The sequence below is a fragment of the Desulfosalsimonas propionicica genome (genome assembly GCF_013761005.1).
Taxonomy (GTDB): Bacteria; Desulfobacterota; Desulfobacteria; order Desulfobacterales; family Desulfosalsimonadaceae; genus Desulfosalsimonas; species Desulfosalsimonas propionicica.
Map to the genome: position 1 here is coordinate 57672 of NZ_JACDUS010000008.1, position 86833 is coordinate 144504.

An 86833-nucleotide genomic window follows, 5' to 3' on the forward strand; every position below is an offset into this window, starting at 1 on the left:
ATAGAATTTCAGGCGGCGGCCATGGTGCATGGAAGGCTCGGTGCGGGTGGTGGCCGCCTCGATGATCCGGTTTAACGGGCCGGTGCCGATTCGGTGAGTGTATTGCGCGTATACGGCATCGGCGAATTCAAAAACCTTGGGCACCCGCCGGCCGGTTAAGGCGGATATGGTTAGAATCGGGGCAAAGCTCAAATACTTGGCCTGATAGCGGATATCTTCCTTGATCTGTTTGAAAACCCGGTCGGATTTTTCCACCAGGTCCCACTTGTTGAGCAGAAAAATGCAGGCCTTTCCCTTTTCAAAGGCGTATCCGGCAATGCGCACATCCTGTTCGGTGATCCCGGCGGCCGCATCGAGCATGATCAGGGCGATGTCGCAGCGGTCCAGGCTTTCCATGGCCTTGATGATGGCATATTTTTCAATTTTTTGTTTGACCCTGGATTTTCTGCGGACCCCGGCGGTGTCAATGAGCAGGTAGGGCCGGTCGTTGACCCGGCACAGGGTATCAATGGAATCCCGGGTGGTGCCGGCCTGCTCGCTGACAATGACCCGGTCTTCTCCCATGATCCGGTTGATCAGCGATGATTTCCCCACGTTTGGCCGCCCGACAACCGCCATGCGGACCGGATCGCTTTCCGTTTCTGTTTTGGTTTCCGGCAGTGCGGCCGCCACGTCGTCGAGCAGGCCGGCAATCCCGTGGCCGTGGGCAGAGGAGAGGGCATACAGGGGTTCTGCGCCCAGTGCATAAAATTCGTAGAGATGCTCTTCCCGGCCGGGATGATCGATTTTGTTGACCGCGAAAAATACAGGCATCGAAAATCCGCGCACCAGGTCCACCAGGTCCCGGTCAAAGGCGGAAATGCCGCTTGCGCCGTCAAACAGGAGGATTACAGCGTCGGCGTCTGCGATGGCCTGGCGGATCTGGTCATGGGTTTTTTGGGCAAAAGCGTCCTTGTCCAGGGCAAAAAAGCCCCCGGTATCCACAATGTCAAAATCCACATCGTTCCAGGATGCAGCAGCATAGTGACGATCCCGGGTCACGCCGGGAAAATCGTCCACAAGCGCGCTGCGTGTTTTGGTCAGCCGGTTGAACAGCGTGGATTTGCCCGCGTTGGGAGGGCCTACAATGGCGACAACAGGTTTCATGAAAGTCTATATTTTATAGATGATACGATTTTCAGTAATGATAATATCAACAGCTTTGTCATGGGATTCCATGGGCAGCACTCCATAGACCTGGTTTTCAAGGGCAAGTCCGACTTTTCGGGCGGTGTTGGGCAAAAGGGGCATCAGCCGGTCGTACCGTCCTGAGCCGTCACCCAGGCGCCCGCCTTTTTCATCAAAGGCAACGCCCGGAATCAGGGCAATATCAATATTGTCAAAGGAAACCGGCTTACACTGGTCAGGATCAGGTTCAAAGTCATGTCCGGATGCGGCTTTGATCTCTGTTTCCATTCCGGTGATCTTCAACAGCCGGCAGCCGGTCTGTTTTTTCTGGTCAAACAGCGGCAGCACCACTTCCTTGCCAAGCCGGGGGCATGCCTCAATGATGCGCGACAGGTCAATCTCCACGCCCCGGCTCAGATAAAACAGCACTATTTCAGATTCCTGGAAATTGGCAAACTCCAGCAGTTGCTCTTCGATCCGGGCCTGTTTTTGCGCCAGTTCCCGGCTGTTTAACGAAGTGATTCGCTCCCGGGTTTCTCTGCGAAGGGCCAGTTTTTTGTCTTTGACATCTTCCATAACCATTCTCCAAGTCTGGTAAGCGCTGAAACACCATAGCGTAAAAACGTGCAATTTGCAATAATCATTGACGAATTGGCAGGGGCATGGTACTTAATTAAAGTTTGCCATCATTAGAAATCTCCAAGAATTATTTAAAATATTTAATATAGGGATCTTATGCTGGAAATCAAGTATGTGCGGCAAAATTTGGAGGATGTCCGCAATGCCCTTTCCAAAAGGGGTGATACTGCAGATCTGGAAACTTTTGCCGGCGCTGATGAAAAACGCCGCCGGATCCTGGCTGAACTCGAGGAACTGCGCCATCGCAGAAATGTGGTTTCCGATGAGATCGCGGCCATGAAAAAGCAGGGGCAAAGCGCAGATGAGCAGATTGCGCAGATGAAAGAGGTCAGCACGCGGGTCAAGACCCTGGAGCAGTCCCTGGGCGAATACGAATCCCGGATCAACGAGATTATGATCCGGATTCCCAACATGCCCCATGAAAGTGTTCCCGAAGGCCGGGATGAAGATGACAACGCCGTGGTCCGGCACGTGGGCCGCCCCCCGGAGTTTGATTTCGAACCTTTGCCCCACTGGACCGTGGGTGAAAACCTGGGCATCCTGGATTTTGAACGGGCCGCCAAGATTGCCGGAGCCCGGTTTCCGCTCTACATGGGTGATGCGGCCTTGCTGGAGCGGGCCCTGATATCATTTATGCTTAGCCTGCACACCCTGGAGCACGGCTACAAAGAGGTGTTGCCGCCGTTTATTGTCAACCGCCATTCCATGACCTGCACCGGTCAGCTGCCCAAGTTTGAAGAGGATTTGTTTAAGCTCGAGGGCCGGGATTATTTTCTGATCCCCACAGCCGAGGTGCCTGTCACCAATATCCATCAGGACGAAATCCTTGACGAAACCCATCTGCCCGTTTATTACACAGCCTTTACCCCGTGTTTCCGGGCCGAGGCCGGTTCTTACGGAAAAGACACCCGGGGCTTGATCCGGCAGCATCAATTTAATAAAGTGGAGCTGGTCAAATTCGCTGCCCCGGAAAATTCCTATGATGAGCTGGAAAAGCTGCTTTCAGACGCTGAATCCGTTTTAAAGGCCCTGGAGCTAGCCTACCGGGTGGTGCTGCTGTGCACCGGGGACATGGGATTTGCATCCGCCAAAACCTATGATATTGAGGTGTGGATGCCGGCCCAGCAGAAATACAGGGAAATTTCCTCCTGCAGCAACTTTGAATCGTTTCAGGCCCGCCGGGCGGGTATCCGGTTTAAGCGCAAGGGGCGCAAGGGCACGGAGCTGGTGCACACCCTAAACGGTTCCGGACTGGCGGTGGGCCGCACACTGGCTGCATTGCTGGAAAATTATCAACAGGCCGATGGCAGCGTGGTGATCCCCGAGGCCCTGCGGCCGTATATGGGCGGCAAGGAAAAAATTACCCTGTGAGAGTCGATCAGTTTCCCAAAGACATTCAGCCGTACCTGATTCCCGGGCCAGGCGGCGATTTGATATATCGATGTCTGAACTGCCAAAAGGAGTTCGGCATCCGGCATCTGCTGTATACCTGCCCGGCGTGCGGGCATGTGCTTTTGCTCTATGATACCGATTTTGAGCGGTTAAAAAAGATTTCCGGGCCCATGTGGCGGCGGATTTTTGATTACCGCAGGATGCTCAATATCCCCGCCTTAAACGGTATTTACCGGTATCATGAGTTAATCGGCCCGGTTCTGCCCCTGGATGCCGCAGTCTTCCTCGGCGAAGGCCATACCCCGGTTGTCGAAGCAAACGCCCGGCTCCAGAAAAAAGCCGGAATCCGGTTTTATTTTAAAAACGACGGCCAGAACCCGAGTGCTTCTTTCAAGGACCGGGGGATGGCCAGTGCCCTTAGCTATATCCGCTATCTGCTCCAGCAGGGATATGTTTCTGACGTGCTGGCGGTGTGCGCCTCAACGGGAGACACGTCTGCGGCCGCAGCGCTTTATGCCTCGTTTCTGCATCCGGATGTCAAGTCCGCGGTTTTGCTGCCCCACAAGCGCGTCACCCCCCAGCAGCTTTCCCAGCCCCTGGGAAGCGGGGCAATGGTCTTTGAAGTGCCCGGGGTCTTTGATGACTGCATGAAAATCGTGGAGCACTTGTCAGAGCATTACAACGTGGCCCTGCTCAACTCCAAAAATGCCTGGCGTATCCTGGGCCAGGAATCCTATTCTTACGAGATCGCCCAGGGATTTGAATATGACATGGCCGGCAAGGCCGTTGTGGCGCCGGTGGGCAATGCCGGTAACATTACGGCCATCATGAGCGGCTTTCTCAAGTTCCATGATCTGGGCATCATAGAGGATCTGCCGCGGATTGTGGGGGTGCAGTCCGAGCATGCCAACCCGGTTTACAAGTATTATCTGGAGCCGGATCCGGAAAAGCGCTGTTTTGAACCCGTGCAGGTCAAGCCGAGTGTGGCCCAGGCCGCCATGATCGGAAACCCCGTGTCCATGCCCCGGGTCATCCGGCTGGTGGCCGAATACAACAGGCGGGCCGGACAGCAGAAGGTTTTTGTGGAGGAGGTAACCGAACAGCAGATCATGGATTGGCAGCTGCGGGCCAACCGGAACGGCCACGTGGTCTGCACCCACGGTGGGGAATGTCTGGCGGGTCTGGTGGCGGCCAAAAAGAGCGGCAAAATTGCCGCGGACGAGACCGCAATACTGGATTCAACCGCACACGCACTGAAATTTGCCGATTTCCAGCAGATGTATTTTGACAACAACTTTCCCCCGGAATACGGGATTATCCCCAGGGACGAACTGGTCAATGCCCCGGAGTTGGTCTGCCCTGAAGATCTGGACAAAGTTCCCCGGCCCGGCCGCCCCTTGTCCGGAGACGATTTGGCCCATTTTGTTCAAAGAACTGCTGAAGATATTGCCATGCGCCTTGATTTGAAAAAGGTGTGATCCGGATGAAACCGCATCGTTTGTTTGCCTTGTGCATACTGCCGGTACTCCTCTGCGGGGTGATTTTGTTTTTCGCCCCTGGCAGGAGCCTTGCGGTGTTTTACCAGAAGCATTACATGGTGGAACGGGACAGGGACAAGGATATCCTGTGTGATCCGTACGTGGTGCAGAAAGATGATTTTGTCATCCGGCTTCTGGAGCAGCGGGGGGATATTGCGCACAAGGATTTTCCGAAATTTCTGGATATTTTCAAGCGGATCAATCCCCGGGTCCGGGATATGGACCTGATATACCCGGATCAGCAGATTCTGATTCCGCTGCGCATCCTTGAGCCCGGGACCCTGACAGGCCAGGAAACCGGTCAGGTGACCATCCCGGTCATTCCTATCACTGGCCTGTCTGAAAATCTCAAACAATTTGCCGATCCCTATACCGTTCAATACGGAGACTGGATTTCCCGGCTCATATCCGAGCGGTTCGGTCGGTATGGCTCAGACGGTTACAATCGGGGCATGCGCCTGTTTAAGATGATGAATCCCGAAATCAGGGATCCGGACAACGTGCGGGCCGGTGCCCGGATTCGCCTTCCGGATCCGGAAATCAAAGAAAAGCCGTGGTATTCCGATGTGATGGATCAGGCCCGGCCTTCGGCTGCACCGGCGCCTTCTGACAAAGACAATGCCGTCGTGCCCGGGCGGGCCGCCAATATCCCTGCCGATATCATTGAAGAAAGCCAAAACAATGCCAAAACAGGCAGGCCTTCGGTTTCTGTTCAGTGGTTTGCGGACTTGTCCGTACTGGCCAAGGCGGCGGAAATTTTAGATGCCCGCATTTTTAACAAGGGACGGTATTTTTTTCCCAGATCCGGGGAAAGGGACTTGTCCCTGGATCTTTCGAAAACACCGGTGCTTGAACTCTCCGACGGCAGAAAGTTTCTGCTGACCCGGCGCCAGTGGATCAGCCCCGGTGATCAGGCCGTGCTCCAGGTCTACTGGCGGAACCTGGAGGTATTGTTTGTCCCCAGGCAGCCGGCGTTGACCTGGCTGTTGGAAAAGCTCATCCCAAAGCTGGACCCGGATGGTTATCAACACCGGATGGAAATTGAAGACAAAGGCCTGAGCACGGTATTGCGGGGCCAGTTCATTTACCAGCCGTCGAAAGGCCAGGACACGATTTATTTAAATATTTTTTCTGATCCGGAGATGAAAACCCCTGAGCCTGTATGCGCCTATCTGGAATCCCGGGCTGTCACGGTGCGGGATTGGGTGGAAACCCCGGAAAAGTCCGGCTGGATTCTCCATGATACTGAGCCGTCCAATGCCCGCCGTCCGGAATCACCGGCCGTGCAGACCCGGCGTCCGGACCGGCTGGTGCGCCTTTTGGTGGAAAAGCTCGGCTACACTTATCATGAAAACGTTGAGGTCTGTTTTCCCTATGCCGGCTTTCAGGTCCGGGCTGCGGCCAACCTGCTGTCACTTGGGCAAAATGCAGAAATGCTGATTGATTACGGAGATCTGCAGGGAGATGCCGTTGACGCCATTGAGAAAACCGGTTTTCAGGTACTGCAGATACAGCCGGGCAATGAACCGGATGCGATTCTGGAGCAGCTCGGGGATGTATTGAATCTGGAAATCATGGATGATCCCATTTTCTGGATGGCCAATCGTCCCCGTATTCACAATATTTCCCTGCAGGTGCCCGGGTTTTTGGTAAGCAGCCGGGAGAAGGGCGGGGAAAAACAGGTACTGCTCTCACATGTCCCGGTTGCCCGGGAGTTTCTTACATATTTTGATCAGCAAAATATTTCCGTTATCCGGATACGCTGACCACGCACCACTGCCAAGACAAGAGCAAAGGAAAGACGGGCTATGGAAAGAAAAAAAATGGCGTTTGTGAAGGTGTTCGGGATCGTTTGTATCAGTATCATGCTTTGCGCCTGTGCCCATACCGGAGCTTCCACGGCCAAGAAGCAGCAGGCGGATGCAGCCCGTAACCTTGGGGAGGCCTATATGGCAGACGGCAATTATACCCGGGCATTGCGGGAGCTGTTGAAAGCCGAACACCTAAACCCAAATGATCCGTATGTTCACAATGCATTGGGACTGACCTATCTGGCAAAAGAGAATCCGGAAAAGGCTGTCTCGCATCTGGAGCGGGCCCTGGAACTGCGGCCCGAATATTCTCCGGCCCGCAATAATCTCGGTGCTGCCTACATCGCCCTTGAGCAGTGGGACAAGGCTGCCGAATGCTTCGAGCAGGTGGCAGATGATTTGCTGTATACCACCCCTTTTTACCCCTTGACCAATCTTGGCTACATTTATTACCAGACCGGTGAATACGAAAAGGCCGAAAAATATTACAATGAAGCCCTGGAGCTGGAGTATGACTTTCCCAAGGCGTTACACGGCCTGGGGCAGGTGTATATGGCCACCGGTGATATAAACAAGGCTGTGCGGTATCTGGAGCGGGCAAAAGAAAACGCGCCAAAGTCGGCTATGATCTGCATGGATCTGGGCAGGGCCTATACCCGGCAGCATGAATACCACAAGGCCATAGACGCCTACAAGAAAGCCGCAGCCATAGCCGATGGCTCCGCTCTGGCCGACCAGGCGCGGCAGAAGGCGGAAGATGTCAGAAACATGTGGTAAAAAGGGGCATGGCAGTGGTTAAAAGTTCAGAATAAGCGGCGGGCCTGGAAATTCATCAAATTCGGTTTGGCCGAATACATAAATGGCTGTTTCATCAATGAGTGCCATCCGGGTGCGGGCTTCGTGCTCGCCTATGGTGGCAATGTTTGTGCCCCGCATGATCAAAGCCTCCACTGGAACCTGTTTTAATTGTTCAGATGCGTTTTCCGCCCTTCTGATCATTTCCGCATAATGCCGCTTCTGATCCATGAGCCGGGTATAAATATCCGTGTCAGGTGCTGCTGATTCGAGCAGGGGGATGACCAATTCCAGGGATGCCTTCCAGTCCTGCGCCTTTTCGGGCATGATGCTGAAAAAATGGCACAAAAATGATACCACCGGCGGTAAAAATGCGATCCGGCTGTTTCTCAGCATCACACGGGCCAGCAGGACATCACGGCGGTGGGCAATATGCTGGTCCATGGCAGAGACTACCTGGTCGTCCATGTGCCGGTTCAGCTTCAGGCGCCGGATGTAGGAGATCAGGCTGTCCCGGGGCACGGGCATGGCTTTTGTCATGGTGTTGTCCGGAAATATCAGGCGGGTGTGGATGTTGTTTTCACAAAGGATCTGCTGCAGCCTGCTTATATCATCTTCTGTCGGTTCCATCTTCTCAAGCAAAGGCTCTATGGCGCACTGACCTTCCTGGTCCGGGTAAAAAATCAGCTCCAGCAGGCTGCACACCTCAGCGTCATCCCCATATTCAAGTTTCGGTTCCAGATCCCGGGCGGAGGATACCCCGGTCATGGACTCCAGGTAATGCACCACCTGCCGGCTTAAAACAATTTCGGCTTCCAGTTGCTGTAAAACCGCTTGGGCCAGTTTTTCGGTAATGTCCTGCATATAAGCCCCGTTTTGCGCAAATAGGCGATGTAAGGGAAACAAAAAAAGGGGTGCTGATAACAGCACCCCTTGATCTGGTTTGTGGCGGGAGCGACGAGACTCGAACTCGCGACCTCCGGCGTGACAGGCCGGCGCTCTAACCAAACTGAGCTACGCCCCCGAATAACAGCAATTCATTCTTTTTCCAGGAAATGGTAGGCGGAACAGGGCTCGAACCTGTGACCTACGGCTTGTAAGGCCGTCGCTCTCCCAACTGAGCTACCCGCCCCCCTTGTCCAGTTCCTGTCGGGGCTCCGGTTCGGAGATCCCCTGTCTGCGGCCGGTCATCAAAAAAGATTACCGTCAAACAGAATCTGCTTTCTACCAACTATCAAAGAGGCTGTCAAGCCAAAAAGCAATCATGTTTTGCGTTTTTAAATATCGGCAATGGCCGGTCTGTCATTGTCGGAAGATTTTCCGGGATCCCGGGGCGGAAAGTCGGGAATTTCCGCCTCGCCGTCATCCCGGCGGTACAGATAGCTGCCTTCTTCCACCACAATGGCCCGGCCAATGACCTCGTCCATGTGCTGCACCGGTACGATTTGGATCTGGCGCATAATGGTGGCCGGAATTTCTTTTAAATCCTTTTCATTGTCTGCGGGAATGATCACGTTGTGGATTCCCGCCCGGTGGGCTGCAAGGATTTTTTCCTTCAGGCCGCCCACCGGCAGCACCCGGCCCCGCAGGGTGATCTCGCCGGTCATGGCCAGATCCCGGCGCACGGGCAGACGGGTGAGAGTGGAAATAATGGATGTGCACATGGCAATTCCCGCCGACGGTCCGTCTTTTGGCGTGGCGCCTTCGGGCACATGGATGTGAATATCAAATTTTTCATAGAATTTCGGGTCAATGTTGAACTGGCCGGAGCGGGACCGCACGTAACTGATGGCCGCCCGGGCCGATTCCTTCATCACATCCCCGAGTTTGCCGGTGACATTGAAATCGCCCTTGCCAGGCATAATGGCGCTTTCCACGTAAAGCAGTTCCCCGCCGAACTGGGTCCAGGCAAGACCGGTGACAATGCCCACCAGGTCTTTTTCTTCTAACTGACCGCGCCGGTACTGGACCGGGCCCAGGTATTTTTCCACAGACCTGGAATTGACATGGATGACCTTATCCGCTCCGGTTTTGGCTACCTTGCGGGCGATTTTCCTGCAGATAGAGGCGATTTCGCGTTCCAGATTGCGCACCCCGGCCTCCCGGGTATAATTGCGGATAATGGTGTAAACGGCATTTTTGGAAAATTTGACTTTCTCCACGTCCAAGCCGTTTAGACGGATCTGCTTGGGCACCAGAAACAATTCAGTGATATTGTACTTTTCATACTCAGTGTAGCCCGGCAGGCGGATGATTTCCATACGGTCCTGCAGAGGCACCGGAATATCGGGCAGGGTGTTGGCCGTTGTAATAAACAGAATATCAGACAGGTCATAGTCCATATCCAGGTAATGATCGTTGAATCCGTAATTCTGCTCCGGATCCAGCACCTCGAGCAGGGCCGCGGAAGGATCTCCCCGGAAATCCATGCTCATTTTGTCCACTTCATCCAGGCAGAACACCGGATTGTTGGCACCGGCCTTGCGCAAGCTCTGGATGATCTTTCCGGGCATGGCGCCGATATAGGTGCGCCTGTGGCCCCGGATTTCCGCCTCGTCGCGTACGCCGCCAAGGGAAAGACGGACAAATTCCCGGCCTGTGGCCCGGGAGACCGATTTGGCCAGGGAGGTCTTGCCCACCCCGGGCGGGCCCACCAGACAGAGGATCGGGCCCCGGATTTTTTTCACCAGGGCCTGGACCGCAAGGTATTCCAGGATCCGTTCCTTGGGCCGTTCCAGCCCGTAATGGTCCTCGTCGAGAATTTTTTCGGCTTCGTCGATGTCTTCTGAAATTTCGCTTTTTTCAAACCACGGCAGGCTCAAAATCCAGTCGATGTAATTGCGTGTGACCGTTGCCTCGGCCGACATGGGCGTCATGCGCTTGAGTTTGTTAAACTCGTGGCGGACTTTTTCCTCTGCTTCTTCAGGCAGCTCTTTGTTTTCAATCCGCTCTTCGAGTTCCTTTAACTCGTTGTCTTCGGATTCGTCTTCGCCCATCTCCTTTTTAATGGCCCGGATCTGTTCATTGAGATAGTAGTTTTTCTGGCTCTGCTCCATCTGCTTTTTGATCCGGTTCTTGATCCGCTGATCGGTCTGGAGGATTACGGTCTCCTGATTGATCAGCTCGATGAGATAGGTGAGCCGTTCGGTCAGCGACTGGGTTTCAAGCAGTTGCTGGTTGTCCCGGGCCTTGAAGGAAAACTGGGCCGCCGCAGTGTAGAGCAGCTCCACCGGATCGGTGAGATTGGAGATGGTCTCAACGGTTTCCTTGGATATGTTTTTGTTTTGCTGGGTGTATGCCTTGAAGGCATCCACCACGTTGCGCAGGTATGCCTCTCTTTCGCCTTCCTCAAGGTCGGGCTCTTCGAGAAGCTCCAGGTGGACTTTAAAGAAACTCTCGCTGGCCTCAAAATCAGTGATTCTCGCCCGATGCTTGCCCTCCACCACGGTTTTGACCGTTCCGTCGGGCAGGCGCAGCATCTGAAGCACCTTGGCCACGGTCCCGATCCGGTTGATGTCTTTTTGCTTGGGGTGATCCTCTCCCGGATTGGTCTGGGTGGCCAGGAAAATGTATTTTTCCTCGTCGTTCATGGCTTCAGACAACGCATTAATGGATTTTGTCCGGCCCACAAACAACGGTGAGACCATATGGGGAAACACCACAATATCGCGAAGGGGCAGAAGCGGCAGTACCGCCCGGCCTTCCTGGTGATCGCTGGTTTTGAATATCTTGGGTATATTGATCATAAGTTTATCTGATGACACTTTCATGGGTTTGGTGCAAAACCGCCGGTTGTCGGCGGTTTTGCACATTGGGATCGAAAACGCGAAGAAAGGAGAAAAGAAGATGTGTTCAGGCAGGGACGTTTATGCCTGTTTCTTGGATTCCTGCTCATAGAGCAGTATCGGCTCCTCCCTGTTGAGCACAACTTCTTCGCCCACCACACATTCTTTTACACCGGGAATTGAGGGCAGCTTGTACATAATATCAAGCATTGTGGACTCGATAATGGCCCGCAACCCCCGTGCCCCGGAATTTCGCTTCATGCTTTGATTGGCAATGGCGCCAAGGGCGCTGTCAGTAAAGCGCAAATTGACGCCCTCGATTTCAAACAGCTTCTGGAACTGTTTTATAAGCGCATTTTTGGGTTCCGTCAAAATCTTGATCAGGGCCTGCTCGTCGAGATCCTGCAAGGTCGCCACAATGGGCAGCCGGCCCATGAATTCCGGGATCAGGCCGAACTTGATCAGGTCCTCGGTTTCCACCATCTGCAGCAGGTCACTGGTGGAACGGTCCTGCTGGCTGACAATATTGGCGCCAAAGCCCATCATGTGAGAGCCCGTGCGGCGCTCGATGATCTTGTCCAGGCCCGTGAATGTGCCGCCGCAAATAAACAGAATGTTGCTGGTATCCACCTTGACAAAATCCTGCTGGGGATGCTTGCGCCCCCCTTTTGGCGGAACACTTGCCTGGGTGCCTTCGATGATTTTCAGCAAAGCCTGCTGCACGCCCTCGCCGGACACGTCCCGGGTAATCGAGGGGTTGTCGGACATCATGGCGATTTTGTCAATTTCATCGATGTAGACAATACCGCGCTGGGCTTTTTCCACGTCGTAGTCGGCATTCTGCAACAGCGCCAGGATGATGTTTTCCACATCCTCGCCCACATAGCCCGCCTCTGTGAGGCTGGTGGCATCAGCAATGGTAAACGGCACATTCAAAAACCGCGCCAGTGTCTGGGCCAGAAGCGTTTTGCCGCAGCCGGTTGGCCCGATGAGCATGATGTTGCTTTTGTGCAGTTCCACCTCATCGGTGGCCAGTTTCGAGTCCAGCCGCTTGTAGTGGTTGTGGACCGCAACAGACAGCACCTTTTTGGCATGATCCTGCTGGATCACGTATTCATCGAGCTGGTTTTTAATGTCAGCGGGCGTGAGTATTCTGTCGGAAATATCAATGTCCTTGATGTTTTCCTCTTCAATAATCTCGCTGCACAGCTGGATGCACTCATCGCAGATATAGACCGCAGGTCCGGCAATCAGTTTTTTGACCTCCTGCTGGTTTTTACCGCAAAATGAGCAGAAGAGGTTGTCGTTTCCTTCTCCGCCCTTATATGATGACATGTAATGCCTCCTTAATCACTGATTTTATCGAGATCGTCACGGTTGTTGATCACGTGGTCCACGATCCCGTATTCGGACGCTTCCAGACCGCTCATGAAAAAATCCCGGTCCGTGTCTTTTTCAATCTTTGAAAAATCCTGCTTTGTATGAAATGAAATGATTTCATTGAGTCTTTGTTTAAGACGCAGTATTTCCTCTGCCTGGATCTTGATATCCGCGGCCTGCCCCTGAACACCGCCAAGGGGCTGGTGGATCAGGATGCGCGAGTTGGGCAGGGAATATCTTTTACCAGCAGCACCGGCCGCCAGCAGTACCGCGCCCATAGAAGAGGCCTGCCCGATGCAGACTGTTGCAATATCAGGCTTGATATACTGCATGGTGTCATACACCGCCAGACCGGAGGTCACGGATCCACCCGGGGAATTGATATAGAAATTGATATCCTTGTCCGGATCTTCGGATTCGAGAAAAAGCAGCTGGGCAATGAGCAGATTGGCGATTTCATCGTTGATCTGGGTGCCCAGAAACACGATCCGGTCTTTTAGCAGCCGGGAATATATGTCATAGGCCCGTTCGCCCTTGCTGGTTTGTTCGACGACCATGGGGATTAACGCCAAGGTAATGCCTCCTTGTTAACAGGTTAAGATTTGATGGCGCCGTAAAGTCCAATATCTGCGTTACGCGCAATTTCTCAGAATTTCACGTACGGCTAAGTACGCTGCATTCTACGGAATTGCGCAAGCCCTGATCTTAAACTGTTTACGGCACCATCTGAAATCAGACTTTTTACGGTGCCATCAAGATTTCATCTTGCAATCCCATTTCAGGGCTGCATGTGATGATAAACCCATGCAGCCTGCGGGCACAGGGATTTTTCACCTCCCTGTCTTACTTGCTTTCATCCGCGGTTTCGGCTTCCGCTTCCACTTCTTCGATGTTTGCATGATTAATAATAAGATCGATGACCTGTTTTTCAAGTAATGCATGCTTAAAACCGTCAAGGCGCTCGGGATGCTGCTTGTAATAGGACTTGATCATGTCTGCGGGCTGTCCGGTGGACTCGGCGATTTTTTCATATTCCGGCTCCAGTTGGTCATCGGTGACCTCCAGATTTTCCTGCTCTATGATTTTGTTAAGCAGAAGATGCCGCCGTACCTGCTGTTCAGCCACTCCCCGGTACTGGGCTTCCATGTGCTCACGGGTCAGGCCAAGCTGCTCCATGGAAAGCCCGTTCTGGGAAAATTTCATTTCTGCATCCCGGATGATTTCATCCATTTCAGAGCGCACCAGAACTTCGGGAATTTCAAATTCTTCGGTGAGCAGTTGATTGAACATCTGTTCCTGCAGTTCCTGGTCTGTCCGCTTCTGGTAGCCCTGTTCCAAATGGCTTCGGATTTCGGCGCGGAGATCGGCAAGAGTTTCATATTCGCCAAAGTTTTTGGCCAATTCGTCGTCCACGGGCGGCAGGATTTCCTGGCGCAATTCCTTTAAAGTCACATGGTATGTGATTTCCTGCCCGGCCAGCTCGGGTTTTTGGTAATCTTCGGGAAATTGTACCGTAATTTCCTTTTCCTCGCCGGGCTGCATGCCCTCGATGGCCTTGTCGAAATCTTCGGGAAAACCCGATGCGCCCAGCTTGATGGTGTCATCGGTTGTCAGGGGAGCGTCGTCTGCGGGCTGGCCGTCTTTGAATCCCTGGTGATCAATGACAACATAATCATCCCTGACCACAGGGCGCTTTTCCTCCACGGGTTCATACCTGGCCAGATGCTGGCGAAGACGCTCGATCTGGGAATCGATTTCGGATTCATCCACCCGGTAAACCGTTTTTTTCAGGTTCAGGCCCTTGTATTCCACCTCTGGCAGTTCGGGCTTGAGCTCCACTGTGGCCGCATATTTGTAGTCGCTTTCCGGGTCAAGATCCGGAGCATCCACATCCGAGGTTTCCAGCACCGTCAGGTCGGTCTCTTTTATGGCCTCGGGAAATGATTCCTGGACCAGTGAAGAGGCCACGTCTGCATGCACATCTTTTTTAAAGTGCCGCTCCAGCACGGAACGCGGGGCTTTGCCGGGACGATAGCCTTTGAGCTTTGCGGTTTTCTTGAGCTGCTTATAGGCTTCATCGAGTTTGTTGGTGACCTGCTGCCGGGGCAGCTCCACGTGGATTTTCTTTTTGACACTGCTTACGTCTTCTACTTTTACCTGCATGATGGTCCTTTCCAGCCATATTGGGTCTGAGATTCTGTTCCCGCTTTTCCTGCGGGAAGAAAGTTATCGGATTGGTGCGAGAGGGGAGACTCGAACTCCCACTCTTTTTCAAGAGCTGGATCCTAAGTCCAGTGCGTCTACCAGTTCCGCCACTCTCGCAAACATTTTTTCTTTATTTTCAGCGTTGGTTTCGGTAAACAGAATTGGCGGTCTGTCATTGACATCCATAGCATGCCGGAAGCGGGCATAAATATCCCGACATCGGAGCCGAGGAAAGCCGCACAGGGTCCGGGCAAGTACCAACTATCCGAAATTATAGCATAATTAAAATGTGTATCATGTTAAAATAATATTAATTGCCCATAGTGTCAAGGAAAATTAAGGTGCAGAAAGATTCAAAAATCAATAAATCTTGCTGTTTTCAGCGCCACGGCTTTCTGACCGGCATGGTTTTTCTGCTGGTTATCGCGCTGCTTGTCTGCGGAAACTTCCGGGCCTCACCGGTTTGGTCCGCGGATATGCCGGTGGTGATCGTGGATCCCGGCCATGGGGGCAACGATAAAGGAGGGCAGGGCCCGGGTGGCCAACTGGAAAAGCGGGTGTGCCTGGCGCTGGCCAAAAAGCTTGAAGCGGCCCTGGATGGCAGGGGGGCGCAGGTGATTATGACCCGAACAGATGATTACGGGATTTCTGTTGATCAGCGGGCCTCTCTGGCCAACAGGCATCAGGGGGATGCGCTCATCAGCCTGCACACCGGGGCAAGCCGAAACTCAGCGGCCAACAAACACTGCATTTATTACGATCTGCCGCCCGGGGGGGATCAGGGGCCGGCAGCCGCGGATCATGACAGCACGATTGCCCGTAAATGGGACAGAATTCAGCGCAGGCATGTCCGGGCATCTGCTTTGCTGGCCGAAAGCCTGCGGGCGCAGGTCGATCAACTTGAAATGCCCGATGGTGCTGATGTGATGCAGGCTCCCATGGCCCTTCTCCACGGCCTGGACATGCCGGCGGTGATCTATGAAACCGGGTATATAACGCATCCGACAATGGCCGAAAAACTGGAAAACCAAGCCTATCTGGAGTCCCTGGCCCGGGCGCTGGCTGAGGGAACAATGAAATTTTTACGGGACAGTTCCTGAAAACCACACCATGTTGTTTTCTTTGCCTTGCATGCCGGGCAAAAGGGTGGTAAAACGGCGCCAATAATTTTTCGGGGCGTAGCGCAGCCTGGCAGCGCGCCTGCTTTGGGAGCAGGAAGTCGCAGGTTCAAATCCTGCCGCCCCGACCAATCAATCCTGTTATTCCTGCCCTGCCAGTTCGGAGAAGTATTGAATAGTGCGCGAAAGCCCGGTGTCCAAATCTGTTGCGGCCTGCCAGTTTAAAAGCTGCCGGGCTTTTGTGGTGTCGGGCCGGCGGCGGGCAGGATCGTTTTCCGGCAGGGGCGCAAACACAATGCCGGCCTTTGTTTTGGTCATTTCCACAATTTTTTCTGCCAGGGCAAGGATCGGGGTTTCCTGAGGGTTGCCCAGGTTCACCGGTCCGGTGGTTCCGGCCGGGGTGTCCATCATGGCCATGAGCCCTTCGACCATGTCATCCACATAGCAGAAAGACCGGGTCTGGCTGCCGTCGCCGTAGATGGTGATGTCTTTTCCAAAAAGGGCCTGGAGCACAAAATTGCTCACCACCCGGCCGTCGTCCGGGTGCATCCGCGGACCATAAGTGTTAAAGATCCGCACCACCTTGATATCCACCTGATGCTGGCGGAAATAATCGAAAAACAGAGTTTCCGCGCATCGTTTGCCTTCATCGTAACAGGATCTCGGTCCGATGGGGTTGGTGTTGCCCCAGTAGTCCTCTGTTTGGGGATGCACATGGGGATCGCCGTAAACCTCGCTGGTGGATGCCTGCAGGATTCTGGCCTTCAGGCGCTTGGCCAGGCCCAGTACGTTAATGGCGCCGTGCACAATGGTTTTCACCGTCTGTACCGGGTCCAGCTGATAGTGGATCGGAGAGGCGGGTGCAGCCAGGTTGTAGATTTCATCGACTTCCACGTAAAGCGGGAAGGTGATGTCATGGCGCATCAGTTCAAAATAGGGGTTGTGGATCAGATGGGCGATGTTGGCCTTTCGGCTGGTGTAGAAATTGTCCGCGCAGATGACCTCATGGCCCTTGTCCAGGAGACGTTCGCACAGATGAGACCCGATAAAACCGGCACCGCCGGTCACCAGGATCCGCTTTTTGCTGAATCGGGTAATGGACATGAAAAAAATTCCGGTGCGGAGTGAATACCACAGGGCCGGTGTTTACCGGCCGTCCATGCGCTGTTTTCGTGTGCTAAAATGCCCTGAGGGCATTGTCTTTTCCTTTAACAAATCCCTAAGAGAATTTCAAACAAAATTGCCGCGCTTATCAATGGCTTCGGCCAGTGGCTTTTTTCCGCCCGGGCCCCTGCGCCTTGCTGCTTCGCCCTTGTTGTGCTATGACGGCAGACAAACAATTTGCCGAAAATTTTGTAAGCGCCATTCATTATTTTAAACAAAACCCGGTTGGAAAGTGAAATTTGGATCAGCGCCTGTCATGAAACTGAGCCCGGAAAAAAGCGTTTCCCTGTTTTTCTGCATTGCCGCAGGTGTGGTGCTGGCCTGCGCATTTGACAAAACCGGTGCCGGCTTTGCCGCCTGGTTTGCCCCGGGACTTTTGCTGGTCGGCATTTGCCGGGTCAGCGGGCGCACGGCTTTTCTTTTTGGATTGCTTGCCGGATTTGTGCATTATCTGCTGCTTTTGTACTGGCTGGTGCCCACCATGCATCGCTACGGACCCATGTCCGTCTGGCTGAGCTTTTTTGCCCTTCTGTTACTGGCGTTTTACCTGGCCCTGTACACGGGGGTGTTTGCCTGGGCTGTTACGCTTGTGCCTGTGCGGCCGGTTTTTCTGGTGGTCTGGGTCCCGGTGTGCTGGGTGGCTCTGGAATATGCCAAAACCTTTTTGTTTACCGGTTTTCCATGGGGGCTTGCGGGCTACAGCCAGTATCGGTATCCGGTTCTGATCCAGTCCGCGGATTTGTTTGGTGTCTACGGCGTGTCTTTTTTTGTCTGCGCGGTGAGCGCGGGGCTTTTTCTTTTTTTCATGCATTTATTCCATGGCCGCTGGCAAAATCGCCTGGTTGGCCAGGGTGCAGCTGTTGCCGGTCTGCTCATTACAGCAGGCCTTTTTTTTGCCAATGGCGGATACGGGATGTTTCGGCTCTCAGAACAGGATGCAGCAGGCAAGCCTTCCAGTCAGCTGCGCGTATCCGTGATCCAGGCAAACATCGAGCAGTCTCTGAAATGGGATGACGCCTATGTGGAGGCGATTTTAGACAAATATATCCGGCTTTCGCTCAGCGCTGCCGAAAAACAGCCTGATCTGGTTGTCTGGCCTGAAACCGCGGTGCCGTTTTACTTTTTCAATGATGCCAAGCGCACCCGGCGGGTTCTGGACATGGCAGAGCGGATGAAAAAGCCTTTGCTGGCCGGCGCGCCCGCCTATGAGCGCCGGGAGGACAGCGGCGGGCTGGATTTGTTTAACAGCGCCTATCTCATTGATCACCGGGGACGGGTGAAGGGCCGGTATGACAAGGTTCACCTGGTGCCGTTTGGCGAATATGTGCCCCTGAAAAAATGGCTGCCGTTTGTGGGCAAAATCGTGCCCGAAACCGGCGATTTTTCTTCAGGCCGGCCCGGGCGGCTGCTTTCGGCCGGAAATGCGGATATGGGCGTGCAGATCTGCTATGAAATCATCTTTCCCCATCTTTCGGCGGCCATGGTCCGTGCCGGGGCCGATATTTTGGTCAATATCACCAATGATGCCTGGTTCGGCAACACTTCCGCGCCGTTTCAACATTTTTCCATGGCCGTGTTCCGGGCCGTGGAAAACCGCAGGCCGGTGGTGCGGGCGGCCAACACCGGCATCAGCGGCTTTATTGATCCGGCCGGCCGTATCCGGGCGTCTTCTGCGGTTTTTCAAACCACGAGTCTGACCCGGGACGTGGCGCCGGCCGAAGGCAAAGTGGGATTTTATACCCGCTACCCCCATTTGCTGCCGGGCTTTTGTTCGGCCGCAGCCCTGGTTTTCCTCCTGGCCGGCCTGAGAAAAGGCTTGAGAACCCGCCGGGCTTCCTGATAAAGTCTATAAATCGATTTTTTACGAGCGCGTCAACCATGAGGGATGAAAAATCGCCCCGCAGCGGGGTTTTGTATCTTTTGCCGCAAAATCAAGGAGGAAACAGCCATGTCTGAGGAGCTTAAATCCACGGTAAATGAATTGTATGAAAAAATCGATCAGTTAAAGGGGTATCTTTGACATACCGGAAACGCAGCGGCGCCTGGCGGAAATCGAAAGCCTTCTGGCCGCCGAGGACTTCTGGAATGATCCGGACAATGCCAGAAAGATCCTTCAGGAGCGTTCCCGTTTAAGCCAGCGCATGGAAAGATGGCAAAACCTGTACAAGGAGATCGAAGACTGCGGCGTGCTTCTGGAACTGGCCGAAGAAGAAGAGGACCCATCATCTCTGGCAGAGGTGCGCCGTCAGGCTGAGAAACTGGAACAACAGATTCGCCGGTTTTCCGTGGACATGATGCTAAGCGGCACAGATGACAGCCGCAATGCCATCGTATCCATTAATGCCGGCGCCGGCGGCACCGAGGCCCAGGACTGGGCCGAGATGCTGTTTCGCATGTACACCCGGTGGTGCGAGGAAAAGGGCTATGCCATTGATATCATGGATTTGCAGCCCGGAGACGAAGCCGGCATCAAGAGCGTGACCTTTACCGCCAAAGGGGAAAACGCCTTTGGCTATCTCAAGGTGGAAACCGGCGTGCACCGGCTGGTGCGGATATCGCCTTTTAACGCCAGCGGCAAGCGGCACACCTCCTTTGCATCGGTGTTTGTCTACCCGGAAATCGATGACGAGATCGTGGTGGATATTGATGAAAACGATCTTCGGGTGGATACGTTCCGGGCCAGCGGCGCAGGCGGCCAGCACGTAAACAAGACCAGCAGCGCCGTGCGCATCACCCATCAGCCAACAGGCATTGTGGTGCAGTGCCAGCAGGAAAAATCCCAGCTTCGAAACCGGGAACTGGCCATGCGGGTGCTGCGGGCCAGACTTTACCAACTGGAGCAGGAAAAGCAGGAGCGCAAGATGCAGGCCATCCATGAGGGCAAGGGAGAGATCGCCTGGGGCAATCAGATCCGCTCCTATGTGCTCCATCCTTATCAGATGGTCAAGGATCACAGGATCAACATGGATGTGGGCAATGTCAACGCGGTGCTAGACGGCTGGATTGACCCGTTTATCGAGGCCGTGCTTTTGTCCGGCGTGCAGCAAAACGCCTCTGCGGTCAATGAACCCGCTTGATCTCATCGGCGTCTATTACCGGCCCGGGACCCTGGCTTACCGGGTGCTGACCGCCCACAGTACGGCCGTGGCCAAAGCCGCCCTGACCGTGGCCCAACGGGTGGCGCACCTGGCACCGGATACAGGGTTTATCCAAGAGGCGGCCATGCTGCACGATATCGGCATCTGCCGGGTCAATGCCCCGGAAATCGGATGTTTCGGTGCATATTCCTATGTCTGCCACGGGTGGCTGGGCGCGCAGATACTGGAAAGCCACGGTCTGCCGGCCCATGCCCGGGTATGTGAACGCCACGTGGGCGTGGGGCTTTCCGCAGAAGATATTGCCCGACAGCAGCTTGCCCTGCCGGTGCGCGACATGCTGCCTGAAACCCTGGAAGAGCAGATCATCTGTTTTGCGGATCTGTTTTTCTCCAAGATGCCCCCGCCTGACGGTACCCGAAAGGACCCGGCTGCAGTGGCCGCCTCCCTGGAGCCCTGGGGGCCTGAGAAAACCGGGCGTTTTAAGCACTGGCAGCAAATTTTCGGCGCCCGCGTGTAGAAGCGGCAGCCGTGTTTTGTCAAATTCGTGGGAGTGCTTTGAAAAATACGAGAATCGATCTGCGGTTTTACTTTATTACCGATGACGGCACCTCAGGATCCGGGCCCCTGGAGCAGGCGAAAATTGCCATAGCAGCCGGGGCCACGGTTGTCCAGTACCGCAACAAGGCTTTTTCCGACCCGGATTTCAATGAAGCCCAAGCCATTGCCCAAATGTGTGCCATCCATGGGGTGAGATTTATCGTTAATGACGACATGATCCTGGCCCGGGCCCTGGGTGCTGACGGGGTGCATCTGGGCCAGCAGGACGCCGATCCGGCCCTTGCCCGGCAGATTCTGGGCCCTGGAGCCGTTGTGGGCGTTTCTGCTGCCAACCTTGAAGAGCTTGCGCGGACCGATACAGCCCCGTGCGATTATCTGGGAACCGGGCCGGTATTTGCCACGGGGACCAAGGCGGATGCCGGAGAGGCCATCGGTTTACACGGCCTTTCCGAAGTGGTCCGCCGGTCCGGTCTTCCTGTTGTGGCCATTGGCGGCATTTTTCCGGAATCTGTGGAAGCGTGCATGGAAAGCGGGGCAGACGGGGTGGCGGTGATCAGCGCCATAACCCGGGCAGATGATCCCGCAGCTGCAGCTGCCCGCTTTGCCGCAGCCTGCGGCACCCGGCCCCGGGTTTTGCAGACGCCCTGGCAGGACGAGTTTTTACTGATCGACCAGATTCTGGGACAGCCGGGCGATGGCCGAGACCCGCAAGGGCTGCTTCAGGTGGGCGCAGGTGATGACGCGGCTCTGCTTGCCGATATCGCCAGACCCGTGATCACCACCGATACCCAGCACGAAAACATTCATTTCCGCCGGTTTTGGCAGAGCTTCTTTGAGATCGGATACAAGGCCGCAGAAACCGCCTTCAGCGATCTGGCCGCCTGCTACGCCCGGCCCCTGGCGCTATTTGTCAACCTGTCACTGCCGGCTACGGTTTCCCGGGAAAATGTCACGGAAATTTATCAGGGCATCCGTAAATCCCTTGCCGCCTGTGGCGCGGTGCTTGGCGGCGGCAACGTGTCTTCCGGGCAAGATCTGGCCATTGACATGTTTGCTGTGGGATCCGGCCACGGCCGTATTTTTCCCGTACGCTCGGCTGCCCGGCCCGGCTTTGGGCTTTATGTCACCGGCCCCCTGGGCCGGGCCAGAGCCGGGCTGGAGTGCCTGATGCAGGGCGATTTTGCTTTTCCCGGCCTGGTTGAGGCGTTCAAATACCCCATGGCCCGGTTTGATGCAGCCGCGGTGCTGGCAGACCACCGGGTGGCCTGTGTCATGGATATCAGCGACGGACTGGCCGGAGATGTGGGCCATCTGGCCCAAGCCTCGGGGATCACCGCGGTCCTGGACCTTTGCCGGGCGCCGGCAGACCCGGAGTTTGCTTCTTTTTGCGAAAAATACCAAAAGCCGCCCGCAGATGTCATGGCCGAGGGCGGAGAGGATTATGAGCTGTTGTTTGCCTGCCCGCCGGAAGTGTTTGCCGCCATTGGCCGAAAGCTTCCCGGCGCCTTTTGCGTGGGCACCTGCCGGGCTTATAATGGCGAATCGGTCAGGGGGCTGCCCGAGGCAATTGAGAGCTTCGGCCATACAGCTTAAAAAACCGCCATGGAGATCAATTCATGAAATATTCAGAGGCATCACTTGGCCGGGTGTTTGTGATTCGGCTCGAAGACGGCGATATTGTCCATGAGGCCATTGAAGCCTTTGCTTCGGAAAACGGGATCACAGCCGCAGCCATCATCATCCTGGGCGGGGCGGACAAGGACAGCCGTCTGGTGGTGGGGCCTGAAAACGGCCGGACCGCGCAGATCACCCCCATGACCCATCTGCTTGAAGCGGTGCACGAGGCTGCTGGCACGGGTACGATTTTTCCCGATCAAGCGGGCAAACCCGTGGTGCATTTGCACATGGCCTGCGGCCGGGGGCAAAGCTGCGTGACCGGGTGCGTGCGCACAGGGGTGAAGGTCTGGCAGGTTATGGAAGCCGTGGTCATCGAGATTGCCGGCACAGATGCCCGGCGTTTGCCGGATGCTGCAACAGGTTTTGAATTGCTTTGTCCGTGATCAAAATGATCACAAAGCAAAGAAATCAACCTTATTTGCGAAACCATCCTGAAAAAGGAGGCCTGCGTTTATGATTCCCGTGATCCTGGCAGGCGGGTCCGGCACACGGTTGTGGCCCATGTCCCGGGAGCTTTACCCAAAACAGCTTCTTGCGATGACAGGCGCCTGTACCATGCTCCAGCAAACCCTGATGCGCCTTGACGGGATTGCGGACCTGGAGCCGCCGGTGGTGCTTTGCAATGAGACCTATAGATACGGCATTGCCCGCCAGCTTCGGCAAATCGGGGTCCACGGCTTTGAGCTCATCCTGGAGCCAGTCGGGAGAAACACAGCACCGGCGATTGCAGTGGCGGCGTTAAAAGCCATGTCCCGGTCCGAAGATGAGCAGATCCTGGTGCTGCCCGCAGACCACCTGATCCGGGATGCTGTCGCTTTCCATAAGGCAGTGGGCACAGCCGCCGCCTTTGCCCGGCAGGGGTATCTGACCACCTTTGGCGTGGTCCCCCAAAGCCCTGAGACCGGCTATGGCTATATCCGCAAAGGGCCGGCCGTGGATACCGGGGGCGCGGGTGCCGGAAAACCGGAAGCCTTTGCCATTTCCCGGTTTGTGGAAAAGCCGGATCTGGAAACCGCGCAGCAGTATCTGGATTCGGGGCAGTACTGCTGGAATTCAGGGATGTTTCTGTTTCAGGCCGCTGATATCTGGGAAGAAGTCAAACATTTTGCCCCGGACATGGCTGATGCCTGCAGCCTTGCCATAAAACACGGTCGGGTCGAGAATGATGCCCTTTTTCTGGACCCGGGCGCCTTTGGCCGGTGCCGGTCGGATTCCATTGATTATTCGGTCATGGAAAAAACCGCAAAAGGTGTGATGGTCCCGTTGGATGCCGGGTGGAGCGATCTTGGCTCCTGGGCGGCCATGTGGGAGTGCGGCACCCGGGATGAAAATGGAAACGTCTGCACAGGCGATGTTTGGGTCGAGAAAACAAAAAACAGCCTTGTATTTTCCCAATCTCGGCTGGTGGCCGCAGCCGGGATCCGGGATTTGGTGATTGTGGAAACTGCAGATGCCGTGCTGGTGGCCGACCGCACCCGGAGCCAGGAGGTCAAGTCGGTTGTGTCCGGTCTCAAGGCGCGCAACCGCAGGCAAGCCTTTTTGCATCCCACCCGGTTTTTGTCCTGGGGCGTTGTGATTGAAATCCACACTGACGCGCAATGCGCGGTCCGGCGCATTGAAATCGACCCTGAAAAAAGTTTTGAGATCATATCACCTGCAGATGCCGCGTGTTGCTGGAGCGTGATTTCGGGAAGCGGCTGGATGATCCGGGACCAGGGCCGGGAGAAAATGGATCAAGGCTTTTGCGGACATATCGGCCCGAAACAGCGACTGGGTGTGGAGGCCTGCGGCCAGGCGCCCCTGGTAATCCTGGAAACTTCCGTCCCGGCTGCGGGACCGGATCATCTGCTGGGATGATATGTGGAAAAATTCTTTGGAGGATAATGAGATATGGGCAACAGTGAAATCAAAGACGCGCTTTTTGACAAGGCCGACTTTATCGACCGGGTGGAAGGCGACATGGAACTGGCCGCAGAGATCGCAGAGATGTTTCTGGAGGATGCGGCCGAAAACATGGACAAGATCCGGCAGGCTGCCTTGGGAAAGGATTTCGGGGCATTGGGGCAGGCCTCGCATTCCCTGAAAGGGGCTTCTGCCAATTTGTCCGGCATGCGGGTGCGGCGGGCGGCCGCGGATCTGGAACGGGCCGCAAAGGAAAACAAACCACAAAGCGTTGAGCACTGTCTGGCTCTGCTTGAGGACGAACTGGCTGCTTTCCGGAGCGCATTGCAGGATCAGATTCTGCTTGTCCGGGGGGGATAGAGCGTCATGCAGGGGCCTTTCCGGCCGGAAGGGTCAGCAGACCAGTCGGGCGGATGCATGGTGTAAAACACCCGTTCGAGCATGAAGGACAGGATAAAGCAGGCCTCTGCCGACGAGGAAATGCGCTGGATGGAGTCCTGCAGGTGCGCTATCCGGTATTTGGCATGCGCAATGGCATAAAGGGCCTGCAGGGCGTCCGCGGTTTGCGAATCCGGCCTGCGGCCCAGCAGGATCTTTTCACGAATGCTTTTCTGCAGGTTCCGGGGCGAGGCTTTTAATATTTCGTCACGGCGCCGGTCCAGAAATGAATGGCGGTTGATCCGGGATGTGATGTCTGCTTCAAGCTGATGCTTTTCTTCGTATGCAGACCTGGCGAGAAAGGTTTTCAGGTGATGGGGGAATGAGATTTCAACAGATTCGGTTCGGTTTTGGTACCGCTTGATTTTTTCAATGAATTCGGCAATTGCGGTTTTCCAGAATTTGCCGGAAACGTTGGTATACATCCGGAGCAGTCGGTCCGGGTTTTTCCCGGCATTTCTCCGGGCCCTGATGATTTCGGGCATCAGCCGGCCGGTTTTGGCAAAAAGAACCCGGCCGTTGATGATTTGAAAGATAATGGCCACGGCTGCATACCAATCCTGGAGATAAAAGATGCGCTCAAGGGATTCGGGATAAAGTCGCTGGAGAATCGGGTTGGGAAACACGTGCGACGGGGTGGCAAAAGGCGGTGTCCCCGCCAGCAGGGGCTGGGGCGGTTTTTCCGCCTTGTTGAAACACATGGCGGTTTCCAGATCAATCAAGCCCAGCCCGTATGTGGAGGGATCTGCCAGGATGTGTTCAGCCGCGTCCAATTGGCGGTCGATAAACATGTTGTCCGGCTTCAGATCCCGGATGGCCACCCGTTGGTGATTTAAGCGATAGAGCAGTTCCAGTACACTGACTGTCAGACCCTTTATGCGAAGCCGGTTGGTTTGAAAGTTTTTGCGCTGGACGCGTGTGTGCACGGTTTTGTAAAGATTGTCCAGGCTCTGCCGGTTTTCCGCAATGAGTGCATCGGTTAGTTCGTGGAGCTTTTCGGGCAGGCCCTCGGGCAGATCGTCGGCCTCGATCTCCGGACGAAATCCTGCGATCCTGGAAAAAAACCACTGCCGGCGCTGGTAAGGCGCCACGCCCGTGTTTCCGTGTTTTCCGCTCAGGCGGTCCACCCGGTCTTCGAAGTCTGCGTAAAGGCGGCAAAGATCCAGGTAAACCGGTGCGCTGTGCTTTCCGTAAAGGGATTCGAACGTGGGCAGATCCGTAAACGCCTCAGGCATGCGCTGGAGGATATCGCTGCGCATCCGTTCCTTGACCACGTGCATGGATTCGATCACCTGATTGAAAAATCCGTGCCTGGAAAGCTCCATGAAATAAACAAAACTGTTGTTGATCTTCAGATACTGCTGCACCCCGGGTTTTGCCCGGAGTTCGGCAATACAGGCATTTTCGGTTTCTTCCGGGGTAACGCTTCCGGGCAGCGTGACAAAGGGCAGTTTTTTCAAGATGGTCTGCATACGGGGAAAGATACAGGAAATAGCCGGGGACAGGCGCCTTGCAATCCGGTGCTCCAGCTTGATGTGCGTCAGGTAGGTTTTCAGCTCCGTGATGGGATGGGGCGGAATTTTGATGACCAGCGGCTCGTCGTAGATCACGCTGAAGCACATGCTTTTGCTCTCCACCCGCTCACCAATGGGCAGTATGCTCATGCGCCGGTATTTATCAGTTTTCCCGATCCGGAGCTTTAATTCATAGACGGTACTGGCCGTTGAATTGTCGGATATGCGGACGGCTTCTGCGGCATCCGGTTTCTTGGCCGGTCCCAGTACCTGGATTGTAAACAGGTGCAGGAAATAATCGATTATGGACTGAATGTCTGCTGTTGCCTTGTGCATGGAAAAAACCTGGTTTGTCCTTTCAGCAGTAGGGTGGCCGGGCAGATCAATGGATGATGAAATGACTTCAGCCAAAACTGAGCGATTTTCAGGTTAGCTTGTCTTCAAGCCGGCCGTCAATGAGATTTTTTCCGCGGGAGTGGCGGGATTTACCGCAATTTTGCGGTTGACCTTTGTTTTTAAAAAGCCTATATTAATCAAAATTGATGAATTCCAAATAAAATCAAGAGGATTTGTTAAAATTGGTCCGTGTTTCCGAAAGCCGTCATGGAAGGTGTCTATGCCGTATGTGGTGCTGAAATCCGGTGAGCAAAAACTCAAGACCTATCGCCTTGATCCGTCCCGTAAAATTCGTATCGGCAGGGCCCAAAACAATGATATTCACGTGGAGGACTCGGCTGTCTCCAGCACGCACGCGGAACTGGAACCCGAAGGACGGCATTTTTACCTCACGGATTTCAACAGCCGAAACGGCACTTTTGTCAACAAGGAACTAGTGATTTCCCGCCGCCTGTCCCACGGGGACGTGATTTCACTGGGTAACCACACCATCGTTTTCGCATACGGCAATGATGAGCAAAGGCCGCCGGATTTTCAGGAAAATGCCCATCAGGCCACTTTGCAGATCGACACAGCAGATCACCGGGCCAGGCTGGCCAGGGGGGTTGCTGAAATGGCCGAGCCCGAGGAGAAGGAAACCGCTGTACAGCCGGTGATCAGTTTTTTGTCTGAAACCCGCCCCCCCATGCCTGTTGAAAAAAACCGGATAACCCTGGGAAAGGACGCGGGCTGCGATATCCGGGCCCGTGGCTGGCGTGTGCGCAAGGCCGAGGCATTTATTGAAAAGTTCGATGACAGCTATTATCTGGTTCCGGAGCACCCCAAAAGCCGTGTGAAGCTAAATTATCAGCCTGTCAAAACCCGCACTCAGCTTGCGGAATTCGATGTTATTGAACTGGGCGCCACTATGGTGCAGTTTCACTTTTGACGGAAGAATCCATGACTGCCCCAAGCCATCCGCCCGAGGATTCGCACCATCAGGCTGCCGCGACGGCATCCGGATTTGCCAGACGCCAGGAACTGGCGTTTTGGGCACAGCTGTTTTTAATTGCCGCGGTCCTGGCCGTACTCACCGCTGCGGCCCTGGGAAATGGTGCCGGAACATGGGTTTTTGGCGTCTCGGGCGGGGCAATGGCACTGCTGGCGGCATTGGCATGGAGGGTTTATGCCCGCTGGATCCGCCCGGCAAGGCACCTGATCGGCCAAATGATGATCGCAAAGCAGGCAGACCCGGGTTATAACCCGGACACCTCGGTGGTCCGCGATGTCCCCCGGGACTGGCGGCCCTGGTTTAATCTGGTGTCGCGCATCGGTCTGCGCCTGGCCGAACTGGAGCAGCGGGTTTCTGAGGCCGGGTTGGACCAGAAGCTTGAAAAAAATCTGCTGCGCCGCTTTTCCTGGGTGTTTGAGCGAAATGAAATTCTCACCCAGCAGCTAAAGGGAAAAAACGAGGCCCTGCTCCAGGAGATTGAAAAGCACAAGCAGACCACCCGGGAACTGGAGCGGCACCGGGATCATCTCGACGAAATGGTGCGGGAACGGGCTGCGGATCTGATGCGCACCAATGAACAGCTCCAGGCCACTATTGAAGAAGCCCGGGTACTGGCAAAAAATGCCGAGGAAGCCAACCGGGCCAAAAGCCAGTTTCTGGCCAATGTCAGCCACGAGATCCGTACTCCTTTAAACGCGGTCATCGGGTTTACCGACATGCTCATTGACACGGCCCTTGATGATACCCAGCTTGATTTTGCCCGCACCATCCGAAACAGCAGCGAAGCCCTGCTGACCCTGATCAATGACATCCTGGATTTTTCCAAAATTGAATCCGGGGAGCTGGAGCTGGAGAATATCGATTTTTCACCCGAGCTGCTGGCATATGACGTCTGTGAGCTGATCCGGCCACAGCTGGGCGAAAAACCCATAGAGCTGGTCTGCCGAATTGATCCGCGTCTGCCTTCTTATCTCAGGGGCGATCCCATCCGATTTCAGCAGGTGCTGCTCAACCTCATGGGCAACGCACCCAAGTTCACCGACTCCGGGGAGATCGTTCTGGGTCTTCACGCGGCCGAGCAGAGCCAAGACCAGCTCCAGGTGCATGCCACGGTCCGGGATTCGGGCATCGGCATTTCAGAGGAAAAACAGCAAAGGATTTTTGAACCATTTCACCAGGCAGACGGGTCCACCACCCGCAAATACGGCGGAACCGGGCTGGGGTTGTCCATTTCCAGGCAACTGGCCCAGCTCATGGGCGGCGATATTTACGTGGACAGCGAACCGGATGTGGGCAGCACATTCCATTTCACGGCTTGGCTTGAACGCTCTGAAAAAAAGGTGTCGTGGCAGGAATTGACCGCCGGCATTTCCGGTCGGCAGATTCTGATTGTGGATGACAACCAGGCCAACCTGGATATGCTGAAAAATGCCCTGCAAGCTGCGAAAATCCGGGTTTCCGACCTGCGCAACGGCATGGAGGTGGTGCCCACCCTGGACAGGGCCATAGTGGCGGGAAACCCCTTTGACGCCTGTATCATTGATATTCACATGCCGGGCATGAGCGGATACGAGGTGGCCCGACAGATCCGGCTTTCGGAAAAATCCGCCATTTCGCAGCTGCCACTGATCGCAGCCTCCTACCTGGTGGAGCGGGATCCGGAGCTGTTTGCCAGGGCCGGTTTCAGCCAGTCTCTGATTAAGCCTATCCGGCGCGAGAAAATGTTTCAGGTGCTTGATGAGTTGTTTAGCGGCAAAACAGGCAGTGCCGGCAAGGCCCGGCGCCTGCAGGGCGATGATTTGTCCGAAGCGGCGGAGTTTTTTCAGGGATTCGGGATTCTGGTGGCTGAAGACAATGCGGTGAATCAGAAGCTGATTCAGGTGCTGCTGCGCAAACTCGGCTGCCGGGTGGCCATTGCGGAAAACGGCCGGGAAGCGGTGGATGTTTTTACCCGGGAACCCGAAGACTGGGACCTGATTTTCATGGATATCCAGATGCCTGAGATGGACGGGTTTGAGGCCTTGAAATCAATCCGGGAACAGGGCTTTTCCCGGGTACCCGTGGTGGCCATGACCGCCCATGCAATGCAGGAACACAAGGAGGAGTGCCTGGCCGCGGGCATGAATGATTACATCTCCAAGCCCATCCGCAGGCCCGAGTTGCTCCGGGTGCTGCGGGAGTTTTGTCCGTAAGCCGTCCGTGTCCAATGCTTCCAGCCGGGCGCGTTTTTTTTACCGGGTTTATTTCAGCCTTTTTTCAACAGGCAGGACCACGGCCTCCAAATGCCGGTGGGCTTGTTTTTGGTCCTTAAACGTCTTGAAATCCCCAAGCAGATCGTTGAGTTTTTCATCCGGCACCTGCGCCTGCACCACCGTGGAACTGCCCGGATAGACCTGGGTGCCGTAGTGCTTGCCGTCGCAGTCCTTTCCCTCGCACATGTAATGGCGTACGTAATTTTCGATTTCATGACGATCCAGGATCTGCTCGATAACATCGCCGTATTCAAAATGAAAGGTGATATGCACGAATTTCATAAAGTCCTGCCTTTGGCCGGCTGCCGGGGCCAGTTCGCACCGGCCGCCCTTGAGTTTGATTTTATCGAAAAACCAGGTACATGATCACCAGTGCCGCTGCAATCCCTGCGGCTGCCAGGCTAATGACCCTGTGACGCAGGATCCGGGTCTGCAGGGAGTCAAACAGGGTATAGGCCACCGGGATGACCAGCAGGGTCAGGGCGGTGGCGGCAAACATGCCCATGGAAATGGCCACGCCCATGGGTGCCCGGGCTTCGCCGCCTGCGCCGAAGCCCAGGGCAATGGGGGCCATGCCGAGAATCGTTGAAATGGCGGTCATCAAAACCGGCCGGAACCGTACCCGGGCGGCCTGCCGGGTAGCTTCCATGACGGGCTGCCCCCGTGCCACCAAAACGTTGGTGTAGTCCACCAGGAGAATGGCGTTTTTGGTCACCAGCCCCAGCAGCATGATAATGCCGATAAAGGAAAATATGTTGATGGTCATGTTCAGGGCCCATAACGCCCCGAACGCACCCACCCCGGCAAGGGGCAGTGCCATCAGGATGGTCAGGGGGTGGAGAAACGACTCAAATTGGCCGGACATGACCAGAAAGATAAAGACAATGGCGAAGACCAGGGCCATGGTCAGATAGAAAAACGATTCCCGGAAGTCCCGGGACTGGCCGGTGATGGCGCTGTCAAATTCTGCCGGCACCTCGGTGTCAATATAGCCTTCCACCTTGGAAAGCGCGCGGCCCAGAGGCACGCCTGGGGGCAGATCCGAGCTGATGGTGGTGGCCCGGGCCCGGTTGAAGTGATGGATTTCGCTGGGGCCGGAACCTTCTTCCAGTTCCACCAGGTGGGCCATGTTGACCATTTGTCCGTCCTGGTTTCGCAGATAAATGCGATTGATTGCATCCGGGATGTTTTCCCTTTCTACGATTTCCGTAATCACGTCATAGCGTTCGCCCTGCCGTTCGATTTCCGTGATATCCGGCTCTCCAAAAACAAATCGCAGGGTGTTGGCGATCTCCGCCACTGTAATGCCCATTTCTTCGGCCTGCTTCCGGTTGACCCAGGCCTGCACTTCAGGCTTGTTGAGTTTCATGTCCGCGCGAACACCCGTAAAATCGGGCTGAGAGCGCATCCAGTTCATTACCTGTTCCTGGGCACCGGCCAGCTGTTCAATATCCTGATGGGTGAGCACCACCTGCAAAGGGGCTTCGGCACCCACAGGGCCGCCGCCTTCAATTGCATAGCCGCGAACGCCGGTGAGACGGTCCATTTTTTCGCGCACTTCGGCCATGATGGCCTGCTGGTTGCGGTCTCTTTCGGAATAGTGGGTCAGGCGCACAAACACCATGCCCTCGTTTACCTTGCCCGGCCCGGTTCTGGCCATGCCGATGGCCATGAAAAAGGAGCGGATTTCGTCAACTCCCGAGAGGATCTCCTCGATTTGTTTTCCATAGCGGTCCGTGTTGGTCAGGGTGGCGCCTTCCACGGTTTCATAGGCGATCATGAACTGGCCTTCGTCTGAGCTGGGTACAAATTCAGATTCCAGGCGGGTGAGAAAGAAAAGACCCGCCCCCAGGGCCAGCACTGCAATGCCAACGGTCACAGCCCGCTGTCTGAGGGCGGCATTTAAAATGGGATTGTAGATTTTTTCCAGGGTTTTGAAAAATACTTCAGTAAAGCGAAACACCACGGGCCGCCTGGCATAGGCTGCCGGCGCCCGGAGATACCGGGAACAGAGCATGGGTGTCAGTGTCAGGGCAGTAAACGTAGAGGCCAGAACGGTTACCGCAACCGTGAGGCCGAATTCGAAAAAAAACCGGCCGATCATCCCGGGCATAAAGGCCACTGGAATAAAAACAGACAGCAGGGCCAGGGTATTGGCGATTGCGGCAAAGGCGATTTCGGTTGTTCCCGTTCGGGCGGCGGGTTTGGCATCCGCGCCATGCTCCATATGCCGGTAGCAGCTTTCCAGCACCACAATGGCGTCATCAACCACCAGTCCCACCACCAGGATCAGGCCCAGAAGTGAGAGCACGTTTAATGAAAATCCCAGGTAGAAAATGACTGCCATGCCGGCCAGAAGGGAGGTGGGGATGGTGATGGCGGCAATTACGGTCCCGCGGATGGTTCCGAGAAAAAACAGAATCACCACGGCCACCAGGGCTGTGGCAATAAAAATGGTGGTGATCAGGTCGTTGATGTTCTCACTGATAAACTCGGAGTCATCAGATGCCACCTGATACCGCAGTCCCGGCAGGAAGTCTTTTTCAACAGACTTCATTTCCCGCCTGACCCGCTCCACTACGTCCACCAGGTTGGCATCGGATTGCTTGACCACGCCCAGGCCCACGGAGGGTTCGGTGTTGTAGCGGGCCACGTTGCGGTCATTTTCCACCCCGTCCACTGCTTCGCCCACGTCTGCCAGGCGCACGGGAGAGCCGTTTCGATGGGTGATGATAATGTCGTTGAATGGCGCAGCATCAGCAAACCTTCCCTCGGTCTTGATCAGAAATTCGCGCTCCCGGCTTTCAATCCGTCCGGACGGGATATCGATATTCTGGGCCTGGATTTTTTCCACCACTTCCCGGGCGGTGAGGTTGTGGCCGGCCAGCTTGTCGGGATCCAGGCGGATGCGCACGGCGTACTTGCGCTCTCCCCCGATAAAGATCTGGCCCACCCCGGGAAGCCGCTCCAGGCGGTTTTTGATTACCGTGTCAGCATATTCGGTCATGCTCACAGGGTCCCAGCGCTTATCTCCCCGCAGGGAAATCCACATCACCGCCTGGGCATCCGGGTCAACCTTGCGGATCACCGGCTCCTCGATGTCATCGGCCATGTCCGGCCGGGCACGGGTAACCCGGTCGCGCACGTCCTGGGCCGCCAGATCAATGTCGCGGTAGAGCTCAAACTCCACTGTGACCACACCAACCTGCTCCCGGCTGGTGGATTTGATCTCCTTGACGCCTTCAATGGTGTTTAGCTGCTCTTCCAGGGGTTCGACCACTTCGGTTTCAATCACCTCGGGGTCGGCTCCGGGCAATACGGCGCTGACATTGACAATGGGAAACTCCACGTCCGGATATTCCCGCACCGGCATCTGGTTGTAGCCAAACAACCCGAAAATGAAAATCACCAAAAACAGCACCGTGGTCAATACAGGTCTGCGGATGCATAGATTCCAGATCATAATCGGTCAAATACCTTATATTCGTGTCCGGTGAAATCCGGACAAAATTGAATCATAACATTCCGGGTTTATTCCGAACAGACTTCAGCGCCTTCGTATAGGGAAATATGGCCGGCCCGGACAATGGTTTCACCTTCTTCCAGCCCGCTTGTGATTTCAACGGTTCCGGGCCTGCGAAGGCCGATTTTCACTTCCCGGCCTTTGGCGCGGCCGTTTGCAATGACAAAGACCATATAGCCGGATCGCGTGGGGATCAAGGCTTCTTCCGGGATGGTGAGCACCCCTTCCCGGGTCCCGGAGATGAGTTCCACGGACGCAAATCCCCCCGGTCGAAGCTGGTTTTCCGGGTTGCCGGCTTGCGCCTGGATTCTTAAGCTCCGGGTGCCGGGGTCGATCTGCGGGTCGATGAAGTAAATGGTGCCGGCAAATTTTTCTTCCGGATAAGCCGGTGCGCTGATACGGATTTGCTGACCGACGCGGACCTGTCCCATATGGCGTTCCGGCACGGTGAAGCGGATTTTTAAACGGTCCACCTGGACAACACCGGTCAGTTGGGTCTCGGTGTCCACGAGTTGTCCGGCATCCACGTGATGAGCGCCTGCAAACCCGTCAAACGGCGCCCGGATTTTGGTGTCTTTTAGTGTTTCCCGGATGTTTTCGATTTCCGCCTGAATGCGTTTGACCTGGGCGCTCAGGGCCTGATACCGGGTGCGCGCTTCATCACGGGCTTCCTCGGTGCCCAGTTTTTGCTCATAGAGCCGCTGGCGGCGCTTAAACACCAGGCGGGCGTTTTCCAGGTTGGCCCGGGTCTCTTCCAGGGCGGCCTGCCGGGCATCGAGCTCAGCGCGGATCTTGGCGTCATCAATGGTAAAAAGCAGTTGTCCCTTTTTCACCCGCGCGCCTTCTTCAAACTCCACGGTTTCGATGATACCGCTGACTTCCGGGTATACCTTCACGCTCTGAAAGGCCTCGATGCTGCCGATGCCGTTGATGATTTCCTCAAGATCGGCTGTTTCCACTTTGGTCCGGTCCACGCTGACGCATGATTCAGACTCCTTGTCCTGCTGCCCGTCCTTTTGGCTGTTATCGGCGCCGCAGCCCCAGACCAGCAGCAGTGCCAGGATCAGGGCCGCAAGTCCCGGAGCCGTGCCGCAGGCCCGCCGCCTGTCTGCTCTATCCGTTTTCATTGAGAATCTCCTTTTCCAGCAGATCGCTTTGAAATGTTCCGGTTGCCAGATCCAGCCGGATCAGGTCCAGCTGATAGGTGTAATAGGCCTGGGCAAGACGGTTTTCCGCTTCATTTAACGCGGTAAACGCATCCACCTGGTCCACGGCTGTCACCAGTCCTTCTTCGAACTGGGCAGAGACCTGCTCATAATTGCGTGTTGCAGAGCGCACCTGCTGTTTGAGCTGGTCAATGACTTTCTGCTGGGTTCTAATGTCGAGATAAACACTGCGCACCTGGTTTCGAATCTCTTTTCGCAGCCGGCTGAGACTGTATTGGGCCTGGCTTTTCTCCGAGCGTGCGCGGTCGACCTCGGCGGTGGTCTGCCAGCCGGTAAACAGGGGGTAGGAAAGTACCAGGCTGGCGTTCCAGTCGTCATGCTCTCCGTAAAACAGGGACTCTTCATCTGTGCGGATATACTGGGCATTCAGGCTAAGGTTCGGGAAATAGTCAGCCTTCTCATAATCCACCCGTTGATCCGCAGCCTCAAGTTCTCTGGCGGCCTGATCAAAATCCGGGCGGTTGGCCAGGGCCCTGGAAAACAATTCTGAAATCGGCGCTGACCCAAATGATCGTTCAGAAGGCTCCCGGATCGGTCCGGCAATGGAGTCGATCCCCATTTCCAGGGCCAGGCGTTCCAGGGCAATGTCATACTGATTTTTGGCACGCTCCAGCTGCTCGCGGCTCTGAGCCACCTGGACTTCGGCGCGCAGCACATCGGTTTGGGTCAATATGCCGACCCGGAACTGGGCTTCGGCCCGGTCCAGCTGCTGAACAGCCCTTTTTAATGCATTTTCGGCGATTTCAATGGCCCTTCGCCCCAGCAGCGCCTCGTAATACTGGACGCTGACCTGGTATAAAATTTCCTGCACCCGCCTCAAATGGCGGAACCTGGATCCTTCATAATAATGTTGCGCAATTTTTCTGGCGGACCAGACTTTGCCCCACTGGTAGATGTGCTGATCGAGCTGCAGGGTCAGGGTGTTATAGTTGTCCGGGGATGACAGCGAGGAAATTCCTCCGCCCGCCGATGATCTGCCCAGATCCGAGTCCTTTTGCCGGTTGTGGGCCCCGCGCAGGCTGAGCTGGGGATAGAGATTGGAAGTGGCCGAGGTGATATCGGTTCTGGCGTTGACCAGGTCCTGTTGGGAAATGCCCACCTGTTCATTTTCCTCTAATGCGGTTTGAAATGCCTGTTCAAGGGTTAAGCCCGGGGTTTGCCCGGGGGCCGTGGCGGTCTGCCCGGCTTTTGCCATGCCGCAAGTCAGCATGAGCATCAAAGCTGCCACAGTGAAAATAAGGCTGGTTTTTTTCATGGATTGCCCCTGCATGTCATTGTCCTTGTTCTATTTGTCACCTGTTTTGAAGCGATTTGAAACCGTTTGGCAGTTTTGTTCGCCGGGGGTAAGCGCTCTTCGGCAAAAGGCAATGGCCCCTTCGGTCAGGTGCGGGGTATTGATGGCTTTTGTCAGATTCATATGTGTTATGCCGAAAATCAGGCTGTGAATAACCGAGGCGGTTTCGTTGATATTTTTACAAGCAATGCTTCCGTCGGCAAGTCCGGTTTCCAGGCTTTTTTCAATCAGACCGATGACCTGCTGCTGAAGGGATGCAATCAGGGTTGTTTCCGGATCTGACGCCTCCACCGGGTCGGGGAAAAATCGTTGAAAAATCCGGATCTGCTGGATGTGATCCCGGCTGAAGTTTTCGTTAAACCGGATGATGGCCTCGATTCCGGCGATTCCGGTGGTTTTTCGGGCAAGGACGTTTTTTAGATTGTGCAGGTACTCTTCCCCGGCCATGGAAAAAATTTCATGAATGATGCCCCGTTTGTTTTTAAAATGATAAAACAGGGTGCCATGGGCCACGCCGGCGTCTTCAGCGATCTCGGCCGTGGAGGTCTCGGCAAAGCCCTTTTGGGCAAAAAGTCGGGTGGCGGATTCAATAATTGCCTGTTTACGGCCCACGGGTTCGCCTTTTTGGGTTGCGGTAGAGTTGAATTTTTTATTTCATGCAAATGGAGGTTTGATTTTTTTCAGAAACTGAGTGAGTTGTCAATCAGTTTTTTCAGTGTTATTTTTTCAGCCCGAAGATTGATGGCACCGTAAAAAGTCTGATTTCAGATGGTGCCATCAAGATCCCGGAACCGGAATTATCCACCGATGGTGTTCATGCGGTTGAGACCGGTGGCTTGCCGGGTCTGGAGATTATGCTGTTCGGGCTTGCTGGCCACGGCTTCGAGAAAAATGCCGGCCAGGGTTTTGTCGGAAACCTTGTTTCGCAGGGCGGTTTTGATGTCCGTGGTTTGGTTGGAAAGCAGGCAGGCGCGCAGCCGCCCGTCGGCTGTCAGGCGCAGCCGGTTGCATTCCCGGCAGAAATGCCGGCTCACGGCAGTAATCAGGCCGATTTCACCCAATGCTCCGGCAAACCGGTATCGCCTGGCCGGTCCGTCATTTTTCTGCCGGTTCACCGGTTCCAGCGGCGCAACACGCTGGAGGCGATTGTGGATTTCGGGTGCGAGCAGAGGTGTATGGTCGGAAAAGGAGGCTTCCCCGAAAGGCATCTGTTCAATGAAGCGCACATGTACGGGGTATGCATACGTCAGCCGGGCAAGCTCGGTGAGTTCATTGTCGTTGACCCCGTTTAAGGCCACCGCGTTGATTTTTACCGGGGAGAAACCCATTTCCAGGGCGGTTTCAATGCTGTCCCATACCCGCGAAAAAGCGTGCACGCCGGTAATCTGCTTGTATTTTTCCGGCTGCAGGGTATCCAAACTGATGTTGAGCCGCCGGATGCCAATTTCCCGGAGCCTGGGCAAATGACGCTTTAACATCACGCCGTTGGTCGTCACGGAAATGTCGGATAAACCCGGTATTCGGGTCAGTTCTTCGAGAAAATCGCAGCAGCCCTTGCGTACGAAAGGTTCGCCGCCCGTAACGCGCGCCTTGACAATGCCGAGACTGACCCCGACGCGGACCACGCGGAGGATCTCCTCGTAGCGAAGAATGGATTCATGGGGCATCTTCTCAATTGGCCAGCCCGGGGCGCAATAACAGCAGCGCAGGTTGCAGCGGTCCGTGATGGAGATTCGCAGATAGTTTATATGGCGGTGATAAGAATCGACCAGGGTTTGTTGCGGCAATGAGTTGTGCATAAGTAAAATTGTCGTTTGGGTAAGGTTGAGACCGGCATAACAGGCCGGAAAAATTTTTCCGGAACCGGGCCGGTTTGATTGTATTTGCACCGGAGCGTCTTTCTGGCAGGAAACTATACCATATTCTTCAGGCAGGTCCATGAAAAAACCGTCTTTACTTTGGAACCAGGCAACTTATTATTGTACCAATGAAAAATGTTTGGCAGTATTGACAATGTCGACCTGATTGTATTAATGGAAAGTTTTTGAATTCGGCGTTGTTTTCAACGAAACCATATTGGCAGGGACCCCCGATGGCACATGTTCACAAGTACGAGCGACAGCAGTTTGAAAAATTGTTTCGCCAGGAGCAGATTGATCATCTTGATAAACGCCTGCAGATTCTTGACGCGTTTTTGCAGATCGAAGGCCATGTGACCGCCGGACTGCTTGAACAAAAGCTGCAGGAGAAACACGGAGATCAGTTTTCAGAAAATTTTGTCACCGAAACCCTGGAGCTGATGTGCCGGTTCGGATTTGCCCGGAAAAACCGTTTTCAAAACGGCGAAGCACAGTATGAGCACCGGCATCTGGGCCACCATCACGATCACATGATATGTACCAAGTGCGGCCGGGTCATAGAGTTTGAAAATCAGCATATAGAAGCGCTGCAGCAGGAAGTGGCCCATTCGTACGGATTTCATCTTCTCCAGCATCGCCTGGAAATGTACGGCATTTGTTCTGACTGCATGCAGCAACGGATGCATCAGATGCCGCTGTATGCGGCCAAGCCCGGAGAGCGGGTTGTGATAACGGAATTGACCGGCGGCAGCAGTTCCAGGCTGCGCCTGATGAGCATGGGGCTGCGCGTTGATGACCATGTAGAAATCATTACCAATTACGGCCGGGGCCAGGTGGTGGTGGCAGCGGGCAATCAGCGTTACGTACTTGGCCGGGGCCTGGCCGGCAAAATTATCGTGGAGCCGCAGGCCGGAAAAAATTCCGGGAAGGGCGCAGATGCCGCCCGATAGTTTATGGACCTGATAGCAAACCCAATGCCCTGACCCAAAACTGGAATTGGCCCGGGCAATGCGATATAGAATGGAGAAAATGCCGGCATGCGTTTGAGCGAGATGAGAGAGGGACAGTCCGGAAGGATTGTATCCGTAGGCGGGGATATGCGGCTTCGGCGGCGGATTCTGGAAATGGGACTGACCCGGGACTCAAAATTTTATATTGAAAAATATGCGCCATTGCGTGATCCCCTTGAGCTCACCACCCGCGGGATGCATGTTTCTTTGCGTGTAAAGGAGGCCATGGCCATTACCGTGGAACCCCTGGAGACGGACCATGGCTGAAAAAAACATAAGAATCGCCCTAACCGGAAATCCCAATTCAGGCAAAACCACCATTTTTAATCATCTCACCGGCACGCGCCAGAAAGTGGGCAACTGGCCGGGGGTGACTGTGGAGAAAAAGGAAGGCGATGTTGAAAAATTCGGCTGCCATTTAAAAATTGTCGATTTGCCCGGCACCTACAGTCTTACCCCTTTTTCCATTGAAGAAATCGTGGCACGCAATTACATACTGGATGAAAATCCGGATGTGGTCATCGACATCATCGACGCCTCCAACCTGGAGCGCAGCCTGTACCTGGCCAATCAGCTGCGGGAATTGAACTGTAAGGTGATTTTTGCCTTAAACATGGCAGACCTGGCGCTTGCCAGGGGGTATAAAATCGATGCGGCCAAACTTTCCGAACTGCTGGGCGTGCCCGTGGTGTTTACCGTGGGCAACAAGGGGCAGGGCCTTGATGATCTGATGAAGACGGCTGTGGAATCCGCACAAATCGATGTCTGTATCCCGGAAACCCGAAAAGTTCGTTACTCCAACGATATAGAAAAGGCCATTGCTGAGCTCCGCACTGCAATCGAAGAACGCACCGGGCCGGATTTTCCCTATGACCGGCGATGGACGGCCGTCAAGCTGCTGGAAGATGACACCATAATCCGGCAGCGGCTGGATGAACTTCTGGGCCAGGACAGCCGTGAACTCATGGAAGCCGCGGGCCGGCTCCGGGCCCGGTTGACCGATTTGTTCCATGAGGAACCGGAGATTGTGCTCACAGATGAGCGCTATGGGTTTATCGCGGGTATTATCAAGGAGGTGATGATATCCTCCACCCGCCGGCGGGTGGATGTTTCCCGCAATATTGATATGGTGCTGACCAATCGGTTTCTGGGATTCCCCATTTTTATTTTTTTTATCTGGGCAATGTTTCAGATCACCTTTACCCTCGGAGCCTATCCCATGGAATGGCTGGAAGCCGGCATCGGGATGATTTCCGGCGGCCTCGATGCAATGCTGCCGCCGGGAGTTGTGAAAAGTTTTCTGCTTGACGGGGTCATTGCCGGGGTGGGCAGCGTGCTGGTTTTTTTGCCCAATATTTTGCTGCTGTTTTTTTGCATTGCGCTTTTTGAGGATACCGGGTACATGGCGCGGGCCGCTTTTTTAATGGACCGGATCATGCATTTGATCGGGCTCCACGGCAAATCGTTTATCCCCATGCTCATGGGATTTGGCTGCAATGTGCCGGCGATTATGGCGGCCCGGACCCTGGAAAGTCCCAAGGACCGAATTTTAACGGTGATGATCACCCCTTTTATGTCCTGCTCGGCCCGGCTTCCGGTTTATATCGTGCTGGCCGGCACCTTTTTTGCCGCCCACGCCGGCACCGTGATATTCCTGCTGTATCTCACCGGCATTGCTGTGGCCATTTTAACGGGCCGGCTTTTGCGGAGTTTTTTGCTCACCGGAGCCGATGCCCCGTTTGTCATGGAACTGCCGCCCTACCGGGTGCCCATGCTCAAAAGCCTCTTGATTCACATGTGGGACCGGGCCAAGATGTTTTTAAAGAAAATGGGCGGCATTATTCTTGTGGGATCCATTATCATCTGGGTTTTGTCCGCCTATCCGAAAAATATCGATTATGATGTGGACTACCAGGCCCGGATTCAGGCGGTAAATCAGCAATATGCGGCGCAGATCGCCGATGCCGGACCGCAGCAGAAGCAGGGCCTCAAACAGCAGCAGCAGCAGCAAATCGATCGTCTCCAGCGGGAAAAACAGGTGGAACATGCCGAAAAATCCTACCTTGGCCGTATCGGTCAGGTGATGAGTCCGGTCTTTGAGCCCATCGGCATTGAGTGGCGTGGCAGTGTGGCGATTCTCACCGGTTTTGTGGCCAAGGAAATCGTGGTCAGCACCCTGGGGGTTTTGTACGCCGTAAAAGGCGAAACCGATTCCGAGGCCCTGCGTCGGGCATTGCAACGTTCCGGGATGACTCCGCTTTCCGCATTGTCCCTGATGGTTTTTGTCCTTCTCTACATCCCCTGCCTGGCCACTGTTGCCGCCATTGCCAGAGAGACCGGATCGGTCCGGTGGGCCTTTCTGAGTGTGGCCCACACCACGGCGGTGGCATGGACGGCTTCGTTTGTTGTTTACCAGGGCGGCGGGTTATTGGTGGGATGAGCGAAAGAAGTGGTGCTGATTTTGGGTTAATGCTCAAAATCCTTGCGTGTAGGACTGCTCATGGGTTATGTGTAAACAAGAACTGAATTGCAATAAAAATCGCGACACCATTATCGGAGAAGTTATGACACAATATACAGTATCATTTCAGCCGCACGACAAGGAAGTTACCGTGGAAGAAGGCCAGAGCCTGATCCGGGCGGCCATGGATGCGGGCGTTCACATCAACGCCTCCTGCGGAGGGGAAGGCATCTGCGGAAAATGCCGGGTGATAATTGAAAGCGGTGAGGTTGAAGGCGGGGTTTCCGAGCAGTTAAGTCAGCAGGATCAGGAAAAGGGTTACCGTCTGGCGTGCCTGTCAAAGGTCAAAAGCGACCTGACCGTAAGGATCCCCACGGAATCCTACATTGATGCCAAGGTGCTGAACCTGCAGGCAACGGCCCGCAAAACCGCACGCATCAAGCAGTTAAATCTGGAAGACCTCAAGGAAAAGGGCATGTTTGTCCCGGCCGTGGACAAGGTTTACGTGGAAATGCCCGTGCCCGATGGAACCGACAATGAGGCCGACGTCACCCGGCTGGTTCAGGCCCTGCAGAAGGATCACAACGAACACCGTCTGGAGTTTGACCTGTCGGTGATCCGCAAAATTCCGGATGTTGCGCGTGAAGCGGATTTCAAGGTCACCACCACCATTGCCAGGCCGGTGCGCGAAGACGGCAAAAACAGAATCATCAGTGTTCATGCCGGCGATACAACAGAGCGCAATTTTGCCATTGCTGTGGATATCGGCACAACAAGCATCTATGGCCAGGTTATTGACCTGATTTCCGGCGAGGTTCTGGCGCAGTACGGGGATTTTAATTCCCAGATCAGCTATGGCGAGGATATCATCAGCCGGATCGTGTATGCGGAAAAAGGAGACGGGCTGGAAAAACTTCACTCCCTTGTTATATCCACGATTAACTCCGTGATCGGCAAAATCATTAAAAAATCGGGCATTGATGCAGAAGAGATCTCCACGATCACCTTTGCCGGCAACACCACCATGACCCAGTTGTTTTTAAAGGTCAATCCCCGATACATCCGCCGGTCGCCTTATGTTCCGGCTGCCAATATTTATCCGGCCTTCAAGGCCGTGGAGATCGGCCTGGAGGTGCCGGATCATGTTACGGCCCTGGTCTATCCCCAGGTTTCAAGCTACGTGGGCGGAGATATCGTGGCCGGTGTCATGGGTTCCGGGATGTATCAGGACGAGGAACTGACCCTGTACATGGATATCGGCACCAATGCCGAGGTGGTGATCGGAAACAAGGACTGGATGGTTTGCGCCGCGTGCTCGGCCGGCCCGGCTTTTGAAGGCGGCGGCATCAAGCTGGGCATGCGCGCTGCTGAAGGGGCCATAGAGGACTTCTCCGTTGATCCGGCGACCCTGGAGCCCATGAATGTGACCATCGGCAATGTCCGGCCCAAAGGGATCTGCGGCAGCGGGTTGATCACCTGTGTGGCCACCATGTTTGAAATGAGCATTATCGACAACCGGGGCAAATTCAACCGGGACCTGGAAACAGACCGTATCCGGGAAGTCGACGGGGTGTATGAATACGTTCTGGCCTGGCAGGATGTTTCTGGAATTGACAGGGACGTGGTGCTCACCGAAATTGATATCGATAACCTGATTCGCGCCAAGGGCGCAATCTACAGCGGGTGCCGAACCCTTTTGTCCGAGGTCGGCCTGTCGATCAACGATCTGGACCGCATTATCATGGCCGGTGGCTTCGGCAGCTATATCGATCTGGAAAAAACCATGACCATCGGTCTGCTGCCGGAAATCGACCCGGAAAAAGTCACCTTTATCGGTAACGGTTCGCTTATGGGTGCCCGGATGAGCGCGCTGACCAACAGCATCCGCCGTGACGTGGTGGCTACGGTCAATCGGATGACCAATTTTGAACTTTCGGAAACCCAGTCCTTCATGGACAATTATATTGCGGCACTGTTTCTGCCCCATACCGAACAGGGCCTGTTTCCGAAATTAAAAAAACGCATGGATGAACGACGCCGGCAGCTCGGGAGTTGATCAAGGGGCGTGGCAGCTGTTTTACCCACAAAATAGCTTGTATAATGATTGACAAAACGTTTTTTTTTGATATTAAATTTATCTTTTAAAACTGTATGAATGAAAAGGTGACCCGTACAATCCGGCACCGGGTGTTGCCTGCGCGATAAAGCAGGATATCGGCCCAATTGCGCAGCCGGCGATCACACAGAGGAGCCGTGCAGGCTTTGTCTGTTTTGCAGTAATAAATCGAAAATTGTGATCAAATCGTAAATGGATACCGCTTCAACTGAAATCGCTTAAGAATAAGGAGGTAACATTGGGCTTCGAAATCTTTAAAGAATCCTATGCAGGCAGCATCAGGCCGATTACTCTCGGCAAAGGCGACAAGGCCGTAACGGTCGGTGGCGAAAGCTGTCTCCCGCTTTATAAGTTCGAAGGGGAGATGCCCAATAAGCCCAAGATTGCAATGGAAATCTGGGACATGGAGCCGACAGACTGGTCAGAGGCGGCCAAGAAACCCTTTGAGGACGTACTGGGTGATCCTGCGGCATGGGCCAAAAAATGCGTGGAACAGTACGGGGCGGAGATGATTGTTTTGCAGCTCAAAAGCGCCGATCCCAACGGGAACGATGCCAGCCCCGATGAAATCGTTAAAAAAGTCAAAAACATTCTCGAAGCCATTGACGTGCCGCTGATTCTCTGGGGTACGGCCAATGTGCAGAAAGATGAGGAAGTGCTCAAAAAGGTCTCTGAGGCCTGCGAGGGCAAAAACCTTGTTCTCGGTCCGGTTGAAGACGACAATCACAAGGGTATCGGTGCAAGCGCCATGGGCTTTGGCCATGCGATTATCTCTTCCTCGCCCATTGACGTCAACCTGGCCAAGCAGGTCAATATCCTGCTGGAAAACCTTGGCGTGCCCAATGACCGTATCCTTATCGACCCCACCACCGGCGGTCTGGGCTACGGCATGGAGTATTCTTATTCCGTCATGGAGCGCATCCGCATGGCAGCCCTGCTGCAGGGTGATGACAAGCTGCAGTATCCCATCGTCAACAATCTCGCAAACGAAGTCTGGCGCTGCAAGGAAGCCAATCAGAGTATGGACGACGCCCCGGAACTGGGAGATCCCGAGCGCCGGGGCATTCTCATGGAAGCGGTGGGCGCGGTGACCTACCTGATGGCCGGCTCTGACATTCTCATTATGCGGCATCCCGAGGCCATTCGCATGGTCAAAAGCTTCATCGAGCTGATTATGGAAGGCGGAGCCGCCAGCGACGTGGCCCCCATCGAAAAGCAGCTGGCTGATGTGGACATTGATTATGCCGCAATGTCGCCTGAGCCGGATTTGAAGATCGAAGAGGAAAAGAAGGCCGCCCCCAAGAAGGCCGCCCCCAAGAAGGAAGAAAAGAAGGCAGAGCCCAAGAAGGCCGCCCCCAAGAAGGAAGAAAAGAAGGCAGAGCCCAAGAAAGAAGAGCCCAAGCCCGCAGCTGAGGAAAAGGCCGCCAAGCCGGCAGAGGATCCGGAAGCCAAGGCCAGGGCAGAGGCTGAAGCCAAGGCCAGGGCGGAAGAAGACGCCAAGAAAAAGGCCGAGGCTGAAGCCAAGGCAAAGCAGGAAGCCGAAGCCAAGGCCAAGGCCGATGCCGAAGCCAAGGTCAAGGCTGAGGAAGAGGCCAAGAAAAAGGCCGAAGCCGAAGAGCGGGCCAAGCGGGACGAAGAAGAAAGAAAACTGCTGGAAAAACGGGCCAAGGAGCGCGAGCAGCTTCACAAGAAGCGCGAGGCCGCGGCAGAAAAACCCGAAGCCCTGAGCCCGGCAGAGGAACAGAAATCCCACCTGGACAAAATTGTGGAAAGACTGGACCGGATTCACCGGAGAGTCTGAAGATAAAAATATGGTATTTAAAGGCATCCAATACATCTTGCGCCATGGCGGAAAGACCCGCTGATATGCCCGACACCGGCGCGACATGCATACTTGCCGAATTTAAAAGCAACAAGAGGAGGAACCTCTAATGGCAGAAGAAAAAGAAAAAAAAGCTGCTCCGAAAAAGGAAAAACTAGCCGATCCGATTGCAGCAACCATTGATGTTGCATCCCAGCAACTCATTGCCCGCGCCCAGCAACTCGGTGTTGAAACGGTTTTTGACCGCGCCGAAACCATGAAGCCCTGTAACATTGGTGCCCAGGGTACCTGCTGCAAGAACTGCGGCATGGGGCCCTGCCGGCTGCCGCTGCCCAAAAGCGGCATCGAGGGGGAAGACACCCGAAAAGGCCTTTGCGGCGCCACGGCCAACACCATTGCCGCCAGAAACTTTATCCGGATGATCGCCGGCGGCGCGGCTGCCCACTCCGACCACGGCCGGGGAGTGGCTGAGGTCTTTCTGACCGCCGCCCGTAAGGAAACCAATGATTATCAAATCAAGGACACGGTCAAACTGGTCCAGGTAGCCGAAGCATTAGGCGTGGCCACCACTGTGGAAGTCGACGGGGAAACCAAAGACCGGGATCTGGATGAAGTTGCAGTGGAAGTGGGCGAAATCGCCATGGCCGAATGGGGCAAACCTGAAGGCGAGGTGTTTTATCTCAAGCGCGCGCCCCAGGCCCTTTATGAAAAATGGGAAAAACAGGGTGTCAGGCCCAGAAACATCGACCGGGAAATCGTGGAGATCATGCACCGGACCCATATTGGCGTGGACCAGGATTACCGCAACCTGATGAAACAGGGTGTTCGTGCTGCCATTGGCGACGGATGGGGTGGCTCCATGCTGGCCACTGACCTGCAGGATATCCTTTTTGGCACGCCGTATCCGCTGCAGTCCGAGGCCAACCTGGGCGTGATGAAAGAAGATCATGTCAACCTGATTGTCCACGGCCATGAACCGATCCTTTCCGAAATGATCGTGGCGGCTTCCCAGTCCAAGGAAATGCTGGACTATGCAAAGGAAAAAGGGGCCAAGGGCATCCAGCTCAGCGGTATCTGCTGCACAGCCAACGAAATCCTTCAACGCCACGGAATTCCGCCGGCAGCCAATTTCCTGCAGCAGGAACTGGCCATTATCACCGGTGCCTGCGATGCCATGGTCGTCGATATCCAGTGCATCATGCAAAACGTGGCCAATGTGGCCAACTGCTTTCACACCAAGCTGATCACCACCCATCCCATTGCCAAGATGGAGCAGGAAAACGTCATTCACATTGAGTTTGACGAACATTATGCCATGGAAGATGCCAAGCGCATCGTGAAAATGGCCATTGACAACTTTGAAAACCGCGGCGCCGAAGTCATGATTCCGCGCCAGAAAGCCACCCAGATCGCCGGATTCGGTGTGGAATCCATCCAGTACCACCTGGGCGGAACCTTCCGGGGGGATTACTACACCTTAAACGACAATATCATCAACGGCCGTATTCGCGGCATTGCCGGCGTGGTTGGGTGCAACAACGCCCGGACCCGTCACAATGAAGGCCATATTCAGGTTGTCAAGGAACTGATCAAAAATGATGTGATCGTGTTGACCACCGGCTGCAACGGCATTGCCTGCGCCATGGAAGGCCTGCTCACCCCCGAGGCCGCAGGCGTTTACTGCGGTGCCGGCCTGGCCGAGGTTTGCGAGACCGTCGGTATTCCGCCGGTTCTGCACATGGGTTCCTGCGTGGACAATAGCCGGATTCTGCTGGCCGCCACAGAAGTGGTCAATGCCGGCGGTCTGGGCAATGATATCTCTGAGCTGCCTGTTGCCGGAAGCGCCCCGGAATGGATGAGTGAAAAAGCCATTTCCATTGGTCAGTACTTTGTGGCCTCGGGTGTTTACACGGTGTTTGGCGTCACGTTCCCCACCACCGGCGCCCCGGTTTTCCAGGATTTTCTGTTCAAGGAAATGGAGAAAATGTACGGCGGCATGTGGGATTTGGAAATTGATCCGATCAAGCACGCCCACAAGATGATCGCCCACATCGACTCCAAGCGCAAGGCCCTGGGCATTGACAAGGCCCGGGAGCGGGTGCTTATGGACATGGCCGACCGCCAGAAGCTCGAAGCATAAAAGGCCTTGGGATGACGGATACAAGAGACTTGATCTCAAAAGATATTTCTGATGACGATGCAACACCAAATCCTCAACGAAGGAGGACCGTATGTCTAAACTGATCGCATTTGCTGCCATTCAGGGCGGCTATAAAGTTGTCTCCCAGGTGGAAGGGGAACTGGAAAAAACCCTGCAGTCCTATGACGCCTCCACCAAGGTGGAATTTCCCAATACCGGGTATTTTCTGCCGGTCATCTATTCGCTGACCGGGCTGAAGGTGGAAACGCTTGAGGACATGAGAAAACCGCTGGAATTTGCCCGCAAGCTGTTGCCCCCCCATATCAAGGGCAAGCATCATTTGCCGTTTCTCGGCCCCCTGCTGGATGCCGGCATGGCGGCCATCCTGGCCTATGAAATCAAGGAGGCCCTGCGGATTGTCAAGGACCCGGATTTCTACTATCCGCATGAAGATCCGGATATTGAAAACGGCAAAGTCTGGCTGGGCCCGGCAGACGACATTGTACTTCGCAAGCGTGGCGTGGAATTTGTCGACGGCTCGGCCCCGGGTTTTGCCGCCATCGTTGGCGCGGCCCCGAGCCCGGAGATCGCAAAGAACATCGTGGAAGAATACCAGAAACGCAATCTCTACATCTTCTGCGCGGCCCAGCATCGGGGTATTTCCATTATTGACCAGCTCCTGGAAGCCGACGTTCAGGTCGGGTGGAATACCCGCATCGTGCCCTTTGGGCCGGATATCTCCTCTGCGGTGTTTGCCCTCGGGTTTGCCAACCGTGCGGCCATGGCTTTTGGCGGTCTGCAGCCGGGCGACTACAAAAAGATTCTCAAGTACAACAAAGACCGGATCTTTGCATTTGTCAACGCACTGGGCGACATTGGAACCGAATGGGGCGTGGCTGCAGCCGGATGCGTCAACTGGGGTTTTCCCACCCTGGCCGACACGGATATCCCGGAAATTCTGCCCACCGGCATTTGTACCTACGAGCATGTGGTGGCCAATGTTCCCCATGACGAGATCGTTCAGCGCTCCGTGGAAGTCCGCGGCCTGAAAGTGCAGGTATCCCAGATCGATATCCCCTGTTCCTTCGGTCCGGCCTACGAGGGCGAGCGGGTGCGCGGAAAAGACCTGCATTCCCAGATGGGCGGCGGCAAGACACAGTGCACCGAGCTGGTGAAAATGGCTGACATGAAGGAGATCGAAGACGGCAAGGTCGAGGTGGTGGGCAAGGATATCCCGGATCTCGGCGAAGGCGACACCCTGCCGCTGGGCATTTACGTCCAGATCGCCGGCCGGGAGTTCCAGGCGGACTTTGAGCCCATCCTGGAACGCCAGATCCATCACCTGATCAACTATATCCAGGGCGTTATGCATATCGGTCAGCGCGACATTTCCTGGATCCGGGTGAGCAAGGCGGCCGTGGAAAAGGGCTTTACCTTAAAGGACATCGGCGTGGTCCTCCATGCCAAGATGCATCAGGATTTCGGCAAGGTCCTCGATAAGATTCAGGTGACCCTGTATACCAAAAAGGACGACGTGAAAAAGATGACAGAACGCGCCCGGGCCGAGTACAAGCAGCGCGACGAGCGGGTGGAGAACATGAAGGACGAGGATGTGGAAACTTACTACTCCTGCACCCTGTGCCAGTCCTTTGCGCCCAATCACGTCTGCTCGGTATCCCCGGAACGGACCGGTCTGTGCGGCGCTTATAACTGGATGGACTGCAAGGCCTCCTACGAGATCAACCCCACAGGCCCCAACCAGCCAATTAAAAAGGGTGAAGTAATTGATCCGCGCCTGGGTCAGTGGAAAGGGGTCAATGAGTTTGTCAAGCAGGCATCCCGCGGTGCGGTGGAAGGCTACAACTTCTACTCCATTGTTTATGATCCCATGACCACGTGCGGGTGCTGCGAGTGCATCGCTGCGGTGCTGCCCACCTGTAACGGGGTTATGACGGTCAACCGGGAATATACCGGAGACACCCCATGCGGTATGAAGTTTACTACCCTGGCCGGTGTCATGGGCGGCGGTGCCAAATCGCCGGGTTTTGTGGGCCATTCCAAGTTCAACATCACCCAGCGCAAGTTCATCCGCGGCGACGGTCCGCCGGATATGGACGAAGGCGGACTGCTCAGAATCGTCTGGATGCCCAAGATGCTCAAAGAAGAGATCAAGGACCGGATTGATTCCCGGGCCAAGGAACTGGGTGTTCCGGATTTTTATGACAAGATCGCAGATGAGACCGTTGGCACCACGGAAGAGGAAGTCATGGAATTTCTCAAGGAAAAGGATCATCCGGCGCTGAAGCTGGAATCCGTCGTGGGTTGATGACAGCAGACAAGGAACCGGGCCGCAGACAGCGGCCCGGTTCTGATTCGGTTATAATGACAGGATAGCGTAAAGCGAGGAGAAAAAAATGGCACTCACCGGAATTCAGATATTTAAGCTGCTGCCGCAGACCAACTGCAAGGAATGCGGGGCTCCCACGTGTCTTGCCTTTGCAATGAACCTTGCTTCCGGAAAAGCCGAACTCGACGCCTGCCCGTATGTATCTGATGAGGCGCGCGAGCAGCTGGCCGAAGCATCGGCCCCCCCGATTCTGCCGGTTCAGATCGGCAAAGGGGTCCGGGCAAGAACCGTGGGCGGCGAAACCGTTCAGTACCGCCACGAAAAAACCTTTTTCAATCCCACTGCACTGGCCGGCAAGATCAAGTCAGACATGGATGACAAGGAACTGGACCAGAAACTCAAGGTATGGAATGCCTTCCAGTTCGAGCGCGTGGGCTTTACCCTGCGGCCCGAGCTTGTGGCCCTGGAAGACGCCAACGGCGATGCCGACGCATTTGCCGCCAAGGCCAAAAAGATTGCTGAAAACTCGGAATTCAACCTCATCCTGATGTCGGAAAATCTCGATGTGATGAAGGCCGCCGTGGAGGTTTGCAAGTTTAAAAATCCCCTGATTTATGCAGCCACCAAGGATAATTTTGACGATTTCTCCGCACTGGCCAAGGAAAACGACCTTCCCCTGACCATCAAGGCCGATTCCGTGGAAGGCCTCATGGAGATGACCGACAAGCTTAGGGATGAAGGGTTTAAAAAGATCGTCATTGATTCCGGATCCAGGGATGTCAAGAAGGCCTATGAAGACCAGGTCAACATTCGCCGGGCAGCCCTGAAAAAGAGCAACCGCTCGGTTGGGTATCCCACCATTGTATTTCCGTGCGAAATGGCATCCAATCTGGACATGGAAACGCTTCTGGCCTCCATGTTCATTGCCAAGTACGGCGCCATTTGCGTGATGTCGGATTTTGCCAGTGAATCCCTGTTTGCCCTGCTGCTCGAACGGCTCAATATCTTCACTGACCCGCAGCGGCCCATGACAGTGGTGGAAGACATCTACCCCATCGGTAATCCGGACGAGAATTCACCGGTGCTGATCACCACCAACTTTGCTTTGACCTATTTTATTGTCTCCGGCGAGATTGAAGGCAGCAAGGTTCCGGCCTGGCTGTTGGTCAAAGACACCGAAGGCCTGTCCGTGCTAACGGCGTGGGCGGCCGGAAAATTTGCCGGCGATGATGTGGGCATGTTTGTGAAAAAATGCGGCATTGCCGACAAGGTCAAAAACAAGGAACTCATTATTCCCGGTTATGCCGCTTCCATTACCGGTGAGATCGAAGAAGAGCTTCCGGACTGGACCGTAACGGTCGGGCCGCGGGAAGCCCCGCACCTTCCGGCATTCCTGAAGCAGAGACAATAACCGAGAATCCGGCCCGGACCCGCAGTCTGTGCCGGACGCAGAACCAACAAAGGGAGGTTCTCCATGCAGTTGATAGGCGAAAGTTTGAATGTCATGTCCAAGAAAATTGGCAAGGCATTAAAGGAACGGGACCCAGCCCCCATCCAGGAGGAAGTCAAGGACCAGGAAGCCCGGGGGATGGATTATATTGACATCAACCTCGGCCCGGCCAAGAAAGACGGCACCGAACTGATGCCCTGGGTGGTCAAGACCGTGCAGGAAGTCACGGAACTGCCCCTGGCCCTGGATACTTCCAATATTGATGCCATTGCTGAAGGCCTGAAGGTCTATAAGGCCACCGCTCAGCCGCCCCTGATCAACTCGATCATGGCCCGGCCCGAGCGGTACGAAAAAATGCTGCCCATTGCCGCAGAGTACAATGCCGATTTCATCGCCCTGATGTGGGGTCCGGAAGGCCTGCCCCGGGATGAAAACGAGCGGGCGGCACTGTGCGTGGAACTGCTGTATGCAGCCAATGAAGCGGGCATTGCAAATGAAAAGATCTGGGTCGACGGCATTGTCACCCCGGTCAACATTCAGCAGGAACAGCTGGTGAGCCTGATGAATTTTTACATGATGCTTCAGGATATCGCCCCGGGCGCCAAAAGCACCTGCGGGCTGTCCAATATCTCCAACGGCCCGCCGGCTTATCTGCGCCCCATTTTGAATCAGACCTACATGGTCATGCTGGAGCGCTACGGCATGTATTCTGTGATTTCCGATCCCCTGGATGAAAAACTGACCGCCATTGCCAAGGGAAAACATCCGGAAATCGTGGACGTGATCCAAAAAGCCATGGACGAGCCCGTAGATGCCAGCCAGTATGAAAAAGAACTGGCCGACTATGTCAAGACCGTGGACGTGATCCTCGGCCGCAAGCTCTATTCCGATTCCTGGCTTGAGCTGTAATTTTTCCGGATTTTGTTCTGAAAATCAAAAAGCCCTGACTCCCTTTTCGGGAGCAGGGCTTTTATTTTAGGCCAATCATGCCCAAGCGACTGTTTTTCCGGGGGTGGCCAGTGTTGTCAGTAATTTGCTTGACTTGTTGCACAATTTGGGTAAAATAATAAAGTTAACGGCGTCAGAAGGCGTCTTACGGAATTTTTTGATTGTACAAATCTGCCGATTATGATTTGCGTTTTTTGAGTGCGCGGCATTAATACGGGTGCAGTGACGAAGCCACGAAGGTTTATATTCCCCGGCAAAGGGAATGAACACTTTGTGGCTTTTTTGGTTTGAAATGGATGATACCCTATGATTTGCCAATATTGGATAATGTCGTATGTTTGCAGACATGACAAAAAAAATGACCACTTTGGCTGCCGTCCCGGCGGTGCTTTTCCTTTTGGCGGCCGGGATATTGGGGCATGGAGCCGTTGTTTGGGCTGGTGAGGCGGAAAACGAGCGGAGCATCGAGCGCGATACCAATAATGACGGGCAAGTGGACCAGATTGCCCATTTTGACAAATCCGGCCGGCTGGTCAAGCTGTTTGTGGACCAAAACAACGATGGGGACATGGATGGCTTCCAGTATTATGAAAACGGCCGACTGGTGCGCATTGAACGTGATACCACCGGCGACGGTAAAATCGATGTCCGCGATTTTTATAACAATGAACAGCGGACCCGCCAGCAGCGGCTTGATGACCAGGGCCGGGTTCAAAAAAGCCTGCAGTTTGATAGCAAGGGCCGGGTGACCAGACAGAAGATCGACTCCACAAAAGATGGCCGACTGGATACGGTTATGGAATATGAAAACGGGCAGCTGGTGACCAGAAAGCAGGATACCAGCGGCAATGGCGACTTTGATCGTTTTGAGACATACATTGGCGGAAAAATTCAAAAGCGGCAGATTGATCAGAGCGGAAACGGCCGCTGGGATGAAAGGGTTTTTTTCCAAAATACGCAGCCGCAAAAGGCGGAATACGACACCAATCAGGATGGGAAATTTGACCGGATCGTGTTTTATAAAAACGGCAAACCCGCCAGGGTGGAAAACGATGCCGATTATGACGGCCATCCCGAGCAGACCGTATACCCGACTGAATCGGGCAATGACAAAAAAGTGGTCATTGACGCAGACAACGATGGTGTTGCAGAAAAGACCCGGTATTATGAAAATCAGAACCTGGTGCGGGAGGAAAAAGATACCAATCATGATGGTCAGACGGACTGGCGCCGGTTTTACTCCGGGGAGAAAAAGGGTCAGATTTTTCAGGACAAGGATCATGACGGCCGATTTGAAACAGCTGTGTTTCTTGACTCCGGCATTGGCGCACAGATGGTGGAAATTGATAAAAACGGCGACGGCCGGGCCGACCGCCGGGCTTGGTATAATGGAGGCGGCCGCCTGATCAAGCAGCAGACACGGCACGGCGATGATGCCGGGTCTTTGAACATGACCTGGTATTATGACAAAGATGGGCAGGTCGTTTTCGCGGAAAAAGATTTAACCGGAAACGGGGCTCCGGATGCCTGGTATTCGTATGAACAGGGACGTCTTTCCGAAATCCGCCGGGATACCACAGGAGACGGCAGCGCAGATGTCTGGGAAATCTACGGGGAGAATCAGCACCTGCTGAAGCGCTCCAAAGATCTGGATTATGACGGCGTGGCCGATATTCACACTGAGCCCGGCAAAGAAGCAGACAGTTAGACCCAGTTTCGGTAAAAGGAGAAAGATTAATGACGCTTGGATTTATTGCAAAGGGCGGAGTGCTGGTAATTCCGATCCTGCTGTGTTCGGTGCTTGTGCTGGCCATTTTTCTGGAACGGGTGATTCGCTTTACTCTCATGCGCGCCAGGGGTGCAGGGCTGGCTGAGAAAGTTATCAGCCTGCTTAAATCCGGCGATGCCCCGGGTGCGGCCCGGATGGCGGAACAAAGCAATTCCCCCATGGGGCGGGTATTGCGAAAGGCAATGGATTATCGCAACGAAGACAGGGAGGTTCTGGAAACCGTTATCATTCATGCCACCGAAGAAGAAGTCCGGGGGTTGTCCCGGTATTTGCAGGCCCTTGCCACCATTGGCAATATTGCGCCGTTGCTGGGCCTGCTGGGTACCGTCATCGGCATGATCAAGGCGTTTATGGTGATTCAGGAAATGGGCGGCAAGGTCAATGCCGCAGTACTGGCCGGCGGTATCTGGGAGGCCATGCTCACCACCGCCCTGGGACTTGCCGTGGCCCTGCCGGCCATGGTGATCCACAGCTACCTGCTGGCCCGGGTGGAGCGCTACGAGGCCCGGCTTCACGACGGTGCGGTCACTTTTCTCACTGCCCTGACCGGACGGAAATAAGGAGGCCTCCATGCTGGTGCATCGAAAGAAAAAAGAGCGTTACCGGATGCAGGCGCCCATGACGCCCTTGATTGATATTGTTTTTATGCTGCTGATTTATTTTCTGCTGACCACCAATTTTATTTCCGAGTCCGGCATAGACGTCAATCTGCCGGAATCCAGCTCCGCAGCAGCCCGGGAGCGTCAGGAAATTACAGTTTATCTGGACCGGGATGACAAGATCTATCTCGGAGAGGAACCAGTGGCCTTAAACAATCTTCAGCAAAGGCTGGAAAACCGGCTGCGGGCTGAGCCCGGCTCCAGTCTGGTGATGGTCAAGGCAGATCGGTCCGTTGATCTTGAATCTGCGGTCAATGTCATGGACATTGCCCGGGCCGCGGGCGCCGGGCGCCTGTTTCTGGCCACTGAAAAAGCCGGCAAAAGGCCTTGAGCGCATACCCTATGGCCGGGTTTATCAAATATTTCCAAAACATCAACTGGCTGTTCTGGATGCTGGTGATTTTTTCTGTGGGCCTTCATCTGGGTTTGTTCTGGCAGTTTCGGCAGATGTCACCTTCTTCGCCGGAAAAAGTCATTGAAGTGACGGTGGATACAGCAGCAGAACCCGAAGGCCGGCCAGTGCCCAAACCCCCGGCCCGTCCTCCGGATCCGGCCCCTGCTGCTGACGCACCAACACCGGATGCGCCCCGTCTGCCGGAGATTCCGACGCAGGAGCCAGCAGTGCCCGAAGCAAAACAGCCGGAGGTTGTGCCCGAGCAGGTGGCCCAATGGCAGGGCCCGGAAACTTTTGAAACCGCTGAAGACCGTCCGGAACCACGCAGGCCCGCAAGGCCGAATAAAGATGTTATGGCCGCCTATTTTTCCGGGCTCCGGGCAGCCATTGAACGAAATAAGCAGTACCCGGGCTTTGCGCGGCAGCGCCGCCAGGAGGGCCGGGTGATTGTGTCATTTCATGTGGACTCCAAAGGCCGGGTTTCAGATCCGGAGGTGATGGAAAGTTCTGGATTTTCCAGCCTGGATAACGCTGCTGTGGAAGCCGTGCGGGCAGCCGGGCCCTTTGATCCGCCGCCCCCGGCTGCCGGGGATCCCCCGATTGGCCTGGAGATTCCCATTGTATTTCAATTGCGGCGATGATGCCGCGTTTTGCAGTTTTACAGGAGGTTATATGAAAATATTGATTTGCGGCAAGGGCGGGTGCGGCAAAAGCACCCTTTCAGTGATGCTGGCCCGGGCATTTGATGCCATGGGCCGCCAGGTGCTGCTGGTGGATGCAGATGAATCCAATTTCGGCATCGCCCATTTGATCGGTGTGGCCCCGCCCATGGATTTAATGGAAAGCCTTGGCGGCAAAAAGGGATTTAAGGAAAAAATAAACGCACCCATTTCTGAAAATCCACAGGGCATCTTTTCTATGGGGCAGTCCATGGCGGATTTGCCCGAAGATTGCGTTTCAGAAACCGGCAATATTCGTGTGGTTTCCATTGGAAAGATCCATGATTACAAAGAGGGGTGCGCCTGTCCCATGGGCATGCTTTCCACCCGATTCCTCGAAAGCCTGCGGGTGGACTCCGGCCAGATTGTGATCGTGGACACAGAGGCCGGGGTGGAACATTTCGGTCGGGGTGTGATCGGGTGCGCGGATGTGATGCTTGCGGTGGTGGATCCCACTGCGGAATCCCTGAAGCTCGCAGCCAAGATGGCCGGGATGGCAGCGCATGCAGACCGGCCCCTTTATTTTGTGATCAACAAAAGCGAGCCCGAGATCGAGGCCATGATTACCTCCCGTCTGGATTCGGAAAAGGTGGCGGCCACGATTCCCAAGGATCATGACCTGTTTGTGGCAAGCCTTCAGGGAATTGCCATCACCAGGGCCGGCCAACATGCCGAAGTTCTGGCCCGATGGCTGGAAGAAGCCTCCTGGAAGGCGCGTTAGGGAAGCCGGGTTGTTTCAGTTGCTGTCGCGCAGGTTGTCCATTTTCTGGTTGTATTGCTCGATTTCGGCTTCCAGGGCGTTTTTTTCCTCCTCATAGGCCCGGATCTTTTTATTGAGGGCCTGGACCTTTTTCTCGTAGGCCCTGACCTGCTTTTTGCCTTTCAGCTGTTTTCCGGCATCCTTTAATTTTTCTTGCTGCCGCATCAGATTCTGGTATTTCTTGTCCAGGGCCTGCTTTTTGGCTTCCAGTTCCAGGCGCCGTTCTTCCATGTCCTGGAAGGTTTTGGATTTATCGGGCTTTTCCCCGACTCCGGGTTTTGTGGCTTTGGCGTCATCTTCGGCCCGGGCCGGACGGACCGGAATTTCCCTGCTGGCTTTTGCCGTGTTCCGGTATGATTCCGGGACGCTTGACAGGTCGTTGGTGTAACGGGTGACACCGTTATTGTCTGTGTAATGGTAGATCCGGGCCTCGCCTGTGGTCCCGGCTACCAGCAATGCGGCGGCAAGAAAGAGGAGAAATCGGATTTTGCGCATTTTTATACCTGTTGGGTTAAGGGTGCACGGCTGTTTGAAAAACAGGAATCCTGTTGATATATTACTGTATCTTTTGTATAGGGAGGGTGTCAAGACGGTCTTTATCTGTTCATCCGGGAAAAGTCAGGGTTATGAATAAAAAATACAGTATTGGAATCTGTTTGTGTCTGCTTGTTTTGATCACTGCATGCGCACCCAAGGACAGGCCGTTTCGCGATATTTTCAAAGACAGGCAACAGGAGCAGATCCTGTTTGAAAAAGCTGAGCAGCAATACGGGCAATCGGCTTATTCAGAGGCCGCAGAGCTCTATTCCCGGTATCTGGAGGAGCATCCGGACGGGGACCGGGTTGCTGATGCCCGTTTCAAGCTGGCCATGATACAGATGCATACCCGGGATTACGGCCGGGCGCGTGAGTTGTTTCGGGAGTTGATCCGGGAGATGCCGGACAGCGATGCCGCTGGACGTGCACAGGTGGCTGTGATGCGTTCGTATATGGAACAGGCAGACTTCCAGGAGGCACTGGAATACCGGCGACAGCTTTCGGAAGACCGCCTGGATGCCCGCCGGCAGCTCCGTGTGGATCTGCTGGCCGGCGATGCCTGGATGGCGCTTGGCCGTTTTGACAGGGCATATGAAATGTTTTTGTCTGCATTTGACCGCGCCGACAAGCCGCAGGAGCCAAAGGTGGGAAAGCGTTTGCTGGCTGCGGCTTTTCACATGACCCCGGAACGGATTCAGGCCGAACTCGACCGTCTGGCGGGAAAACCGCCCAGTGGATATCTCATGTACCAGCAGGCAGTGCGGTTGGCTGCAGAGGCCCGCATTGGCGATTCTTTGACGGTTTTTCAAAAATTTGCAGACCAGTTTCCGGATCACCCCCTGGTTGGGGAGGCCCGGCAGGAAATCGAGCGGATCAGTGCCCAGGCTTTTTTCAAAGGCAACCGGTTGGGTTGCGTACTCCCCCTGTCCGGCCGCTACGAGGTTTTCGGCCAGCGTGCGCTAAAAGGCGTGGAACTGGCGGTTTATCAGGCTGGAAGTCACATGGGTCTTTCTCCCCCGGTACAACTGCTGGTGCGGGACTCTGGATCGGATCCGCAGACTGCGAAAAAAGCGGTTCAGGAGCTGGCTGACCAAGGGGTGGCGGCGATTATCGGCCCCATGACCGGCGGCTCCGCACCCCTGGCCGAGGCCCAGGAAAAGGGGGTGCCCATTATTGCCCTGAGTCAGAAGACCGGCGTGACAGAAACCGGGGCTTATGTGTTTCGCAATTTTTTGACCCCAAAGATGCAGGTGGACGCCGTTGTCAGCTATGCCGCGCAGCAGCTGGGCTGCCGTCGTTTTGCCGTGCTTTATCCGGATGAAGCCTATGGGCAGACTTTTTTTCATCAATTCTGGGATCAGGTGCTGGCCAGGGGCGGGCGCATTGTGGGAGCGGAGTCTTATGATCCGGATCAGACCGATTTTGCCGAACCCATTAAGAAACTGGTGGGGCTGTATTATGATCTGCCCGAGGATTTAAAGCCCCTGGAGCCGGATCTGGCCGAGTCTGAAAGTCTGATCCGGACGGTGATGCCTGAAAGCCTGCTGCATTTAGAAACACAACGGGCCGGGATTTCGTCTTTCGCACCTGAAACCGCCGGGGAGCGGCGGGTCCGGCCCGAGCCTGAAGCGGATGACAAACCGAAGCCGATTGTGGACTTTGATGCTGTTTTCATCCCGGACAGCCCTGAAAAAGCGGGTTTGATCATTCCCCAGCTCCGGTATCACGATATCAATGAGGTGTATCTGCTGGGCACCAATCTCTGGCATTCCCCCAGGATGATACAGATTGCCGGAAGACAGCTGCGAAGGGCTGTGATCCCGGAGGGTTTTTTCGCCAACAGTCAAAATCCGGTCGTAAAGGCGTTTGTCTCCGATTTTGAAGAGATTTACGATGAATCCCCTGGGTTTATTGAAGCGGTGGCCTATGATTCGGCCATGATGATCTGTAGCCGGTTGGCGGAAAAAGAGCTCGCCAACCGGCCCGCCCTGCAAAAAGCCCTGGTTGAGATGCCCGCCTATGAAGGGGTGACCGGAAAAACACGTTTTTTATCTTCCGGCGAGGCGGAAAAACGTTTGTACCTGCTGGATGTCATTGACAGCCGGTTTGTGCAGATTGTCCCTTAAACCGGTCTCTATGGATTGACCAGGCTTCCCTGGCCTGTGGCCTCCAGGACGGTCTGCCACAGCTTGTTGCCGGCAAATACATGCTTTCGCCTGCCTGCGGTCAGCGGCACCGGCACGTGGACGAAATGATCGTTCCAATGGCCGATGATCATATTGGTCTTGCCGGCCATGCCGGCATGGACCGCATCCCTTCCCAGAAACGTGCAATACACGTGATCATTGGAATTGGCCGGCAGGCTGCGGATCATGTAGCTGGGGTCAATATATTTCAGCGATATCTCCATGTCCCTTGCGGCAAAGTATTTCTGGATTTGTTCCTTTAAAAACAGCCCGATGTCATGGAGCTTTATATTGCCGGAAGGATCATATTCCGCTTTGTGGGATTCGAAGAATTTCTGTCCTGCACCTTCTGCAATCAGGATAACCGCATGCTTGCGCTGGGCCAGACGTTCCTGTAGCTTTGTGATCAGGCCGTTTGGTCCTTCCAGGTCAAAATCGATTTCCGGGATGAGCACGAAATTGACGTCCTGCTGGGCCAGGGTGGCCGTGGCTGCGATAAACCCGGAGTACCGGCCCATGAGCTTGATCAGCCCGATGCCGTTGGGGTAGCCTTCAGCCTCCTTGTGAGCTCCCTTGATGGCACCGGTGGCAATGTCTACGGCCGTGTCAAATCCAAAGGATTTGGAAACCATGTGAATGTCATTGTCAATGGTTTTGGGCACGCCGATAACACTGATCTTCAGACCCCGCTGCCGGATGGAGGCATCAATTTTGGATGCCGCCATCAGTGTGCCGTCGCCGCCGATCATAAACAGGATGCCGATATTCATCCGCTCCAGGCAGTCCACAATGGCTTCAATATCCTGAGGCCCCCGGGAGGAGCCCAGGATGGAGCCGCCCATTTCATGAATGTCCACCACGTTAGCCGGGCTCAAATCCCGGACATCGTGCTGGTATTCGGGTATAAATCCCTGAAGCCCGTAGCGGACTCCGTAAATATGTCTTACCCCGTAGGAGTGATACAGCTCCAGGACAATAGAGCGGATGATGTTGTTTAACCCGGGGCACAGCCCGCCGCAGGTCACCAGGGCGCACTTGAGCTTGCTGGGATCAAAATAGATTTTTTTCCGGGGCCCGGCCAGTTCGAATGAAGGCGGGGTTGTTCCTTCCTGGATGGCTTCTGTGATTTTTTTGGCTTCCAGTTCAATTAACACCCGCTCATTGTCATCTTTGAAAATCTCCTGCCTGGAGCCGTTTAATTCCTTTGCAATGGGAGATTCGATCTTGGCCTCGCCAAGGGTGTCGATTCGGGTATCCATGTCCATGTCAATATTGGTGTATATCGTCATTTTGCTTCTTTCCAAACATATCTTTGTTTTGTATGCAAACCCGGTTTTTTGCGCTGTGGCGCAATCAGACCGGGTTGAATTTCAGTGCGCCTTTTCCCAGGATGTCATGAAGATGCAGGGCCCCCACGATCGTGCCGGTTTCATCGATTGCCGGCAAAACGGTGATCTGATGGGTTTCCATGATATTTAAGGCCTCATAAAGCGGTGTTGCCGGATACACGTGTTTGGGGTCAGGCGTCATCATGGCATCCACGGTGTTTTCATACACCGATATTTTCTGCACTACCATACGTCGGATATCCCCGTCTGTGATAATCCCGGCAAGCCGGTTTTCCCGGTCAACAATAAAAATGACCCCCAGCCGGCACCTTTCCATGTCTGCCAGTGCCTGTTCCATGGGCGTACCGGCGGCTGCCGTGGGAACTGCCCCTCCGGTGAGCATGATATCGGCCACCCCGTAGGACAGCCGACGGCCGAGGTTGCCGCCGGGGTGAAATTTCTGGAAATCACTGGTGTTGAATTTGCGTTTTTCCAGCAGCACAACAGCAAGGGCATCGCCCATGGCCAGCTGGGCCGAGGTGCTGGCCGTGGGTGCCAGTCCCAGGGGGCAGGCTTCTTTTTCCACGCCCACGTAAATGACCAGGTCACTCTGGGCAGCCAGGCTTGAGCGGGAATTTCCCGTAAAGGCCACCACCGGGCAGCCAACACTGCGGATGCTGGGAATCAGAATGTTGAGTTCATCGGTTTGCCCTGAGTTGGAAAGGGCGATAAACACGTCATCTGCAGATACAATGCCCAGATCCCCGTGCATGGCCTCCACCGGGTGGAGAAACAGGGATCGGGTGCCGGTGCTGTTTAAGGTGGCCACAATTTTTCGGGCGATTAATCCGGATTTCCCGATCCCGGCCACAATCACCCGGCCCCGGGACTGATAGATCAGGTCCACCAGCCGGTTAAACTGGTCATCAAGATGGGCCGCAAGTTTTTCAATGCCTTCGGCCTCGATTCGCAGGACTTCGCCTGCCCGTTTTCTATACATGGCAAAGCCCTTTCGCACCGGGGCTGGCGGATAAGCATGTCAAATACAAAATATATTGATCCTTTCAGGCGGTAAATTATATTTATCCTGTCAGTTTTGCAAAGAAAAATCAACCCGGGACATATTTCTCCGCCCTGGTGATGGATTACGGCGCCTGCCGGTTGGATCCGGCCCCGGATTGCGCCATTTTGGCCATCTTATGGATAGTGCGCGTCAGGTGCCATCTTCCCTGGGCAAAAACCCCGTAATCCGCCCCGCCCATGGCAGAGGCAAACCGCACGGAGTTGGCGTAAAACAGCCAGGTTTCGGTCCACATGCGTTCAATGGGTTCGTCAAACGGGCTGGCTCCGGATTGCGGGCCCCGGGCGGCACCTGTTTGCCAGGCCTTTTTCAGGATCTGCGTGGCTGTGCGCACCTGGTCATTGGTCGTTTCAACGGTGTTGGCCAGACGATTGAAATGGCCCTGAACCCAGCCGGTGCTGTGACAGCTCTGGCAGACCTGCTGCAGGGTTCTGGTGCGTTTTTGCTGCTCCTGTTTGCTGATGAGAAATTCTTCTGCCGGCGTGCCGTCAAGGGCTGTGGGCAGCGGCAGGCCGTCTTTGCTTTGGATCTTTGTGGTGTCGGCAGACCGCGGATGGGCGTGGGCATAGGGCAGTCCGAAAATCCGCCGTCCCAGGCGGTCGTTTATTTGATGGGTTCTTTCGGCAATCACCCGGCCGTTTGCATCCGTGAGCAGGCTCACATGACATGTGGCGCAGGTGGGCGCTTCCAGATCCTCTCCCACGGTCCAGGGCACTGCGGAAAAGTCCCATTTTCCGGAAGCCTTGCCGGCGTTGTAAATATTGCCGTGCTTGCTGACGCTGTAGACTTTGTAGGCCGGCACATCCGGTCCTTTGTGGCATTGGGAGCAGGTTTCGGGTTTGCGGGCCGTCTCAATGGCAAACCGGTGCCGGGGATGGCAGGCTGAGCAGGATCCCCGGCTGTCGTCCGGGTTGATCCGGCCAACTCCCTGGTTGGGCCAGCCCCGGATCACAGGAAATTCCATGGGGCCCATGGATGTCTGCCGCTCGGCGGTTTTTTCCACGGTCAGTTTTGTGCCGTGACAATGCAGGCACGAGTCTGCGTTTGTCTGTTCATCCGGTTTATGCTGGGAAAGGCCATTGTTCTCATCCAGTGAAAGCCGGCCGTTGACGGCCGTGATCAGGGCGTCATAAAGCGGGTTTCCCATGAGATTGCCATGGGCTTCGGCCATGAGATTGTTGGAAAATTCTTCTCTTTCCCGGCTGTGGCAGACGGCGCAGTCCTCCGGGGTGACCACGGTGTGAACCTTCTGTCCGGCATGGGCAAAGCTGTCGGCATGGGTTTCAGGTCGCAGGGTGTGGCATTCCGCGCATCCCACCACAACGTTTTCCAGATTCCCGGCAATCGCATCAGCAGAAATCCGCCGCTCAAGCTTTTCTTTTTTCATGGCCTGTGCCGGTGTGGTTTGTGACATCCGGCTGTTTTGCCAGTCGGTCACAATGGCCGGGGTTGCGTTTTTGTGGCATCCCAGGCAGGACCGGCTCTGCGGACTGATTTCTGCTTTTTCCCTGGCCAAACCCGGAACGGTGAAAACAAGCAGAATCGCCACGACCGCCCATGCAGCCAAACCCGTTTGTTTCATTGCCTTTTCCCTCGCCTGTGCTGGTTTTCAAAGTGTTTTGCCCGGACCACTACGGTCAATCCTGTATGCTTCTAGGGGTTTTCTTACGGTGAAATACAGTCCATCCCCAATGTATCTTCCCGGATGATTTTTTTATACCTGAAGTCAACAGTAAGCTCCAAGATTTTTTTGGCAACAGCGTTTTTTAGGTGACAACCCGTTTTGCATCAAGGAGGTTTTACTATGTTTCATGATCCTGCATACAGCCCGGCCGCCCCGTCCCGCAACAGTCATTCGGAGCCCTTATACGCAGATATCGAACAAACCGTGGAGGCCCGCAAAGCTGCAGAGAAAAAATTTAAAAGCGGGAGAAGGAAATTTGATCCGGTCCAGCAATACATGGCAGATATCCGCACCCACGGACTCATTACCCGGGATCAGGAACGCTACCTGGCTGCAAGGGTCCAGGATCACGATGATGACCAGGCCGCATATGAACTTGTGGTTTCCAATCTTCGGCTGGTGGTCAAGATTGCTTTAAAATTTCAGCGGTTCTGGAACCGCAATCTGCTCGACCTGATCCAGGAAGGCAACGTGGGCCTGATGCAGGCGGTGCGCAAATATGATCCCAATCGCAACGTCAAGTTCTCCTATTATGCCTCCTTTTGGATCAAGGCTTATATCCTGAAATATATGCAGGACAACTGGCGCATGGTCAAGGTGGTGACCACCGAAGGCCAGCGCAAGCTTTTTTACAAGCTCAAGCAGGAACGCAGAAAACTCTCGGCAATGGGCATTGATGCCGATTCCAAGCGCCTTTCACAGCGATGCGGGGTTGAGGAAAAAGATATCGTGGATATGGACCAGCGCTTGCTCAACCGCGATATTTCCCTGGATGCACCGTTAAACGAAGACTCGGATACGGATTGGGTGGATTTTCTCAGGGTCGATGAGGACAAATCCATTGAAGAGGAAGTCTCCGAGCGGCAGATCGATTGCATGGTGAATCATAAAGTCCTGGAATTCAGAGAAAAAATTCCTTTCCGGGAGCGTGAGATCCTGGATTTGCGGATTTATTCCGATAGCCCCATGACCCTGCAGTCGCTGGGCGATCGCCTGGGGCTTTCCAGAGAGCGGGTCCGCCAGCTTGAAAAACAGATCATGGAAGAACTCAGGCACTACCTGAGCAATGAAATCCGGGATTTTGAGGAATACGCCGCCTTTGCCCGGGTGGCGTGACGCTTTTTTTCGCGTGTATTTTCAAAGTACTGCCGCCGCAATGTCGTTTGTGTTGACATGCGGCGGTTTTTTTTATAGATAATAAGAGAATATGGCCTATGATCATTTGTATTGCCTGCCATTTATGATCCACTCCGGGATGAGGGACGGAAAAAGACCTCCATGGAAACCAAAAAGATCGTCATTGTGGAAGATCATCAATTGTTTCGTGACGGCTTAAAAGCCATGCTGGACAGCCGCAAGGACCTGGAGGTAATTGCAGAGGCCGAAGACGGTCTGCAGGCCCTTGAAGTCATTCGCGAAAACACGCCGGATTTGCTGCTGCTGGATCTTTCCATGCCACGGCTCGGCGGCATCAGTGTGATCAAGGAGTCCAAGCGTCTCTATCCGGAGGTTGCCGTTCTGGCGTTGACCATCCATGAATCTGATCAGTACGTGCTTGAGGCGTTTAATGCCGGTGCCAATGGCTATTGCATCAAGGATGCCAGCCGGGAGGAACTCCTGGTGGCCATCAACAGTGTGCTCAAGGGCCGAACCTACATTAGCCCGGGCATAGCCGATAACGTTATGGAAGGCTACATTGAAGGCCGCAAGCAAATGAAAACCCGCTCTGCCTGGGATAACATCACCCAGCGGGAACGCGAGGTGCTCAAACTTCTGGCCGAGGGGTATCTGAACAAGGAAATCAGCGGCATGCTCCATATCAGCGTCAAGACCGTGGAAAAGCACCGTTCCAATCTCATGGGCAAGCTGGATTTGCACAGCGCCGCAGCCCTGACTTCCTTTGCCATTGAGAAGGGCCTGGTACACAAAGACAATTACCCTGGTTAACAGGTCTGATCCGGCGGCCGGGGCAGACTGACTGTCACCCGGGTGCCTTTTTCCGGCCGGGAGTGGATTTCAAAGTCTCCCCCGCACACGCTGGCCCTTTCCTGCATGCCCTGAATGCCGTACCCGCTGATGGGAACCGATGCGCGGAGCCGGGCATCCGGATCAAATCCCTTTCCGTCGTCGGAGACCGCCAGCTTGATGCGGCCCCCGTTTTTTTCCAGCACCAGCCGGATGTTTTCCGGATTTGCATGGGTTGCGGCATTGTTCATGGCTTCCTGTAAAATCCGGTAGATCACGATTTTTAATGGCTCATCGATATTTTCTTCCTGAATCCGGATTTGCTGCTCCACCCGGATATGGGGGTAGAAATACTCAAATTCCCTGCAGAACCAGGTGATAGTCGCCAGCAGCCCCAGGTCATCGAGGATGGTGGGGCGCAGGTTGGCGGAGATGCGCTTTGTCTCCTTGATTGTCGTCATCAGATAAGAGACAATGCTTTCCAGAGACATTATATGATCGGGCGGATCCGGGGGCATCTGGGATAATTTTTCTTCCAGGCTGAACTTGATGGCCGCAAGGCTTGCCCCGAGGCTGTCATGGAGTTCCCGGGCAATTTTCTGGCGGTCGGCTTCAAGCGTGTGCAGCATTCTGTGGGAAAAATGCCGAAGCTTTTCCTGGGAATCCTGGAGTCTGGCCTCGATTTTTTTGCGGTGCTCGATTTCTTCTCTCAGGGTTTCCACCGTGCGGGTGAGTTCTGCGGTACGTTCCGCCACCCTTTTTTCCAGCTCAGTGCGCGCCTTCTCCAATTCCAGGCGCTCCTGCTTGCGCTGGGTGATATCATGGAAAACGCCCACCGCACCGGTGATATTCCCTCGTGGATTGCGTATGGGAGCGGTGTTGACCAGCACGTGCCGGCATTTGCCTTCAGGAAGGTCAACTGCCAGTTCATGATCCACGATCATCTCTCCCTGGAATACGGATCGGGCCAGGGGCAGGTCCACGGGATCATAGGGCGGAGAGCTGTCGTTGTATCCGGGGCCCATGGCTCCGGGTATGCGGTCTGTTGGGGTCTGCTGGTAAAATTCTTTGGCCGCGGGATTGGTCATGACGATGCGGCATTCTTCATCCACCACGATGATGGCTTCCGGGGCGCTGTGAATAATGGCCTGCAGGGCCGTGCGTTCGGTTTCCAGCTGGTCCATGAGCCGGCTTCGCTCAGTTTCATCCCGGACCACGGTAACCGCGCCCGTAATTCGACCCTGGTGGCGCAGGGGAACTGCGTTGAATTCATAGGTCCGTTCCCTGCCCTGGGCATCTGTGCGGATAAATTTTTCATCGCGCACCTTTTCCCCGGCAAGGGCTCTGCTGCAGGGTAGTTGATCAAAGGGTACCGCACGATTGTTGGGATAAAGCAGGACTTTTTTTTGAATAAAGTTCCGCCAGGGCATACCCGTGGGATCAAAACCCATCATATGGATTGCCGCGGGGTTGGCCATGACCGGGGTGCCGGCCGGGTCATAGACAATTACCGGCTCGGCAAGGGCGGAAAAGACCTGGGAGATTTCGATTTGCTGCAGGATACCGGCATGTGCACTGCGGCCCGGAGCTTTGTTTGCTCCGGCAACATCGGTTTGCCCATTTGGCTGTTGCTGCATCGGCCCGGGTTGGAAATCGGATTTTTGTGCACCCGGGTGAAGTTGGTAGGAAAAACCCCCGATACGGCCATCCTGTAAATGATGGGACATGATTGCGCCGAAAATCGGTCGTCCTTCCGGCCCTGGTTCTGTCAGACTGTCATCAGAATCCGGGCTTGCGGAAAAGCCATTGTTGCCGCTGCAGAGGACTGCATGTATGTGCTGTTTGGTAACGTCGGCCTCCGGGGCCACGCCCAGCAGCCGGCGGGCGGCGGGGCTTAGATACATCAGATTCCCGGATGGGTCAGTAACTGCGGCCAGATCCCGGAAACGGCCAATAAGTGTAGCGATCAGATCATGCATATGAATTATTTGACATCAACTCTGTGAGTATTTCCCATTCCGGCCAATGTCGGCCGAGCGCAAGGCTTTAAACACCGCTTTGCCGATCACCGCCTGGGGCTTATTTGAAAATATAATTCTTTTTCCATGGATCGCGAATATTTGTCCGGGCATGGGCAAGGGCCCGGTACAGCGCCCCGCAGGACAGTTCTGCGCAGTGGTGTGAGGATTCAGGCAGCGTCTGGAGATAATGGATAATATCGCCGGGGGTTATGGCCCATGCATCTTCCAGTTTTCGTCCATGGACCATACGGCCGATGGTATTGGCGCATGCGCGGGTATTGACGCATCCGTCGATCTGAAAAGATATTTCCTGGATGCGGCCCTGGTCAACGGACAAAAATACTTCAACGGTGTCACCGCAGTCGCCGGTGTTTTTCCCGTAGCCGTCCGGCCGGGCAAGGCGTTCCAGGTAGTCCGGGCAAAAAGCCATTTCCAGAAAGGCTTCAGAGTGGTCACTGAAAAAATCAAATTCCTTTTCCATGAATCGCGTTCCTGCATTGCTGTGGATTGATTTGCATTTCTGCGGCCGCCCAACCAATCTGTTTTCATTGTTAGGGGCGGCCGGGGATCCTTGCATTTGCCAAAAAATCTTTATAACAAATTTTTGACGCATTGCAAGTACGGGCAGGAAAAGGAAAACCGGCTGCAGGTTATTTTGCGGGGGCGTTCTGCCGGCTGTGGCACTGGGCACACTGGACCGGCCCGGCGCTTTTTTCCAGGTGGCAGGTTTTGCACATCCGGTGATAGGCCCGGGTCAGTTCCATGGGCCTGTTGTTTTCGGACAAATGGCACTCCGAGCATTCCATGCCCACCGACATCCGGCCTTCGCGTTTTTCACCGTTTTCATAAACATGGTGGCACACGGCACAATCATAGATTTCTGCTTTCTGGTTGTGCGCATCATGTTCAAAGGCGACCACTGGCCGGGTGCGCTTTTCAAATCCGCTGTCTTCCACCGTGGTGACATGGCCCTGGGCAAAAACTGCGGCAGCGGTGAGCAAAAGGGCCATCAAAGCCAGACGGGCAGCTGTTTTATGCCGGGATTGCATAAGCCTTGTTATTCCTTTTTCATGCATTCGTAGATAATGTCTCCCAGAAATTTCAACTCCAGGCCAAGCTCGTAATGGTGAATAATGTCTTCAAGACCGCCGTGGCAGTTGTGGCAGGGCGCGATGAGAACCTCTGCTCCCTTATCCCGGGCTGCAGCCAGTTGATCGGCCTTGACCCGGTTGCTTTCCACCCGCTTGTTTTTAAATGGCGGGCCGCAGTTGATCACCCCGCCGCCGGCGCCGCAGCAGAAATTGTGCTCCCGGTTGGGGGTCAGTTCGATAAAGGTGCTGCAGGTTTCATTGATCACATACCTGGCCTCATCGCCAAGGCCCCGGCCCCGGACGATGTTGCATGGATCGTGGAAGGCCACAGGCCGATCGAATTTTTTCGGAATTTCAATACGCTTTTCCCGAAGAATCTCGGCATAAAACTCAATGGCGTGAACCATGGGCAGCGGGGGCATTTTCCAGCCCAGGGTCCGGTTGCCCACGTCATAGACAGAGCGGAAGGCATGGCCGCATTCGCCCATGACAATGCGCTTGGCTTTCAAATCCATGGCTGCTTCAAAATGGATCTTTTTCAGCCGCGCGGTCATTTCCATGTCTCCGGTGAACATGCACATATCGCTGTTGTCCCATCCCGGCGCAGACGGCACGGTCCAGTCGGCTCCGGCCATATGGAAGATCACGGCCATCTGGTAGATGAGCTGGGCCCGGAACTTGGGCTCCGGACCGATGAGCGAGTAGAAGATATCCGAGCCTTTTTTGTCAATGGGGATGCGCAAATCCGGGATTTCATCCCGGGCTTCTTCTTCCTGCCACTGAAGGGTGTCAATCCATTCGTCATCGCGCACCCACATCTGGTTAAAGGTCGAAGCGTGGCTGTGGGCTGTGTCCTGTATGTACTGGGGAACCACGCCGAGCTGATGGCAGCCCCTGCGGACAAACAGCATCAGGTAAGCCACATCAATGCCAAAGGGGCAGTAGATCACGCATCTGCGGCAAAGGTTGCATTCGGTAAAAACTGTTTCACAGGCCTGCTTGACAAAATCCACATCCAGTTTGGCTTTTTTGTTTAAAATCCGGGAGACGGTCTGCTTGACCTTGCCTGCCGGCGAAAGCCGCGGATCACGGTCTTTGGACAAAAAGTGGTGGCAGGCATCGCTGCACAGGCCGCAGTGCACGCATGCATTCGTATACGCTTTCAGACGTGCTCCGCCTTCTGCTTCCACCAGGGCGTCAAAGACTTTCCGGATTTTTTCCGGGGTCAGCCGGCTGGCGCCCTTTTCAATGCCGGCATCGTATATGCCGTTTTTGTTGTTTGTTTCTTCTTTCTGGCTTTTTGGGTTCATATGGTTTCACCTGCAAGGTCAATTGGCTTTTTTAAGGGCTACCAGTCCCGGGAGCGGCGCAAAGCGCCGAATTCCGAGCCTGCATATCCCCGGGTAAACGGCCACAGCGCCATATGAAACAGCCGGGTAAACGGCAGGCACAGCAGCATCAGCTCGCCGCTGAGCATGTGAAGGATGCCCGCGGTTTCATATCCGTAAAATTGGTGATAGGTCCAGAAGCCGGTGACAAAAGGGGCGGCAACCAGGGCGATGAGTACAAAATCGCCCGGGGTGCTCAAATATCTCACATTTTCCTGCACGATCCGGCGAATCAGGAAAAACAGGCATCCCAGGATCACCAGCACGGTCATTACATCCGCGGCCGGATCCGGCAGGTGCCACCATGACACGTTCCAGGACTCCATGACCAGAATCACGTGGGCTGCGGCAAACAGGGGCGTGACAATCAGGGAGGCGTGGAATACAAACGCCACAACAGTGATGACCGGATGGGCCCGCATGCCGGTGCTGGCAAAGGGGATGATCCAGTGGAGTATCGAACGCAGGGCGTAGTAAAAGCTGAAATATTGGTAGACCACAGGGTCTTTTTTTCTGGCGGTCACGGCCAGGTGAGCCAGCCGGCCGATCATGCCGGCGGCAAAACCCAGAATGGCGATCCAGACAAAAATTCCGCTGGCAAGCTTGTATAATTCATGCATGGCCGGACCTCCTTTCTGACAGGGCCAAAGAGTCCACATCCAGCACGATCCGGCAGTAGTGGCCGCCCTGGCTTTTGGGCAGAACGGCCCTGACCAGGAGCTTGCGGCTGTCCGGGCTGAAAACCGGCTGCCAGGCATCGGCAAATGTCATATCAATGGGCCGGCCGTTTAGCAGGATGGCAAAACAGCCGTTTTTTTCCACTTTGGCTGCCGCATGGGTGCCGTCCGGGCTGAAAACCGGCTGCCAGGCCATATCCTGGCCCGTGTCCCATATCTGGTCGTCAACTGCCACGTACCATTTGCCCTCGGTTTTGCCAACGCAGCCCACCCGGTCGCCTGCAGGGCTGAATACCGCGTCGGTGACCAGTTCGGTAAACCGGATTTTCCAGGGCCGGTCGTTGACGGCAATGGTCCATTTGCCGTATTCCGGGGCGGTAATGGCAGCAATGCGGGAGCCGTCAGGGCTGTACATGTGGTGCCAGAGCTGAACATATTTGGGGCTCCACAAGATCTCATCATCTTTGGCAAGTCCCCAGCCGCCGGCCATGCGTACCGGTGCGGTCACGGAATGGTCCCGGGGATGAAACCGGGGGGCCCATACCCCGGCATAGCGTTTTTTCCATGCCTGATCATCCACGGCAATGGTGTAATCATAAAGGCTGGTGCGCAGTTCAGCGGCCAGGTGGGCGCCGTTTGCGGAAAAGGCAAGCTCCCAGATATTGACATAATGGTTTTCCCAGGGCTTTCCGTTTATTGCCACGGTAAATCCGCTTTCCTGGAATTTTTCAATATCAGCTTCCGGCAGCCAGGTGTCCTGGACCACGGCGGCTGCGTTTTTCCCGTCCGGGCTGACAGTGAGATGGGTCAGGGCGAAAAATTCGTTTTCCCATGGCAGGTCGTCGGTCACCGCCCGGTAGCGAAGCTCTTTTTGGGCGGCAACGGTAATGTGCGGGGCGTTTTTGGCAAAGCAGGGTTTCCAGACAAATTCATACCAGTTTTCCCAGGCCGTGCCGTCAACAGCCACCGTCCACATGGCCATGTCCGAGACCAGGGCCAGGGCCCGCTGATCCGGGGTAAAGCGCAGATGCCAGAGTTTATCGTACTGGCTCTCCCAGAGGGTGCCGTTGACGCAGGCCGTAAAGGTCTCCTCTTCTGTTTTGACAATGGCGGCAATTTTTTCTCCGTCACCGCTGACATAGGGTTCTTCCATGTATGAAAAGCGATCACGCCAGGCCGGAAAATCGCCGATTTTTCTTTGACCGGGTGTCCAGTCCCATTCTTCTTGTTGCTGATCCATTGGTTTGTCTCCGGATATTGCCAGATCATTTTGTTAAAGCGACTAATAGAGTAGCGCATTTGCAACGGACAATCAACCCCCCGGGGTGAAAAATGTTCATTAGAAAGTCACCTGTTTACTGTCCGGGCCCAGGTTATGCTGTCTGCGAAGTTTCAAAATTTTCAGGGTCAGGCCAGCAGGGTGGCCAGAAGGCCGGATAAGACGATGCCGTCAAACGTGCCTGCCCCTCCGATGCTGGCCACACCGGTGTTGAGTTTTTCGATCTCTTTGAGATGGAGCAGATCCGCACCGATCAGCGGGCCCAGCACCCCGGCGCAAAACGCGATGGGCGGGGCCAGTTCCCGGTAAAGCAGAAGCGCGCATGCCGCCGCTGCGATAGCCGGCACCAAAGCGGGCATGGCAATGCCCACATTGGCAACAGGCCGGGCGGTATGATAGCAGATAAAGATGTTTATGCCCACCGCTGTCAGGGCAAGTCCCAGTGCTCCCGGTCCGTGCCCGGCGATGCGGAAAAGTTCGTATGCGGCAATGAGGCATGGAATCACACAGCCGCCGACATTGACCGCCAGCACGGTATGCTGCTGCCGGCAGGTCTGGTCTGCAAAAAACCGATGGAGACCGAAAAACCGGCATGAGGACGCATCAAAAGGCTGATTTTTTTCAATTCGCCGGACCGGGATGTTGATCATGCCGCCGATAAATATGCCCATGGCCGCCAGCAGGGTCACGCGGGGGCTTAATCCAAGGCGGCCCAGGGCGGTGATCATCACATCGGCCAGAAACAAGGGAAACAGGATCATAAATACGGCAAAAAGAAAAAGGGGCAGACATCCCTGTGTGTTTCCGGATTGCATGGTTTTATCTCCCTGCCAGATAATCTTTTAAGCGCCTGAGGGCCAGCTCGATGTTTTGGCGGCTGTTGCAGTAGGAAAAGCGCAGAAATCCGTGGCCGCCGGGTCCGAAATCCCGCCCCGGGGTGACGGCCACCCCGGTTTTTTCCAGAATGTCAAAGGCCAGGCGGTAGTCGTCGGCATCAATATGGGCGCAGCTGGTAAATACATAAAAGGCGCCTTTGGGCTCCACGGCAATGGGAAACCCCAGTTTCCTGAGCCCCTGGATCAGCACCTGTCTTCGGATGTCGTAGATTTCCCGCATCCGCAAAACATCATCCCATCCGTCCCGGAGTGCTGCAATGCCTGCCCACTGGGCCACAGACGGGGCGCATATGGCGAAATTCTGGTGCATTTTCTGCAAGGGGCGGATAAAATGCGGCGGGGCAATCAGATAGCCCAGCCGCCAGCCGCACATGGCGTAGCGCTTGGAAAATCCGTCGAGCACAAAGGCATTGTCCGTGTATTCCAGGATGGAATGCTCCTGTCCCTCGTAGACCAGGCCGTGGTAGATTTCATCGCTGATCACGTAGGGGCCGCCCGGATTTCCCGGGGCCATTTCGGCAACAGCCGCCAGCAGGTCAGGCGGCATCACCTGGCCGGTGGGGTTGGCGGGGCTGTTGATGAAAATGGCGCGGGTGTTGGCGTCCATGGCTGCCCTGATTTCATCGGCCCGGAACTGGAAGCCTTCCCGGGCGCGGACCGGAATGCGGACCGGCACCCCGCCGGCAAATTCAATAAAATTGTCATAGCAGGCATAATGGGGGTCCGAGAGGATCACCCGCTGGCCATCTTCGAGCAGGGCGGAAAAAAGCAGGAGCATGGCCGCGCTGGTGCCTGCGGTCACCAAGATCCGGGCCGGGTCCACTTCCACGCCGTAGCGCTTCCGGTAGTTTTCGGCAATGGCTAAGCGCAGTTCCATTATGCCCATGGAATGGGTATAATGGGTTTCCCCGCGGGCCATGGCCGCAGCGGCGGCCTTTGTTATCACCTCCGGGGTGGCAAAGTCGGGCTCGCCTACTTCCAGGTGGATGATTTCGCGCCCTGCGGCGGCCAGTTCCTGAGCCCGCTCCAGCACGTCCATCACGATAAAGGCCGGAATCCGGCCGGCCCTTTGGCTTACACCCATTGGTCTTTATCCATACATGTTTTCGATTTCGTTCTGGTAATTTTTGATTACTTCCTTGCGCTTGAGCTTCATGGTCTGGGTGAGCATCCCGTTTTCCACACTGAAATCTTCGGTGAGGAATTTGAATTTTTTCGGTATCTCATATCCGCCAAATGTCTTTTTCAGATGGCGGGTGATTTCATTTTCAATCATTTCCGTAAAAGCCGGGTTGGCAATCAGGTCCCCAGGGGCGGCCGAGGCGCCGTTTTTTTCAGCCCAGCGGGCGGCTGCCTCAAAATCCGGCACCACCAGGCAGACGTTATACGGCTTTCCCTCTCCGTAGATCGTTGCATTGGCCACGGGTGCAAGCAGTTTGATTTCCTCTTCGAGAACGGCCGGAAATACGTATTTTCCGTTGGAAAGCTTGTACTGCTCCTTGATCCGGCCGGTGATCCACAAAAAGCCGTCCTGGTCAAACATGCCCCGGTCCCCGGTGCGAAATCCGCCGTCGGCCATGATGACCTCTTTTGTGGCCTCAGGCTGGTTGTGGTAGCCTTTCATCACATTGGGGCCGTAGACCACGATTTCTCCGTCCCCGGCGTCTTCTTCAACCACGGATTTGTCAATGGCCACCTTCTGGCCTTCGAGCACTTTGCCCACACTGCCGATTCTCCATGCACTACTGCAGTTCATTGAAACGGCCGGGGCGGTTTCGGTCAAGCCGTAGCAGTCGTAAATGGGTATGCCAATATCATAGAAAAACAGTGCGATCTCCTTGTTCATGGCAGCGCTGGCGGTCAGGGCGCCTGTGACCCGGCCTCCCATGGCCTCGCGGACCTTGGACAACACGGCCTTGTCAAAAAATCTGTGCTTGATGTTGAGCCACAGGCCGGGGGACCGGCCCTGTTCCACCAGCTCGTTTCGCTGCCGGGCAATTTGGCAGGCCTTGTCAAACAATGCTTTTTTGGTCTCTCCGGCATCTGTCATTTTGGCCTGGATGCCGTCATAAATTTTGTTGAAAACTCTGGGCACGGACACCAGGTATGTGGGCCGCACCAGGCGCAGGTCATCGCCAAGGGTCTGCACATCTCTCATAAAGCCCAGAGACCCCCCGAACTGAATCCAGTTGTTGAGCTCACCGCTCAAAGCATAAGAGTGGGCCCAGGGAAGCATGGACAGTCCCACCTGGTTTTCAGTGAGCTCCGGGTAAATGCGGTAGCCGGCCCTGGAACAATAGGTCAGGTTGCCGTGGGATAAAAGCACGCCCTTTGGCGCACCTGTGGTTCCGGAGGTGTAGATCAGAACGGCAATATCGTCTGGCCCCGGAATCAGGGGCTGGACCGGATTGGCCGCACCATCGTTTTCCAGGGCGGACAGGCTGTTTTTTCCTTCTGAGTCAATGAGATAAATGTTTTCCAGGCCCGGAATTTCTTCAGGGAAATGTTTGACCTTCTCATAAACCTCCGGTGAGGACACCAGCAGAAACTTCAGCCCGCTGTCTGCGATAATGTATTTCCATGTGGCCACCAGTTCCTTTTCATACATGGGGATATATCTGGCTTTTCTGCCGTAAGTGGCAAAGGCCAGCACAGCCCATTCCGGCCGGTTGGCGGCGATGATGCCCACCGAGTCGCCGGGCTCCACTCCGAGCCGTGCCAGCCCGCCGCGGGCATTGTTGATGCGCCGGTCGATTTCCCCGTAAGACATGGAATCGAGTCCGCCGGCATCATTATGCACCCAGAACAGGATATTGTCCCTGAATTTTTTTTCGCTTTCCTGCCACCACTCAACCAGGTTGTCCGGTTTTTCATATGTCCACATATTCACTCCGATTTTTTAATTATTGAACACGTTGTCAGTGCGATGATCACCATGACAATTTTTGGGAAAACTGCATATATGGCACAGATTGACCGGAAAATCAATTCGTAAACCGTTTGGAAAATAAATTTATGCCGCCTTGCTTTGCCATTTGCTGCGGATCAAGCCCGCAGATATCTGCTTGATGTGAATTGTAAGGGAAAGATCCGGCAGGGCTCCTCCGGCAATGGCATTATCACCGACTCCTTTGCCGGGCCAAACCTGCAAACTACAAGGTTTCAAAAGGTTTCTGCATCCATAAGAATCTGCCGCTGCGGGTCAATGACAAAATAGATAAGCCTGCCCTGCGCAAGAAAGCAAAGAAGATCCCGGAAGAACAATGGTCCGGAGGTTCAGAAATGGAACTCATGAATCCGGAGAAGGGTAAAAGCAAATCCCTTGACTGGAAATGCCGGTGCTAACAGTATCTGTTTCGTGGTCAGCAACGAAAAGGAAAATAAGGCGATTCGCGACGGTCAGGTAGTGTTTGAAGGGTCGTACAAAAATACTGCCTGAGTCGGCAATAATAAACCGTTAAAGGCATACAGTTATCAAAAATGATTTTGCCTTAAGCGCTTTCCAATCCAAATTTCACTTTTAAATGGGCTCACCGCATCTGTCACAGAAAAAAATCTTGTCATTCTCAGCCGTTTCTTTCTGGGTAATAACCCGGTGCCGGGTCAGTGGGACCCAATCCTCACCCTTCATGCAATTGGTGCAAACGACAGTCTCATTAACATAAATCGCCGCAATCTCATTTTGTTTAAAATCCATGGTACCTCCCTCTTTGATCCTCAATAACCAAAAGGTTGATTTTTCCGGGCTTTGCTCTACATCATCAGATCTTTCATGAGGTTTGATCATGGGATTGTAAGTGTTCAATCTTTGGTGAAAGCAGCCGTGTCCCTGGCTACACTACGATAACATTATTCCGGGTTCCAAAGATGTTGTCGCAGAGTTGATTGTTGGCGGGATCAATACACCAGTCTCCGTTAACCCGGAATTTATATTCATGCCGTCCCGGCTGGAGCATTATTGCTTTTTCCCAAAACCCGCCCGGTTTTCTTTTAAAATGATGTTTTTGTGGATTCCAGCCGTTGAAATCGCCGCCAATACACACTTCTTCAGCATCCGGTGCAGTCAGTCGGAAAACAAAGCGTTTGCTTCCTTTATTGGTATTTCTCACAATGCACTCCTTTTTTTCAGTTCATGAATATGATGTGCCGCCTTCTGATGAAATCCCTGAGAGGCGGTTAGCAATGCTTTTTTTGATTAAAACGTTTTTTATTGCCGATTTCAGACGGTCCACGCCATGGTGACCCATGTAGACAAGCGCGGGAAAGTCGGGAAATTGCTGCCTGAAATCAAGATAGGCGTTCCATGTTGCCGCGATGTCCGGGTGAAGGCTTATGACTGCAAGATTAAAGCGGGAAAGATCCAGTGAATTGAAATCATGCTTTTCGACGCCAATGAGTTGGACATCATAGCCATCCTCTTTTAATTCTGAGGATATGGTTTTCTCTTCCCGGGAACCACTGCAGACGATCAAAATTTTTTTCAATTTTCCCTTTCCTCCCTTTTGCTCAAGATTTTGCATCAGAGCGGCAATTGCTGCTTTTTGCCGAATTCAATGCAATTTGCCCCCTTTGGTGCAATTTGCCCGCAATGGTTCCCGATAAAAATCAATTTTTTTAAAGACAGGGCGGTCATGGGAAACTTTTTATGAAACACCTCCCGGCCGAACGCGGATACAGAATCAAGGGCTTCAGCCTTGATATAGATTTCTTTTAATTCGGAAGAAATGTCTTTTAGCGCACAAAGCAACTCCATTGCAGACATTCCGTCAAAATCTCCGCTCAGCTCTAAATCGATAGTGTTTTTTTTGTAAATACGCGCAATTGAAAAATTAGCCGCCATTTCAGAGCCCTATAGCTAAAAAATTTATGCCGAAAATTTAATTAAAAAATGGCATTTCAACGCTGAAGGAAAAACATATACAAAATTTGTACCAACACAAAAATTTAATCTAACTACTTGATTTTTAGAGTAAATAAAAAAGAATCGGCGGTGAGTATAAAAGAAGGTGTGGGAATAATTGTTCCCGAAAAGTAAAAAAGCGGCGATTTTTGGCAGGATATTCGGGGGCTCAATAAAATCGGGAATCATTTTTCTCAAAAAAAGATCAATCGATCCTGTATCTTTTCATCTTTTTATACAAAGTCCGGCGGGTGATTCCAAGCCGATCAGCAGCCCGCCCCCGGCGCCACTTGCTGTGCTCGAGTGCCGAGAGAATCAAATCTTTTTCATACCGGGCCAGTGCTTCCCTTAGTTCAACCGGGTTCTTTGTTGGCTTCGGCTGAGGAATTTCTGTCAATGATTTGGGAATATAAAACAAGCCAAGGGTAAAGTAGCGGTCAAGAACATTTTGCAATTCCCGCACATTGCCCGGCCAGTCATAGTTCTGGATGGCGTTGAGAATTTCTCCGGTGAGCGGGGCAAAGCCGGCCTGATCGGAATAAGCCTGGCGGAAGTGCTCGATAAGCAACGGCAGATCGTCGCGTCGCTCCCGCAGCGGGGGAATGTGTATGGGGATGACATCGATCCGGTAAAAGAAATCTTCCCGCATGACCCCGGTTTTGACCAGCTCGCTAAGGTTGCGGTGGGTGGCTGCAATCAACCGGATGTCTTGATAAACCGGGGTATTTTCGCCAACCGGCGTATAGCCGTATCCTTCAATAACCCGAAGGAGTTTGACCTGCATACCATGCCCGATTTCACCTATTTCATCCAGAAACAGGGTTCCTCCGTCTGCCATCGCCAGAAACCCTTTTTTATCTTGTTCCGCCCCGGTAAAGGCCCCTTTTTTATATCCGAAAAATTCGCTTTCAATAAGCGTATCCGGGATGGCACCGCAGTTGACCGCCACAAAGGGTGCATCCCGGCGATCGCTGTTTTCATGGATCGCTTTTGCCACCAACTCTTTGCCGGTTCCGGTTTCACCGTAAATCACCACATTGGAACCCGTTGCCGCGGCCTTTACAATCATGTCGTAAACACCCTGCATTGCGGGACTTTTGCCGATGATATCGCCGAACCGGAAACGCTCTTTCATGCTGGATTTCAGGCGGATGTTTTCCTTGTCCAGATAGGCCGCGCGCTCGGCAAGAGCGATTTCCTGGCGCTTGCGCTCCGTAATGTCAATGGTGAGGGCCTCAAGAGTGGAAACCCGGCCGCTTTCATTAAAGATGGGCGACAGAATGGTATAGTACCAGCACCCGGTTTTGGGGTTTTGATATTCCAGGCGCCCGGCCTTGCCGTCAAAAACCGAATCGCTGCGGCACCAGGGGCATGGAGAATCAAAGCCCCACAGGGCCTTGTAGCAAAATTCGCCTGTGGCGTCCCGGCCCATTTTATCGATAAGCGACTTGCTCATAAACTCGATTCTCAGCTGCCGGTCATGTGTGGAAATAAAGCCTTCGGCTGCTTCGATGATGGTTTGGAGCTTGGCCTCGCTTTGCCGGAGCGCCATCTCCGCTCGCTTGCGTTCAGTAATATCTATAAGAGAAACCACGCTCTGTGTAGTGTTGGGAATTATGTTGACGGTCAGATAGCCGTGGCGCAGTTCGCCGTTACGGGAAAAGAAACGGAACTCATAACTGAGGGGAGCTGCCCGGGGGTCACGCCTGCGCGAATAATGATTTTTTTTCATCCATTCCACATCATCTGAATGCACAAACTCGGTCCAGGATTTTTTCCATTCAAGTTCCTCCCTGGAATAGCCTGACAGTTTTTCAAAGTTGGAATTAACATGCGAAATGGTGGTATCCTGCTCAAGAATAAACATTGCCGAACCCGATGTTTCGAATATGGCGCGGTAGTAATTCTCAGACTGACGCAGGGCATCCTCGGCCTTTTTGCGATCGGTGATATCAATGCAGGAAGCGATGCTGCGATTGGTTCCGGGGATCATGTCCACGGCCACCAAAATATTTCGTTTTTCATTGCGGCGATTAATGAAACGGAACTCATAATGCCGTGGTGCAGCCTCCGGATTCTGACGCCGCAAATAATGATTTTCCTTCATCCAGGCCAAATCATCGGATTGAATAAATTCAGTCCAGAATTTTTTTCCTTCAACCTCTTGCTTTAAATATCCGGAAAGTTCTTCGAAATTAGAGTTAACAAGAGGAATTGTTGTGTCCTCTTCAATAATGAACATAGCCGTGCCGGAGGTCTCGAATATGGCACGGTAGTAGTTCTCAGACCGGCGCAGGGCTTCTTCGGCTCTCTTGCGCTCCAGGATCTCGCCGATTAAATGAGCTGCGGAATGAATTCTTTGTTTGGCCAGTTCAATGATAAAAGGGGGGCGGCTTTCATAGGCATTTGAACACGCGATTAAGTCTTTTACATCTACACTGTATTTTTTGGCCAGCTCTGACAATTTGTTAATCTCAGTTGGCGGGTCGCCGTAGCCGACATTAATCGTGCCGATTATCTCGCCGCTGGCAAATATCGGCACGGCATAAAGCCGGATTCCGCCTTCACACGCAACATCCACCGGAAGTTCTGTCTCTGCGGCCTGTTTTGCGGTTTCCCGGCATGATTCATGGCAAAGCCATCTGCCGCAGCTCAGGGCCTTTGAAAGGTCATCTGTCCTGCACAAACGATATGAAGCCTGATCCATGAGCCTGCACCAGGCAGAAGAAAATATGCCCAGGGCATAATCGCTGTTTTTTTCATAAACCGCAACCGAGGTTTCGAGCATATCCAGGAAATCGCCTACGATATTTTTAAGGGTTTCTTCTCCTACCGCATCAAGTATTTCCCGGCTGGTATTGAGTTGTGTCAAATCCCCGTAAGGCGGGACATAAGGCGTCCTTGAGGCGTGGTCTTCGGACAAAGGGGTTTTCTTTCGGCTGGAAAGCATCCACTCAATTTTTTGTAAGTCTTCTTCCATCCGTTTGCGGTCGGTGATATTGCGAATATTGCATTGCACCAACCTTGCCTTATCGACCATATAAATGTCGGTATAAATTATTTGCCCGGTCTTTGTCTGCACCGGCGCATCTTTGTAAGTAAGGATGCCGTCGGTTTCCAGTGCCTGCAATATTTCCCGGATGGTCCCGATATCTCCTGGAAAACCGATATCTATGACTTCTTTTCCATAAAGCTCATCATGACGATAACCCAACATTTCAGTGATGGCAGGATTGGCATGGATTATTTTTCCTTCAGCTTTTTCCAGAAGCAACATCCCGTCATTTGCCGTTTCAAAAAGCCGCCTGTAGCGTTCTTCAGACTCTGATAACAAGTTTTCCAGTCGTTTGCGTTCGGTGATGTCTTCTATGGCAAGGAGGATAAGCCGATCTTTTCCGGATTTTCTTTGAATTTCCCGGGCATTGAAAAGCATGGTGCGTCTGCCGATGCCGGCAAATACGTGTTCTACCTCGTAGTTATCAAGGGTTGTTTTTCGGGGAAGCAGGGTTTCGAGCAGTTGTCGCAGTTTGGGAATGTCCCACTGTTTGTTGCCCAGGTCATAGATGAACTGCCCAACGGTTTTTTCAGGTTTTACCTGAAAAGCGTCATAAAAGGAACGATTGGCGGAAATCACCCTTAAATCTTGATTCAGAACGATCAAGGATTCACGCACAGTGTTGATGACACTCTCTGCGTATTCACGGGCCTCTTCTTCTGAGATTTCAGAATCTGTCATTTCTTTATTCCTGTAAATTTTCTTTTGCGGCCCAAACACGATTTGATCTGGCGGATAGCCTTTTCATTCTCATCAGGTAACTGAAATAACCGGGAGCATAATATAGTGCAGTCTGTCTCGGCGGGAGGGCAGATTATATGAATGGCGGCATGAGACCGAGAACGTGATAACCACAATAGGTCTTTTTTTAAATATAACAACAGTATAGGTGTTTTGCAAAAACAAGCCCGCACACTCCGGCATGCCTCAACCTGTTTTGCAGCCATTGATCAGTTCATGGCCCTCTTGAGAAAAGCAAAGAAAAGAAGCACAATAAAGTCGGTTTTTGTTGCGGCGTTACCATTAAGAATGCCAATATCGGCCTGAATAATTGCCTTTGTTCTCAATTGACAACAATGTTTATTTTTTGCATATTTCTGAAACTAAAAAAGGGGGATAGATAATGCATAACGTTTGGGCTGATGTGGACAAAAACAGGATTTACATAACAGTCGGCAAAATCAAAGATGAAGCCGAGATGCAATCTTTTGTTGATAAAGCCAAATCCGAATGCGAGAAGTTGACAGACGGGTTTACATGTCTGACAGATCTGCGGGGTTATGAATATCAGGATGAAATATTTGAGAAATATATAAAGGAAATACAGGAATTTTTCTTAGCCCGAAATCTGTCAAAAGTTGCAAGGGTACATCGGTGGTCCGGACTTCTGGGTCATATGCAATTTGATTATGTATCCCTTGACTTAGGCTACAGCGGCAAAAATGTCACAAGCATCGAGGAGGCCGAAAAGATTCTCGATGGTGAAGAATGATAAAAAACCTGATTCATCATCAGATGGATATTGAGAGCAATCGTTTGGAAATATCAATTTGATCCGTTCGGACAATTATTGCCGCTGCACCACTATCACGCCTGCTGCCACTATAATCAGGCCGATGACGTCTGTTGACTGAAGCGTATCGCCGAATGCAACCCATGCCATTATCATGGTTACCGGCGGCCCCAAATAAAAAAGGCTTGCCACACGAGTTGCATCGAGTCGCGAAAGCAGCAACCACATCAAGGCATAAGCTGCCAGGGAGACGCCGAGAATAAGCCAAACCATAGCGCTCATAAACGTTGGTGCCCAGCGGGTCGCTAAACTCTCAAGACCTATTGCGGGAATCGTTGCTGCCAAGGCAGTCGCCAGACTCTGGTAGAAAAGCGAGATATCCACGGGAAGGCGATGGGCGCGGCCGTGCACTTCTATGTACCTTTGAAGCAGACTTGCCGCCGTTATCCCGACCACGGACCCGAACGGAATAAAGTACCCAAAAACGGATCCGGCATCACTTAGATTGGTCCGGGCTCCCACGGCAATAATAACTCCGCAAAATCCGATCAACAATCCAAACCAGCGGCTAAGGGGCGTATGTTCCCCCACAACGGGGCCGGACAAGGCGCCGGTGAGCATCGGCTGGAGAGCCACAACCAGGGCAACAATGCCTGCGGGAACACCTTGTTGCAATGAAAAGAGCACGCAGCCCAGCCATACACCATGGGCAAGAAACCCCACAAGCAATGCAATGGCGGCATCATAAAAGCCAGGCCAACGCAGCCGGCCGCTTAGCGTCAGGTAAATCAGAAGAATGCATGTCAGTGCCCAATAACGCCAAAACAGAAGAGTAAACGGTCCGGTAAACGGCAGACCATATTCCGCACCGATGAATCCCGAGTTCCAGAGAAGGACGAAACCGGCTGCCAGCCATGCCGTAGAGGAAACCATAACGCGGAATAAAAGCCCTCCTGTCCAAGAATTTTAAATCGGCCGTATCCATCCAAATATAACCACTTTTACAAAAAAATGGCAAAGCAATATCAATAATCGGGTTTTTTTATAGCAGTAAGCGGATAGAAGAAAGAGGTCAAAGTGCCTTTTTTGAAAATCCCACATTCCGAAAACCTGGTGCCCCCGGCAGGAATCGAACCTGCGGCACATGGATTAGGAATTTATAAAATTTAGCATTTTCGGCATATTACCACAAATTCCCTTGACTTCCCGGACAGTCCTTAGTATTTGTAATTATTATAAAGATTGTCTGTTTTTTAATTTTAAATGAATCGTAAGGAAAAAGCGGGAAAGTGCAAACTCCGGGGCAGGAGTGGGGCAAAAACGGGGCTGAGTTAACCCCGTGCCGGCTATTCTAAATTGCCTGTAAAGTGGGATGAGGGTACATGAACAAAAAGACAAAGTCTCCATTTCCGGGAGTCAGATACAGGGTCCATTCATCCAGGATCTATAATCGACAAAAAGACAAATATTTTTTTGTCCGGTACAACAAGGGCGGAAAGACGTTTGAGGAGCCCGTTGGATGGTTATCAGAGGGCATGACCGCTTTTGACGCAAACGAGATCAGGACCCGCATTGTTTCAAACATCCGATTGGGCCAGGCCCCTCAATCTGTCGCGGAAATGCGGGCGCTCGATGCGCAGCAGCGGGAACAAGAGAAACGGAAACAGGAGGCGGCCGCCCGGGAAAACATCACTTTCGGGACGGCCGCCCTTGAATACCTGAAATGGTCCGAAAACAACAAGAAATCCTATGCACAGGATAAAAGCCGGTATGATAACCATCTGAAGAAACGCTTTGCCGACCTTCCCATGAGAAGCATATCCCGTTTCCCCCACCTGGAATCTTTAAAGCGGGATCTTCAGAAAAAAGGCCGGGCTGACGCCACCATTTTTCAGGTATTGCAGGAGATTCGGGCCATATATCACAAGGCTATTGAATGGGGCTTATACAGCGGGCCGGTTCCTACTGATGGAGCGAAAAAGCTTTTTCCGAAAATCAATAATCAGCGGACCGGGTTCCTGTCACCGGACCAAGCCCTTGACCTGTTGACCCAGGCAAAGGCCAAATCATTTACGTTGTGGTGTCAATGTGTTCTGGCCCTTCATGCCGGCCTTAGATTCGGTGAAATTGCCGCCCTGGAATGGCCGGACGTTAACTTTAATGCGGATACCATTACCATAAGAAACCCCAAGGCCGGCCGGGACCGGGCTGTTTACATGAATGAAGCAATTTCTGATATGTTCCAAGAACTCATAGCCGTGAGGACCAAGAAGGGCAAGAGCTTCACAGGTTTGGTTTTCCCGGATACAAAGGGGCGGATACAGAAGCACGTTTCACGGTCTTTTTACGAAGTGACCAAGGACATGGGGTTAAACGAAGGGGTCACAGACCCGAAGCAGCGGATCAGTTTTCATTCTTTACGGCATACCTATGGTTCACAACTTGCGATGCAGGGTTATCCCATTCAGTTAATTCAGGAGTTGATGGGCCACCATTCCCTTGAAATGACGGCCCGGTATAGCCATTTTTCGCCCGGCTTGCGCCAGGAGGCTGCAAAAAGTCTGGCGAATCTTTTCAAGGAAGAATCAGGGGAACAGACCAGCCAAGGAGATGTTATTTCTATGCAGGAAAATAAATAGATCCGTTCCCTATTATAATTTTTGGCATTTGGAAAACGAGAAAGAAAGAAAAAAGTATAGGCTCATGTTTTCCTTTTAAGGAAGGACAATGAGGAAAAGATTTGCAACCCGTGACAGCTCTGGCCCAAAAGTCGCTAATTTCCAACTGACGTTTTGGAGGTTAGCACTAAAGGAGTTTGAAAGAATAATTGATAATTGGAAAAAGTATGCTTTAAGGGAAGGGGAAGAGGCTGATTACAGCTTAGAATATGATGAAGATGATTTCGTGATTGATGCTGCTATTACCCTAGTTCTGGCCGGAACAAGCGTTGCAGAGTTACTGGGTCAAAATGTTCCCCCTCAAGGCGATAGGACTCCCCATCTTCGATCAGCTTATAGGAATCTGATCAAAGATCCGATTCCCGATGATATCGAGGAATTTTTTGCTGTCTATGATAGTTTAAGGCATTTGGGGCCAGCCAAATATGATAAGGTGGAGGATATAACACCAGATAAGCTTTGCAAATATCTGAACATTGCACAATCCATATGGCATGATGTGCTTAAAATTCATAACGCGACAATAGGCCAGGATTTTTTGCATGAGTTTGTGTTTCCCGAATAGGCCAAAATAGACGAGATGAATATTTGGGTTGGGAGTGGTAAATAAAAGTTTGGATTTTTGAAGTTACAAGGGTCACAAGGTTACACTCTGGTTTAACCTTCCGTATTTTTTAATAAAAAGGGTGTGACCCGGTTGTGACCCAAGCGGCATTTGAGGTTACACTTACCTTACTTTTAAGGAACCCCCCCTTTACGGTTGCGCAGCGGATAGCTGAGCGGCTCAAATTTAAACGATTTCAATCCCGGCAATGCCTGCCTATTATCCCTGCCGGTGCGCCCGGCGGTTTCCCCTCCGATCTTTTCTGACCGATTCCATATAAAATGCCCGGGCTTTTTTTAAAGATTCGGGGGCGGGGATTTCTGTTCGGGTCGGGAGAAAAAACAGGTTAGTTTTTTGCGAGGTTCTTTCTATTCGGGCGAACAGAAATCAGCGGCGAGATTTGCAGAGATTTTCGGCCAAAAATTTCTGTGGTTTTCGGCAGAAAAAATCGAAAGGTTTTCCCGCTGGAAAATTCTATGGTGCTGGCCAGAAAAGAGGAGGGGATTTTCTCCGGGTTTTTGGTCCGGCAATTTCTATCTGGTGCCACAGAAAATGCCCCGGCTTTTCTTTGGATTTTTGAGCCCTGCGGTTTTGTCCGGCTTGTCGGAAAAAGATCCTGGCGATTTACACCGGATTATTTCCCGCCGGCCGCTTGTGAATAGTGCTTGGAAGTCGGCGGCCCCGTTTGGTTTAATAGGGGAAAACAAAACTTCGGATTTTTGAAGTTACAGGGGTTACAAAGTTACACCTTAGTTTAAATGACTGTATTTTTATATAAAAAGTGTGTGACCCGCATTTGACCTGATCGGCGTTTGAGGTCACACCTTCCTTTCTTTTCAGGGGTTCCCCCTTGACGGTTGCGCAGCGGATCGCTGAGCGGCCCAAGATTAAACGATTTCGGTTCATGCAATGCCGGGCTATTATCCCCGCCGGTTCGGTCGGCGGTTTTACCCTGGTCCATTTCTGCCCGCTTCCATAGAAAACTCCTGGGCCTTCTTTAAAGATTCGAGGGCGGAAATTTCTGTTGGGATTGGGAGAAAAAACAGTTCAGTTTTTTGCCAGGCTATTTCTGTTCGGCCGGACAGAAAACAGCGGTAATTTTTTCCAAGGTTTCTGGCCGGTAATTTCTGTTTGGTTTCACAAAAATATTCGGCATTTCTTTGAGGTTTTAAGCCCGGCGGTTTCTGTGCGGTTCGGCACTAAAAGATCCCGGTAATTTGCCCCGGATATTTTCCGCCAAGCCGGTCACGAATAGAGCATGAAAGCTATTTGCCATGACTGGTATGAGAGTGGAAAATAAAATTTTGGATTTTTGAAGTTACAAGGGTCACAAGGTTACACCTTGGTTTAACCCTTCCACATCTTTAATTAAAAATGGTGTGACCCGTTTGTGTCCTGATCGGCATTTGAGGTTACGCTTGCCTTAAATGCTCTTTCCTTATATTCTCGTATAAGCACATTGAGTGGATTAAGCTGGAGAATTAAGCGTCATGGCAGAAAAAACACAAGTATTTTTTATGGGTCATCCGGTAGATGCCGGGATAGACTGAAATTCCCAGATAGTTGATCGAAGACTCAAGCACATCGGTCGGACCGGCGGCGGCCCGAGAATG

The 86833-nt window shown here is 53.8% G+C and carries 68 protein-coding genes and 4 tRNA genes (1 of these 72 running past the window's edge); 35 read left to right on the forward strand and 37 right to left on the reverse strand.

The genetic code is table 11. From position 1 onward, the window contains the following. On the reverse strand, positions 1–1146 hold the 5' portion of the coding sequence (gene der / locus HNR65_RS12860; protein WP_181551921.1) for a ribosome biogenesis GTPase Der. 213 nt of this gene lie to the left of the window's left edge; 1146 of the gene's 1359 nt are visible here — the first part of the coding sequence; it begins with the start codon at positions 1144–1146; its stop codon lies off the left edge, out of view. A 6-nt stretch (positions 1147–1152) separates the two neighbouring features. Further along, positions 1153–1743 carry a 5-formyltetrahydrofolate cyclo-ligase gene (locus HNR65_RS12865; protein ID WP_181551922.1) on the reverse strand — a complete coding sequence of 197 codons (591 nt, stop codon included), beginning with the start codon at positions 1741–1743 and terminating at the stop codon, positions 1153–1155. A gap of 159 nt (positions 1744–1902) precedes the next feature. On the opposite strand from HNR65_RS12865, the gene serS reads away from it, so the two are divergent. The 4 genes from serS to HNR65_RS12885 are packed head-to-tail and all read left to right on the forward strand — an operon-like array spanning position 1903 to position 7324. Continuing rightward, complete coding sequence (gene serS / locus HNR65_RS12870; RefSeq protein ID WP_181551923.1) at positions 1903–3177, forward strand: serine--tRNA ligase; 1275 nt, start codon at positions 1903–1905, stop codon at positions 3175–3177. Beyond that, entirely contained in the window at positions 3174–4676 is a 1503-nt protein-coding gene (thrC, locus tag HNR65_RS12875) for a threonine synthase (protein ID WP_181551924.1), read from the forward strand. Before serS ends, thrC begins: the two co-directional genes overlap by 4 nt. Before the next feature lie 5 nt (positions 4677–4681). Further along, complete coding sequence (locus HNR65_RS12880; RefSeq protein ID WP_181551925.1) at positions 4682–6502, forward strand: LysM peptidoglycan-binding domain-containing protein; 1821 nt, start codon at positions 4682–4684, stop codon at positions 6500–6502. Positions 6503–6544: 42 nt separating this feature from the next. Beyond that, positions 6545–7324 (forward strand): tetratricopeptide repeat protein, encoded by a 780-nt coding sequence (locus HNR65_RS12885; RefSeq protein ID WP_181551926.1) that lies wholly within the window; start codon positions 6545–6547, stop codon positions 7322–7324. Positions 7325–7342: 18 nt separating this feature from the next. Here the strand turns inward: HNR65_RS12885 and HNR65_RS12890 are convergent, their stop codons facing one another. The 8 genes from HNR65_RS12890 to HNR65_RS12925 form a co-directional block, all read right to left on the reverse strand. Next, complete coding sequence (locus HNR65_RS12890; RefSeq protein ID WP_181551927.1) at positions 7343–8206, reverse strand: hypothetical protein; 864 nt, start codon at positions 8204–8206, stop codon at positions 7343–7345. Positions 8207–8288: 82 nt separating this feature from the next. After that, positions 8289–8366 (reverse strand) — tRNA-Asp (locus HNR65_RS12895). Positions 8367–8398: 32 nt separating this feature from the next. After that, positions 8399–8474 (reverse strand) — tRNA-Val (locus HNR65_RS12900). Positions 8475–8619: 145 nt separating this feature from the next. Next, on the reverse strand, positions 8620–11088 hold the full coding sequence (lon, locus tag HNR65_RS12905) for an endopeptidase La (RefSeq protein WP_181551928.1): 2469 nt from the start codon (positions 11086–11088) through the stop codon (positions 8620–8622). Positions 11089–11208: 120 nt separating this feature from the next. Further along, a complete protein-coding gene (clpX, locus tag HNR65_RS12910) occupies positions 11209–12462 on the reverse strand; it encodes an ATP-dependent Clp protease ATP-binding subunit ClpX (RefSeq protein ID WP_181551929.1) in 1254 nt (417 codons plus the stop codon). 11 nt (positions 12463–12473) lie between these two features. Further along, positions 12474–13079 carry an ATP-dependent Clp endopeptidase proteolytic subunit ClpP gene (gene clpP / locus HNR65_RS12915; protein ID WP_269750885.1) on the reverse strand — a complete coding sequence of 202 codons (606 nt, stop codon included), beginning with the start codon at positions 13077–13079 and terminating at the stop codon, positions 12474–12476. A 271-nt stretch (positions 13080–13350) separates the two neighbouring features. Beyond that, on the reverse strand, positions 13351–14670 hold the full coding sequence (tig, locus tag HNR65_RS12920) for a trigger factor (protein WP_181551930.1): 1320 nt from the start codon (positions 14668–14670) through the stop codon (positions 13351–13353). A 72-nt stretch (positions 14671–14742) separates the two neighbouring features. Then, positions 14743–14829: transfer RNA gene (locus HNR65_RS12925), tRNA-Leu, on the reverse strand. Between the two features lie 224 nt (positions 14830–15053). Between HNR65_RS12925 and HNR65_RS12930 the strand changes: the two genes are divergently transcribed. Together HNR65_RS12930 and HNR65_RS12935 are read left to right on the forward strand one after the other, a co-directional pair. After that, positions 15054–15812, forward strand: coding sequence for an N-acetylmuramoyl-L-alanine amidase family protein (locus tag HNR65_RS12930; protein ID WP_181551931.1), 759 nt, complete (start codon positions 15054–15056; stop codon positions 15810–15812). A gap of 72 nt (positions 15813–15884) precedes the next feature. Beyond that, positions 15885–15961, forward strand: a tRNA-Pro gene (locus HNR65_RS12935). Positions 15962–15971: 10 nt separating this feature from the next. On the opposite strand, the gene HNR65_RS12940 is transcribed toward HNR65_RS12935, so the two are convergent. Continuing rightward, entirely contained in the window at positions 15972–16934 is a 963-nt protein-coding gene (locus HNR65_RS12940) for a UDP-glucuronic acid decarboxylase family protein (RefSeq protein ID WP_181551932.1), read from the reverse strand. Positions 16935–17250: 316 nt separating this feature from the next. On the opposite strand from HNR65_RS12940, the gene lnt reads away from it, so the two are divergent. From lnt to HNR65_RS12975, 7 genes are all read left to right on the forward strand, one after another. After that, positions 17251–18834: an apolipoprotein N-acyltransferase gene (gene lnt, locus HNR65_RS12945; RefSeq protein ID WP_181551933.1), complete on the forward strand. Its 1584-nt coding sequence runs from the start codon at positions 17251–17253 to the stop codon at positions 18832–18834. 108 nt (positions 18835–18942) lie between these two features. After that, positions 18943–20071 (forward strand): peptide chain release factor 2 gene (gene prfB, locus HNR65_RS12950; RefSeq protein WP_435051291.1). Its coding sequence is split into 2 segments (ribosomal slippage): positions 18943–19011 and positions 19013–20071, totalling 1128 coding nucleotides; the frame shifts between segments, so codons are not numbered across the junction. Continuing rightward, a complete protein-coding gene (locus HNR65_RS12955; protein ID WP_181551934.1) occupies positions 20058–20609 on the forward strand; it encodes an HDIG domain-containing metalloprotein in 552 nt (183 codons plus the stop codon). The genes prfB and HNR65_RS12955 overlap by 14 nt, the downstream gene beginning before the upstream one ends. A 38-nt stretch (positions 20610–20647) precedes the next feature. After that, complete coding sequence (thiL, locus tag HNR65_RS12960) at positions 20648–22243, forward strand: thiamine-phosphate kinase (protein ID WP_181551935.1); 1596 nt, start codon at positions 20648–20650, stop codon at positions 22241–22243. A 23-nt stretch (positions 22244–22266) separates the two neighbouring features. Continuing rightward, a complete protein-coding gene (locus HNR65_RS12965; protein ID WP_181551936.1) occupies positions 22267–22710 on the forward strand; it encodes a PPC domain-containing DNA-binding protein in 444 nt (147 codons plus the stop codon). Positions 22711–22780: 70 nt separating this feature from the next. Continuing rightward, entirely contained in the window at positions 22781–24184 is a 1404-nt protein-coding gene (locus HNR65_RS12970; protein WP_181551937.1) for a mannose-1-phosphate guanylyltransferase/mannose-6-phosphate isomerase, read from the forward strand. A 33-nt stretch (positions 24185–24217) separates the two neighbouring features. Then, complete coding sequence (locus HNR65_RS12975; protein ID WP_181551938.1) at positions 24218–24589, forward strand: Hpt domain-containing protein; 372 nt, start codon at positions 24218–24220, stop codon at positions 24587–24589. Here HNR65_RS12975 and HNR65_RS12980 read toward each other — a convergent pair. Then, entirely contained in the window at positions 24562–26517 is a 1956-nt protein-coding gene (locus HNR65_RS12980) for a protein kinase family protein (protein ID WP_181551939.1), read from the reverse strand. The genes HNR65_RS12975 and HNR65_RS12980 overlap by 28 nt on opposite strands. 280 nt (positions 26518–26797) lie before the next feature. Here HNR65_RS12980 and HNR65_RS12985 point away from each other — a divergent pair, with 280 nt between their 5' ends. Beyond that, the gene (locus tag HNR65_RS12985; protein WP_181551940.1) at positions 26798–27505 is read left to right on the forward strand and encodes an FHA domain-containing protein; all 708 of its coding nucleotides are present in this window, start codon (positions 26798–26800) and stop codon (positions 27503–27505) included. A gap of 11 nt (positions 27506–27516) precedes the next feature. Next, a complete protein-coding gene (locus HNR65_RS12990) occupies positions 27517–29760 on the forward strand; it encodes a response regulator (RefSeq protein WP_181551941.1) in 2244 nt (747 codons plus the stop codon). Positions 29761–29808: 48 nt separating this feature from the next. Here the strand turns inward: HNR65_RS12990 and HNR65_RS12995 are convergent, their stop codons facing one another. The 6 genes from HNR65_RS12995 to moaA all read right to left on the reverse strand — a co-directional run bounded on the left by HNR65_RS12995 (position 29809) and on the right by moaA (position 37662). Continuing rightward, positions 29809–30102, reverse strand: a complete 294-nt coding sequence (locus HNR65_RS12995; RefSeq protein ID WP_181551942.1) for a PG0541 family transporter-associated protein — start codon at positions 30100–30102, stop codon at positions 29809–29811. A 61-nt stretch (positions 30103–30163) separates the two neighbouring features. Further along, positions 30164–33283 carry an efflux RND transporter permease subunit gene (locus tag HNR65_RS13000; RefSeq protein ID WP_181551943.1) on the reverse strand — a complete coding sequence of 1040 codons (3120 nt, stop codon included), beginning with the start codon at positions 33281–33283 and terminating at the stop codon, positions 30164–30166. 68 nt (positions 33284–33351) lie between these two features. Next, positions 33352–34470, reverse strand: coding sequence for an efflux RND transporter periplasmic adaptor subunit (locus HNR65_RS13005; RefSeq protein ID WP_181551944.1), 1119 nt, complete (start codon positions 34468–34470; stop codon positions 33352–33354). Next, on the reverse strand, positions 34457–35824 hold the full coding sequence (locus HNR65_RS13010; protein WP_181551945.1) for a TolC family protein: 1368 nt from the start codon (positions 35822–35824) through the stop codon (positions 34457–34459). Before HNR65_RS13010 ends, HNR65_RS13005 begins: the two co-directional genes overlap by 14 nt. A gap of 30 nt (positions 35825–35854) precedes the next feature. Beyond that, positions 35855–36475: a TetR/AcrR family transcriptional regulator gene (locus tag HNR65_RS13015; protein ID WP_181551946.1), complete on the reverse strand. Its 621-nt coding sequence runs from the start codon at positions 36473–36475 to the stop codon at positions 35855–35857. 185 nt (positions 36476–36660) lie between these two features. Next, positions 36661–37662 (reverse strand): GTP 3',8-cyclase MoaA, encoded by a 1002-nt coding sequence (gene moaA / locus HNR65_RS13020; RefSeq protein WP_181551947.1) that lies wholly within the window; start codon positions 37660–37662, stop codon positions 36661–36663. Between the two features lie 293 nt (positions 37663–37955). Here moaA and HNR65_RS13025 point away from each other — a divergent pair, with 293 nt between their 5' ends. The 14 genes from HNR65_RS13025 to HNR65_RS13090 all read left to right on the forward strand — a co-directional run bounded on the left by HNR65_RS13025 (position 37956) and on the right by HNR65_RS13090 (position 56298). Then, a complete protein-coding gene (locus HNR65_RS13025; protein ID WP_181551948.1) occupies positions 37956–38672 on the forward strand; it encodes a transcriptional repressor in 717 nt (238 codons plus the stop codon). A gap of 87 nt (positions 38673–38759) precedes the next feature. After that, complete coding sequence (locus tag HNR65_RS13030; RefSeq protein ID WP_181551949.1) at positions 38760–38999, forward strand: FeoA family protein; 240 nt, start codon at positions 38760–38762, stop codon at positions 38997–38999. Further along, positions 38992–41172 (forward strand): ferrous iron transport protein B, encoded by a 2181-nt coding sequence (gene feoB, locus HNR65_RS13035; RefSeq protein ID WP_181551950.1) that lies wholly within the window; start codon positions 38992–38994, stop codon positions 41170–41172. Before HNR65_RS13030 ends, feoB begins: the two co-directional genes overlap by 8 nt. A gap of 124 nt (positions 41173–41296) precedes the next feature. Continuing rightward, on the forward strand, positions 41297–43249 hold the full coding sequence (locus HNR65_RS13040; RefSeq protein WP_181551951.1) for an ASKHA domain-containing protein: 1953 nt from the start codon (positions 41297–41299) through the stop codon (positions 43247–43249). A gap of 298 nt (positions 43250–43547) precedes the next feature. After that, complete coding sequence (locus HNR65_RS13045) at positions 43548–45110, forward strand: acetyl-CoA decarbonylase/synthase complex subunit delta (RefSeq protein ID WP_181551952.1); 1563 nt, start codon at positions 43548–43550, stop codon at positions 45108–45110. Between the two features lie 130 nt (positions 45111–45240). After that, on the forward strand, positions 45241–47271 hold the full coding sequence (cooS, locus tag HNR65_RS13050; RefSeq protein ID WP_181551953.1) for an anaerobic carbon-monoxide dehydrogenase catalytic subunit: 2031 nt from the start codon (positions 45241–45243) through the stop codon (positions 47269–47271). Between the two features lie 91 nt (positions 47272–47362). Further along, positions 47363–49597 (forward strand): acetyl-CoA decarbonylase/synthase complex subunit alpha/beta, encoded by a 2235-nt coding sequence (gene acsB, locus HNR65_RS13055; protein ID WP_181551954.1) that lies wholly within the window; start codon positions 47363–47365, stop codon positions 49595–49597. An 88-nt stretch (positions 49598–49685) separates the two neighbouring features. Then, positions 49686–51029 carry an acetyl-CoA decarbonylase/synthase complex subunit gamma gene (acsC, locus tag HNR65_RS13060; protein ID WP_181551955.1) on the forward strand — a complete coding sequence of 448 codons (1344 nt, stop codon included), beginning with the start codon at positions 49686–49688 and terminating at the stop codon, positions 51027–51029. A 63-nt stretch (positions 51030–51092) separates the two neighbouring features. After that, positions 51093–51977: a dihydropteroate synthase gene (locus tag HNR65_RS13065; RefSeq protein WP_181551956.1), complete on the forward strand. Its 885-nt coding sequence runs from the start codon at positions 51093–51095 to the stop codon at positions 51975–51977. A 397-nt stretch (positions 51978–52374) separates the two neighbouring features. Beyond that, positions 52375–53724: a hypothetical protein gene (locus HNR65_RS13070; protein WP_181551957.1), complete on the forward strand. Its 1350-nt coding sequence runs from the start codon at positions 52375–52377 to the stop codon at positions 53722–53724. 29 nt (positions 53725–53753) lie between these two features. Then, positions 53754–54365: a MotA/TolQ/ExbB proton channel family protein gene (locus HNR65_RS13075; RefSeq protein WP_181551958.1), complete on the forward strand. Its 612-nt coding sequence runs from the start codon at positions 53754–53756 to the stop codon at positions 54363–54365. 10 nt (positions 54366–54375) lie between these two features. Continuing rightward, positions 54376–54795: an ExbD/TolR family protein gene (locus HNR65_RS13080; protein WP_181551959.1), complete on the forward strand. Its 420-nt coding sequence runs from the start codon at positions 54376–54378 to the stop codon at positions 54793–54795. Beyond that, positions 54792–55499: an energy transducer TonB gene (locus tag HNR65_RS13085; RefSeq protein ID WP_181551960.1), complete on the forward strand. Its 708-nt coding sequence runs from the start codon at positions 54792–54794 to the stop codon at positions 55497–55499. The genes HNR65_RS13080 and HNR65_RS13085 overlap by 4 nt, the downstream gene beginning before the upstream one ends. A gap of 31 nt (positions 55500–55530) precedes the next feature. After that, complete coding sequence (locus HNR65_RS13090; protein WP_181551961.1) at positions 55531–56298, forward strand: ATP-binding protein; 768 nt, start codon at positions 55531–55533, stop codon at positions 56296–56298. A gap of 15 nt (positions 56299–56313) precedes the next feature. On the opposite strand, the gene HNR65_RS13095 is transcribed toward HNR65_RS13090, so the two are convergent. After that, complete coding sequence (locus tag HNR65_RS13095) at positions 56314–56832, reverse strand: DUF4124 domain-containing protein (protein WP_181551962.1); 519 nt, start codon at positions 56830–56832, stop codon at positions 56314–56316. A 131-nt stretch (positions 56833–56963) separates the two neighbouring features. Here HNR65_RS13095 and HNR65_RS13100 point away from each other — a divergent pair, with 131 nt between their 5' ends. Then, positions 56964–59000: a penicillin-binding protein activator gene (locus tag HNR65_RS13100; RefSeq protein WP_181551963.1), complete on the forward strand. Its 2037-nt coding sequence runs from the start codon at positions 56964–56966 to the stop codon at positions 58998–59000. Positions 59001–59008: 8 nt separating this feature from the next. Here HNR65_RS13100 and HNR65_RS13105 read toward each other — a convergent pair whose 3' ends face one another. The 3 genes from HNR65_RS13105 to HNR65_RS13115 all read right to left on the reverse strand — a co-directional run bounded on the left by HNR65_RS13105 (position 59009) and on the right by HNR65_RS13115 (position 63051). After that, the gene (locus HNR65_RS13105) at positions 59009–60349 is read right to left on the reverse strand and encodes an ATP-dependent 6-phosphofructokinase (RefSeq protein WP_220128391.1); all 1341 of its coding nucleotides are present in this window, start codon (positions 60347–60349) and stop codon (positions 59009–59011) included. 64 nt (positions 60350–60413) lie between these two features. Continuing rightward, positions 60414–61388, reverse strand: a complete 975-nt coding sequence (locus HNR65_RS13110) for a KpsF/GutQ family sugar-phosphate isomerase (RefSeq protein WP_181551964.1) — start codon at positions 61386–61388, stop codon at positions 60414–60416. 145 nt (positions 61389–61533) lie between these two features. After that, on the reverse strand, positions 61534–63051 hold the full coding sequence (locus HNR65_RS13115; RefSeq protein ID WP_181551965.1) for a multiheme c-type cytochrome: 1518 nt from the start codon (positions 63049–63051) through the stop codon (positions 61534–61536). Positions 63052–63273: 222 nt separating this feature from the next. Here HNR65_RS13115 and HNR65_RS13120 point away from each other — a divergent pair, with 222 nt between their 5' ends. Further along, the gene (locus HNR65_RS13120) at positions 63274–64269 is read left to right on the forward strand and encodes a sigma-70 family RNA polymerase sigma factor (RefSeq protein ID WP_220128392.1); all 996 of its coding nucleotides are present in this window, start codon (positions 63274–63276) and stop codon (positions 64267–64269) included. Positions 64270–64431: 162 nt separating this feature from the next. Then, positions 64432–65100 carry a response regulator gene (locus tag HNR65_RS13125; protein WP_181551966.1) on the forward strand — a complete coding sequence of 223 codons (669 nt, stop codon included), beginning with the start codon at positions 64432–64434 and terminating at the stop codon, positions 65098–65100. Here the strand turns inward: HNR65_RS13125 and HNR65_RS13130 are convergent. The 13 genes from HNR65_RS13130 to HNR65_RS13190 all read right to left on the reverse strand — a co-directional run bounded on the left by HNR65_RS13130 (position 65097) and on the right by HNR65_RS13190 (position 81106). Further along, positions 65097–67022 carry a PAS domain-containing sensor histidine kinase gene (locus tag HNR65_RS13130; RefSeq protein ID WP_181551967.1) on the reverse strand — a complete coding sequence of 642 codons (1926 nt, stop codon included), beginning with the start codon at positions 67020–67022 and terminating at the stop codon, positions 65097–65099. The two genes, HNR65_RS13125 and HNR65_RS13130, sit on opposite strands and share 4 nt — an antisense overlap. Before the next feature lie 175 nt (positions 67023–67197). Next, positions 67198–67620 carry an iron-sulfur cluster assembly scaffold protein gene (locus HNR65_RS13135; RefSeq protein ID WP_181551968.1) on the reverse strand — a complete coding sequence of 141 codons (423 nt, stop codon included), beginning with the start codon at positions 67618–67620 and terminating at the stop codon, positions 67198–67200. Positions 67621–67789: 169 nt separating this feature from the next. Beyond that, positions 67790–68188 carry an acidic tetraheme cytochrome c3 TmcA gene (tmcA, locus tag HNR65_RS13140; protein ID WP_181551969.1) on the reverse strand — a complete coding sequence of 133 codons (399 nt, stop codon included), beginning with the start codon at positions 68186–68188 and terminating at the stop codon, positions 67790–67792. An 8-nt stretch (positions 68189–68196) separates the two neighbouring features. Then, a complete protein-coding gene (gene tmcB / locus HNR65_RS13145) occupies positions 68197–69540 on the reverse strand; it encodes an electron transfer complex ferredoxin TmcB (protein ID WP_181551970.1) in 1344 nt (447 codons plus the stop codon). 38 nt (positions 69541–69578) lie between these two features. Continuing rightward, entirely contained in the window at positions 69579–70238 is a 660-nt protein-coding gene (tmcC, locus tag HNR65_RS13150; protein ID WP_181551971.1) for a TmcC family electron transfer complex membrane anchor subunit, read from the reverse strand. Beyond that, positions 70231–71535: an electron transfer complex subunit TmcD gene (gene tmcD / locus HNR65_RS13155; protein WP_181551972.1), complete on the reverse strand. Its 1305-nt coding sequence runs from the start codon at positions 71533–71535 to the stop codon at positions 70231–70233. The genes tmcC and tmcD overlap by 8 nt, the downstream gene beginning before the upstream one ends. 167 nt (positions 71536–71702) lie before the next feature. Beyond that, entirely contained in the window at positions 71703–72389 is a 687-nt protein-coding gene (locus HNR65_RS13160; protein ID WP_181551973.1) for a DUF1614 domain-containing protein, read from the reverse strand. A 4-nt stretch (positions 72390–72393) separates the two neighbouring features. After that, positions 72394–73554, reverse strand: coding sequence for a pyridoxal phosphate-dependent aminotransferase (locus tag HNR65_RS13165; protein ID WP_181551974.1), 1161 nt, complete (start codon positions 73552–73554; stop codon positions 72394–72396). 6 nt (positions 73555–73560) lie between these two features. Then, the gene (locus HNR65_RS13170; RefSeq protein ID WP_181551975.1) at positions 73561–75354 is read right to left on the reverse strand and encodes an AMP-dependent synthetase/ligase; all 1794 of its coding nucleotides are present in this window, start codon (positions 75352–75354) and stop codon (positions 73561–73563) included. Between the two features lie 949 nt (positions 75355–76303). Further along, positions 76304–76579 carry a glycogen-binding domain-containing protein gene (locus HNR65_RS13175; protein ID WP_181551976.1) on the reverse strand — a complete coding sequence of 92 codons (276 nt, stop codon included), beginning with the start codon at positions 76577–76579 and terminating at the stop codon, positions 76304–76306. 21 nt (positions 76580–76600) lie between these two features. Further along, positions 76601–76954, reverse strand: a complete 354-nt coding sequence (locus HNR65_RS13180; protein ID WP_181551977.1) for a chromo domain-containing protein — start codon at positions 76952–76954, stop codon at positions 76601–76603. A gap of 35 nt (positions 76955–76989) precedes the next feature. Continuing rightward, on the reverse strand, positions 76990–77310 hold the full coding sequence (locus tag HNR65_RS13185; RefSeq protein WP_181551978.1) for a hypothetical protein: 321 nt from the start codon (positions 77308–77310) through the stop codon (positions 76990–76992). Between the two features lie 265 nt (positions 77311–77575). Beyond that, positions 77576–81106 (reverse strand): PAS domain S-box protein, encoded by a 3531-nt coding sequence (locus tag HNR65_RS13190; protein ID WP_181551979.1) that lies wholly within the window; start codon positions 81104–81106, stop codon positions 77576–77578. A 463-nt stretch (positions 81107–81569) separates the two neighbouring features. Between HNR65_RS13190 and HNR65_RS13195 the strand changes: the two genes are divergently transcribed. Next, on the forward strand, positions 81570–81917 hold the full coding sequence (locus HNR65_RS13195) for a hypothetical protein (protein ID WP_181551980.1): 348 nt from the start codon (positions 81570–81572) through the stop codon (positions 81915–81917). Positions 81918–81992: 75 nt separating this feature from the next. Here the strand turns inward: HNR65_RS13195 and HNR65_RS13200 are convergent, their stop codons facing one another. Beyond that, positions 81993–82871, reverse strand: coding sequence for a DMT family transporter (locus tag HNR65_RS13200; protein ID WP_181551981.1), 879 nt, complete (start codon positions 82869–82871; stop codon positions 81993–81995). A 965-nt stretch (positions 82872–83836) separates the two neighbouring features. On the opposite strand from HNR65_RS13200, the gene HNR65_RS13205 reads away from it, so the two are divergent. Both HNR65_RS13205 and HNR65_RS13210 read left to right on the forward strand, forming a co-directional pair. Next, positions 83837–84577 carry a tyrosine-type recombinase/integrase gene (locus HNR65_RS13205; protein ID WP_181551982.1) on the forward strand — a complete coding sequence of 247 codons (741 nt, stop codon included), beginning with the start codon at positions 83837–83839 and terminating at the stop codon, positions 84575–84577. Positions 84578–84665: 88 nt separating this feature from the next. After that, positions 84666–85181, forward strand: a complete 516-nt coding sequence (locus tag HNR65_RS13210) for a hypothetical protein (RefSeq protein ID WP_181551983.1) — start codon at positions 84666–84668, stop codon at positions 85179–85181. A gap of 793 nt (positions 85182–85974) precedes the next feature. On the opposite strand, the gene HNR65_RS13215 is transcribed toward HNR65_RS13210, so the two are convergent. Continuing rightward, positions 85975–86181 (reverse strand): hypothetical protein, encoded by a 207-nt coding sequence (locus HNR65_RS13215; RefSeq protein ID WP_181551984.1) that lies wholly within the window; start codon positions 86179–86181, stop codon positions 85975–85977. Positions 86182–86833 lie beyond the last annotated feature (652 nt).

What these genes read in the sequence shown, in the direction of transcription:
- HNR65_RS13130 (WP_181551967.1), bottom strand. Translation starts at nt 67,022, where the DNA reads ATGTATCTAAGCCCCGCCGCCCGCCGGCTGCTGGGCGTGGCCCCGGAG.
- HNR65_RS13090 (WP_181551961.1), top strand. Translation starts at nt 55,531, where the DNA reads ATGAAAATATTGATTTGCGGCAAGGGCGGGTGCGGCAAAAGCACCCTT.
- HNR65_RS12955 (WP_181551934.1), top strand. Translation starts at nt 20,058, where the DNA reads ATGAACCCGCTTGATCTCATCGGCGTCTATTACCGGCCCGGGACCCTG.
- HNR65_RS12885 (WP_181551926.1), top strand. Translation starts at nt 6,545, where the DNA reads ATGGAAAGAAAAAAAATGGCGTTTGTGAAGGTGTTCGGGATCGTTTGT.
- HNR65_RS12965 (WP_181551936.1), top strand. Translation starts at nt 22,267, where the DNA reads ATGAAATATTCAGAGGCATCACTTGGCCGGGTGTTTGTGATTCGGCTC.
- HNR65_RS13170 (WP_181551975.1), bottom strand. Translation starts at nt 75,354, where the DNA reads ATGTGGACATATGAAAAACCGGACAACCTGGTTGAGTGGTGGCAGGAA.
- HNR65_RS13095 (WP_181551962.1), bottom strand. Translation starts at nt 56,832, where the DNA reads ATGCGCAAAATCCGATTTCTCCTCTTTCTTGCCGCCGCATTGCTGGTA.
- HNR65_RS12975 (WP_181551938.1), top strand. Translation starts at nt 24,218, where the DNA reads ATGGGCAACAGTGAAATCAAAGACGCGCTTTTTGACAAGGCCGACTTT.
- cooS (WP_181551953.1), top strand. Translation starts at nt 45,241, where the DNA reads ATGGCAGAAGAAAAAGAAAAAAAAGCTGCTCCGAAAAAGGAAAAACTA.
- HNR65_RS12865 (WP_181551922.1), bottom strand. Translation starts at nt 1,743, where the DNA reads ATGGAAGATGTCAAAGACAAAAAACTGGCCCTTCGCAGAGAAACCCGG.
- tmcD (WP_181551972.1), bottom strand. Translation starts at nt 71,535, where the DNA reads ATGGATCAGCAACAAGAAGAATGGGACTGGACACCCGGTCAAAGAAAA.
- lnt (WP_181551933.1), top strand. Translation starts at nt 17,251, where the DNA reads ATGAAACTGAGCCCGGAAAAAAGCGTTTCCCTGTTTTTCTGCATTGCC.
- serS (WP_181551923.1), top strand. Translation starts at nt 1,903, where the DNA reads ATGCTGGAAATCAAGTATGTGCGGCAAAATTTGGAGGATGTCCGCAAT.
- HNR65_RS13200 (WP_181551981.1), bottom strand. Translation starts at nt 82,871, where the DNA reads ATGGTTTCCTCTACGGCATGGCTGGCAGCCGGTTTCGTCCTTCTCTGG.
- HNR65_RS13005 (WP_181551944.1), bottom strand. Translation starts at nt 34,470, where the DNA reads ATGAAAACGGATAGAGCAGACAGGCGGCGGGCCTGCGGCACGGCTCCG.
- HNR65_RS12980 (WP_181551939.1), bottom strand. Translation starts at nt 26,517, where the DNA reads ATGCACAAGGCAACAGCAGACATTCAGTCCATAATCGATTATTTCCTG.
- HNR65_RS13075 (WP_181551958.1), top strand. Translation starts at nt 53,754, where the DNA reads ATGACGCTTGGATTTATTGCAAAGGGCGGAGTGCTGGTAATTCCGATC.
- HNR65_RS13135 (WP_181551968.1), bottom strand. Translation starts at nt 67,620, where the DNA reads ATGGAAAAGGAATTTGATTTTTTCAGTGACCACTCTGAAGCCTTTCTG.
- HNR65_RS13190 (WP_181551979.1), bottom strand. Translation starts at nt 81,106, where the DNA reads ATGACAGATTCTGAAATCTCAGAAGAAGAGGCCCGTGAATACGCAGAG.
- HNR65_RS12880 (WP_181551925.1), top strand. Translation starts at nt 4,682, where the DNA reads ATGAAACCGCATCGTTTGTTTGCCTTGTGCATACTGCCGGTACTCCTC.
- acsB (WP_181551954.1), top strand. Translation starts at nt 47,363, where the DNA reads ATGTCTAAACTGATCGCATTTGCTGCCATTCAGGGCGGCTATAAAGTT.
- HNR65_RS13125 (WP_181551966.1), top strand. Translation starts at nt 64,432, where the DNA reads ATGGAAACCAAAAAGATCGTCATTGTGGAAGATCATCAATTGTTTCGT.
- tmcA (WP_181551969.1), bottom strand. Translation starts at nt 68,188, where the DNA reads ATGCAATCCCGGCATAAAACAGCTGCCCGTCTGGCTTTGATGGCCCTT.
- HNR65_RS13165 (WP_181551974.1), bottom strand. Translation starts at nt 73,554, where the DNA reads ATGGGTGTAAGCCAAAGGGCCGGCCGGATTCCGGCCTTTATCGTGATG.
- HNR65_RS13065 (WP_181551956.1), top strand. Translation starts at nt 51,093, where the DNA reads ATGCAGTTGATAGGCGAAAGTTTGAATGTCATGTCCAAGAAAATTGGC.
- HNR65_RS13000 (WP_181551943.1), bottom strand. Translation starts at nt 33,283, where the DNA reads ATGATCTGGAATCTATGCATCCGCAGACCTGTATTGACCACGGTGCTG.
- HNR65_RS13105 (WP_220128391.1), bottom strand. Translation starts at nt 60,349, where the DNA reads ATGACGATATACACCAATATTGACATGGACATGGATACCCGAATCGAC.
- HNR65_RS13040 (WP_181551951.1), top strand. Translation starts at nt 41,297, where the DNA reads ATGACACAATATACAGTATCATTTCAGCCGCACGACAAGGAAGTTACC.
- HNR65_RS13025 (WP_181551948.1), top strand. Translation starts at nt 37,956, where the DNA reads ATGGCACATGTTCACAAGTACGAGCGACAGCAGTTTGAAAAATTGTTT.
- HNR65_RS13210 (WP_181551983.1), top strand. Translation starts at nt 84,666, where the DNA reads ATGAGGAAAAGATTTGCAACCCGTGACAGCTCTGGCCCAAAAGTCGCT.
- HNR65_RS13070 (WP_181551957.1), top strand. Translation starts at nt 52,375, where the DNA reads ATGACCACTTTGGCTGCCGTCCCGGCGGTGCTTTTCCTTTTGGCGGCC.
- HNR65_RS13100 (WP_181551963.1), top strand. Translation starts at nt 56,964, where the DNA reads ATGAATAAAAAATACAGTATTGGAATCTGTTTGTGTCTGCTTGTTTTG.
- tig (WP_181551930.1), bottom strand. Translation starts at nt 14,670, where the DNA reads ATGCAGGTAAAAGTAGAAGACGTAAGCAGTGTCAAAAAGAAAATCCAC.
- tmcC (WP_181551971.1), bottom strand. Translation starts at nt 70,238, where the DNA reads ATGCATGAATTATACAAGCTTGCCAGCGGAATTTTTGTCTGGATCGCC.
- tmcB (WP_181551970.1), bottom strand. Translation starts at nt 69,540, where the DNA reads ATGAACCCAAAAAGCCAGAAAGAAGAAACAAACAACAAAAACGGCATA.
- HNR65_RS13030 (WP_181551949.1), top strand. Translation starts at nt 38,760, where the DNA reads ATGCGTTTGAGCGAGATGAGAGAGGGACAGTCCGGAAGGATTGTATCC.
- HNR65_RS12970 (WP_181551937.1), top strand. Translation starts at nt 22,781, where the DNA reads ATGATTCCCGTGATCCTGGCAGGCGGGTCCGGCACACGGTTGTGGCCC.
- clpX (WP_181551929.1), bottom strand. Translation starts at nt 12,462, where the DNA reads ATGTCATCATATAAGGGCGGAGAAGGAAACGACAACCTCTTCTGCTCA.
- HNR65_RS12995 (WP_181551942.1), bottom strand. Translation starts at nt 30,102, where the DNA reads ATGAAATTCGTGCATATCACCTTTCATTTTGAATACGGCGATGTTATC.
- HNR65_RS13185 (WP_181551978.1), bottom strand. Translation starts at nt 77,310, where the DNA reads ATGGCGGCTAATTTTTCAATTGCGCGTATTTACAAAAAAAACACTATC.
- lon (WP_181551928.1), bottom strand. Translation starts at nt 11,088, where the DNA reads ATGATCAATATACCCAAGATATTCAAAACCAGCGATCACCAGGAAGGC.
- HNR65_RS13110 (WP_181551964.1), bottom strand. Translation starts at nt 61,388, where the DNA reads ATGTATAGAAAACGGGCAGGCGAAGTCCTGCGAATCGAGGCCGAAGGC.
- HNR65_RS13115 (WP_181551965.1), bottom strand. Translation starts at nt 63,051, where the DNA reads ATGAAACAAACGGGTTTGGCTGCATGGGCGGTCGTGGCGATTCTGCTT.
- HNR65_RS13010 (WP_181551945.1), bottom strand. Translation starts at nt 35,824, where the DNA reads ATGAAAAAAACCAGCCTTATTTTCACTGTGGCAGCTTTGATGCTCATG.
- HNR65_RS13120 (WP_220128392.1), top strand. Translation starts at nt 63,274, where the DNA reads ATGTTTCATGATCCTGCATACAGCCCGGCCGCCCCGTCCCGCAACAGT.
- acsC (WP_181551955.1), top strand. Translation starts at nt 49,686, where the DNA reads ATGGCACTCACCGGAATTCAGATATTTAAGCTGCTGCCGCAGACCAAC.
- HNR65_RS12890 (WP_181551927.1), bottom strand. Translation starts at nt 8,206, where the DNA reads ATGCAGGACATTACCGAAAAACTGGCCCAAGCGGTTTTACAGCAACTG.
- HNR65_RS12990 (WP_181551941.1), top strand. Translation starts at nt 27,517, where the DNA reads ATGACTGCCCCAAGCCATCCGCCCGAGGATTCGCACCATCAGGCTGCC.
- HNR65_RS12940 (WP_181551932.1), bottom strand. Translation starts at nt 16,934, where the DNA reads ATGTCCATTACCCGATTCAGCAAAAAGCGGATCCTGGTGACCGGCGGT.
- HNR65_RS12985 (WP_181551940.1), top strand. Translation starts at nt 26,798, where the DNA reads ATGCCGTATGTGGTGCTGAAATCCGGTGAGCAAAAACTCAAGACCTAT.
- HNR65_RS13080 (WP_181551959.1), top strand. Translation starts at nt 54,376, where the DNA reads ATGCTGGTGCATCGAAAGAAAAAAGAGCGTTACCGGATGCAGGCGCCC.
- moaA (WP_181551947.1), bottom strand. Translation starts at nt 37,662, where the DNA reads ATGCACAACTCATTGCCGCAACAAACCCTGGTCGATTCTTATCACCGC.
- HNR65_RS13160 (WP_181551973.1), bottom strand. Translation starts at nt 72,389, where the DNA reads ATGCAATCCGGAAACACACAGGGATGTCTGCCCCTTTTTCTTTTTGCC.
- HNR65_RS13215 (WP_181551984.1), bottom strand. Translation starts at nt 86,181, where the DNA reads ATGGACCAGGGTAAAACCGCCGACCGAACCGGCGGGGATAATAGCCCG.
- feoB (WP_181551950.1), top strand. Translation starts at nt 38,992, where the DNA reads ATGGCTGAAAAAAACATAAGAATCGCCCTAACCGGAAATCCCAATTCA.